The 115,343-nt window shown below is 38.2% G+C and carries 108 protein-coding genes, 1 tRNA gene, 1 other RNA gene and 1 pseudogene (2 of these 111 cut by a window edge); 63 read left to right on the top strand and 48 right to left on the bottom strand.

Going from position 1 to position 115,343, the window contains the following annotated elements; all coding sequences use genetic code 11:
* From P3L37_RS03965 to P3L37_RS03950, 4 genes are all read right to left on the bottom strand, one after another.
* On the bottom strand, positions 1 to 1,617 hold the 5' portion of the coding sequence (locus P3L37_RS03965; RefSeq protein ID WP_110732244.1) for an FUSC family protein. It extends 252 nt beyond the left edge of the window; only the first 1,617 of its 1,869 coding nucleotides appear in the window; its start codon is at positions 1,615 to 1,617; its stop codon lies off the left edge, out of view.
* Positions 1,604 to 2,644 (bottom strand): multidrug transporter subunit MdtN, encoded by a 1,041-nt coding sequence (mdtN, locus tag P3L37_RS03960; protein WP_109911955.1) that lies wholly within the window; start codon positions 2,642 to 2,644, stop codon positions 1,604 to 1,606. The genes P3L37_RS03965 and mdtN overlap by 14 nt, the downstream gene beginning before the upstream one ends.
* A 3-nt stretch (positions 2,645 to 2,647) precedes the next feature.
* Complete coding sequence (locus tag P3L37_RS03955) at positions 2,648 to 2,929, bottom strand: YtcA family lipoprotein (protein ID WP_004905217.1); 282 nt, start codon at positions 2,927 to 2,929, stop codon at positions 2,648 to 2,650.
* Between the two features lie 333 nt (positions 2,930 to 3,262).
* Positions 3,263 to 5,482 (bottom strand): extracellular solute-binding protein, encoded by a 2,220-nt coding sequence (locus P3L37_RS03950; RefSeq protein ID WP_272667446.1) that lies wholly within the window; start codon positions 5,480 to 5,482, stop codon positions 3,263 to 3,265.
* A gap of 346 nt (positions 5,483 to 5,828) precedes the next feature.
* Between P3L37_RS03950 and P3L37_RS03945 the strand changes: the two genes are divergently transcribed.
* Genes P3L37_RS03945 through P3L37_RS03935 form a run of 3 tightly spaced genes read left to right on the top strand, consistent with a single transcriptional unit; the run spans position 5,829 to position 8,664 of the window.
* Complete coding sequence (locus P3L37_RS03945) at positions 5,829 to 6,650, top strand: MBL fold metallo-hydrolase (protein WP_109911954.1); 822 nt, start codon at positions 5,829 to 5,831, stop codon at positions 6,648 to 6,650.
* Positions 6,651 to 6,664: 14 nt separating this feature from the next.
* Positions 6,665 to 7,912 (top strand): MFS transporter, encoded by a 1,248-nt coding sequence (locus P3L37_RS03940; RefSeq protein WP_004914203.1) that lies wholly within the window; start codon positions 6,665 to 6,667, stop codon positions 7,910 to 7,912.
* A gap of 38 nt (positions 7,913 to 7,950) precedes the next feature.
* Complete coding sequence (locus P3L37_RS03935; protein WP_109911952.1) at positions 7,951 to 8,664, top strand: MgtC/SapB family protein; 714 nt, start codon at positions 7,951 to 7,953, stop codon at positions 8,662 to 8,664.
* Positions 8,665 to 8,768: 104 nt separating this feature from the next.
* On the opposite strand, the gene hypT is transcribed toward P3L37_RS03935, so the two are convergent.
* Positions 8,769 to 9,677 carry a hypochlorite stress DNA-binding transcriptional regulator HypT gene (hypT, locus tag P3L37_RS03930; protein WP_004914205.1) on the bottom strand — a complete coding sequence of 303 codons (909 nt, stop codon included), beginning with the start codon at positions 9,675 to 9,677 and terminating at the stop codon, positions 8,769 to 8,771.
* Positions 9,678 to 10,137: 460 nt separating this feature from the next.
* Here hypT and P3L37_RS03925 point away from each other — a divergent pair, with 460 nt between their 5' ends.
* The 6 genes from P3L37_RS03925 to P3L37_RS03900 all read left to right on the top strand — a co-directional run bounded on the left by P3L37_RS03925 (position 10,138) and on the right by P3L37_RS03900 (position 17,695).
* Positions 10,138 to 10,866 carry an aspartate/glutamate racemase family protein gene (locus tag P3L37_RS03925; protein ID WP_109911951.1) on the top strand — a complete coding sequence of 243 codons (729 nt, stop codon included), beginning with the start codon at positions 10,138 to 10,140 and terminating at the stop codon, positions 10,864 to 10,866.
* A 70-nt stretch (positions 10,867 to 10,936) separates the two neighbouring features.
* Positions 10,937 to 12,238 (top strand): anaerobic C4-dicarboxylate transporter, encoded by a 1,302-nt coding sequence (locus tag P3L37_RS03920; RefSeq protein WP_004914207.1) that lies wholly within the window; start codon positions 10,937 to 10,939, stop codon positions 12,236 to 12,238.
* A gap of 747 nt (positions 12,239 to 12,985) precedes the next feature.
* Entirely contained in the window at positions 12,986 to 14,059 is a 1,074-nt protein-coding gene (locus tag P3L37_RS03915) for a zinc-binding dehydrogenase (protein ID WP_004914213.1), read from the top strand.
* A gap of 152 nt (positions 14,060 to 14,211) precedes the next feature.
* Positions 14,212 to 15,072 (top strand): ABC transporter substrate-binding protein, encoded by an 861-nt coding sequence (locus P3L37_RS03910; RefSeq protein ID WP_370661211.1) that lies wholly within the window; start codon positions 14,212 to 14,214, stop codon positions 15,070 to 15,072.
* Between the two features lie 156 nt (positions 15,073 to 15,228).
* Complete coding sequence (locus P3L37_RS03905) at positions 15,229 to 16,713, top strand: sugar ABC transporter ATP-binding protein (protein ID WP_109911950.1); 1,485 nt, start codon at positions 15,229 to 15,231, stop codon at positions 16,711 to 16,713.
* 10 nt (positions 16,714 to 16,723) lie between these two features.
* Complete coding sequence (locus P3L37_RS03900) at positions 16,724 to 17,695, top strand: ABC transporter permease (protein ID WP_004914217.1); 972 nt, start codon at positions 16,724 to 16,726, stop codon at positions 17,693 to 17,695.
* A gap of 160 nt (positions 17,696 to 17,855) precedes the next feature.
* Here P3L37_RS03900 and P3L37_RS03895 read toward each other — a convergent pair whose 3' ends face one another.
* The 3 genes from P3L37_RS03895 to P3L37_RS03885 all read right to left on the bottom strand — a co-directional run bounded on the left by P3L37_RS03895 (position 17,856) and on the right by P3L37_RS03885 (position 20,274).
* Positions 17,856 to 18,863, bottom strand: coding sequence for a LacI family DNA-binding transcriptional regulator (locus P3L37_RS03895; protein ID WP_109911949.1), 1,008 nt, complete (start codon positions 18,861 to 18,863; stop codon positions 17,856 to 17,858).
* A 226-nt stretch (positions 18,864 to 19,089) separates the two neighbouring features.
* A complete protein-coding gene (locus tag P3L37_RS03890) occupies positions 19,090 to 19,884 on the bottom strand; it encodes a sulfite exporter TauE/SafE family protein (protein ID WP_109911948.1) in 795 nt (264 codons plus the stop codon).
* Positions 19,885 to 19,926: 42 nt separating this feature from the next.
* Positions 19,927 to 20,274 (bottom strand): thioredoxin family protein, encoded by a 348-nt coding sequence (locus P3L37_RS03885; protein WP_109911947.1) that lies wholly within the window; start codon positions 20,272 to 20,274, stop codon positions 19,927 to 19,929.
* A gap of 332 nt (positions 20,275 to 20,606) precedes the next feature.
* On the opposite strand from P3L37_RS03885, the gene P3L37_RS03880 reads away from it, so the two are divergent.
* Positions 20,607 to 21,638: a phosphatidylinositol-specific phospholipase C gene (locus P3L37_RS03880; RefSeq protein ID WP_004914233.1), complete on the top strand. Its 1,032-nt coding sequence runs from the start codon at positions 20,607 to 20,609 to the stop codon at positions 21,636 to 21,638.
* Positions 21,639 to 21,852: 214 nt separating this feature from the next.
* On the opposite strand, the gene P3L37_RS03875 is transcribed toward P3L37_RS03880, so the two are convergent.
* The 4 genes from P3L37_RS03875 to P3L37_RS03860 form a co-directional block, all read right to left on the bottom strand.
* Complete coding sequence (locus P3L37_RS03875) at positions 21,853 to 22,155, bottom strand: hemagglutinin repeat-containing protein (protein WP_226538026.1); 303 nt, start codon at positions 22,153 to 22,155, stop codon at positions 21,853 to 21,855.
* A gap of 150 nt (positions 22,156 to 22,305) precedes the next feature.
* Positions 22,306 to 22,971: a heme exporter protein CcmB gene (ccmB, locus tag P3L37_RS03870; RefSeq protein ID WP_004914238.1), complete on the bottom strand. Its 666-nt coding sequence runs from the start codon at positions 22,969 to 22,971 to the stop codon at positions 22,306 to 22,308.
* Positions 22,956 to 23,588 carry a cytochrome c biogenesis heme-transporting ATPase CcmA gene (gene ccmA, locus P3L37_RS03865; RefSeq protein ID WP_004914240.1) on the bottom strand — a complete coding sequence of 211 codons (633 nt, stop codon included), beginning with the start codon at positions 23,586 to 23,588 and terminating at the stop codon, positions 22,956 to 22,958. The genes ccmB and ccmA overlap by 16 nt, the downstream gene beginning before the upstream one ends.
* Before the next feature lie 32 nt (positions 23,589 to 23,620).
* On the bottom strand, positions 23,621 to 24,799 hold the full coding sequence (locus P3L37_RS03860; RefSeq protein WP_004914242.1) for an ion channel: 1,179 nt from the start codon (positions 24,797 to 24,799) through the stop codon (positions 23,621 to 23,623).
* 452 nt (positions 24,800 to 25,251) lie between these two features.
* Here P3L37_RS03860 and cptA point away from each other — a divergent pair, with 452 nt between their 5' ends.
* On the top strand, positions 25,252 to 26,961 hold the full coding sequence (gene cptA, locus P3L37_RS03855) for a phosphoethanolamine transferase CptA (RefSeq protein ID WP_109911944.1): 1,710 nt from the start codon (positions 25,252 to 25,254) through the stop codon (positions 26,959 to 26,961).
* A gap of 49 nt (positions 26,962 to 27,010) precedes the next feature.
* Here the strand turns inward: cptA and P3L37_RS03850 are convergent, their stop codons facing one another.
* Positions 27,011 to 27,697, bottom strand: a complete 687-nt coding sequence (locus P3L37_RS03850) for a DUF421 domain-containing protein (RefSeq protein WP_004914249.1) — start codon at positions 27,695 to 27,697, stop codon at positions 27,011 to 27,013.
* A 304-nt stretch (positions 27,698 to 28,001) separates the two neighbouring features.
* Between P3L37_RS03850 and P3L37_RS03845 the strand changes: the two genes are divergently transcribed.
* The 4 genes from P3L37_RS03845 (at position 28,002) to P3L37_RS03830 (ending at position 31,674) form a co-directional block, all read left to right on the top strand.
* Positions 28,002 to 28,325 (top strand): hypothetical protein, encoded by a 324-nt coding sequence (locus tag P3L37_RS03845; RefSeq protein ID WP_004914251.1) that lies wholly within the window; start codon positions 28,002 to 28,004, stop codon positions 28,323 to 28,325.
* Positions 28,326 to 28,470: 145 nt separating this feature from the next.
* Positions 28,471 to 28,908 carry a GNAT family N-acetyltransferase gene (locus P3L37_RS03840; protein ID WP_004914258.1) on the top strand — a complete coding sequence of 146 codons (438 nt, stop codon included), beginning with the start codon at positions 28,471 to 28,473 and terminating at the stop codon, positions 28,906 to 28,908.
* 74 nt (positions 28,909 to 28,982) lie between these two features.
* Complete coding sequence (locus P3L37_RS03835) at positions 28,983 to 29,249, top strand: DksA/TraR family C4-type zinc finger protein (protein ID WP_109911943.1); 267 nt, start codon at positions 28,983 to 28,985, stop codon at positions 29,247 to 29,249.
* Positions 29,250 to 29,667: 418 nt separating this feature from the next.
* Positions 29,668 to 31,674, top strand: coding sequence for a BCCT family transporter (locus tag P3L37_RS03830; protein ID WP_004914264.1), 2,007 nt, complete (start codon positions 29,668 to 29,670; stop codon positions 31,672 to 31,674).
* Between the two features lie 138 nt (positions 31,675 to 31,812).
* Here P3L37_RS03830 and P3L37_RS03825 read toward each other — a convergent pair whose 3' ends face one another.
* The 4 genes from P3L37_RS03825 to P3L37_RS03810 form a co-directional block, all read right to left on the bottom strand.
* Positions 31,813 to 32,418, bottom strand: coding sequence for a hypothetical protein (locus P3L37_RS03825; protein WP_109911942.1), 606 nt, complete (start codon positions 32,416 to 32,418; stop codon positions 31,813 to 31,815).
* Positions 32,415 to 35,495, bottom strand: coding sequence for a DUF637 domain-containing protein (locus P3L37_RS03820; protein ID WP_272667447.1), 3,081 nt, complete (start codon positions 35,493 to 35,495; stop codon positions 32,415 to 32,417). Before P3L37_RS03820 ends, P3L37_RS03825 begins: the two co-directional genes overlap by 4 nt.
* A gap of 118 nt (positions 35,496 to 35,613) precedes the next feature.
* Positions 35,614 to 35,874, bottom strand: a complete 261-nt coding sequence (locus P3L37_RS03815; RefSeq protein WP_004914275.1) for a bacteriocin immunity protein — start codon at positions 35,872 to 35,874, stop codon at positions 35,614 to 35,616.
* 2 nt (positions 35,875 to 35,876) lie between these two features.
* Entirely contained in the window at positions 35,877 to 37,697 is a 1,821-nt protein-coding gene (locus P3L37_RS03810) for a colicin-like bacteriocin tRNase domain-containing protein (RefSeq protein ID WP_109911940.1), read from the bottom strand.
* A 561-nt stretch (positions 37,698 to 38,258) separates the two neighbouring features.
* Here P3L37_RS03810 and P3L37_RS03805 point away from each other — a divergent pair.
* Positions 38,259 to 38,528 (top strand): annotated as a pseudogene (locus P3L37_RS03805) (choline transporter); the annotation flags it as partial.
* Between the two features lie 207 nt (positions 38,529 to 38,735).
* Here P3L37_RS03805 and P3L37_RS03800 read toward each other — a convergent pair.
* From P3L37_RS03800 to hpaR, 4 genes are all read right to left on the bottom strand, one after another.
* Entirely contained in the window at positions 38,736 to 39,146 is a 411-nt protein-coding gene (locus tag P3L37_RS03800) for a thiamine pyrophosphate-dependent enzyme (RefSeq protein WP_238562783.1), read from the bottom strand.
* Positions 39,097 to 39,906 carry a hypothetical protein gene (locus P3L37_RS03795; protein ID WP_238562782.1) on the bottom strand — a complete coding sequence of 270 codons (810 nt, stop codon included), beginning with the start codon at positions 39,904 to 39,906 and terminating at the stop codon, positions 39,097 to 39,099. The genes P3L37_RS03800 and P3L37_RS03795 overlap by 50 nt, the downstream gene beginning before the upstream one ends.
* A gap of 60 nt (positions 39,907 to 39,966) precedes the next feature.
* Complete coding sequence (locus P3L37_RS03790) at positions 39,967 to 40,368, bottom strand: thiamine pyrophosphate-binding protein (RefSeq protein WP_232801021.1); 402 nt, start codon at positions 40,366 to 40,368, stop codon at positions 39,967 to 39,969.
* A 393-nt stretch (positions 40,369 to 40,761) separates the two neighbouring features.
* On the bottom strand, positions 40,762 to 41,214 hold the full coding sequence (gene hpaR / locus P3L37_RS03785) for a homoprotocatechuate degradation operon regulator HpaR (RefSeq protein WP_004914284.1): 453 nt from the start codon (positions 41,212 to 41,214) through the stop codon (positions 40,762 to 40,764).
* A 430-nt stretch (positions 41,215 to 41,644) separates the two neighbouring features.
* Here hpaR and P3L37_RS03780 point away from each other — a divergent pair, with 430 nt between their 5' ends.
* The 29 genes from P3L37_RS03780 (at position 41,645) to P3L37_RS03640 (ending at position 69,426) form a co-directional block, all read left to right on the top strand.
* Positions 41,645 to 42,274 carry a fumarylacetoacetate hydrolase family protein gene (locus tag P3L37_RS03780; RefSeq protein WP_110732247.1) on the top strand — a complete coding sequence of 210 codons (630 nt, stop codon included), beginning with the start codon at positions 41,645 to 41,647 and terminating at the stop codon, positions 42,272 to 42,274.
* Positions 42,274 to 43,053, top strand: a complete 780-nt coding sequence (locus P3L37_RS03775; RefSeq protein WP_004914288.1) for a fumarylacetoacetate hydrolase family protein — start codon at positions 42,274 to 42,276, stop codon at positions 43,051 to 43,053. Before P3L37_RS03780 ends, P3L37_RS03775 begins: the two co-directional genes overlap by 1 nt.
* Positions 43,053 to 44,519 (top strand): 5-carboxymethyl-2-hydroxymuconate semialdehyde dehydrogenase, encoded by a 1,467-nt coding sequence (gene hpaE / locus P3L37_RS03770; RefSeq protein ID WP_004905295.1) that lies wholly within the window; start codon positions 43,053 to 43,055, stop codon positions 44,517 to 44,519. Before P3L37_RS03775 ends, hpaE begins: the two co-directional genes overlap by 1 nt.
* Before the next feature lie 223 nt (positions 44,520 to 44,742).
* The gene (hpaD, locus tag P3L37_RS03765; protein WP_004914293.1) at positions 44,743 to 45,624 is read left to right on the top strand and encodes a 3,4-dihydroxyphenylacetate 2,3-dioxygenase; all 882 of its coding nucleotides are present in this window, start codon (positions 44,743 to 44,745) and stop codon (positions 45,622 to 45,624) included.
* 9 nt (positions 45,625 to 45,633) lie between these two features.
* A complete protein-coding gene (locus tag P3L37_RS03760; RefSeq protein ID WP_004914298.1) occupies positions 45,634 to 46,017 on the top strand; it encodes a 5-carboxymethyl-2-hydroxymuconate Delta-isomerase in 384 nt (127 codons plus the stop codon).
* 55 nt (positions 46,018 to 46,072) lie between these two features.
* Complete coding sequence (locus P3L37_RS03755) at positions 46,073 to 47,299, top strand: Bcr/CflA family multidrug efflux MFS transporter (RefSeq protein ID WP_109911938.1); 1,227 nt, start codon at positions 46,073 to 46,075, stop codon at positions 47,297 to 47,299.
* Positions 47,296 to 48,759 (top strand): NAD-dependent succinate-semialdehyde dehydrogenase, encoded by a 1,464-nt coding sequence (locus tag P3L37_RS03750; protein WP_110732248.1) that lies wholly within the window; start codon positions 47,296 to 47,298, stop codon positions 48,757 to 48,759. Before P3L37_RS03755 ends, P3L37_RS03750 begins: the two co-directional genes overlap by 4 nt.
* Before the next feature lie 192 nt (positions 48,760 to 48,951).
* Complete coding sequence (gene hpaH, locus P3L37_RS03745; protein WP_004914311.1) at positions 48,952 to 49,755, top strand: 2-oxo-hept-4-ene-1,7-dioate hydratase; 804 nt, start codon at positions 48,952 to 48,954, stop codon at positions 49,753 to 49,755.
* Between the two features lie 9 nt (positions 49,756 to 49,764).
* The gene (gene hpaI, locus P3L37_RS03740; protein ID WP_110732249.1) at positions 49,765 to 50,571 is read left to right on the top strand and encodes a 4-hydroxy-2-oxoheptanedioate aldolase; all 807 of its coding nucleotides are present in this window, start codon (positions 49,765 to 49,767) and stop codon (positions 50,569 to 50,571) included.
* 163 nt (positions 50,572 to 50,734) lie between these two features.
* On the top strand, positions 50,735 to 52,102 hold the full coding sequence (hpaX, locus tag P3L37_RS03735) for a 4-hydroxyphenylacetate permease (RefSeq protein ID WP_004914317.1): 1,368 nt from the start codon (positions 50,735 to 50,737) through the stop codon (positions 52,100 to 52,102).
* A gap of 210 nt (positions 52,103 to 52,312) precedes the next feature.
* Positions 52,313 to 53,203 carry a 4-hydroxyphenylacetate catabolism regulatory protein HpaA gene (gene hpaA, locus P3L37_RS03730; protein WP_004914320.1) on the top strand — a complete coding sequence of 297 codons (891 nt, stop codon included), beginning with the start codon at positions 52,313 to 52,315 and terminating at the stop codon, positions 53,201 to 53,203.
* Between the two features lie 522 nt (positions 53,204 to 53,725).
* A complete protein-coding gene (hpaB, locus tag P3L37_RS03725) occupies positions 53,726 to 55,288 on the top strand; it encodes a 4-hydroxyphenylacetate 3-monooxygenase, oxygenase component (RefSeq protein ID WP_004914324.1) in 1,563 nt (520 codons plus the stop codon).
* 19 nt (positions 55,289 to 55,307) lie between these two features.
* On the top strand, positions 55,308 to 55,826 hold the full coding sequence (gene hpaC / locus P3L37_RS03720; protein ID WP_109911935.1) for a 4-hydroxyphenylacetate 3-monooxygenase, reductase component: 519 nt from the start codon (positions 55,308 to 55,310) through the stop codon (positions 55,824 to 55,826).
* Positions 55,827 to 56,190: 364 nt separating this feature from the next.
* Positions 56,191 to 57,009 (top strand): transcriptional regulator, encoded by an 819-nt coding sequence (locus tag P3L37_RS03715; RefSeq protein WP_109911934.1) that lies wholly within the window; start codon positions 56,191 to 56,193, stop codon positions 57,007 to 57,009.
* Positions 56,999 to 57,481 carry a FidL-like protein gene (locus tag P3L37_RS03710; protein ID WP_109911933.1) on the top strand — a complete coding sequence of 161 codons (483 nt, stop codon included), beginning with the start codon at positions 56,999 to 57,001 and terminating at the stop codon, positions 57,479 to 57,481. The genes P3L37_RS03715 and P3L37_RS03710 overlap by 11 nt, the downstream gene beginning before the upstream one ends.
* A 401-nt stretch (positions 57,482 to 57,882) precedes the next feature.
* Positions 57,883 to 58,434, top strand: coding sequence for a fimbrial protein (locus P3L37_RS03705; protein WP_109911932.1), 552 nt, complete (start codon positions 57,883 to 57,885; stop codon positions 58,432 to 58,434).
* 42 nt (positions 58,435 to 58,476) lie between these two features.
* Entirely contained in the window at positions 58,477 to 59,046 is a 570-nt protein-coding gene (locus P3L37_RS03700) for a fimbrial protein (RefSeq protein WP_109911931.1), read from the top strand.
* Positions 59,047 to 59,080: 34 nt separating this feature from the next.
* On the top strand, positions 59,081 to 61,570 hold the full coding sequence (locus tag P3L37_RS03695; protein WP_110732250.1) for a fimbria/pilus outer membrane usher protein: 2,490 nt from the start codon (positions 59,081 to 59,083) through the stop codon (positions 61,568 to 61,570).
* A gap of 13 nt (positions 61,571 to 61,583) precedes the next feature.
* Complete coding sequence (locus P3L37_RS03690; RefSeq protein WP_109911929.1) at positions 61,584 to 62,312, top strand: fimbria/pilus periplasmic chaperone; 729 nt, start codon at positions 61,584 to 61,586, stop codon at positions 62,310 to 62,312.
* A gap of 28 nt (positions 62,313 to 62,340) precedes the next feature.
* Positions 62,341 to 62,691 (top strand): hypothetical protein, encoded by a 351-nt coding sequence (locus P3L37_RS03685; RefSeq protein ID WP_102139510.1) that lies wholly within the window; start codon positions 62,341 to 62,343, stop codon positions 62,689 to 62,691.
* Complete coding sequence (locus P3L37_RS03680) at positions 62,684 to 63,211, top strand: fimbrial protein (protein ID WP_102139511.1); 528 nt, start codon at positions 62,684 to 62,686, stop codon at positions 63,209 to 63,211. Before P3L37_RS03685 ends, P3L37_RS03680 begins: the two co-directional genes overlap by 8 nt.
* An 11-nt stretch (positions 63,212 to 63,222) precedes the next feature.
* On the top strand, positions 63,223 to 63,732 hold the full coding sequence (locus P3L37_RS03675) for a fimbrial protein (protein ID WP_004905345.1): 510 nt from the start codon (positions 63,223 to 63,225) through the stop codon (positions 63,730 to 63,732).
* Positions 63,733 to 63,747: 15 nt separating this feature from the next.
* Positions 63,748 to 64,800 carry an adhesin gene (locus P3L37_RS03670; protein WP_109911927.1) on the top strand — a complete coding sequence of 351 codons (1,053 nt, stop codon included), beginning with the start codon at positions 63,748 to 63,750 and terminating at the stop codon, positions 64,798 to 64,800.
* A gap of 18 nt (positions 64,801 to 64,818) precedes the next feature.
* Positions 64,819 to 66,264, top strand: a complete 1,446-nt coding sequence (locus P3L37_RS03665) for an O-antigen ligase domain-containing protein (protein ID WP_226538033.1) — start codon at positions 64,819 to 64,821, stop codon at positions 66,262 to 66,264.
* A gap of 59 nt (positions 66,265 to 66,323) precedes the next feature.
* A complete protein-coding gene (locus P3L37_RS03660; protein WP_109911926.1) occupies positions 66,324 to 66,587 on the top strand; it encodes a helix-turn-helix domain-containing protein in 264 nt (87 codons plus the stop codon).
* Positions 66,588 to 66,739: 152 nt separating this feature from the next.
* Positions 66,740 to 67,297: a LemA family protein gene (locus P3L37_RS03655; RefSeq protein ID WP_109911925.1), complete on the top strand. Its 558-nt coding sequence runs from the start codon at positions 66,740 to 66,742 to the stop codon at positions 67,295 to 67,297.
* Between the two features lie 29 nt (positions 67,298 to 67,326).
* The gene (locus P3L37_RS03650; RefSeq protein ID WP_181937081.1) at positions 67,327 to 68,370 is read left to right on the top strand and encodes a hypothetical protein; all 1,044 of its coding nucleotides are present in this window, start codon (positions 67,327 to 67,329) and stop codon (positions 68,368 to 68,370) included.
* Position 68,371: 1 nt separating this feature from the next.
* Positions 68,372 to 68,899 (top strand): LemA family protein, encoded by a 528-nt coding sequence (locus P3L37_RS03645; protein WP_110732251.1) that lies wholly within the window; start codon positions 68,372 to 68,374, stop codon positions 68,897 to 68,899.
* A 134-nt stretch (positions 68,900 to 69,033) separates the two neighbouring features.
* Positions 69,034 to 69,426 (top strand): hypothetical protein, encoded by a 393-nt coding sequence (locus P3L37_RS03640; protein WP_109911923.1) that lies wholly within the window; start codon positions 69,034 to 69,036, stop codon positions 69,424 to 69,426.
* 17 nt (positions 69,427 to 69,443) lie between these two features.
* On the opposite strand, the gene P3L37_RS03635 is transcribed toward P3L37_RS03640, so the two are convergent.
* The 8 genes from P3L37_RS03635 to P3L37_RS03600 form a co-directional block, all read right to left on the bottom strand.
* The gene (locus tag P3L37_RS03635) at positions 69,444 to 70,667 is read right to left on the bottom strand and encodes a RhtX/FptX family siderophore transporter (RefSeq protein WP_109911922.1); all 1,224 of its coding nucleotides are present in this window, start codon (positions 70,665 to 70,667) and stop codon (positions 69,444 to 69,446) included.
* Entirely contained in the window at positions 70,645 to 72,078 is a 1,434-nt protein-coding gene (locus P3L37_RS03630; RefSeq protein ID WP_109911921.1) for a PepSY-associated TM helix domain-containing protein, read from the bottom strand. Before P3L37_RS03630 ends, P3L37_RS03635 begins: the two co-directional genes overlap by 23 nt.
* The gene (locus tag P3L37_RS03625) at positions 72,075 to 72,326 is read right to left on the bottom strand and encodes a hypothetical protein (RefSeq protein ID WP_109911920.1); all 252 of its coding nucleotides are present in this window, start codon (positions 72,324 to 72,326) and stop codon (positions 72,075 to 72,077) included. The genes P3L37_RS03630 and P3L37_RS03625 overlap by 4 nt, the downstream gene beginning before the upstream one ends.
* Positions 72,326 to 74,464 (bottom strand): TonB-dependent siderophore receptor, encoded by a 2,139-nt coding sequence (locus P3L37_RS03620; RefSeq protein ID WP_109911919.1) that lies wholly within the window; start codon positions 74,462 to 74,464, stop codon positions 72,326 to 72,328. The genes P3L37_RS03625 and P3L37_RS03620 overlap by 1 nt, the downstream gene beginning before the upstream one ends.
* Positions 74,465 to 74,571: 107 nt before the next feature.
* Positions 74,572 to 75,441 (bottom strand): helix-turn-helix transcriptional regulator, encoded by an 870-nt coding sequence (locus tag P3L37_RS03615; RefSeq protein WP_109911918.1) that lies wholly within the window; start codon positions 75,439 to 75,441, stop codon positions 74,572 to 74,574.
* 96 nt (positions 75,442 to 75,537) lie between these two features.
* Positions 75,538 to 76,719: a cyanate transporter gene (locus tag P3L37_RS03610; RefSeq protein WP_110732252.1), complete on the bottom strand. Its 1,182-nt coding sequence runs from the start codon at positions 76,717 to 76,719 to the stop codon at positions 75,538 to 75,540.
* Positions 76,716 to 77,183 (bottom strand): nucleoside deaminase, encoded by a 468-nt coding sequence (locus P3L37_RS03605; protein ID WP_004914393.1) that lies wholly within the window; start codon positions 77,181 to 77,183, stop codon positions 76,716 to 76,718. Before P3L37_RS03605 ends, P3L37_RS03610 begins: the two co-directional genes overlap by 4 nt.
* Positions 77,183 to 77,869, bottom strand: coding sequence for an ankyrin repeat domain-containing protein (locus tag P3L37_RS03600; protein ID WP_109911915.1), 687 nt, complete (start codon positions 77,867 to 77,869; stop codon positions 77,183 to 77,185). Before P3L37_RS03600 ends, P3L37_RS03605 begins: the two co-directional genes overlap by 1 nt.
* Positions 77,870 to 77,953: 84 nt before the next feature.
* Here P3L37_RS03600 and P3L37_RS03595 point away from each other — a divergent pair, with 84 nt between their 5' ends.
* Together P3L37_RS03595 and P3L37_RS03590 are read left to right on the top strand one after the other, a co-directional pair.
* Positions 77,954 to 78,811, top strand: a complete 858-nt coding sequence (locus P3L37_RS03595; protein ID WP_164528454.1) for a LysR substrate-binding domain-containing protein — start codon at positions 77,954 to 77,956, stop codon at positions 78,809 to 78,811.
* Entirely contained in the window at positions 78,808 to 79,158 is a 351-nt protein-coding gene (locus P3L37_RS03590; RefSeq protein WP_109911913.1) for a DUF4440 domain-containing protein, read from the top strand. The genes P3L37_RS03595 and P3L37_RS03590 overlap by 4 nt, the downstream gene beginning before the upstream one ends.
* Positions 79,159 to 79,232: 74 nt before the next feature.
* Here P3L37_RS03590 and P3L37_RS03585 read toward each other — a convergent pair whose 3' ends face one another.
* From P3L37_RS03585 to P3L37_RS03575, 3 genes are read right to left on the bottom strand one after another with little or no spacing between them, the layout of a single operon-like run.
* Positions 79,233 to 80,195, bottom strand: a complete 963-nt coding sequence (locus P3L37_RS03585) for an agmatinase (protein WP_109911912.1) — start codon at positions 80,193 to 80,195, stop codon at positions 79,233 to 79,235.
* A 50-nt stretch (positions 80,196 to 80,245) separates the two neighbouring features.
* On the bottom strand, positions 80,246 to 80,578 hold the full coding sequence (locus P3L37_RS03580; protein WP_272667449.1) for a sodium/glutamate symporter: 333 nt from the start codon (positions 80,576 to 80,578) through the stop codon (positions 80,246 to 80,248).
* Positions 80,547 to 81,473 (bottom strand): sodium/glutamate symporter, encoded by a 927-nt coding sequence (locus P3L37_RS03575; protein ID WP_272667450.1) that lies wholly within the window; start codon positions 81,471 to 81,473, stop codon positions 80,547 to 80,549. The genes P3L37_RS03580 and P3L37_RS03575 overlap by 32 nt, the downstream gene beginning before the upstream one ends.
* Before the next feature lie 282 nt (positions 81,474 to 81,755).
* Between P3L37_RS03575 and P3L37_RS03570 the strand changes: the two genes are divergently transcribed.
* Positions 81,756 to 82,637 carry a LysR family transcriptional regulator gene (locus P3L37_RS03570; RefSeq protein WP_117162845.1) on the top strand — a complete coding sequence of 294 codons (882 nt, stop codon included), beginning with the start codon at positions 81,756 to 81,758 and terminating at the stop codon, positions 82,635 to 82,637.
* A 64-nt stretch (positions 82,638 to 82,701) separates the two neighbouring features.
* On the opposite strand, the gene fbaA is transcribed toward P3L37_RS03570, so the two are convergent.
* From fbaA to P3L37_RS03520, 10 genes are all read right to left on the bottom strand, one after another.
* The gene (gene fbaA / locus P3L37_RS03565) at positions 82,702 to 83,778 is read right to left on the bottom strand and encodes a class II fructose-bisphosphate aldolase (protein ID WP_109911909.1); all 1,077 of its coding nucleotides are present in this window, start codon (positions 83,776 to 83,778) and stop codon (positions 82,702 to 82,704) included.
* Between the two features lie 59 nt (positions 83,779 to 83,837).
* Complete coding sequence (pgk, locus tag P3L37_RS03560) at positions 83,838 to 85,001, bottom strand: phosphoglycerate kinase (protein WP_004914415.1); 1,164 nt, start codon at positions 84,999 to 85,001, stop codon at positions 83,838 to 83,840.
* A gap of 92 nt (positions 85,002 to 85,093) precedes the next feature.
* Complete coding sequence (epd, locus tag P3L37_RS03555) at positions 85,094 to 86,113, bottom strand: erythrose-4-phosphate dehydrogenase (RefSeq protein WP_004914418.1); 1,020 nt, start codon at positions 86,111 to 86,113, stop codon at positions 85,094 to 85,096.
* Between the two features lie 312 nt (positions 86,114 to 86,425).
* Positions 86,426 to 88,420 (bottom strand): transketolase, encoded by a 1,995-nt coding sequence (gene tkt, locus P3L37_RS03550; protein ID WP_123382486.1) that lies wholly within the window; start codon positions 88,418 to 88,420, stop codon positions 86,426 to 86,428.
* 580 nt (positions 88,421 to 89,000) lie between these two features.
* Positions 89,001 to 89,723: a fimbrial protein gene (locus P3L37_RS03545; RefSeq protein WP_238562811.1), complete on the bottom strand. Its 723-nt coding sequence runs from the start codon at positions 89,721 to 89,723 to the stop codon at positions 89,001 to 89,003.
* Positions 89,710 to 91,326, bottom strand: coding sequence for a fimbrial protein (locus tag P3L37_RS03540; RefSeq protein ID WP_227024218.1), 1,617 nt, complete (start codon positions 91,324 to 91,326; stop codon positions 89,710 to 89,712). The genes P3L37_RS03545 and P3L37_RS03540 overlap by 14 nt, the downstream gene beginning before the upstream one ends.
* A 7-nt stretch (positions 91,327 to 91,333) precedes the next feature.
* Complete coding sequence (locus P3L37_RS03535; protein WP_109911907.1) at positions 91,334 to 93,832, bottom strand: TcfC E-set like domain-containing protein; 2,499 nt, start codon at positions 93,830 to 93,832, stop codon at positions 91,334 to 91,336.
* A 19-nt stretch (positions 93,833 to 93,851) separates the two neighbouring features.
* Positions 93,852 to 94,535: a hypothetical protein gene (locus P3L37_RS03530; RefSeq protein ID WP_004914433.1), complete on the bottom strand. Its 684-nt coding sequence runs from the start codon at positions 94,533 to 94,535 to the stop codon at positions 93,852 to 93,854.
* A gap of 91 nt (positions 94,536 to 94,626) precedes the next feature.
* Positions 94,627 to 95,232 carry a common pilus major fimbrillin subunit EcpA gene (locus P3L37_RS03525; RefSeq protein WP_004914437.1) on the bottom strand — a complete coding sequence of 202 codons (606 nt, stop codon included), beginning with the start codon at positions 95,230 to 95,232 and terminating at the stop codon, positions 94,627 to 94,629.
* A 135-nt stretch (positions 95,233 to 95,367) separates the two neighbouring features.
* Positions 95,368 to 95,688, bottom strand: a complete 321-nt coding sequence (locus tag P3L37_RS03520; protein WP_109911906.1) for a helix-turn-helix domain-containing protein — start codon at positions 95,686 to 95,688, stop codon at positions 95,368 to 95,370.
* 1,812 nt (positions 95,689 to 97,500) lie between these two features.
* Between P3L37_RS03520 and P3L37_RS03515 the strand changes: the two genes are divergently transcribed.
* The 9 genes from P3L37_RS03515 (at position 97,501) to P3L37_RS03475 (ending at position 106,787) form a co-directional block, all read left to right on the top strand.
* Entirely contained in the window at positions 97,501 to 97,806 is a 306-nt protein-coding gene (locus P3L37_RS03515) for a helix-turn-helix domain-containing protein (RefSeq protein WP_004914446.1), read from the top strand.
* Between the two features lie 97 nt (positions 97,807 to 97,903).
* On the top strand, positions 97,904 to 98,512 hold the full coding sequence (locus P3L37_RS03510; protein WP_004914448.1) for a common pilus major fimbrillin subunit EcpA: 609 nt from the start codon (positions 97,904 to 97,906) through the stop codon (positions 98,510 to 98,512).
* A 94-nt stretch (positions 98,513 to 98,606) separates the two neighbouring features.
* A complete protein-coding gene (locus P3L37_RS03505; protein ID WP_004914450.1) occupies positions 98,607 to 99,290 on the top strand; it encodes a hypothetical protein in 684 nt (227 codons plus the stop codon).
* 19 nt (positions 99,291 to 99,309) lie between these two features.
* Positions 99,310 to 101,805, top strand: coding sequence for a TcfC E-set like domain-containing protein (locus P3L37_RS03500; RefSeq protein WP_272667451.1), 2,496 nt, complete (start codon positions 99,310 to 99,312; stop codon positions 101,803 to 101,805).
* 25 nt (positions 101,806 to 101,830) lie between these two features.
* On the top strand, positions 101,831 to 103,447 hold the full coding sequence (locus tag P3L37_RS03495) for a hypothetical protein (protein WP_004914456.1): 1,617 nt from the start codon (positions 101,831 to 101,833) through the stop codon (positions 103,445 to 103,447).
* Positions 103,448 to 103,580: 133 nt separating this feature from the next.
* The gene (locus P3L37_RS03490; RefSeq protein WP_410479545.1) at positions 103,581 to 104,219 is read left to right on the top strand and encodes a fimbrial protein; all 639 of its coding nucleotides are present in this window, start codon (positions 103,581 to 103,583) and stop codon (positions 104,217 to 104,219) included.
* Between the two features lie 523 nt (positions 104,220 to 104,742).
* Positions 104,743 to 105,468 (top strand): transcriptional regulator, encoded by a 726-nt coding sequence (locus P3L37_RS03485; protein ID WP_162598834.1) that lies wholly within the window; start codon positions 104,743 to 104,745, stop codon positions 105,466 to 105,468.
* The gene (locus tag P3L37_RS03480; protein ID WP_004914465.1) at positions 105,461 to 105,955 is read left to right on the top strand and encodes a FidL-like protein; all 495 of its coding nucleotides are present in this window, start codon (positions 105,461 to 105,463) and stop codon (positions 105,953 to 105,955) included. The genes P3L37_RS03485 and P3L37_RS03480 overlap by 8 nt, the downstream gene beginning before the upstream one ends.
* Positions 105,956 to 106,505: 550 nt before the next feature.
* Positions 106,506 to 106,787 (top strand): helix-turn-helix domain-containing protein, encoded by a 282-nt coding sequence (locus P3L37_RS03475; protein WP_004914468.1) that lies wholly within the window; start codon positions 106,506 to 106,508, stop codon positions 106,785 to 106,787.
* A 297-nt stretch (positions 106,788 to 107,084) separates the two neighbouring features.
* On the opposite strand, the gene P3L37_RS03470 is transcribed toward P3L37_RS03475, so the two are convergent.
* Together P3L37_RS03470 and dnaQ are read right to left on the bottom strand one after the other, a co-directional pair.
* Positions 107,085 to 107,161: transfer RNA gene (locus tag P3L37_RS03470), tRNA-Asp, on the bottom strand.
* A 153-nt stretch (positions 107,162 to 107,314) separates the two neighbouring features.
* On the bottom strand, positions 107,315 to 108,076 hold the full coding sequence (gene dnaQ / locus P3L37_RS03465; protein WP_004914471.1) for a DNA polymerase III subunit epsilon: 762 nt from the start codon (positions 108,074 to 108,076) through the stop codon (positions 107,315 to 107,317).
* Between the two features lie 54 nt (positions 108,077 to 108,130).
* Between dnaQ and rnhA the strand changes: the two genes are divergently transcribed.
* A complete protein-coding gene (gene rnhA / locus P3L37_RS03460; RefSeq protein ID WP_004914473.1) occupies positions 108,131 to 108,601 on the top strand; it encodes a ribonuclease HI in 471 nt (156 codons plus the stop codon).
* On the opposite strand, the gene P3L37_RS03455 is transcribed toward rnhA, so the two are convergent.
* Positions 108,598 to 109,332 carry a class I SAM-dependent methyltransferase gene (locus P3L37_RS03455; protein ID WP_109911903.1) on the bottom strand — a complete coding sequence of 245 codons (735 nt, stop codon included), beginning with the start codon at positions 109,330 to 109,332 and terminating at the stop codon, positions 108,598 to 108,600. The two genes, rnhA and P3L37_RS03455, sit on opposite strands and share 4 nt — an antisense overlap.
* A gap of 40 nt (positions 109,333 to 109,372) precedes the next feature.
* On the opposite strand from P3L37_RS03455, the gene gloB reads away from it, so the two are divergent.
* From gloB to P3L37_RS03435, 4 genes are all read left to right on the top strand, one after another.
* Positions 109,373 to 110,128, top strand: a complete 756-nt coding sequence (gene gloB, locus P3L37_RS03450; RefSeq protein WP_004914477.1) for a hydroxyacylglutathione hydrolase — start codon at positions 109,373 to 109,375, stop codon at positions 110,126 to 110,128.
* Between the two features lie 81 nt (positions 110,129 to 110,209).
* Entirely contained in the window at positions 110,210 to 111,580 is a 1,371-nt protein-coding gene (mltD, locus tag P3L37_RS03445) for a murein transglycosylase D (RefSeq protein WP_109911902.1), read from the top strand.
* A 522-nt stretch (positions 111,581 to 112,102) separates the two neighbouring features.
* On the top strand, positions 112,103 to 112,471 hold the full coding sequence (gene tomB / locus P3L37_RS03440; protein ID WP_004914480.1) for an Hha toxicity modulator TomB: 369 nt from the start codon (positions 112,103 to 112,105) through the stop codon (positions 112,469 to 112,471).
* A gap of 73 nt (positions 112,472 to 112,544) precedes the next feature.
* Positions 112,545 to 112,748: an HHA domain-containing protein gene (locus tag P3L37_RS03435; RefSeq protein ID WP_004905417.1), complete on the top strand. Its 204-nt coding sequence runs from the start codon at positions 112,545 to 112,547 to the stop codon at positions 112,746 to 112,748.
* A gap of 323 nt (positions 112,749 to 113,071) precedes the next feature.
* Here P3L37_RS03435 and ffs read toward each other — a convergent pair.
* Positions 113,072 to 113,168, bottom strand: an RNA gene (ffs, locus tag P3L37_RS03430) — signal recognition particle sRNA small type.
* A gap of 141 nt (positions 113,169 to 113,309) precedes the next feature.
* Entirely contained in the window at positions 113,310 to 113,768 is a 459-nt protein-coding gene (locus P3L37_RS03425) for a YbaY family lipoprotein (RefSeq protein WP_004914482.1), read from the bottom strand.
* A gap of 239 nt (positions 113,769 to 114,007) precedes the next feature.
* Here P3L37_RS03425 and tesB point away from each other — a divergent pair, with 239 nt between their 5' ends.
* The gene (tesB, locus tag P3L37_RS03420; RefSeq protein WP_109911901.1) at positions 114,008 to 114,877 is read left to right on the top strand and encodes an acyl-CoA thioesterase II; all 870 of its coding nucleotides are present in this window, start codon (positions 114,008 to 114,010) and stop codon (positions 114,875 to 114,877) included.
* 138 nt (positions 114,878 to 115,015) lie between these two features.
* Here tesB and amtB read toward each other — a convergent pair whose 3' ends face one another.
* On the bottom strand, positions 115,016 to 115,343 hold the final stretch of the coding sequence (amtB, locus tag P3L37_RS03415; RefSeq protein WP_109911900.1) for an ammonium transporter AmtB. It continues 953 nt past the right edge of the window; 328 of the gene's 1,281 nt are visible here — the last part of the coding sequence; its start codon lies off the right edge, out of view — the gene reads right to left on this strand; the stop codon is at positions 115,016 to 115,018.

Below are 115,343 nucleotides of genomic sequence, written 5' to 3'. Positions count from 1 at the left end.
GAACATCAATAAATTAATATCATCTTTTGTTTTAATAACGCCCTCATTGATTGCAGCAACCAAACTGAGAGCCTCGACATTGTTATCATAAGATTTTAATTTAAGTGCCGCATAACTATCTAGAATATTTCTAATTTGAGAGTTAACTGTAGTCATGATAGAGACCGGCCACACTTTAGTGAACATAATGTACATGACAACATTACCTAATAGGATACCGAGGATCCTATCGGAAGCAACATCCAGATCATAGCTCGGTTTAAAACCATGAAGAACGGTTAATAAAAATGCCAGCCCAACTTGGACTCCTGCATAGGATATACGCTCATTACCCGCAGCCACCCATGCAGCAGGCAAGATACAGAAAAAGATGAGTATCATTAGGCTAAAAATATCGGATAAATGAGGGATAATATACACAATCGAAATAACCCCGATTAATGCACCAATTAAACACCCTATAATACGCAGCGTTAGCTTATGTACTGTTTCACCAACAGAAGTCAATGCAACAACGTAGCAAGTGATCATCGCTGTGTGGATCCCCTGCCATTCAAAATAGTCATAAAAAACATAGCATATTAGTGCAGCACAGGTTGTTTTGATGGCGAAATATTTATGGTTTGGATTTGTAAAAGCGTCTTTAACAAAAAAGGGATTTTTAGCTTTAGGGTCACTCCCCACTTTCTTCTTAAATAGAATATCTTGAAAATCAGCCAGTATTTTCTGGTTTTCAAGGTAACTATTTTTTTCGCTTTTTAGCGTTTCCAATTGTTCAATTTGGTTTTTTTCCAAACACTGCGCAATAAATTGACATTTTTCCGCAAGTAATAGACGAATTTCAGCAGAAGTATCATCGGGTAAATTTAAGGACATGATCAGTATTTCATACGAATTATCAACCATGCTATCTAGCCACTGGATTTCCCTTTTTCCTTTTAGAAAAAAGAGTTTGATGAGCATTAGGTTCCGTTTACATTCAGCCTGCGTACTTAAAGCTTCACTAATTTGAATTGAATACGGCATTTTCCCTAAAAAAAATTGGTTTGCAGCCAAAAAACGCTCAGCTAGCTTATTCATTAATAATTTTTTAGGGCTAATCCCAAAAAAGTAATTAAAGATAACCACCAATAACATGGGGGATACAGCCATTAATAGTGCGTATAAAAGCCCTCTTGTTGCGGCATCGCCAAAAGGAACATCATCAATCAATGTCATTAGAAATGCAATTACAAGGGCAATTAAGTTACCGACATCACCAAGGCTGCTCGCTGAAGACAAATACATAAATAACCCTGAGAAAAGGGCCATAAAGAAAAAGCGCAACATCACATTTTGAATCGTAAAGTTAAACAATATAAAGATTACACAGACCGCTATACTGCATAGCACTATGACACCAATACATAACAGAATATTTTCAATCGCATTGGCTTTAACAAGGTAGATAATTAAATAGCAGCTAATCGCCGATTCTGGAATTTCGTATAACATCGCAATGCCAGCCATTAATGCGCACAGTAAAGCAATCCGCCATGTTGTCGCGAAACGAAAATTAAATGGCAACAAATCTTGTTTTATTTGTTGAAGAACCAGTAAAGCTTTAGCAGTCATCATCTTGGGATACAATATTAACAGTGGCAGTCGCACCAACACGCATCAGATTTTTCGGTGGATTTTCTAAAATTACTCTCACAGGAAAACGTTGTTCAACACGCACCCAATTTAAAGACTTGGGGACATAAGGTAAGTCTCGAGGTATATTCAACAGATCAGTAGACATTACTCCCCAACCTGCACCTTGTACTCGGCCTTTAATAGGTTGTTTGTTATTAATCATTGAATAAACAACTGCACAGCTGCCCATTTGGATGTTATCTAACTCTGTTTCTTTAAAGTATGCGGACACAAACCATGTCTCTGTATCAATTAAGGTAAAAACAGATTGCCCTGAAAGGACAAACTCACCCGCTGATATCGTTAGTCCAACAATATACCCATCACTCGGTGCCTTAATTTCCGTGTTACCCAATTCCCACTCAGCCATGGCGAGTGATATTTTTAATGACTCAACAAGTGCTTCTTCAGATTTGGTGTTATTAATTAATGCTTCTGATGCCACATTTTGTTTTTGAGCTTGTTTTAAGCTGACTTCTGCATCACGTTTTAAGGTTCGGGCGTCATCCACTTGTTGGGCGGTAACAAAACCTTTCGCCAACAATGGCTCTAAACGTTTTAAAGACTGGGTTGCCAGTGCAAGGTTAACTTGTGCACGTTTTATTTGCTCTTCAGCCACTTCAGAATTTGATGTTTCAGCGACAATCACTCTCTTCTTGTTGCTTAACGCCGCTTCTGCAACAAGTAACTCGGCTTTAGCTTGGTTCACTCGTAGAGCATACATAGTCGGGTCAATGGTAAATAATCGATCGCCTTTTTTGACTTCCTGATTTTCTTTAACATAAAACTGGCTTATCCGTCCCGGAACGACAGAAGAAATGTTAATTTTATTGGCCTCAATCACGGCCTCTTCACTTAGTGGATTCAGAATCGATGATTGCAGGCTTTTCCATAGTAATAGTAATAAAGCCGCAAATATGCCGATTGTGAGAATGACGGCTATCTTTTTTTTATTTTTTATATTCATAATTTAATGAGAAAAATAAAGTAAGGATATGGTAATAGAGATTGTCAACAAGACACCAAAGTAAAACATCAGAGGAAAAGGTAACTTATCATCAATTTCTAAATAAACGAGAACAACACGCAATAATATAGCGCCAACCAATCCAATTAAGACACATAGCATCCAATAAGGGAAATAAGCGCCTAACATTGGGAATAATGGGGAATGTCCTTGGTTGCATCCCATTAACAATAAGGATAGCAGGCTAACGCTGATAATATGGCGATATTTTCTAATTAAGCTCAAGATAACTCACCTATCATATTATGATTAATTAACTTATTAATTAATCACTACTATAACTCTTTTTAAATAATAATCGAATAATAAATCGAAAGTTTATTAAACCTATAAAATGAAATGAAATAAAAAAATGAATTAAAGATACATAAACCAGCCACTAAATGCCGAGAACCCTCCCAAGAGGGCAATTGAGGGTTACTTCAAAGCTATTTTTGCTTTATACCTACCGGTAAAAATGACTAAACAAAACGCCCTGTATCGCAACTAGCTTATGCGGATAACACTGAAAGTTAGTAACAGCTTATCATTTGTTTATCCGCTTATTTAAAATACCAATTAACCCGTTATTTGCCTCTCACCTTGCGTATCAACCAATAAGCGCTGGTTAATATACTCAATCGCCTCATCTATAGTCATGATTTTATTCACAACATTAGTAATTCCTTGCCCAATAATGACTTCAGCTTGGCGCAAATTAAACAACTTACCGTTTGGAATTGAAGATTCACGGATACCTCGATTTATTTCTTGATAAGCCAGTGGCATCCATGGATAGCGATAGCAAACCTCTTGATTATGGCTGAAATCTTGATGATTACTGTTTCCACCCAACAAAATGAGGTGATCCATTACTATTGGTGAATAAAGCCAACGATAAAATTGTTCTGCATAATGTGTTTTTTGGCTATAGCGAGATACCCCTAATGCCCCACCCCCCAATTGAGGGACTCCCCCTGGTACAGGGGCAAAACCAATTTTAGGGAAAATATTACTGTGAGCAACATCGTTAAATAGGTTCATATAAGCAATCAGCATAGCAAGTTTCCCTTGCTCAAATTGTTCGACTGATTCGCTCCACCATTTATTATGAATATTTTCTGTAATAGAAACCTGGTGGAGGTATTCATCTAATACCTGACCCGCTAATGGCATTTCTAATCTAGGAATATTACCATTACTTATTAACTTTCCTCCTGCCGCGTAATACCTTAATAAGTACTCAGTGGCAATTAACCCCGCACTGCCTAACGTCGTTGATGCACCGATAGGCCGTAAAAACTCACCTTCTTCATGTAGCTCTGTAAAAAATTGGGTTACCTGATCGTATTCATCAAAAGAAGTCGGTACTGTTAGTTCTTGTCCTGTTTTCTCGTAATACATTCTTTTTAAAATAGGATCTTCAAAGAGATCTTTACGATAAAATAACATTTGTGCACTGGCATCAAATGGCATTGCATAAGCAGTATCATTCACCAAACTAAATTTTTGCTGTGTTGGTAAGGAAAAGTTACTTAATAAATCAGTCACCCCATTCCCGACTTTATCTAACGGTTGCAAGATGCGTTCCGCAAACCAAGGAAAGCAGGCCATATCGATACGTAGTAAATCATAATAAGGATGTAAATGGAGCTGCCCTAAAATTTGGTAAACTTCATCATAAGGATAAACTGCTAAATTAACCTTAATTCCTGTTTGTCGATAAAAATGTGGCAGTAGCTTTTTAAGTGCGTTTGTTGAAGGGCTGGGTAAAATGAGTAAATTTAAGGTTGGATCGGATTTATTGTCAGTAATTATTGCCGATGTTGCCGTATAAAGGTTACCACTTTGATTACGAACGTAGACAGTATTCTTCCCCACCGTTTTCTTTGCGTGATCTTCTCTCATCAGTTCATCGACCACTTCCAACCCTAATTGTGCATAGTTCATTGGGAAACAATGTAACCCTTTTAGTATCGGAGGAATGTTACCACTTAAAGCAAAAATTGCAGGGCAATCACCTTCACTACCAAAAAAACTAGCTTGGGTTAAAAAACTAGCTTTTTCAATGTCTTCAGCAACAAATAAATCGGGTATTTGCTCCTCAGAGAAAAAATCAAAAGCTGCCTTATAAGATTCATCATTAGAAGCACGAATAATAATAAATTTTTTATTCGGGGCCTGCTGTTTAAGGTTATTTTGTAACTCACTGACAAAGGTGGCGTGCTCTAAATCACCATGATCATCGCTAAAAATACCCACTAGCTGGCTTCGATTTGTCGCAATTTGTTGGCAAATGGCATCAGCTGCCTGAGAGTAATCCAATGTGAAAAAATGGTAAGCGTTTACAGGCTGACGATAAATAAAAATAATTTGAGAAGCGGCTAATTTTAAGGTGTCAAAATAGATAGCGGCATCCTGCAAACAACTGACTGCTACGACTTGCTTATAGCCACCAGCGGCAATTTTTTGTAATGCATCGAGTTCTGTCGTCTCCAGATCATCCGTCAAGAATAGATCATAAGTTATCTCTGGATACTGAGCCATAGATTGCCTAAATGAATTAAAAAATATTGCATACTTATCAGACACCAATTGCGGTAAAAGTATTGCTATCTTTTGGCTCTTATTGGTTCTCAATAATTGAGCTTGTGTATTTAACTGGTACCCCATTTGCTTGGCGGCTTTATAGACTGCTTCAATTTTCTCAACACTCACATTCCCCCGCTTATTCAAAACATTAGAAACGGTTCCATGAGAAACACCTGCTAATTTTGCGATATCCTTGATTGTTGCCATTTGTCTTTTTCACCTTGATTATTGCTGCCAATAGCATACCTGAATTATTCATCGCGACTACCGATAATTGATTTGAACGTTCCACTCTCAATTAGTTTATAAAACAAACGAATAAAATAAAGATTACTTTTCTTGCCTTTCTTTTGCAGGGCAATATTAAACAATAACAAAATCAATGACATAAAAAATAATCTTTGAATGAGATCACTGATCTAAATAACATTTATTGGCAATAACAACCCCCAGCATTACTATTGGAACGTTCAAATTGATTTATTTTTTGTTTGAACACCAACACCAGGGATCAAAAATTCCAAAATAAAACTATAAAATACAGGTAATTATTATGAAACTTCACTTTTTAGGCACCGCGGCTTCTGAAGGCATACCAAATCCTTTCTGCCGCTGTGAGCACTGCCAAAAAGCAAGAGAGCTTGGAGGAAAAGATATTAGAACCCATTCTTCCGCCATTGTGGATGATCTTATGTTGATCGATGTTTCCCCGACATTTAGCTATCAGTTAATGCGTGACGGAATGGATGCAACTAAGTTTGAAAGCTTACTATTTACCCATACTCATCCTGACCATTTTAATGTCGGCGATTTATTCAGCCGCATGGAAGGTTATGGTTTTGAAATTCACCATCCATTACATATTTTTGGTAATGACCGAGCAATTAATGGCTGCCTTGACGTTCTACCCGGCTACAGTAAAGAGCGTTTCGATTTCCACTGTTTAATCCCTTTTGTCACCGTCGAAAGGAACGGTTATAAAATTACGCCATTACTTGCAAACCATGCTAAATGGGAACTTTGCTATGTCTATCATATTGAAAAAAATGGAAAAGCTATTTTTTATGGACATGATTCAGGTTGGTTCCCTGAATTAACCTGGAAATGGTTGGAAAATAAACAACTTGATATCGTCGTATTTGAATGCACTTACGGGCTCAATGGGAAAAACCGTACAGATAATCACATGAGCCTAGAAACCGTCTTTGCAGCTAAAGAAAAACTGCAGCAACAAGGCTGCCTGCATTCAGAAACTCAAATTGCTGTTTCACATATTTCCCATAGTGGCAAATTACTTCATGACGAATTAGAAGCGGTTTGTGCACCTTATAATATCCGCGTTGCTTATGACGGATTAACGCTAGAAGCATATTAAGAGGAAAACTAATCATGGATATGAAAATAACCTCTCGCTTACTGATCATGATGTTTGTGCAATATTTCATGCAAGGTGCATGGAATATGACAATGGGACTTGTGTTAAGTACTTATGGGATGGCAAACATCATTGGTAATGCTTACGCTTTATTAGGTGTAGCAACCATTATTTCCCCTTTATTCATTGGTATGGTTGCTGACCGTTTCTTTGCTTCACAAAAAGTAATGGGAACACTGCATTTAATTAATGCGGCCGTTATTCTATGTGTTCCTCAATTTATTGAGGCACAAAATAGCGGCATGACCCTGTTTATGATTTTTATTATTGGTCTACTATTTTATCCAACAACTGCGCTTTCTAATAGCATCAGCTTCTCTCATATTAATGGTGTGAAATATTTCCCTATTATTCGTGTATTTGGCACATTCGGTTTTATGGCTATCGGATTTATATTAGGGGAAATGGGCTTCTCGGGTAGTACCATGACTTGGTATATCGCATCCGCTGTTGCTGTATTACTAGGTTTCTACTGCTTTACTTTGCCAAATACACCACCAAAAGCGAAAGGTAAACCTTTCTCCGCTAGAGATATTCTATGTTTAGATGCACTTTCATTATTTAAAGACCGTTATTTCGCTATCTTAATGTTTAGTATCTTTGTATTAATGATACCGAAAACAGCTTACTCCGCTTATATCCCTGTATTTATTAAAACACTTGGATTCGATAATGCAGCATCTATCATGCAAATTGGTATTGCATGTGAAGTCCTATTTATGTTTGTGCTGTCATTCTTCTTAATGAAATTCGGTTTCAAAATCACCTTACTTCTTGGCGCAGTAAGTTGGATTATTCGTTCAATGTTATTTTCCTATGCTGCAGTAGATTCCGGTTTCTACTTCATTATTTTCGGATTGATGCTTCAAGGATTATGCTGGGACTTCTTCTTTACAGCAGGTGATATCTACGTTGACCGTAAAGCAAAACCTGAGATCAGAGCGCAAGCTCAGGGTTTACGCTTTATTGTTTCAAATGGCTTTGGCTTATTATTTGCTTCAACAATTTGTGGTGAAATCTTTAATTCAACTGTCACAGAGACAGGTAGCGCAGCATTACCACAATGGGGAACATTCTGGCATTACCCAGCTATCGTCGCCGCTGTTGTCACCGTTTTCTTTATCTTCTTCTTTAAAGACGATGTGTCTAAAAAGAAAAATGGGGAAAATGAAAAACCAGCAAATCGCGTTACAGCACAATAATAATTAAGGAAAGGGTAAGGTCACGTCAGGAGCAAGCCATGGATTTATTTATACAGTTTGTTGGCACCATTGGCCCTTTATCACTATCAAGTATTGCTAAACTACTAGCCGCCTTCGTTTTAGGCGGCTTAATTGGCTTAGAACGTGAATCAAAGGGAAAACCTGTTGGTTTTAAAACTTGTGTCATTATCGCCGTTGCCAGCTGTTTATTAACCATCGTTTCTATTCAGTCAGCGGAATATTACGCCAATATCTCTGACAATATACGTAGCGACCCAATGAGATTAGCTGCACAAATAATTAGCGGAGTGGGCTTTCTAGGCGCTGGGGTTATATTGCATCGTCGTGATGATGCCATTTCAGGTCTAACAACTGCAGCCATTGTTTGGGCTTCAGCCGGTGTTGGAATTGCCTGTGGTTCAGGGTTCTACTGGCATGCTATCATCGTTACAATCCTTTTTTTCTTAGCAATACAACTCAGTCCTCAAGTTGCTTTATTTCAGATGAGAAACCAAAAACTAGGAAAAATTAAAGTTCGAATGCTATTTACTCATGAAAAAGGTGTTCCTTTGCTTATTGAGTACCTAAAAAGCCACAAAGACTTAATTGAGAATCTCACCATCAGAGATATCAAGAAAGAGCGTGTCGAGGTAAATTTAAAGCTATTAGTACGCCAAAAAATCACTTTACCTGAATTTTACTGCTCCTTAAAACAGTTGGAGTATGTCCACTCTGTTTCTTTAGATCACTAATTCTTTCTTTTTCAAAGTGATATATTTTCGCTAAATAAAATGTGAATTATTTTAATAACCTGTTTATTTTAGCAGGTTATTTATCTATAAATTCCCCATCGACACTATAAGTGCCGTAAATCCTCTGGAATATTCTTTTTTAAAATGCGCCAAAAGTCCTCTGCAGTTTTATTTAGCCTTGTATCCATACGGTAGATATAAGCTTGGATAGGTATCGTTAATTCAGGCGTATCTAGACAAACGAGTTTCTTTTCTTTCAATTCATTCACTACAGAATAAATAGGCAACCATGCTATGCCATGACCATCCAAAGCCATATTTTTTAATAACTCACTCATTGATGACATAAAAAGTGTTTTCGAATTGATCGTACCAAATTCACTTAACCGACGATTAACTAACCTTCCCATATATGAAGCACTTGTGTAATTCAACAACGGCACTTGAGGTTGATAGATGTCAAATAGCGGCTTACCATGCTCATCTGCGGCACAAATTGGGTATAATTCAGATTCAAATACATTCAATGAGGAAAATGGAGATTGCATGAGATCTTCATCATAAAATGAGATAATAAAGTCACTCTTCCCTTCTCTCAATGCGTTGACAACTTGTACGACATCAATGGCTTCAACATGGTAAACAAACTCCTCACCGTAACCGGACAGCCCATGGACTAATTTAGGTAGTAATGTTAATGACAACGAATGAGCGGCAGCAATTTTAATATTTGGTAGACTCAATACATTATGGCCGGATAATTCATTTAAGTTACATTCCAGTTGTTGTAGTAAACTACGTGCTTGGGAATGGAAAATTTTGCCCTCTTCAGATAACTGTAAAGGGGAAGTCGTTCTATCAAATAATTCAACACCAATAGCTTCCTCTAACGCTTTAATACGACGGCTAAACGCGGGCTGAGAAATATTTCGTTGTTCTGCGGCATGAGAAAAATGTCGGCACGACTCTAGTGTTAAAAAATCATATAGCCATTTTGTTTCTATATTCTTCATCTTATTAAGCCTTAAATTGACTTGCTGTTAAAATATAAGAAATTAAAAGTATTTTTATTGATATTTTAAGTTAATGATTAGTTAAGCAACCAAACAAAATTTGTAGATACATTATTTGTATTATGCATAGACCTACTATTTAAAACATTAACAAAAATCAAAAATTAATTTTATTTAATTTATTTACATCATAAAACCTAGTCTATTCAGGCTCTCAGAGCAATTTATTAAAATAACTTTATTTTGAATAAAAAACTTAATGCATATCTTGCATCAACCCATACTTACTTGCATTTCTCATCCAAGATAAACATTGATAAATATTAGCCATAGGTTATGGCAGTAATATTTAGGTTAATAATTATTTTAATGCCAACCTATATGTTAAATAAATGAAGGAATATAAGCATTTATTGATTTTTATTTTATAAAAAAGCTAATGAAATGCAGGGGTATTAAAATGAAAGGTTTAATTGGTGTATTAGGTGGTATGGGACCTGCCGCTACTGTCGATTTATTTAATAAATTCGTTAATTATACCGTAGCAAATAGAGACCAAGAGCATATCCCTTTAATTATATCATCTATTCCTGATATACCAGATCGAACAGAGGCGCTATTAAACCGTGGTGAATCTCCTCTACCTTTAATGACTGACTATCTAAAAAAACTAGAAAATGCAGGTGCTGAATGTATTGTTATTCCTTGTAACACCGCACATTATTGGTTTAGTGAACTGAAAGATATTTGCCACGTCGATATGCTAAGTATTGTTGAGACAACAATGAAAGAAGTGCTAGCAACCAAGAAAAAAAATATCGGATTACTTGCAACAAATGCCACTATGTATATGGGGTTGTATCAAAAAAATATAGAAAATAAATATTTAAACTGCATCACGCCTGATAAAGAAAGCCAAGACAAAGTTATGGAAAGCATTTATTTATTAAAATCAGGAAATAAAAAAATGGCTGAGGCCATTATGAAAAAACAAGCTGAGGCATTATTCTCCCGAGGTGCAGAAATTATTGTTCTTGGCTGCACTGAAGTTCCCGTCATTCTTGAAAATGAAATAAATAATTATCCAGATAAATATATCGACTCAACCAGTACCTTAGTCAGAGCAAGTATTCACTGGTATGAAAGTAGAGTCGGGAAACAAAATTTAATGATAAATAAAAATATTTAATTTTATATCAAATATCAAAAATTAATTTTTAATATTACTAATGACAATATATTGTCTATTGGAGACGATTATGGTTTGGCTAGAAATCATTGTTGTATTAGGTGCAATATTCTTCGGTATACGGATGGGGGGAATTGGTATAGGACTCTGCGGTGGATTAGGATTAGCAGTTCTAACCATTGGGTTTGGTTTACCTATTGGCTCCCCACCTGTTGATGTTATTTTAATTATTATGACCGTCGTGGTAGCAGCATCTGCATTACAAGCTGCAGGTGGAATGGATTATCTCGTACGCCTCGCCAGTAAGTTTATGCGTAAAAACCCTAAGTACCTGAATATTATAGCGCCAATCATCACTTGGGTGATGACTATCATGGCTGGTACAGGCTTCATTGTTTTCTCTATGCTACCAGTGATAGCCGAAATCGCAAAAGATTCAGGCATTCGCCCATCCCGAACATTAGCAGGCTCAGTGGTTGCATCACAAATTGCTATTTCAGGTTCGCCAATCAGCGCCGCAATGGCAGCAATGTTGACAATAATGGAAGGTAATGGCGTTACTTTCATCGTTGTCATGTCAGTCTGCTTACCTGCCTCTTTTGTTGCAGCCATGGTTGCGGCATTTATCGCATCACGCCAAGGCTGTGAACTAGAAGACGATGAAGTTTATCTTGAGCGCTTACAAAAGGGCTTAGTCCATAAATACGAAGAAAAAACAGGTGAAAGCACCACCAGAGAAAAGTTTTCAGTTGTCTTGTTTATCATTGCCACTGTCGCGATTGTCATCCTTGCTGCCTTTCCGCAATTGCGTCCCGGCTTTGATATCGGTAAACCTATGGGCACTCGCGATATTATTATCATCTGCATGTTAAGTGCTGCATGTTTGATGGTGATATTCTGTAAAACATCACCAAACTCAATCGTTCTAGCACCCACTTTCCGTTCAGGAATGAGTTCACTTGCAGTGATATTGGGTATTGTTACCTTAGGGACGACATTTGTTGATGCACACATGGACCAAATTAAAGCGATAGCTGGAGATGTGTTATCTGCATATCCTATTTTATTAGCTTTAGTTCTGTTTTTTACCTGTGCATTGTTATATTCACAAGGTGCCACAACACCATTAATTATTCCGTTAGCTATTGCCTTAGATGTTCCCACATGGGCAATTTTGGCCTCTTTTGTCGCCGTCACCGGAGTATTTGTCTTACCCACTTACCCAACATCATTAGCAGCAATTGAATTCGACTCAACAGGGTCTACTCGGGTTGGAAAATATATTTTAAATCATCCCTTTATGTTACCAGGCCTAGGTGGAATTATTGCAGGTGTCGCCTTCGGTTTTATCATTGCACCAATGATTGTCTAACATAAAGACGTGAGGCTTCCACATATTTATAACAAGATAACAAAATGATTTTATTGACAAAATGAAGTTAAACTTTGGCTCTATTTGGCTTTATACTTTGCAAGATTGGCAAAATACAATAACAAAGTATAAAGCTGTTTTTTTATGCCTTCTTCAATGTTCATTAGGTACATCTGCAAAGAAAATATAATTAACAGCACGTAAAAATACCCCATTACTCTATTCAATTTTTTAAATTAAATTTTATAAATTAAAAATAACGTTCTATTAACCATTTTGTGTCTCTTTATTTAATGTAAAATTAATTTGTTTTCATATAAAAATGTGAGCTGAAATGTTTTTGCATAAATTATCCACTTCTGAAAATAGTTAAAATAATTATACTCGGCTTCATATTCATTTCTTGAAAAACTAAAAAAAGGAATGGAATAAGATTTTTATTATAATTTTCATTGTGTTACAAAATCATTTTTGACAGTCTCATTTTCCAATGAAAGTACTCAATTAGGAGACTAAAATTAGGGGTTAAATCACAAATTTTAGTTTTTTACATTCATACTTTCAAAAATGACGACGTCGTCATATTAAAAAGAATTTATTTTATCTATAACATTAAACAACCATTTTTCTTACATACATATCATTATTGATAGTTAAGCGTTAAAAAACTAAAGCAAATGCGTTATAAAAAAACGCTTAATGTTGACGTCAACATTAGGGTTAACAACTAGAAAGAGGTTTTAGAACATGAGTAACCTACCTGAAAAAATGAAAGCTGTTGTTTGTCATGGACCGCATGATTATCGCTTTGAAAACATTAAAAGACCGACGCCAGGATTTAGAGAAGTTGTCATCAAAGTTGATGGATGTGGGATCTGCGCTGGCGACTGTAAAGCCAATGATGGCGCTCAAATGTTCTGGGGTGATGACCCATGGATTAAAGCACCTGTAGTTCCTGGCCATGAATTTTATGGGCGCGTTGCTGAACTCGGTGAAGGTTCCGCTGAAAAATTCAAATTAAAGGTAGGCGACCGCATCTTAGCTGAGCAAATTGTCCCGTGTTGGGAATGCCGTTTCTGTAAATCAGGCAAATATTGGATGTGTGAAACCCATGATATTTACGGTTTCCAAAAAGAAGTTGCCGATGGTGGTATGGCTGAATATATGCGTTTTTCAGAGCGTGCCATTATCCACAAAATCCCTGATGAACTATCTGATAAAGATGCCGCATTAATTGAACCGATGGCTTGTGCTATCCACACCGTACGCCGTGGTGATATCGATTTAAATGACGTCGTCGTCATTGCTGGTGCAGGCCCACTTGGGCTATGCATGATCCAAGTCGCCAAATTAAAAACACCGAAAAAATTGGTTGTTATTGATGCGATTGATGAACGTCTTGAATTAGCGAAAAAATTTGGTGCAGATGTTGTTATCAATCCACTGAAAGAAGATGCCATCAAATTAGTCAAAGATATGACGGAAGGCTATGGTTGCGATGTTTATATTGAAGCAACTGGCGCCCCAATTGGCGTTACTCAAGGGCTAGAAATGATCCGTAAGCTTGGTCGTTTCGTTGAGTTTAGCGTGTTTGGTAAAGAAACAACCGTTGACTGGTCAATCATTGGTGACCGCAAAGAACTTGATATCCGCGGAGCTCACTTAGGCCCATATAGTTATGAAGTCGCTATTGACCTATTTAGCCGTGGCTTAGTTAGTGCTGATGATATCGTTACCCACTTCTATTCCATCGATGATTGGGAAGAAGCTTTTGTCATGGCGAAATCGGCAGACTCAATTAAAGTCGTCATCAAGCCATAAACATGTTTTTAACTGGTAGTAATAATTGATAATTCAAATAAACACTAAATAAGTAAAAACCCTACATATAATTAAACGCTCTTTTAGGAGAACATCTTATGCTGAGTAAATTTAAAAAGTTGGCTGTAGCTGCAAGTGTACTGACTTTAGGTATGGCTTTTAACGCTACCGCTAAGCCAGTTTCAGTGGGTATGTCATTTCAAGAATTAAACAATGAATATTTTGTCACCATGAAGGAAGCCTTAGAGAGCGCAACAGGTGATATGGGTGCCCAACTATACATCTCTGATGCGGCTCATGATGTATCAAAGCAAACCAGTGATATCGAAGATATGTTACAGAAAAAAATCGATATTCTGTTAATTAACCCGGCCGATAGCGTTGGTGCAGAAACAGCTGTACTGGCTGCGAAAAAAGCGGGCGTTGTGGTTATCGCTATTGATGCACAAGCAAATGGCCCAATTGACTCTTTCGTCGGTTCTAAAAACTATGATGCTGGCTTAATGGCGGGTAAACGTTTAGGTGAAGCATTAGGCGGCAAAGGTGAAGTGGCTATTTTAGATGGTATTCCTGTCGTACCAATTCTTGAGCGTGTTCGCGGCTTTGAAGCAGCGATGAAAGAATACCCAAATATTAAAATCGTAACTAAATTGAACGGTAAACAAGAACGTGATACTGCGATGAACGTTACCGAAAATATGCTGCAAGCGAATCCAACTCTCAATGGGATCTTCAGTGTTAACGATGTCGGTTCTTTAGGTGCACTAGCAGCGATTGAATCTTCTGGCCGTGATGTCAAATTAGTGAGTGTTGACGGTTCTCCTGAAGCTGTTGCTGAAATTGCCAAAGGCAACTCTCCATTTATTGCAACTTCAGCGCAATTCCCTCGTGATCAAGTGCGTATTGGTTTAGCAATGGGCTTAGCAAAATACTGGGGTGCCAATGTTCCTAAAGAAGTCCCAATTGATGTTAAATTGATCGACAAAACCAATGCAAAAGATTTCCACTGGTAATCGCTAGTTATCAATAACCGATGTATTGCACCTGTATTTCTGATGTTCGGTGCAATACATTTTCATAAATATTAATTATTAAATGCATATTGGAATAAAAATTCCAAATGGCTTTGTTACCCATTTTTAAGCAGTTGAGAAATATAGGGAAGCAATATGATGCAATTATTAGCATTAAAAGATGTCAGCAAAACTTTCCCTGGGGTTAAGGCGTTAGATAATATTAATCTTTCCCTCGAAAAAGGAGAGGTTCACGCATTATTAGGTGAAAACGGCGCAGGTAAATCAACGCTAATGAAAGTGTTATGTGGAATACATAAACCTGACAGCGGACAAATCCTGATTGAGGGCAAAGAGCACACCTTTCATAACTACAGAGATGCAATCAAAGCTGGCGTAGGTATTATTTTCCAAGAATTTTCTCTTATTCCTTATTTAAATGCTTTTGAAAATATATTTTTAAATCGAGAGTTAAAAAATAAGTTTGGTTTATTAGATAGAAAATTAATGCGAAAAAAATCACAGGAAATCTTAGCTGAGCTGGGTGTCAACATTAATATTGATGAACCTATTAGCCATTTAAGTATAGCGGAACAGCAGTTTGTTGAAATCGCAAAGGCATTATCTTTAGACGCTAAAATTTTAGTATTAGATGAACCAACTGCAACATTAACCCCCAATGAAGCAAATCATTTATTCGATGTAATGCGTGATTTAAAAGCTAAAGGGGTTGGAATGTTTTTTATTTCACATCATTTAGAAGAAATTTATGAAATCTGTGACACCATCAGTGTACTGCGTGATGGACAATATATTGGGTCACGTAAGGTTGATGAAACAGATTTAGACGTTATCATCGAAATGATGGTTGGCCGTGAAGTTGAAAATATTTATCCTCATAAACGCCAATTCAACGAGCAAGAAGTCATCTTAGATGCTGAAATTCAGCGCTTCTCATATAGCCCAACTAACCACCTTCAATTAAAAAAAGGTGAAATTCTGGGGCTTGCGGGGTTGGTCGGTTCCGGTCGTACAGAGACTATTCTTGCCATGATTGGTGCTGACAAAGCATACAAGAAAAAAGTTATTTTAGAAGGTAAAGAAGTTAAAGTTAAATCGGCTGCAGCTGCGCTGCAATTAGGTATCGGTTTATTACCCGAAAGCCGAAAAACCCAAGGTCTTGTATTACCCTTCTCCGTTAAAGAAAATATATGGTTAAACAATCACGCTCAAAAATTATTTTTAATTCAAAATAAAAAAGAACTCACTTTATCTATTGATCTAATTTCCCAAGTAAAAGTTAAAACACCAGAGCCCCACACTGCGGTTTCTACTTTAAGTGGTGGAAATCAACAAAAGGTTGTTATTGCTCGCTGGCTAAATAAACAAGCCAAAATTCTTATTTTCGACGAACCCACTCGAGGAATTGATGTCGGGGCAAAATCAGAAATTTATCAGTTAATGCGCTCTCTAACTGAAAAAGGAATTTCCATTATTATGATTTCATCGGAGCTACCAGAAGTTATTGGTGTCAGTGATAGAGTTTTGGTTTTTCGAGATGGCGAAATTGCCGCTGAGTTAACTGGAGATGAAATAAACTCTACTCAGATCATGGTACATGCGGCCGGCAATATTATATAGGATAACGACTATGTCTAATCAAAGTGCAATTCCATTAACTAAAAATAAGTTTAGTTTTTCTAAGTTAACTAAAATACCTGCATTTTTACCACTTGTTGGTTTAGTTCTTTTATTTGTCTGCATGTCCATTTTTAATGAACATTTTTTAACTGTAAATAACCTTTCTACTATTGCTCGTCAGGTTTCTATTAATGCCATTATCGCTATCGGTATGACATTTGCTATCTTAACTGGTGGAATTGACTTATCCGTTGGTGCTGTTATGGCACTTTCTGGAACCTTGATGGCTGGCTTAATGAAATATTATGGAATGGATCCTTATGCAGCCATTGCTCTGGGGTTATTATCCGGTGTTGCTTTTGGCTTTATTAATGGGATTTTAGCGGCTTATGGTAAAATGCCGCCCATCATTGTCACCTTGGGTGCCATGATCATTGCTAAAGGCCTCGCCTTAATTTATACCGGTGGCTACCCAGTTTCAGGATTACCTCAAGAGTTTGCTTTTTGGGGACGAGAAGAATTAATGGGGATCCAAGTTCCTATTTTATTAATGCTTGGCCTTTATCTTATTTTCTATGTTGTACTAAATCATGTCTCTTTTGGCCGCTATATTTACGCGATAGGCGGTAATGAAGAAGCCGCTCGTCTCAGTGGTATCCGCGTTGAACGTTATAAAATGTTAGTTTACGTCATTAGCGGTTTTACTGCGGCTTTCGCTGGGTTAATATTTACCTCTCGAGTCATGAGCGGGCAACCCAATGCAGGCGTAGGCTTTGAGTTAGATGCAATTGCTGCAGTCGTACTCGGCGGTGCTTCAATCGCAGGGGGCCGTGGTATGATCATTGGCACACTCATTGGCGCAATGATCTTAGGTGTACTCAATAATGGTTTAAATTTATTAGGTATTTCACCTTATGTTCAATATATTGTAAAAGGCCTAATTATTTGGGGGGCGACCTTAATTAGTTCAATGAAACGCTAAATGAATAGTTTCTCATAACCATTAAAATAGGCAGGTATCGTTACCTGCCTATTTATATTTTTCATACATTAAATTACATGTATGTTAACTGTGCTCATATGCAACTCAAATTCTTTAGAGTACATATAAAAATCATAACGTACTTTATTTCTGATTCTTATTAATAAACAACAAGTTTCCCATCAACAAATATTTGTTTTGTTTTATGATCTTTATGTGAATCTCGTTCTATCTCAGAAAACAATAACTCAGTTGTTAATTCACCAAGATATACCGAATCATGGTGTACACCAGAAATAGATAAATGGTAAGTATCTGCATAGGGAGGTAAATCAACAGAAAAATAGCGGCAAGAAAGGCCTAATTCTAAAATGATTTTATACATTCCAGCTGTAATAATTCCATTCAACCCAACTATATACATATTAGGTGTGTACAGCTCTTGGACTTTTTTCCTTAAATAATCTTCATCATTCTTATTAAACATATAGCTACTGTATAAGACATTGATGCTTTTTCTATTTGGAAAATTTTCATATATCCCCGCTAAACGGGATAAACTAATTTCGGAGCCTTCTGGCCCTGAAACAATAAGTGTATTCTCACTATTTTGTTGGTTAAGAAATTTTCCTGTTAAAGCACCTATTTCAAAGTTTTTCAAGAATAAACCCGAATACTTATTTTGATAACCATAAATTGAACGGTCAACAAAAACCAAAGGCACATTGTGTTGGTCAATTAATGATAAGTAACTTGGTTGATAGTCTTTATCGTCACGAACTGGCGATAGTAGAATACCGCTCGCCTTGTAACTGACTAACGTTTCAATTGCTGTTTTTTCTGCTTTTTCATCGCTATCTGAATCAAAAATCATGACTTGATAGCCTTTTTCTTTCGCTAAGCGTGAAACTGTTTGAATAAGCACCACATAAAATGGGTTAAATGTACTGTCAGTGACCACACCTATTATACGGCTATTTTTATTTTTCAGATTACGCGCAAAAAGGTTTGGGACATAATTGAGTTCTTGCGCAATAGCTAATATTTTATCTCGAGTTTCTTTCTTTACCATCTCAGGATGATTAAATGCTCTAGAAACTGTAATATCAGTTACATTAGCACGTTTTGCTATATCAATTATCGTTGTTGAGCTATCTTGTTTTGTCATAATTATACTAGTCAACCTTTAATGATTACCCGGAAGAATATATTAGCAATCCATTTTACTATTATCTGGGTAGAAAAAATGCGATTATTCATTATACCTCTTTGAGCTTGAAGATAAATCAATTTCACTTTCATTAAGGAGAATAAATGACTGATAATTCAAAATAGTGACACATGCCGCATGAATTATAAAAAACCACTTAATTGCTTGATATTTAAAATCTATTTTAAATAACATTTAATTCAATCAGTACTGATAAAATCAACCATAGAGCAACAAAGATAACAACACTTGAAAATAATATTTGGATAGCCTTATTGGAAATATAATGCGTTATTAATCGACCAATTAATAAACCAATAACACAAGAAACAATGAAAACAAGACTAATTTCTTTAGGGTACTGGAACCCATTCCAGACATTAATGAAAATACTAATACTACCAATACAAAAAATGACCATTAATGATGTTGCAATAATACTCTTCATATTTAAATTAGTGAATTTTCGCAATGCAGGAACAATAATAAAACCACCTCCCACACCTAACAGCCCAGTAAGTAACCCAGTAACAACACCAATGCACCCCAAGATTAAAGCAGTTTTAGTATTCCAAATAAATTTTCCAGTGTCTTTATTAATTATACAATGAGCATCATTCTGCACATCTGCTCGATTGAAAAATATACGGCATCCGACATAAATCATAACGAAACTAAAAGCAAGCGTTAACCAAACTGGTGGGGTAATATGGGCAAGATAAACACCATATTTAGCGGAAGGAATGCTCAATAATGCTATCCAAATAGCCGCTTTATAGCGAATGTTATTTTTTATAAGACCCTGAACAACACCAATAAATGCAGCAATTGTAACCGCTAAAAGACCAACGGGTGCCGCTAATGCCACACTCCAATTTTGGCTTGCCATTAACGCTGGAACAGCAAGAATACCACCACCGGCTCCCGTTAAACCAAGTAGGCAACCTATCAATAACCCTTCTAATATCAGTATTAGCATTGTGAATGACTTATCATTATTTTCAAATATATTCGCTAAGCATTAACGCTTCCCAAGTACTTTATTCAATACCATTAATGCACAATTAAATGACACTTCTCCAGCAATAATATCGATTAAACGAGTATCTTGGAAAATCGCAATTGTCGGCACTGATTTTATACCATATTTAGGAGCCAAAGTGGGTGACTGAGCAATATCCACAAGACCAAAAACAATATTATTTTGTTGAAAATGCTTAGAAAGTTTAATGAAAATAGGGTGCATGCTTTTACAAGGCAAACACCAAGATGCCGAAAAATAAACAACTACCGTTTGATGCTCTTCCTGACCTAGAGGGTAAAGTGTGCTTGAGAAATTATCACTATCTAACTGTAAGATATGAGGCATTATACGCTACCTTTTTATACATTTTTTCTTAAACTAACATACTGAAGTGATACTTCAGATAATATATCACCTCTTATCCATTAGTTGTTCAATATTATTGATAAATTAAATATTACCTAAAAATCAATTGGTTGAGTTAAATTTAATCATAAAAAAATACACGCGTGAAAAATAATAAGTAGTTAAAATAAAATCTGTATTCATTTAACAAAAAATAACCATACAATATATATACGCTACTTTTATTTTTTATTATGCATTAATTTTTTATTTGTGAATATTCTTGTCGTTATAGTAACGACGTCGTTTAATATAACTTAAAGGTGTTCATAATGAAAAATAGACTATATCTTTTACTCTTATTAATATTTAGCCCTTCAATTTTTGCTCATTTAGATTCTGCTTATTACAGAAGCGCTTCTGATGGATTTACGGCGAAGCCTAAATGGATGGATACTCTTAGAGATGATATAATGCTTTCCGAAATAGCATTACCTGGGACTCATGATAGTGCTGCATATAAAAATTTTGTAGATAGTGTGTCAACACAAGCATTAAATTTTGACCAACAATTAGAATATGGTATTAGAGTATTTGATATCAGGGTGAGGCATACGAGTAATGCATTTGCCCTACATCATGGTAGTATATTTCTTGATGTTATGTTTGGTGATTTTATGAATTCCATTAATATTTTTTTATCAAAAAACCCTTCTGAAACCATTATTTTTAGGTTAAAACAAGAAATAGCCCCTGACAATAATAACACTCGCCCCATGAATAAAACATTAGAGTATTACATTGAATTATATAAAGATAAATATTTTAATTTACAGTCTATGGATACAAAATTAGGTGATGTTAGGGGAAAATATATGATACTTAGCAATAATGCTGCTTTTCATAATTATGGTTTAGCTTACGAACTTACAAGTATACAAGATAATTTCCATTTAAAAACCAATTGGCATTTATATTCAAAATGGGAGGCAGTAAAAACACAATTAGACCGTGCAAGTAATGGAAATAATAATAGAATCTATATCAATTACTTGAGTGGCTCTGGCGGTTCGTTTCCTTATTTTGTTGCAAGCGGGCATTCATCTCCAGGTACCTCAGCACCCCGTCTTTCTACCGGCTTAACCACTCCAGGATGGAAAGATAGTTATCCGGATTTCCCTAGAACATCTTGTGCTGGTATTTGTACAATTTCCTTTGAAGGTACAAATATTCTAACTCGAGATAAATTAAAATATTATAATAGCCTAAATATGAAACGCTCTGTCGGGATAATTATGGCTGATTTTCCTGGTGAGTCTTTAATAAGCCATGTAATAGATAATAATAAGAACCTACGAAAATAATTATTTTAAAATAAAGCATATAAAAGAATAAATTTTTTCCTTTATTTTTAATAATATCCAAACAGATTTTATTTTAACTAGAAATTTATTACAAAATCACTTAACACCCAAATTTCTAATTTGCTATTTGGCTGGTGAGAGATAAGTTTATTAATGCAAGTCCCAGTATTTTCTAAGACTTGCATCCGTCCCGCAATATCCGTGATTTGTTTGCCTAACTGCTAATGACCGCACCATCGAGCTGGGCGTGAATGCCAGCGGTCACTTCTGTGTCGGTATAAAACTGGCTGTCACTCTTTTCAAATCCGCTGCCTTTATTCACACTCGCATTGACATTCCAACCGCCTGTACTGATACCCGCACCGATTGAGCCACCTTTACTTTCATTTTTGCCATCCACCGTTTGCGTATTCGTCGCACTGGTCAGGTTGATATCATTTTTGGCAGTTATCCGGGTATTTTGTCCACTGATCTCACCTGAAAGTTGATTAATAACGGTCGTTGTGTTTAAAGCCAGTTCGCCAAGGCTAGAAAATAAACAAGGAAAAACAATTTATTGATTTTCGGCTGATAACACAAAGCGGGAAAAAATACGCTTTATCCCGCTTTGTCAACAACCTCAAGGGCAGTTTTACTTTGCCCTTATATTCTGTGAAAGGAAAAATATCTAACTATTACTTATATTCAGTTTCAATGCAGCGGCGATAGCGAGAGGAGAAAAGGTAATGCTCGCTGCAAATAACGCGGCAAGAATGGCAAAATAGCCATCGAGAGGCATTTTAAAGCTATGTGCCTCCATCGTACCCGTTGCATAAATAAGCACTGGAATATAAAGCGGCAAAACGAGCAGACTAACTAAAACCCCGCCTTTTTTTAAGGAAACCGTTAATGCCGCACCAATCGCGCCAATAAAACTTAATACCGGCGTCCCTAGTAATAAAGTACCCGCCAACACCAATAGCGTGTCTGCACTAAAAGACAACATTAATGCCGCAACCGGAGATAACAAGATCAATGGCAACCCAGTTACTAGCCAGTGGGCGATCACCTTAGCAAATACGGTTATAAATAAAGGATGTGGCGCAAGTAACAATTGCTCAAGGGAGCCATCAAGATAGTCATCCTTAAATAAACGCTCTAGTGATAATAGTGAAGACAAAATAGCCGCGACCCAAAATACCCCAACGGCAATACGCGCTAATAATTGAGGCTCAGGACCGATACTAAGCGGAAATAATGTGATAACAATTAAGAAAAACCACAACGGGTTAACGAGCTCAGAAAAACCTCGGAAAGCAATTTTAAGCTCCCGTTTAATTAATAACCAAAACATGATTCAACCCCACCCGTCAGTTTTAGTGAACCAAATTGCCCTGACATCGCTTGGTGAGAGGTAAACAAAATAATCCCCCCCTGCTCTGCATGCTGATGAAAACGTTCTGTTAAACGAGCGACTCCCGCCACATCAATTGCGGTGAAAGGCTCATCAAGTATCCACAGAGGGGCTTCGCTTAGCCATAGCCTGGCTAAATTAACGCGCCGTTGTTGCCCTGCAGAAAGTTGGCTAACAGGAATATCTTCATAACCGATTAATGAAACTTCCTCTAAAGCAGACCAAATCCGCTCACCTTCATGCCCTTTATGGTGCATTTGATAATAAAACTTGAGGTTTTCATAAGGTGTCAGTAACGATTTAACCGCAGGTTTGTGGCCTAAATAAAGTAAATGGCGAGTGAATTCTTCTTTTAGCTTATCAATCGATTGATTATTCCAACAGACCGCACCTTCATCAGGTTTTAATAACCCAGCCATCATACGTAGCAGGGTTGTTTTTCCCGCTCCATTAGGCCCTTCAACTTGTAAGATTTCACTGGGCTGCACAATAAAATCAAGTTGATGGAATAACACCCTATTTTGCCGATGGCAACTCACTTGTTGAGCACTTAGCATGAAGCACAATTCCTGTTGTTTTTATTTTGAGGTTAGCTTTTTGCAACTTTGTTCAACAGCATATCACTAATAGAGTCACTCGATATTGCTTCACCGCAAAGCACTTGCATCAAAACCTCTGAACCTAAGGTCGATAATGAAAACAACATATCAGGTTTAAGTAAGCGAACTTTATCCATATTACTTTCTTGATTAATTAATACCACGGTTTTCACCGTGCCCTCAACACCCGCTTGTTCTTTCACGCCCAATAGGGCAAAAGTGCTGAGCGAATCGCTATCCGTCATCACCAGTACGCACTTAGCATGTTTTACGTTTGCTGCTGCTAGCAATTCCGAACTGGTGGGGTCGCCCGTTACAATGTTATCTTTTTCTGGATAATGGCTACGATGGTTTTCTTGGCAAATCACGGCTACAGGTAGCTCTCGTTTTTTCAGCCCTTGATAAACATTGACGGCCATCGGTGTGCTACCAATCACCACATAATGATTTTTCATATAAGAAAACCTCTTACGCACAATTTCTTTCGTGCCTTTTGCTAACACCCCAACAATATAAACCACTGAAGTGGTAAAAATTGTGATCCCTAAAATAATCACTGTCACCGTGAACACACGCGCATCCACGGTGACCGGTACAATGTCACCAAACCCGACCGTCGTCATGCATACTAAAGCAAAATAAAAGGCCGTAGTGCCATCTTTAACCACTGGCGAAAATTCATTACCAATGTATAAAGTGCCAAAAATGGAGTAAAGCAACAATGCGATAATACACGTGATCGCCACAAACCCTGCACTAGTTAAGCTATGATGATGATATAGCTTCCAAAACACACACAATGCAATTAATAAAAAGAGCGAGAAATAACCTTGGTGAATGTTTTCTTGCGCTAACCTCAAATCAACAAATGAAATAATTCCAAGTAAAAATAATGAGAACACCCAGGCGATACGGGCTCCATTAACCATAAATAGTGATAGGAAGATAAGCGAAATCCCCAATAGAAAACGAGGAATATCCAGCAGTTTCATAAAACCGAGTGATTTCAACCACTGTGTCAGCCCAGACTCACGCCAATCAATATAGTCGGTATAAGCACTTAACACAGGCTTTAGAATCATTGTGCCATCAATAATAATTAATAATGAGAGCAGCACCCTGATTGATAAGGATGATTTCAAAAAAGCCACAAATGAGTTGTCTAACATAAGTTGCTCTCACCCTTTATTGATAATGTTGGTCAAATTTTTATACACCATAAATAGGTTAAAAGATAATATCAACTGAATGAAATATTATTAAACAATAATTCAAGATTTTACTGTTTTAGTATCAACGTATAAAACATTGTCTATAATGCAATATCATAGAAACAGTTTCGAGCTGTAACTTGGCTCAGAAGTGCAGTTAACCCCCTGCATCTTGAAAGATGCCGATTCATACTCTAAATATTTCGAGAGGCAGGTAGGCGACAAATGACGATAGGCAAGGAGCATAGGTAAACTATGTGACTTGGCGAGCGGAGTGCAGTTAACACCCCTGCATCTTGAAAGATGACGAGTATGGGGAACTTAAATTACATCTTCATATCTAAAAATCGATTTCTCAATTATTTTTCAATTCGACTTAACAATAATAGAAAACAAGAGTTTAAAAACCTATGAGTAACACTACACACTCGGAAAAGTTTAGCTGGACCTCTCTGTTCTGGTTACTAATCTACTTTTGGTATTTTTCATCGTTATTACAGCTGTATGTGCTCGTAACAGGGCAAAGTAACTCCATTGGCCTTAGAGACTCACTACTTTATAGCTCCCTTTGGCTAATTCCTGCTTTATTGTTCCCAAAAAGAATCAAATTAGTTGCTGGGGTGATAGGTATTGTTCTTTGGCTATCCTCTGTTGTCGCACTCGCCTATTTTGTGGTTTATGGCCACCAAATATCGCAAAGTGTCATGTTCGTCATGTTTGAAACTAATACCAATGAAGCTGGTGAATTTCTTAAGCAATATTTTAGCTTCAAAGTCCTAGGCGTCATACTCGCCTATACTGTCGTGGCAATTTTCCTTTGGACGCGTCTAAAACCTGTCACATTACCCAAATCAGGGCGAATTGGTATTTCATTACTGATTTTAGTTATTTTATTCGGAATTCCTTATTATAACAAAGGGATAAAACAAGACCGACCAATGGCTAATGTTGCGTCTTATTTGAATAGTAAACTCGCCTATGCTGCACCATGGCAATTTGTTAGCGGTTACTTTTTATATAAAAACCAGTTGGCAAACATGGAAGAGCTAATCCGTGACAACAGTAAAATTCCGCCACTAGAAAACTTCGTCGATGCAAACGGTGATACTCCACGTACATTTGTATTAGTGATTGGTGAATCCACCAGCCGCGATAGAATGAGCCTGTATGGTTATTCACGCCCAACCACGCCTGAGTTAGAAGAACTTGCAAGGGATTATCCTAACAACTTATCAGTATTCAATGATGTTGTGACATCACGACCTTATACCATTGAAGCGCTACAGCAAATTCTGACGTTTGCGACACAAACTGAACCTGAATTGTTCAATTCACGCCCTTCTATCATGAATATGATGAAGCAAGCGGGCTTTAAAACGTTTTGGATCACCAACCAGCAGACAATGACTGAACGTAATACCTTATTAACCGCATTTTCTCGCCAAACAGATAAGCAATATTATTTGAATAATGATATGGCTCAAAGCTCACGTATCTATGATGACGTGGTTTTTTCTCCATTCAAAGAAGCACTTGCAGACCCTGCTGAAAAGAAATTTATCGTTGTTCATCTGTTAGGGACTCATATGCGCTATGAATTCCGCTATCCTGAAGATAAAGCTATTTTCAAAGACAAAGATAGCGTAGTTCCCGCTAATTTAAATGAGGATGAAGTAAAAGATTATAATGCGTATGATAACGCACAACATTATAATGACTATGTTGTTTCAACATTAATCAAAGACTTTGATTCTTCAAAAGAAAATGGTTTTTTGGTATTTTTCTCGGACCACGGTGAAGATGTTTATGATACCCCACCTCATGAAATGTTAGGGCGTAGTGAAGGTAAGCCGAGTAAGGTCATTTATAATGTGCCTTTCCTAGTTTGGCAATCACCCGAGTGGTTATCAACTCATCAATTTGATTTGAATGATAAAACAACTCGACCGTTCAGTAATATGGACTTTATCTATGCATGGTCTGATTTAGCAGGTTTAAATTATACTGGATTTGAACCTGAAAAAAGCCTGTTTAATGAGTCATTTAAACCTCAGCCTCGTTATATTGGTGACCCAGATAATAAATCTTCATTAATGCTCTATGATGATTTGAAAAAGTAATTAAGCCCCTGTCGGTGAAATATTTTTTGTATTTCACCGACCTATTCATTTAAGCAATGACTTTTAGATGCTGTGCATTTTTGCGGTTTATTTTACCATCTCGCAAAATAAACGTGACTTCACCGCGCCAAAATTCAGCCAAGAAAATATCATTTATTGATTCAATGCCTTGTAATTCAATTTGCTGCATTAACCAGCTTTCATCTCTTTCGATGGACTCCAAACCATAGCTTCTAATAACCCCTTCTTTTATCAGGATCACTGATGGCATATTTTTTTCATCGCAAATAATAGTTAACTGCCCATCGGGCTCTATTTGTGCATAATAAATTTCTTGAAAAGAGTGGATTCCTTGCGCATGAATTCGAGATGAAATATTGATAAGGTCTATCTTATTGGATTTCTCTAAAATGTTTTCCATTATAAATTGGCCTTTTTTAATAATGGGTATGGGATTACCAATCGCCACATTACGAAAAAAATTAAATCTTTTTGTTAAAAAGTTTAAAAAGCTAATAAACAAAACACCAATAATTAAAATAGTCACATACTGGTACAATGGGATAGTATCACTGTAAATCACCCCGCCAATAATGCCCCCTAAGACGAAATTACCAATGAAATCAATAGGAGTCATTTGAGAAAGCTGCGTTTTTCCCGATAGGTTCATATGAGTGATAACAATGGCAAAACCGATAATAAACTTTAAAATAATCAACGAATAATAGTACGCCATATTGCTATTCCTTTGTTATCTAAAACATACATTTGTTTTCATTATTTATTTAACTATTAAGTTTCGAACAGTTTAGCTTGATTATCTACTTTTTATAACGCTATAGCATGGAACAAACGATTATTTTCCCAAAAAATAGGTTTCAACCCAAATCCAAATTCGAAAATACCTTTATATTTCATCATATTATATATTTGTTTTATAATACTCTTAATTTCAACTATAGTTAAATATACACATTGGCAATCATGCCAATATCGGGCTTTAATAATGTTTTTACCTACATCGTGCTAAGGATATGTTTATGAATATAAAACTCATCACTTCACTTCTTTTCGCGGGTCTTGTTACTGTTATCGCTGGTTGTGATGACTCATCCAAACCAAGTGATACCGTTAAACAAGCAGAAGAAAAAGCCCAGCAATTAAAAGAAGATGGTGAACAAAAAGCCAATGAGCTAACTAAAGATGCGCAAAATAAAGCTGAAGAGTTGAAACAAAACGCGTCAGAGCTAAGCCAAGAAGTTAAAACAGATGCGATTAATAAAGCCGATGAAGTGGCAACCGATATGAAAGAAAAAACGGAATCGCTCAAAGCAGAAAATGACGCTGAAACTGATAAAAAATAATTTCCTCCTCAGTTCTCTTCAAGAATGTGGGCTTTAAATGCCTGCATTCTTATTTGGTGCCAAAAAAAACAACAAAACCCGCCTAACTAGTTCGCCATTCCACGATATAATTACACTTCTTATTCATTAGCAACTAGGAAAACTAATGCAAATTAAACACAGTATTGGGTACGCAAACCCAGAACTCCTTACCGATGCTTTCAGTCTGCGCCAACAAGTTTTTACTCAAGAGCAGGGGTTCCCCGCTGATATCGATGTCGATGAATATGATGAATCCGCATTACATGTAGTTTTGTATTTAAATGATCAGCCAGCAGCTGTATTACGCTGCGTACTACTTGAAGACACTCTCATCAAAGTTGGTCGTGTCGCAGTACAAAAGCCACACCGCGGCAAAGGGCTTGGACGTGAACTAATGAAATTTGTAGAACAATATGGTCGCTCCCACCATTACCCTAGAATTGCTCTTTCAGCACAACATACGGCCATTGATTTTTACCATACCCTTGGGTATCAAACTGAAGGCGAAATGTATGATGAGGACGGAATGGACCACATTTACATGACATTATCTTTAGAGTAATAATTGCCCTTGAATTAAATTCTCTCGTCCCTATATTGATAGAAGGTCAAGATTTAATCAAATAGAGGTGAATAATGGCAAATGGTTGGGCAAATGAAGATGCCGTTCAAGAACAAATTGATGCCACTCTTGATGATGCGGTAGCGAAAGCGCGACGGCAATTACACTCCGGTGAAAGCGCCGAGTTTTGTGAGGAGTGTGGTGAAGCCATTCCTGAAGCCCGCCGCTTAGCATTGCCCGGCGTTAAATTCTGTATTAACTGCCAAAATGAATTAGATAAAAAACAATCTGCATTTAGTGGTTATAATCGACGTGGCAGTAAGGATAGCCAATTACGTTAGTTACATTTTCATCCCAATTTATCTGTGCTTTTTACTTATCTAGCACTTACTTTCACTCATTTGCGTTAACTTATAGGTAAAACATGTAAATAGTGCATCATTAACTATTAATTTAATGATAATTAACATGATATTTTCATCCCTTATTTAATCTTATTTCCCACTTTTGTTGATCATTCATCTATATCATGGCAGTATAACCGCCTATTTTTTAACTTATGAAGGTGGCAAAGACTCGGATTTCATTACTACTTTAGGCAGTTAAGCCTGTCATCAACACCATATTATTGTTCTTTCTATCTTGTTTCCTTAGGGAACCTTTTCGCAATTATTCATTGTTTCATTAAGAAGGACAGCGCGTTGCATACTTTGTCAATTTCGGTATGCCAAAAATAAAATAAAACAAAAGAAGGTTGTTATGAGTCAAATTGCTACTGATTCTAAAAAAGTTCGTTCTAAAATTAGTCCCCCTGTGTTTTATAGCTCTGCCATTATTATTTTGGTTATCGTTGGCTTTGCCGCTTTGATGCCAGAAGTCGCAGAATCTCATCTAAGTCATCTTCAACAAAATTTATTTAATAACGCAAGCTGGTTCTACATTCTTGCTGTCGCTATTATTCTTTTGAGTGTGACTTATCTGGGACTCTCCCGTTACGGGCAAATAAAATTGGGACCAGACCATGCCCTGCCAAATTTTAGCTATGTGTCATGGTTTGCGATGTTGTTCTCCGCAGGTATGGGGATCGGCTTAATGTTCTTTGGGGTTGCAGAACCCGTAATGCACTACCTCAACCCGCCGGTCGGTGAAGCACAGACGGTTGAAGCCGCTAAAGAAGCTATGCGCTTAACATTCTTCCACTGGGGGTTACATGCTTGGGCGATTTACGCCATTGTCGCGTTAATTTTAGCGTTTTTTAGCTATCGTCATGGCCTCCCTCTGACATTACGTTCAGCCCTTTACCCCATTATTGGTGAGCGAATTTATGGCCCTATTGGTCATGCGGTTGATGTCTTTGCTGTGGTAGGTACGGTATTTGGTGTTGCCACTTCTCTCGGGTTCGGTGTGCTACAAGTAAACGCAGGTTTAAATCATTTGTTTGGTTGGCCTGTGAATGAAACTGTGCAGGTGATCTTAATTATCACCTTTACGGGTTTAGCGACACTTTCTGTGGTTTCGGGCCTTGATAAAGGTATCCGTATTTTATCTGAACTCAACCTTGGCCTTGCTTTCTTATTACTGGTACTTATTGTTGCTTTAGGGCCAACAGTACTTCTGCTGAAATCTTTCGTTGAAAATACGGGGGGTTATCTATCAGAGATCGTCACTAAAACCTTTAATTTATATGCGTATGAACCTAAGTCCAGTGGCTGGTTAGGGGGTTGGACCTTACTGTATTGGGGTTGGTGGTTATCATGGTCACCATTTGTCGGGATGTTTATTGCACGTATCTCCCGCGGCCGCACCATCCGTGAATTTGTCATGGGCGTATTATTCGTCCCTGCAGGGTTCACATTGATGTGGATGACGTTCTTTGGTAACACGGCGATAGATTTAATCAAAAATAAAGGCGCAACACTATTAGCAGATACGGTACAAGCTGATGTGTCTCTCGCTTTATTTGAGTTTCTTAATTACTTCCCATTTTCTTCTGTGCTCTCCTTTTTTGCTATGTTGATGGTAATTGTATTCTTTGTTACTTCAGCAGATTCAGGCGCTATGGTCGTTGATACCCTAGCCTCTGGTGGTGACTCAAATACCCCAATTTGGCAGCGTATTTTTTGGGCTGGGTTAATGGGTGTCGTTGCCATTACCATGCTGTTAGCCGGTGGTTTGCAAGCCTTGCAAACACTGACAATAGCCAGTGCGCTACCGTTTGCGATGGTGTTATTGGCCTCTATTTATGGGTTATTTAAAGCACTTCGAGTTGATGCGTATAAACGCGATAGCCAGCAATTAGCGACCATCGCCCCAACCGCCAGTCGTAACCCTATTCCATGGCAAAGGCGTTTACGTAACATCGTATATTTCCCTAAACGCGCGCATGTTAAACGCTTTATGGAAGAATCTGTGAAGCCATCAATGGAAATGGTATCGGAAGAACTGGCCAAACAAGGTACTGTATGCCATATCCATACTGACAAAGATGACCGAATAGGTTTTGAGGTCGATTTAGGCGACGATATGAACTTTTTATACGAAGTTCGCCTCCGTTACTATATTCAGCCCTCTTTTGCCTTAGCGGGTATGGGCACAGAAAGTGATGATGAAAAGAGTGAAGAACAACGCTACTACCGCGCTGAAATTCACTTAAAAGAAGGTGGGCAAGACTACGATGTGATGGGCTGGGCAAAAGAGCAGATCATTCACGATATTCTTGATCAGTACGAAAAACATATTCACTTTTTACACTTGTTGGGGAAGTAGCCCAAAAAGAGTGAGATTGAATATTAAAGACTGAAGTTTACACAGTAGTAACCGCCATCGTTACGTAAAGATGGCGGTTATTTATGATTATTTCCTAGCTTTGCCTTGTTTTATTTTTTCGCTTAATGGCCCATAACCTTAGTCATGGTACATACGCGGAAAATACTCACTAATTTTATCGTTATCCAGTAGCCTATCTTTTGTAAAATCAATGGTATCAGATATCGCAATTCCATGGCGCAATTCTTCAGGAAAGTCTTCAATTGAAGCATAAATAGTCGGCATCAAATAACGAAAATAATCCCCCATCTTAGTTTCACCTTCATAGCCGACAGGGTAATCATCTCCAGGGTTATTACCTTCTATAGCTTGATAAATAAAAAAACCTTTATTTAATGGTAAATTATAATCCGAACAAACTTTTAATCTATCAAATTTATCTTTTAAGTATTGCTCAACTTCAGACTTTGTGTTTAGGAAGCGAAAAAAATAATGAGAATACAAGTCTAAAATAACCGAGCCTTTTTTATCTTCGGGGTAATCTACAAATATGGCAGACTCTTCCCATTTATATTCATTCAATTGATCAAGCAATTCTTCAAAATTTTCCAAAGAGAGAAGTGCATTAGGTAACCATCCCCAATTATTGTTAACCACAACCGCGATTTTTCCATTTTTATCCATAGCAAACCAAGTATAGATGGTTCCAAAACTTGGTTTCCAGTCATTTACTAATGTACTCATTTATGTGCTCCTGTTGGCCATGTTGCTTGACAATTTTTGCATGTATCCACTAAAGCTGCCTCATTAATTTTCGAATCCTCCCAAACAATCCTTGGCCTAACTGGTTGAGTAAATTTAATATTTTCCGGTTTTACTCCTTCCCTTATTAATTTATCAGCAGCTGATACTTCAGCACAAGCACCAACAGAATTGTTACAAAGTTTAGTGTACTCACCTATTTCAACGCCAAGTTGCTTTTTAAGATAAAGAACTGTTCTATCATCTAAAGCTTCCGCGCTGACTTTACCATTACTAAACCCAAATGCTGTTTTCCCTGTAGAAGGATCATAAGCACCAATCCCAACTGCAAACTTCTCGGCTTGTGATTTAGAATTTAATTTATTAATTTCCGCAACCAATTTGTTAGTCGCAGAGGCATGTAATTGCTCTTTTTCTATGATGGGGATTAATTTAGAGGTATTAAGTTTGCCAGATGTTAATAACTCCTTTGAGGTAGTTGGTATTGCATTTTTTAATGATTTAAGTGCCTCCTCAGAGTTCGCTACAACCTTAAAGCCAGCCCCCCCGATTGCAGCTGTCGATATAGCAGCTTCAGGTGCGGCTATCTCTGCGACTGCCAAGCCTAGCTTATTAGCACAGAAACTGACGCTTGCTTTACAACCAGCAAAGCCTAATTTTAGCCCTTCTGCAATTTGTGGAGTTGCGGCAATAACTACTTCACCTCCGAGTATGATAACTACCCCTCCGACAGCAACTAAGCCCACCACTCCAGCAGCCTGTTCTCTTGCGGCTACTCTTTGTGCGGCGGCTTTATCTCCCTTAGCTGCCGCCATCATATCGAGATTGTTCTCTATAATTATTTGCTGGAGTTGATGCTCTGTATAATTATATGTATAAACCAATTCAGCAGAATTAGCGGCAGAAAAAGCGCCTTCCGGCTTATGGGTAATTAATGCCCCTGCAAGTCCACCTAAGACTTTAGTGAATTGAGTTTTGGCTTCATTACCTTTGATAGCATCTTGTACCAATGCAAGTTGTCTTTCTTGCTCATTGAGATATTTAGGCTCAAACAATTTACTGTTCAATGTTATTGCAGCTAACTCTGCCGCTAACGCACCAACAACTGCGCCTTTGACATTAGCCCCAGATATTTCGGCACTCAATCCTGCCAATGCCATATGGCTAAGTGTCTTTCCAGCATGACCGATGATTTTTCCCTGTTTATCTACATATAAATACTGGAATTTATCACCTATCAGGTTAGCCCCTTCGGCTTGAATTTGCCCTGCCACACTATTGAGTAGGGCTGTTTTAAAGTTGTCCGTGAAGCTCCCACCTTGAATCGCTGTTCCGATGGTTGAGCTGATAGCACTTTGCCCTACCACACGCTGCGCGACTTGAGTCCAATTCCCGTCACTGAGCTTTGGTAAGGTCACTTTGGCGGGATCAGTGACTTTGCCATATAACGCAATATCAAACCCTTCAAGTGAACCCGCAATAATCATACTGGTCACTATTGATTTTGCAGTATCACTTTTCCCTAGGCTAGATAAGGTTTTTGACAGGTTTCCTTTATTCTCAACTAATGCGACAGACGCTTGAGAAACAAGTGAGGCAAACCCCGCCTGTGCCGCAGCAGAAGCCATTGACGCTGTCGTCGCTGAAGCCCCCATGCTTGTGGCAGTCGAGCTCGCAAGTCCACCAACACTGGCGGCTGTAGAGGTTCCATAAGTAGCAGCCGCTACAGCAATGGCAATCACAGCACCTACGACTGGATTAAGGCTTTCAGTTTTTATATCCCACTGGCTATAAGCATCTTTTACAACAGCCCAATTGATGTTTTTGTTATTTTTAACGTCCCCGAGCCACTCATACCCCGGAGTGCGACTTAATATGGCTAGCGCCTGCTCGAATGACTGTCCTTCTTTGGTTTTGACATCCGCAGTGATCCCTTTATTCGCATCAACCGTCAACTTGCCACCAATATGAAGGCTGGGTAGAATCCATTTATCTGAGGTATACCCTTTATTGCGCTGTGTAATATAAAACCCGTTAGAATTTGTAATCACCTGTTCAAATTGCGAGTTTTTGACAGCCTTAAAATTCACCTTACCGGTTTGACTGGTGATTTTGGCATTCTTGCCCGTATTAATTTTGGTGGCTTCTAAGGTGACATCATCCTTGGCATATAGGTTAATATCACCACCTGCGGTAAATTCAGTGACTTTATTGGTTTTATCACTGCGTGTTTTTCTCACTTCCTTTTTCGTGATACAAAGCGTCCATCTATTGCATTTCTTTTTATACTCTTCGAAGTAACTGCTTTCCTCCATGGCTTGGGCATAGAGATACCCACCTTTTGCCGCAATATCCATCGCGCCTTTGGCAATGAGACGAGACGCTTGGAAAAGAATGCTCCCCTCAGACAAAATGGTCAGCGTTTTACCACTGTTAATTTCAGTGCCAATTTGGCGATATAACTCTTCATATGTTTTCCCTGACTGTTTTCGATAATTCGTTTTAACCGACTCTAACCGTACATTTCCCCCGCTTGAGAGTGTGATGTCATTTAGGGATTTGATTGTGCTACCTTGTGCGGTAAGTGCGCCATTGGAGGCCAGCGTGACGCCTTTATCACCGGAAAGTGTCGAAGTGACATAACGTACATCTTGGTTATCTTCGTTGGGGTTGGGAATGGCAGAGTAAGCGGTAGCCGTTAATTTAGTATCACGGCCAGAAAGTACAATAATTTTATCTGTGGATTGAAGGTTAGCCGACTGCAAGTCAATATCACGGGCCGCATTTAACGTAATATTACCATTCGCAATGAGTTGAGAGCGCAGCTCTGGGTAGCGATTGGTCTTGAATACATTGTCGACATCTTTAATCGCTTTTAAGCCTAACAAAATATCTTGGCCTGCATTGAACGTCAGTGATTTTCCACTGTTGAAGGCAATGCCATGCGCTTCAATACTTTTGCCTGCGGTGAGGTTTATTTCCCCTGAACTTGCCCAATTTCCTGTTTTCGTAAGTAACGCATTGATATTGGTGACAGGTTCTGAAGCCGCGAGTTTCATTAAGTTGAGTTCATCGCGACGAATAACAATTGGTGGATAAGCATCAATGATTCATCCTTAAGTCATTGATGCTTTATGTTCAGCTATTCCATTAATAGTAGTTCTTAAGTAGTAGTTCTTAGCCTTTTTTGAAACTAGGCTTACCATTTTTAGCACGCCATTCTTTGATTGTTTTTAAAATACCAACTGGAGAATCATCAGCGCCATCCTCTGGGTAGTAAATAAGATCACTTCCACTTGGATGCTCTGTTACTTTTTCAAAGTGAGTCACAAGCTTAATTTGTTCTTCCTCATTTGCTGTATCTGCATTACAAATAATTGTTAAAAACTTTAAAAATTCAGATTCTGTATAATCAGTAATTTTATTTTTTAGTTCCATTCTTATTTACCTCTATGGATATCAATATGTTTTTTCGGGGTTGTAACTCTTAAATTGTCCATGTCATAGACTTCTCCCCCTTCACTAATTGGGTTGTCATGGTGCAACTCATGTACCTTTCTACCACCAACTTGATCTTTTTTCCTAGCAAAAGGCGAGTATCCTTTAGAGACAAGAGTTTTATTATTCTTACTAAGATTTTTAATCAATTCTGGAAATTTTGATATCTCATTCCAGATGGCCTTCCTGAACTCATCAAAACTGTTGAATTTCTTACCTCGTAATTTATTAGCTACTTGCTCAGGAATAGGAGCACCATTTTCTTTACTGGCATCATTAAGCCATTTATCGCCAACTTTTTTGCCTTTTCCTGTAGCAGTGCCAGGCTTTTTACGCTTCTCTTCTTTTTCTTTTTTATCCTTCGCTTTCTTTTCTTTAGCTTCGGCTTTTTTCTTTTTCTCTAAAGCTATGCCCAGCTTTCTCTCTGCTTCTTTAATTGCTTTTTCAGCGTCTAAAAGTCGCTCTTTTGCTAATGTGAAACGCTCTACAATAGACTCATAAATTTCCGGATCATCAATTAGAACTTCAGGTTCGCTACCATCATCAGTCTCATATCCATATACGCTAGCAATACTCAAAATGTTAATAACATAATCTTCAGGATTACGATTGAGTAAATATGACAATGCTTTTTGATTATCAATTTTTTCAATATATTCAATACCAAATACGCTAGAAATTACCTGACTTGACTGTTTAATTTGTAAAGGATTTTTACTCACATCAGTTAAAGCACCGCCTTCCGGAGAGCTTTTAGTTTTATCGAGTTCTCTTTTTGCTGTCTGAGCATCTACATCTGCTTGTGATAACTCGCTACTTGCTTGCTTCCAATCTAATTCCGCAGCTTCAGCTGGATATAAAGCACGCCAATCTCGGTTAGCTTCCTCAATTAGTTGTTTTTCTTGTGCAGTCGTTGGATTCTTCGATATTGAAATATAAATTGGCGCATGGTCGCCACCAAAATCAACAATCCCCTGATATGTCTCAGACGTTACACTCGGAATAACCGATTCTGGCTTAACATTGTCATAAGACGGTGTTTTAAACGATGCACTCGGCTTTTTATCCGTCATTTCAATCTGTAATGCCGGTTTACCTGGTGCAATTTCAACAGAATATACACCTGGTCGCCCAGTTTTTTTAGCTTGAACAACATTGACCTGTTGCGGGTTTTTAGTCATTGCGGGCGTAACTTTATTCTTTTCTGGCGAAACAACCTGTTCAACCACAACCTTAGCCGGCACTGTTTTTTGACGAGAAATATCTTTAACGGGCATATCTGTCACGATGCTGACAGGAAGAGCCGTTAATGAATATGTTTGACTCTGTAATTTCTGATTAGCGACTAAATTGGCTAATTGTTGCTGATGTTCCCGAAAAGCAGGGTCCATTGTATCTAAAGCAATAGGGGTAGGTGTAAGTAAAGCACCAACGGCAGTTAAACGACCAGCCATCGGTAAGCTACTCTCCAATAACCCAGCCAAACGGGCAAAAGGCGAAGTGAGTGCAGTCGTATTAATTGTAATACCCCACGTTCCCTCAACTATCGCTATTTGGGACGGAATCGTCATTAACATGGCTGAGGCAATAGCTTGTTTTTCCGGCGTTTTGCTGAAATTCACCGATGAACCATTCCCTCCACCGCCTGAGTTACCGCCATCCCCATTACCTTCCGGACCAGTGCCTTTTCCGCTGTTATCATTTCCACCGTACGGATCATTCTCAGAACTCCATCCTGAACCATCTGAAGCATGTACACCCATAAAAATTTCCTTTTTTTATTAAGAATCCGTTTCATGGCACTGTATAAATACACAGTTAAGTTAAATTAAATATAAACCTAATTCATGAATAAGAAAAAATACTAATGAATATTATTTTTGTTTGCATTACTTTTTACCTTCGCTTTCCTGCTCCCTCATCCACTCTTCATGAAATAAATCATCCTGCAGAAGGTAGCAATTGATTTTCTGTGCAGCCATAAGGCGAAATCATGAATAACGGTAAATATAATAAACGCCATATAATTTGATTATTTGTCATGTTGTTTAAGTTTTTGTCATTAACAGTCAGTTAATAGTAATGTAACTTATTCTCATTAACTGTTTTTAGATAAAAAATATCCACCATGAATAAAATTTAATATTTTCATGTTTAATGCGGTTTTTTTTATGTTGTTTTCATTCCATTATTTCGATTAATTCTTCATTGAAGATAAAAATAAATGTTATATGCCGGCAATCAATCGATTGATTTTATTGATGAATATGTCATGGAAGTATTATTCGCCTCTGCCGGGTTCACATTGATGTGGATGGCCGAATAGGTTTCAAGTGGACTTAGGCGACGATATGCACTTTTTCTATGAAGTTCGCCTCCATTACTCTATTCAACCGTCATTTGCCTTAGCGAGTATGGGTACAGAAAGTGATGATGAAAAGAGTGAAGAACAACGCTACTACCGCGCTGAAATTCACTTAAAAAAAGGTGGGCAAGACTACGATGTGATGGGCTGGGCAAAAGAGCAGATCATTCACGATATTCTTGATCAGTACGAAAAACATATTCACTTTTTACATTTGCTTAGTAAATAATTTTTAAATAAGATACTGAGGGATAAATTGAAGCCAATCCCTCTTGAGCAATTGATTTTAAAAAGTAATAACCAAAGCGTTAGTTATTCATCCATTGCATCTATTCAAATGGGTATTTATTTCTTGACGAAATTATCCACCAGTAAGTCAACAAATTCTCCTCGCTGGTCAGTCAGCATCGCTTTAGCCCATACAGCGCCATTCCCATCACATTATCGATAGTGATATGAGCTGGCCATAATAGCTCGTAACGCATGGTATATAAGCGTCTAGAACCGCTGGCCTATCATGCTCTAAAAAAGCTTCAACAATAGACTCTAAATCATGGGAATTTTTTGCCGTAAATCCTTTGATCCCAGCGACTTCAAACAGCTTAGCAAAATCAGGATTCTTCAATTCTGTATAGCTTCTTATTAGCCCTTCTGATTTTTGTTCTAACTCAACAAAATCCAATGTTCCATTGTTAAATATGACCATTTTTAGTGGTATATTTTCTTGAATTAGCGTCAAAATATCCGCCATTAACATAGAGATACCGCCATCCCCACACAGTGCAATCACTTGTCTATCAGGAAATCCAACTTTCAGCCCCAGTGCCTGTAGTATGGCATTTCCCACCGTTCCATGTTTTTAAGCTTGATAAAAATTCCCGTCGTCCATTCGACTTAATTCCATGTAACGCCCAAGCAAAAGGTGAGCCGCTATCCCCTGTAAAAATAGCATCATCCTGCGCATGTTTACTGAGTAAGGAAACTAAATATTGAGGGTGGATTAAATCAGCATCTTTTGAAATTGCTTTTTTATTGAATTCTGAAACCGATTTATCATGTAATGTGGTCATTTCATTAAGAAACTTAGAATCCTCTTTTTCGGTCACCAATTTTAAAAGCTCAGCGACAGTGTATTTAACGTCACCAATTACACCTTTCTTAATCGAATGACGTAGACCTAGTTTACTCGAGTTAATATCGATTTGAATGATATTGGCATGCTCCGGATAAAAACTTGACCATGCGAAGTCAGCACCTAAAATCAGCATAATTTCACAACTTTTTATTGCTTTATATCCAGAATAAAGTCCCAGAGTTCCCGTCATACCAACGTTATAGGGATTATCCCACTCGATATACATTTTGGCTCGAGAAGTATGTGCGATTGGGGCTTTCAATTTTTTCGCAAGACTGATCACTTCATTCCTTGCGTCTTTAGCACCATATCCTGCATAAATAGTAATTTTTTTACTTTCATTTAGCAGTCGTGCTATCTCATTCAAATCTTCAATCTGAGGTGTCACTACTGGTGGTTTAGAATAGGTAGGATTTAAGTGTGATATATCTGTTATTTCCGCTGCGCTGATATCCGCCGGCAACACAATCACCGCCGCTCCTCGCTTAGTTAACGCTGCATGAATCGCTTTAACAAGAATACGCTTTGCATCTTATGGCCGATTGATTTGCTCACAAAATACAGAACAGCCTTTATACACTTCTGTAAAATCAACTTGTTGGGGAAAAACCGAATACAGTCTATTTGTCGTTAGTTGGCTCGCAAGAACAATTATTGGCGCACCATTTCGATGGCTTTCATGAACACCATTAATTAAATGGAGACTTTCAGGACCACAAGAGCCAGCACAGACCGTTAAATTCCCAGTAAATAAGGCTTCAGCACCCGCAGCAAACGCAGCAACTTCTTCATGGCGCGTGTGTACCCATCTAATAGTACTCTTATGGATTTCATTCGTTATTAGGTTTAGCGTATCCCCTGAAATACCATAACAATTTTTGACCCCATAGCTTTCTAATGTTTCAACAATAACCTTTGCAATCTTCTTTTTCATAACACTCTCCTTGATTACTTTTATAAAAAAGATGTTTTCTAAGCGTTACTTTGCGTGTTTTATTATTAAAAATTCGCAGCATGACGATATTAAATAAATTTTATATTAAATATAGAAAAATAATATCGCAAATAATGTGATGGATAATATCGTGGGATTAACGTTAATGATTGAGTAATACATGCCTACAGCTCTGATGAACTCAAACTGAATAGATTAAAGGCGGAATACAAAGTATAGGAAATACAAGTGACTGTTTAGTGACAATGACGATATTGCCCATTGAAAATAGGTAGAAGTTACAACGAGGATGAACACAGAATAGCTCGGGAAATAGATAGCACTATAACCCGAACAAGAGGTAATCACGCATAACTCAATTCAGAGGTTCACTTATGCGCTTTTTTTACGATCTGCCATTTTACTATAATCTGGACTCTCTAAAGCGATTAGCTCATCCAACAACGCAGTTAATTGCTGCATTTTCTCTGGTGAAAATGCCAGCTCTATTTTTTGATAGCCTTCTTCCACTTCCTGCCGTGCTTTGTCATAGAGCTCTTGCCCTGCAGGTGTCAAAGAGACATATAATTTACGTTGGTCATTCAACGGTTTTAAGCGGAAAATTAAACCTTCGCGCTCCATACGGGTTAGGATCCCCGTTAAACTTGGGCGCAGAATACAGGTTTGAACTGATAATTCATGAAAATCAATTGAACGCTTATCAGCTAAAACTCGAATGATACGCCATTGCTGTTCAGTCAAATTATACGACTTTAATATCGGCCGGAAAAAACCCATTGCGGTTTCTCTTGCCTGCAATAATGCAATTGTCAATGATTCATGCATAAGATTAAAACTCACCACTTAATTAACGTTACTTAACCCAATTTTGGCATTTTATGGCAGTTGCCATTTCGCTTTGTTGGCCCTGTACTTTGATGAAATCACATACCATAGCTATGAGCTTTCACATCACCAGTTTGCCTTATTTAAGAGTAGCACGGTCAAATAACAATCTCAAAGAAAAACCCTAAAATATTAATGAGTAAATAATTTAAAAACTCACTTTTAAGTTAATTTTTTGTAAATAAAAAAAAAATTAAAAAATAATAATTTCTTTTATAACATTAACTTACAAAAAGATAACTTAATTATGTTAATGAGATCACAATTAAAATTAACATTTCCATAAACCTATTGCTAATTTCAAAATTATACTTTATTAATATATTAATAATTACTCGAAAGTTGAATTCTTTTCATTAAGGAGTTGTCAATGAAAGGCACTGTATTTGCCGTTGCCCTCAATCATCAAAGCCAGCTTAGCCACTGGCTTGAGGCATTCCAGCAAGCCCCTTATAAAACCCCACCAAAAACCCCAGTGTGGTTTATTAAGCCGCGTAATACGCGTATCAATTCAGGCGAGAAAATTTTGCATCCCGCTGGTGAAGAAATGCAAAGTGGCGCTACGCTTGCTTTGGTGATCGGTAAAAATGCACGTAAAGTCAGTAAGACAGATGCACATCAGTTTATTGCTGGGTTTGCGCTGGCAAATGAAGTGAGCTTGCCAGAAGACACCTTCTATCGCCCTGCCATTAAAGCAAAATGCCGCGACACGTTTTGTCCAATTGGTGAAATGGTTGCAACTTCGCTAAATAATCCTGTCGATATCATCACCCTAGTAAATGGTAAAGAAGTGGATCGCTGGTCAACAAAAGATCTGATCCGTGATGCGAGTGAGTTAGTTGCTGCATTAAGTGACTTCGCCACCTTAAAGCAAGGGGATGTGATCCTGCTCGGCACACCACAACAACGTGTCACCATCAAACCCGGTGACGAAGTGGTTATTCAAGCGGAAGGCTTTCCTAGCCTGAAAAATACCGTTGTGGCAGCAGGAGGAAAATAATGTCTACGATTACAAAACACGCAAAAATCCTTTTTAAAGGCACTGAATATTCCGTCACCGTCGGTGATAACGAAGCCATTACGTTACCTAACGGGGACGTGATTGCGGGTGATTCTCCTGATGTTGAATGGTTACCTCCTGCGCAAGGAACCTTGTTTGCCCTAGGCCTGAACTATGCCGACCACGCTGCCGAATTAGAATTTAAGCCACCTGAAGAGCCTTTAATTTTCTTAAAAGCAGAAAGCAGCTTAACGGGTCATCGCCAAGTTTCTGTTCGTCCTGATAATGTGGAATATATGCATTATGAGTCTGAATTAGTGGTGGTGATTGGCAAAACAGCTCACAAGGTTTCAAGAGAAGATGCCATGGACTATGTCGCAGGTTACACCGTGTGTAATGACTATGCGATCCGTGACTATTTAGAGAACTATTATCGCCCAAATTTACGTGTTAAGAGTCGTGATACTTTAACGCCGATTGGCCCTTGGATTGTCGATAAAGATGCCATTAAAGATCCGCATAATTTGGCTTTGTACACCTATGTTAATGGTGAATTACGCCAAAAAGGCACCACTGCCGATCTAATTTTCGATATTCCTTTTTTAATTGCTTACCTCAGTGACTTTATGACATTGCAACCGGGAGACATGATTGCTACGGGGACACCAAAAGGGTTGTCTGACGTGGTACCGGGCGACGAAGTCATTGTTGAAGTTGAAGGCGTTGGCCGACTGGTCAACACCATTATCAGCGAAAAAGACTATGAGGAACGAGTGTAATGACTAAGATTAATCATTGGATCAACGGTAAAAACGTTGCCAGCAAAGACTATTTCGAAACCACCAACCCTGCAACGGGTGAAGTATTAGCAGAAGTCGCCGCGGGTGGACAAGATGAAATCAACCAAGCCGTTGCCGCAGCGAAAGACGCTTTTCCAAAGTGGGCCAATACCCCAATGAAAGAGCGCGCTCGCTTAATGCGTCGCCTTGGTGAATTGATCGACGAAAACGTCCCGCAAATCGCGGAAATGGAAACCAAAGATACCGGTTTACCTATTCACCAAACTAAAAACGTGTTGATCCCACGTGCTTCACATAACTTTGAATTTTTTGCTGAAATTTGCCAGCAAATGAACGGCCGTACATACCCTGTTGATGACAAGATGATGAACTACACCTTGGTTCAACCTGTGGGTGTCTGTGCGCTAATTTCCCCATGGAACGTGCCATTTATGACCGCCACATGGAAAACCGCCCCTTGTTTAGCACTGGGTAATACTGCGGTTCTGAAAATGTCTGAATTATCACCATTATCGGCAAATCGCCTCGGTGAACTGGCACTAGAAGCCGGTATTCCAGCAGGTGTTCTGAACGTAGTTCAAGGTTACGGTAGCACTGCGGGTGATGCGTTAGTTAAGCATCATGATGTCCGTGCGGTTTCCTTTACCGGCGGTACGGCTACTGGCCGCACCATTATGCAAAATGCAGGCTTGAAAAAGTATTCTATGGAGTTAGGTGGTAAATCACCTGTGTTGGTGTTTGAAGATGCCGATATTGAGCGTGCACTAGACGCAGCTCTGTTTACTATTTTCTCCATTAATGGTGAACGCTGTACAGCTGGCTCACGTATTTTCATTCAAGAAAGCATCTACCCTGAGTTTGTTAAACGCTTTGCTGAGCGGGCAAATCGCCTGATCGTCGGTGACCCGAACGATCCCAAAACCCAAGTGGGTGCATTGATCAGCCAGCAGCACTGGAACAAAGTTTCGGGTTATATTCGCTTAGGTATGGAAGAAGGCGCAACCTTGTTAGCGGGTGGTCCAGACAAACCGACTGATCTACCTGATCACCTCAAAGGTGGTAATTTCTTGCGTCCTACCGTATTGGCTGATGTCGATAACCGCATGCGTGTCGCCCAAGAAGAGATCTTTGGGCCTGTTGCTTGTTTAATTCCGTTTAAGTCTGAAGAAGACGGTTTACGCATGGCAAATGATATTGAGTACGGTCTTGCTTCGTATATTTGGACACAAGATGTCAGCAAGATTTTACGTTTATCACGCAGCATTGAGGCAGGCATGGTGTTTGTTAACACCCAAAACGTGCGTGACCTGCGCCAGCCTTTTGGTGGTGTAAAAGCTTCGGGTGTAGGCCGTGAAGGTGGCGAGTATAGCTTCGAAGTCTTCGCGGAAATGAAGAACGTCTGTATCTCCTACGGAGACCACAACATCCCTCGCTGGGGTGTGTAATAAAAAGCAAAATTATTCCGTAGCAAGCTACACCATTCTTTATTCTAAGTAATTTTGAATCAATGATAATTAATTTGGCTACTTATCCTAAATAATTCGTGTTGTAGCTAGGCGGCAAGTGAAGTTATCCCTAGGAGCATACTGAAGTATGTGACTAGGGTAACTTTATGAAGCCAACAACGCTACGGCGCGAAGTATGACGGATAAGTGAAGGAGGAAGGAAATGGGTAAGTTGGCACTCGCAGCAAAAATAACACACGTCCCATCCATGTACCTATCAGAACTACCAGGTAAAAACTTTGGATGTCGCCAAGCCGCTATCGATGGGCACAAAGAAATCAGTCGCCGCTGCCGTGAGTTGGGCGTTGATACTATTATTGTTTTTGATACACACTGGTTAGTTAACAGCGCCTATCATATTAACTGTGCTGACCACTTCAAAGGTATTTATACCAGTAATGAGCTTCCACATTTTATTCGTGATATGGAATATGAATATGATGGGAACTCCGTATTGGGCCAAATGATCGGTGAGGAAGCACGTAAATTAGGCGTTCGTGCTCAAGCACATGAAATTCCAAGCTTAACCCTCGAATACGCCACATTAGTCCCTATGCGCTATATGAATAGCGATCGTCACTTTAAAGTCATCTCGATTTCAGCCTTCTGTACTTCTCATAGTTTTGAAGACAGCCGTAAGTTAGGCGAAGCCGTACTGACTGCGATTGAAAAATACGATGGAACTGTGGCGGTACTAGCAAGTGGTTCGTTATCTCACCGCTTTATTGATGACCAACGTGCTGAAGATGGCATGAACAGCTACACACGTGAATTTGATGAGCAAATGGATAAACGCGTCGTCAAACTTTGGCGTGAAGGACGTTTTGAAGAATTCTGCAAAATGTTACCTGAATATGCCGACTACTGCTATGGCGAAGGCCATATGCACGACACCGTGATGCTATTAGGTATGCTGGGTTGGGATAAATACGCCGAAAAAGTGGAAATTTTAACTGACTTGTTCGCAAGCTCTGGAACAGGGCAATTAAACGCGGTATTCCCTCTGCCTAGTTATATTACTGACAAACAAGCCACCACTGCGTAAGGAGTTGTTATGCCTCATTTTTATGCAGAATGTACAGAAAACATTCGTGATGACGCTCAGCTACCTGAGCTCTTCGCCAAAGTGAATGAAGCCCTTGCGGGAACAGGTATCTTCCCATTAGGTGGCATTCGTAGTCGTGCTATTTGGCTAGATACTTGGCAAATGGCCGATGGCAAGCACGATTATGCTTTTGTCCATATGACGTTGAAGATAGGTGCTGGGCGTTCTCTTGAAGATAGGCAAAAAACGGGGGAAATGATTTTTGAGCTGATCAAAAAACATTTTGCCGATTTGATGGCAAAACGCTACCTCGCATTATCTTTTACCATGGAAGAGCTTGATCCAGTTTTAAATTATAAGCAAAACAATGTTCATGCCTTATTTAAGGGTTAACAGTTTAAAGGTTAATGGTTTAAATCTTTATTTATCGTTTTATTGAGAGGGCAAGATGGTTAAAAATTTCGATAAACACATACCGCACTATTTGATCCCATTACTAGGGTCATTAGTGGCATTCGGTCCATTGTCTATCGATATGTACCTTCCTGCCCTCCCTCAAATGGGTATTGCGTTACACGCCACTCAAGGGCAAATGCAGTACACTCTTGGCGCCTTTTTTGCCGGATTCTGCATTGGAATGCTGTTTTATGGCCCACTAAGTGACCTTCTAGGTCGTCGGAAAATGTTGTTAAGTGGCCTTGCCATTTTTACTGTCGCCAGTTTGTTGTGCGCCCAAGCCACCAATGCAACTACTTTGATTGTATTCCGAGCGCTGCAAGCTTTTGGCAGTGGAGCGGCCATTGTGATGGCAAGAGCTATCGCTAGGGATGTTTACCCTGCTCATGAGTTACCTAAAGTACTGTCATTAATGACACTTGTGACCATGATAGCGCCATTACTGGCACCGCTATTGGGTGGTTTTTTACTCGTTCATTTTCAGTGGCAAGTGATTTTCTATTTGCTGGCAGTGATTGGCTTGGCTTCGGTGTGTGCAATTTTTTTCTTACTCCCTGAAACGTTAACCCACCAGCGCGGTTCTGAAAATATACTTTGTGTCGCTTTCAAGAATTATGCACAGGTGCTCACAGACCGAGAAGCACTGAGTATTATTGGCACCATGGCTTTCTCCTTTGCCGGTATGTTTGCCTTTATCAGTGGTTCACCGTTTGTGTACATCAATTATTTCGGTGTTTCTGAACAACATTATGGTTTGCTGTTCGGCTGTAACATCTTGGGGATGATTGTCATGCTGTTGTTGAACGTTAAACTACTAAAAACCTATAGTTTAACGCGCATACTGACTATGCAAAGTGGGTTTCAATTAGCGTTTGGTCTGCTGTTACTCATATTTTACCAACAAAGTTTGCCCATAATTGTTATTCTAGTCGTACTGTTCTTATCGATGGTCAATGCTATCGGCACGAACAGTTTGTCACTATTACTGCAACATCGCGGGAAAATTGCAGGAAGTGCCAGTGCACTTGCCATTTCTATTCAGTTTGCCTTAGCGGCTGTCGCCAGCGTTGCAGTTTCTGTATTACAAGATGAATCCCCATTCGCTATGGCACTTGTTATGGCGCTTTGTGCCGGGTTAAGTTTTGCTAGCCAACAGCTATCAGCTAAAAATATCCGCCCACAAGTCCAATCAGTGTCTTCGGAGAACAACGAAAAATGAGCATAAATACCAATTCTACATTATTTCGCCAACAAGCTTATATCAACGGCCAATGGGTTGATGCCCAAAATAAAAGTGTATTTGAGGTCACTAACCCAGCAAATAATGAGGTTATCGCTAACGTCAGCAATGTCGGTGCTTTAGAAACTCAACAAGCTATCGAAGCCGCAGAAAAAGCCCTGCCGGCATGGCGTGCTAAAACCGCCAAAGAGCGCAGCCAAATTTTAAACAAATGGTTCCGTTTAATGATGGATAACCAAAAGGAATTGGCCGAATTACTCAGTGCTGAGCAAGGTAAGTCGATCACTGAATCGATGGGAGAAATTGCCTACGGTGCCAGCTTTATTGAGTGGTTTGCTGAAGAAGGTAAACGAGTGTATGGGGAAACCATTCCATCACCTCTGCCAGGACGTCGTCTGGTGACGATAAAACAGCCCGTGGGTGTGGTTGCGGCTATCACGCCATGGAACTTCCCAAATGCCATGATCACTCGCAAAGTCGGCCCTGCGCTTGCAGCTGGTTGTACGATGGTATTAAAACCTGCGGCAGAAACGCCATTATCAGCATTAGCATTGGCAGCGTTAGGGGAAGAAGCTGGCATTCCTGCTGGCGTGTTTAACATTGTTCCAGGTACTGATGCTAAAGCTATTGGTGGCGTTATGACTTCCAGCCCAATTGTTCGCAAACTCACATTCACGGGTTCAACGCGAGTCGGTAAGTTGCTGATGGAACAGTGTGCCAATACGGTGAAAAAGATGTCTCTGGAACTCGGAGGTAACGCGCCATTTATCGTGTTTGATGATGCTGATTTAGATGCAGCAGTACAAGGTGCATTAGCGGCTAAATTCCGTAATAGCGGGCAAACTTGTGTGTGTGCTAACCGTATTTTAGTCCAAGAAGGGGTTTACGATGAATTCGCAGCTCGTTTGGCAAAAGCGGTGAATGAACTGAAAATCGGCCCTGCCACACAAGCAGACTCCCAACAAGGTCCTCTGATTAACCAAGCCGCGGTCGATAAAGTCACTGAACATATTGCAGATGCCGTTTCACACGGTGCAAAAGTGATTGCAGGGGGTAAACCAGCCCAATTAGGTGGCTTGTTCTTTGAACCGACGGTTATCACAGGTGTGACTGAGTCCATGAAGGTCGCAAAAGAAGAAACGTTCGGCCCACTGGCACCATTATTTAAATTCCGCGATGAACAAGAAGCGATAGCTCTTGCCAATGATACTGAATTTGGCTTGGCATCTTATTTCTATTCAAAAGATATCGGGCGTATCTACCGTGTTGCAGAGGCATTAGAAAGCGGCATGGTGGGTATTAATGAAGGCATTATTTCAAATGAAGTAGCCCCATTTGGTGGTATTAAGCAATCGGGTCTGGGGCGTGAAGGTTCACGCTACGGAATTGAAGATTATTTGGAAGTGAAATACCTCTGCTTTGGTGGTCTTTCCAATTAGAAAGACACATTAGCTGGCGGTCTTCGCTTTTAAAATCTTAGCTCTAAATAATTCGAGTTAGAACAAGGCAGTAAATGAGACTAATCCCTTAGGAGCATACCCATGTGACTAGGGGATAGGCGCAAGCCTATCGTGAAGCTAACGCAGTTATAGCTCGAAGTATGACGAGCTGAGGTGCAAAAGGAAAATAAGATGTTACAAAAAGATGTCATATCGCAAATCGCACAGCGCCTAAATCAGGCTGAAAAATCACGTGAGCAAATTCGTCAGATCTCACTCGATCACCCAGAAATGACGATCGACGATGCTTATGCTATTCAAAAAGAGTGGGTTGGCGTGAAAATTGCTGAAGGACGCGTGTTAAAAGGCCATAAAATTGGGCTGACGTCTAAAGCAATGCAAGCCAGTTCACAGATTGATGAACCTGATTACGGCGCGCTTCTTGACGATATGTTTTTTGATGACGGCTGTGATATTCCAACAGACCGCTTTATCGTGCCACGCATTGAAGTTGAATTAGCTTTCGTACTCGCGAAGCCATTACGCGGGCCAAACTGCACCATCTTTGATGTGTATAACGCGACTGATTATGTGATCCCAGCACTTGAGCTAATTGATGCACGTTGCCACAACGTTGACCCTGAAACCAATCGCCCACGCAAAGTGTTCGATACCATTTCAGATAACGCAGCAAATGGCGCAGTAATTTTAGGTGGCAGACCAATCAAGCCACGCGATTTGGATATGCGCTGGATCAGCGCCCTGCTCTATCGCAATGGTGTCATTGAAGAATCTGGCGTAGCAGCGGCTGTACTCAACCACCCAGCGAATGGTGTGGCATGGCTAGCGAACAAATTAGCACCGCATAATGTACAACTTGAGCCGGGCCAAATTATTTTAGGTGGTTCATTTACACGCCCTGTCCCTGCTCGTAAAGGCGATGTATTCCATGTTGACTACGGCAATATGGGTTCTATTAGCTGCCGATTTGTATAAGGAATCCCCATGGATCTGTTAGAAAATAAATTCAAGAAAGCCTTAAAAAGTGGCCAACCGCAAATTGGTTTATGGCTTGGCTTGTGCAGCCCATATAGTGCTGAATTACTTGCCGGTGCAGGCTTCGACTGGTTATTAATTGATGGTGAACATGCACCAAATAATGTGCAAACGACCTTATCTCAGTTACAAGCTATTGCCCCTTATCCGTCACAACCCGTCGTTCGTCCGCCATGGAATGATCCAGTTATCATTAAGCAATTGCTAGATATTGGCGCACAAACGTTGTTGCTGCCAATGGTGCAAAATGCAGAGCAAGCCAAGCAAGCGGTACGCGCAACGCGTTATCCACCCGCAGGGATCCGTGGTGTCGGCAGTGCTTTAGCTCGCGCTTCTCGCTGGAACCGAGTACCTAATTATTTAACTCGTGCCAATGATGAAATGTGCGTGATAGTACAGGTTGAAACCCGTGAAGCCATGAATAATCTTCCTGAGATCTTAAAAGTTGAAGGTGTCGATGGCGTGTTTATTGGCCCTGCGGATCTTAGTGCAGATATGGGCTTTTCAGGCAACCCTAACCACCCAGAAGTCAAAGCTGCGATAGAAAAAGCGATTGTCCAAATTCGTGAAGCTGGCTTGGCACCAGGTATTTTAATGGCAGCCCCAGATGTTGCCGAACATTATCTTAAACTCGGCGCACTATTTGTTGCCGTCGGGGTCGATACCACGCTACTGGCACGTACCGCAGAAGCACTAGCAGCAAAGTTTGGTAAAACAGTTTCAGAGGTGACCTCGAGTGCACCCAGTGTTTATTAATAAAGCTATCTCTAAATAAGTTAATTTTAACCCTACAGACAAATAACTTAATTAGATAAATAAAAAATCAATATCGCAATATAGGGCAGACAGCACCATGACTGCCTACTAGTCCCTTGTACCTATAATAATCTGCAAAAGAAAGAATTGAGGGCCCTACAATATGAGTAATCAACAACTTGCAAGCACTAACCCTGCTGAACAACATAAAAATTTAACCGAACCGCAGCAGCGGGTGATTAATAAACTATTTAAACGTCTCATTGTATTTTTATTTGTGCTGTTTGTTTTTTCTTTCTTAGACCGTATTAATATCGGCTTTGCAGGTCTAACTATGGGGAAAGATATCGGCCTAACTTCCACCATGTTTGGCTTAGCAGCCACCTTGTTCTATGCCACTTATGTGATTTTTGGTATTCCAAGTAACATCATGTTAGGGATTGTTGGGGCTCGCCGCTGGATAGCCACCATCATGGTACTTTGGGGTATCGCTTCTACAGCCACCATGTTTGCCACAGGGCCAACCAGTTTATACGTCCTACGGATGTTAGTGGGTATCGCTGAAGCTGGCTTCTTACCGGGGATTTTAGTTTATTTAACTTACTGGTTCCCTGCCTATTTCCGTGCTCGTGCTAATGCCTTATTTATGATTGCGATGCCAGTCACCATGGCATTCGGTTCACTAGCTTCTGGTTATATTTTAGGCATGGATGGCATTTTAAACCTAAAAGGCTGGCAGTGGCTGTTCCTGCTAGAAGGTTTCCCATCCGTGATCCTCGGTGTGTTGGTTTGGTTCTATTTGGATGATTCACCAAAGAAAGCCAAATGGCTGACCCAAGAAGATAAAGACACATTGCAAGAAATGATGGACCAGGACCAACTAGAGCTTGTGCAACCTCATGGTTCAAAAAGCCATACAGCAATGCAAAATAAAAGTTTATGGAAAGAAATCTTCACTCCAGTCATTCTGATGTATACCGTGGCCTACTTCTGTTTAACCAATACATTAAGTGCCATCAATATTTGGACGCCACAGATTATGCAAAGCTTCAATCAAGGCAGTAGTAATGCCATGATTGGGCTGTTAACTGCCATCCCACAGTTTTGTACTATCCTTGGGATGATCTATTGGAGCCGCCGCTCTGACCGGTTACAAGAACGGAAAATGCACACCGCCTTACCGTACTTATTTGCGGCAGCGGGATGGGTGCTCGCGGCGATGACTAGCCATCCAGTAATCCAATTAATTGGTATCATCATGGCATCAACAGGTTCATTTACTGCGATGGCTGTGTTCTGGACAACGCCAGACCAATCAATCAGTCTACGTGCTCGTGCTATCGGTATTGCTGTTATCAACGCAACAGGTAATATAGGTTCTGCCGTCAGTCCACTGTTAATTGGTTGGCTAAAAGACCAAACCGGTAGCTTTAACTCAGGCCTGTATTTTGTGGCTGGTCTGCTGGTGGTCGGCGCGCTGTTAGTCATTGCTATCCCAATGAAAAACTCAAGACCAAGAGCAACACCTTAATGTTTTGATGTTTTGATGTTTTGATGTTTTGATGTTTTGATGTTTTGATGTTTTAAATGTTTTAATAACTTACGCTGCAAATAATTATTAAAGGGTGTTACCCAAAATAACTTGCTTGCAGCTAGGCGGCAAGCAAGTTAATCCCTAGGAGCATACTGAAGTATGTGACTAGGGTTGGCTTGTGAGGCCAACAACGCTGCGAGCCGAAGAATGAAGGGTAACTCAACTTTAATTACCAATATAGACATCAGTACAGACTACGACGAAACCCAAGGCACCGACGATGTCCACTACCAAACCTTTGGCAACATGGCCGCCTTCTTTGGTCGCGACATGCAAGCTCATCGCCATGATGGTTTCTTTCAGTTGCACTATTTGGTTACCGGCCATATTACTTTGCAGCTCGATGAGTCACGCTATTCTGTTCAAGCCCCGTTATTTATTCTTACGCCCCCTTCGGTTGCACATGCATTTTTCACTCAAGAAGACACTGACGGCCACGTACTCACCGTACGGCAAGACCTGATCACCCCGCTTCTTGGCTCACTGTACCCTGCCAATCCAGATTTGGTCGATATTCCTGCTATTTGTTTATCTGTTGCCGATAAGCCTGATGATATCGATACCTTTAACCATTACTGGGCATTAATGGCTCGTGAATCGGCTAATAACCATACAGGCAAAGACCAAGTTCTTGCCTCTTTAGCCCAAGCGCTATTTACCTTTCTACTGCGCTCTATTCCACTTGATGAGCACCCAACAACAGGGGTTAGAGGCGAACACCGCCTATTCCAGCGGTTTAATCAGCTTATTGACTTACACTATCATGAACACCTCGCAGTGCCTGAATATGCCAAAAAACTTGATGTCACAGAGTCACGCCTTAAAGATATGTGCCGGCGGTTCGCTAACCGGCCACCGAAAAGGTTAATTTTTGACAGAATATTGCGAGAAGCCAAGCGGATGTTACTGTTTTCCGATAGCCCTGTTTCAGAGATTGCCTACCAGCTCGGTTTCAAAGACCCCGCCTATTTTGCTCGTTTTTTTAACCGATTAGTCGGATGCTCTCCTAGCCTATGGCGGGAACAAAACCTTCATTAAAAAGGAGCCTTAGTGATTTTATTCTTATTTCTGAGAAAAAATCATCAATAGCTCCTTAGCTGTATCTCAAATCCTCTTCAAGTTTATCTCGATAAACTGTTACGCCCTCAAATCACGTTACATTTTAAAAACATTTTTGATATTTTATAAATTTCGTTTTAACTTTGTAAAAATACCAATAATGCTTAACCAAAAGTGAATGCAGAGATCAAAAAAAGAACAATTACAAAAAATAATATAATTAACATTAATATAGAAATAATTTTATTATTGAATAATAATCAATATGTTACAAATAAAATTAAGCATTACATTAATATCAAAACATCGAAGTGATCACATTTCTTTCACAAAGAACAATTTTCAACGAAAAGTACCAGCGAACCTTTAGAAAATCTCTTTAAAACCCCCTCGAAAAACGATTCAATTAAGAAACACAAAATAAACATAAAATTAACATATTCGCTTGCAACCTTTATACCCTATCAATGCAAGCCCTCATTGTGAGATAACGAGGTAGACATGAAACCAGAAGATTTTCGTTCAGATGCTAAACGCCCTTTTAATAGCCAAGAATACTTAAAAAGCCTACAAGATGGCCGTGAAATCTATATTTATGGCGAGCGTGTGAAAGATGTCACTACTCATCCAGCTTTTCGTAACTCTGCAGCTTCAATAGGACAGTTATATGATGCGCTTCATGATAAAACGACTCATGACCAACTTTGTTGGAACACCGACACAGGTAACGGTGGATACACTCACAAATTCTTCCGTTTCGCAACCAGCCCAGAAGAATTACGCCAACAGCGTGATGCCATCGCAGATTGGTCACGCCAGAGCTACGGATGGATGGGACGCACTCCAGACTATAAGGCGGCATTCGCCAGCTGTTTAGGTGCGAACCCTGAATATTATGGCCAATTTGCAGATAACGCGCGCAATTGGTACAAACGCATTCAAGAAAGCGGTCTGTACTTTAACCATGCGATCGTTAACCCTCCGATTGATCGTCATAAGCCCGCTGATGAAGTGAAAGATGTTTATATCAAACTCGAAAAAGAAACAGATGCAGGGATTATTGTCAGTGGTGCTAAAGTCGTTGCGACCAACTCCGCATTAACACACTATAACTTTATCGGTTTTGGCTCTGCACAAGTAATGGGAAATAACCCTGATTTTGCCCTGATGTTTGTTGCCCCAATGGACGCAGACGGTGTGAAATTAATCTCACGTGCATCTTATGAATTAGTGGCTGGCGCAACAGGCGCACCATTTGATTACCCACTTTCCAGCCGTTTCGATGAAAATGATGCCATCTTGGTGATGGATCACGTGTTAATTCCATGGGAAAACGTCCTGATCTACCGTGACTTTGACCGTGCACGTAATTGGGCTGTCCAAGGTGGATTCGCACGTTTATTCCCATTACAAGCTTGTGTCCGCTTAGCGGTTAAATTAGACTTCATTACCGGATTGTTACAAAAAAGTTTAGAATGTACAGGTGTTATTGATTTCCGTGGTGTACAAGCAGATTTAGGTGAAGTGGTTGCGTGGCGTAACCTGTTCTGGTCCTTGACTGACGCAATGACTTCTGAAGCCAAAGCCTGGGAAGGCGGTGCATTCTTACCGGATACCCAAGCTATCCAAACTTATCGAGTTATGGCACCAATGGCTTACACCAAAATCAAGAATATCATTGAAAGTAACGTAACAAGTGGTTTGATTTATCTGCCATCAAGCGTTCGTGATATGAATAATCCAGAAATTGATAAGTATTTAGCTAAATATGTTCGCGGTTCGAACGGAATGGATCACGTTGAACGCATCAAGATCCTTAAGTTAATGTGGGATGCTATTGGTAGTGAATTTGGTGGGCGCCATGAATTGTATGAAATTAACTACGCAGGAAGCCAAGACGAAATTCGTCTGCAATGTCTGCGTCATGCACAAGGTTCTGGCAATATGAAAGCCATGACAGATATGGTTGATCGTTGCTTATCAGATTACGATCAACATGGATGGAAACGTCCACACCTGCATAACAACAATGATATTAATCAGTTAGATTCGCTGCTGAAATAGTCGGCAGCAGGAGGTCAAAATGTCTTTAGAAAATGAACATCGCCTGCGTTTCAGAGATGCGATGGCAAGTCTTGGTGCAGCAGTCAATATCGTCACCACGGATGGGACTGAGGGTCGCTGTGGAATTACAGCTACCGCAGTCTGTTCAGTTACAGATACGCCACCCACTTTGATGGTCTGTGTCAACCGCAACAGTGCAATGAATGCGGTTTTTCAAAAGAATGGCCGCCTGTGCGTGAACGTGCTGAGCCATGACCAAGAAGAGTTAGCGTGCCATTTTGCTGGGATGAAAGGTTCCACAATGGAAGAGCGTTTTAGCTGGAATGTGTGGGAAAAAGGCCTCTTACAACAACCTCAATTAAAAGGTTCTCTTGCTAATTTAGAAGGTGAAATTACACAAGTGCAAGATATTGGTACGCACTCTGTCTACATGGTTGAAATGAAACAAATCATTGTTAACGATACAGGGCATGGTCTCGTTTACTTTAAACGTAAATTCCACCCTGTAATGCACCAAATCCTTGAACCAACCGCATAATTGGTAAAGTATTTATATTAAATAGCCTCTTATACTTGAGGCTATTTTTTTATATCTCATCGTTTAGTCAAAATAATAGCTAGCAACAGACTTACTCCCCATAAAATGTTTCAGTCTGAAATTTTTTATACATATAAATTATTAGTTATTTTGTATAATTTTTAAAGGATAGTGTTTTTCTGGAAAAACAAATACTCCTTTAGCCTCCCACCTTTAAACATAACATGCGTAAACAAAAACCCAACCACCTGATTTTTAAGGATTTTTAAAATTACACTAAATATGATTAATTGACATAACATAAATAACAGGTATAAACTCAAATAATATAAATATTTTTCCTATAAATACAATCAATCTAAAAATGAACTATTTGATTAATAATCATATTAATTATGACAGTCATCAGGGGCTGTTATATACCGACAATGTTGATAATGCATTAAAATTAACAACTACTTTAAATCGCTTGTTATTAGTCTTAGTGCAAAACAACCATGATATCGTTGACCGAGAAACCATATTACGCAGGGTTTGGGAGGAACATAACCAAGTCGTCTCTGATAATAACCTGAATAGTAGTGTGTCTGTACTACGACGCCATTTATCTTCCTTTTCTGATGAAGAAATTATCACAACAGTACCTAAAGTTGGGATTAAGTTTTCTGCTGACCTGAAAATTGAGAATGAGCGTGAGGAAATAAAGGATAATAATGACAAAGAATTGCTCACTACTGAGGTTGAACTAGGTTCTTCATCAAAAGCACCCGAAGGGATTCCCCCCCAAGCAAGCGAAAATAAAAAAAACTACATGCTGAATAACCGGTATGTTGAAATCTCACTTATTGGACTCATTATTTTTTGCTTATTATACCTATTTAAAAGTTATTTCTTTGCAAGCCGAACAGAATATCCTGAAGTTGGTCGTATCGATCAATGCAGTATCCGCTACATTAATAGTTACCATAAACCCGATACAACAACCATCAGCTTTGCGACAATTCAAAATGAACTAACAAAATTAAACCTTGATTGTAAAAAGCCAGCAACTGTTTTTTATTATAACGTTGGTATCGTTGCGAATGATAAAAATTTATATGACAATTTCCTATTTTTGTCGTATTGCCCAACAATACCGAAAGAGAGCACAACTGTGAGCTGTGAGAATTTTTATGTCAAATAAAGTATCAGCAAGAATGCTTTTTTTGTTTATTACATCTATAACTCTAGTTTTTATTAGCTTATATGTTCATCACATAATTAATACTCCTGTTATTCCAAATTGTCAGACAACCTTAAAAATAAATATCTCTGATCACCGTTCTACCTTAAAAGGATTTTACCTACTAAGTGTTATTCCTAATGAAAACAAACCTGACCAACACACGTTCATCATGAATGGAAATATTAATGAAAATGGTAAAAACTATACTATTTCACGAAAATTTCTGATGAAACATGAATACTTAGGCGACCATTTTTTTTTACGTGTTGACAATATATTTATAGACCCAGGTGATCAGGCTCAAGGAAAAATCAATATTCGGGGAGTCCCTGAAATGAATCAACTTTATTTTTTAAAAATAAAAAAATTAACCGATACAAGTTATATTTTTGAAGAAAATTTCTCTCCACTTTTTATTTGCACTCTGTAAATTCAAAAAAAACCACAAAAAATGCATCAAATATTAATATTTTGATGCATTTTTTTTATTTCTAAACATCTCCAACCTTAAAACACCTTAAAAGCACAAACATTAAACATTTCACAGCAAATCAAATCAACATAAAAACATTAATAGACATTAAAAAAAACTAAATATCAAACTATAACTTTGAATTTAATTAAAATTAAAGAATTTTATTCCATTTTACACCTGAGAAGGATAAGATTTCCTCCGTCGAAATGACCCACGCTAAAAACAATTATGTTAAGCGTTCTGTGATTAGGACATTTGAAAATCCATTGATGGATACTGAACTTTATTCCTATGCCAGTACTTATATAAAGGCTTACTAGGGATCAAATATTTACTTATTTTTAAGGATGTAAGATATGAAATTAAATAAACTTTCCATTGCTGTTTTATTCGCTACTTCTGCTATTTCAACTTCTATCTTTGCTAGTGGTAATAGCGGTGAATTACATTTCAGCGGCCAAGTTGTTAATGCTCCATGTAATATTGAATCAGAAAGTACAAAACAAGAAGTTCCATTCGGTCAACTTTCTCGTGCATCTTTAGAAGCGGGTAATGCAGCAGAGAAAGATATCGCAATTAAATTAAAAGAATGTAATTTTGATGAGTTTAGCAAAGACACTGAAGGTAAGTGGGTTGCTGTTAAAGATATTAAAATTACCTTTGGTGGTAAAAACTATGTCGGTACTGATAAAGAATTCTTAGGTACTACTGGTACAGCTTCAAATATCGGTATTCAAATCAAAGATTTCAAATTTGATGAAGCCAAATCTGTTATGAATCAAATTCGTAATAAACAAGGTGAAAACGTTTTAGAATTTACTGCATTAGCTAAACGTGTTGATGGTACAACACCCGTTACCGAAGGTGAATTTAGTTCTATTGCTGATTTTAAAATCACATACGAGTAATTTTTTTAGGGGAGAGAATTCTCTCCCCATAAAAGGCTCATTATGAAAAAAAATACTTATCTATGGATTGCCTTATTATTTAACTCGATTAACTCTAATGCGACTAGCTCTAACCTTGGACATATTCAAGATGGTCTTCGAGGTGAAACAGTAATGCAAGGTTATATCGTTGCGGCACCTTGTTCAATTGAAACTGATAGTCAATATCAATATATAAATTACGATTATATTTCTAACTATAGTATAAATAATATAGAAGATGAAAAATTAATGCGAAAACCTTTCTATATAAAATTAAATAACTGTATTAGTGAATATGACAGCAGTAATCATAAAGGTATTAAAATTCGTTTTTTTGCACCGCAAGATACGTATTCTAATGCAATAAAACTATCAGGCCCAAAGCCTGGGGTTGTCCTATATATATACGATATTAATAATAATTTATTAATGCCAAATAAACTCTATCCTATTTCTAATAATTACGTTTATTTTGATAAAAAGAGTAAAGAGAGCTTTTTAAAATATGAAACAGAATTGGGTGCAAGTAATAACGAAATTACACCTGGCGATTACTTTACCACAATTAAATTCAACGTTACTTACGATTAGTAAATAAACTCATAATTAATTTGATGAAAAAATCATGGTTAAATTTAATATTTACTCTTACATCATTGTGACTTCTTTTGTATCTTCAATCTCTTCGTTAGCCTATGCTGTCGAATTTAATACCGATATGTTAGATACGGAAGACACTCAAAATATTGACTTTAGCCAATTTTCTCAGGCTGGATTTATTATGCCTGGTATTTATCATTTAACCCTCAAAGTCAATAATGAGAGTATGGGTAGTGCACAAGATATCACTGTGATAGCGCCACAATCCCAAAACAATAATTTATTCGATACCGTTTGTGTTCCCGTTAATATTCTTGATCGTTTAGGGCTTACTCAAGACGCAATTAAATTAATTAAATATCGTGATGAGGGTAAATGCCTTGATTTATCTCCGCTTGAAGGTGCTTCATTAAATGTAGATTTATCAACATTAACGCTATCCATTTTAATTCCACAAAGCTATTTAGAATATACCGATCCCAGTTGGGTTCCTCCTTCACGTTGGGAGGAGGGGGTAAATGGATTTTTATTAGATTACAACCTAACAGGTTCTTTAACGCGTCGAGATTCAGGTTCACGAGAATCGTACCTTTCTGCTAACGGAACAACAGGGCTTAATTTTGGTGCATGGCGTTTACGCGGTGATTACCAAGCAAACTATCGAAAATCGACAGGAAGCTTCAAGAACCAATATAGCGATGCCACATTTAGCCGATTATTTGCATATCGCTCAATAAAATCTATTGCATCTATTTTAACGTTAGGTGAGAACTACTTTTACTCTGCTATTTTTGATTCTTGGCAGTACACCGGGGTATCTCTTGAAACCGATGAAAATATGATGCCCCCTAAATTAACGGGTTATGCACCAGAAATTATTGGTATTGCTCAAACTAATGCCACTGTTATTGTCAAAAGCCATAACCGTATAGTTTTAGAAACAACCGTACCTGCTGGCCCTTTTCGTATCCAGACACTAGATAGCTCCATTCGTGGAACATTAGATGTGACTGTGCGAGAAGAAAATGGTGAAGAGCAACAATTTAGCATTACCACTGCAGCATTACCCTATTTAACGAGACCAGGGCAAATCCGCTATAAATTTGCAGCGGGTAAACCACGTTTTAATGGCCGCCAGCTCGAAGGTGATTTAACTGCGTCGGGAGAACTCTCTTACGGGTTAAATAACCTTTGGTCTATCTATGGGGGATCCGTTTTATCAAAAAATTATCAGGCATTTTCAGCTGGCTTTGGCCGTGACCTGTTTTCATTCGGTAGCCTTTCGTTCGATGCGACTCAGTCACATGCTCAATTGCTTGATAAAACATTAACTGGCCGAAGTTATCGACTTAGTTATTCAAAATCATTTGATGAAGCCAGAACTGACATTACATTCGCAGGGTATCGTTTCTCTGATGAAACCTATCGCTCTTTGCAACAAACGTTGGATGAACGACGTACTGGTAATGAAAGCCAAGCTCAAAAAGAAAGCTATCAAGTTAATATTAATAAATATTTTGATGATTTCTCATTGGGTGGAAACTATCAATATAATACTTATTGGAATAGTGAAACAGAAGAACAATACAGCTTATACCTAAGTACTCTTTTAAATTGGGCGGCTATTGGGCTAAAAAATATTAACCTGACAGCGTCTGCAACTCGTTCAAAAAGAGCAGGATATCAAGATGATGCGATCAGCTTATATTTCACTATTCCTTTAAGTCAAGGAAGTAGCGTCAGCTTTTCTGAAGGTTATACCCGCAACCAAAATGGCCAACACAGCTCAACACATAATATCGGCTATAGCGGATATAGTGAGCAGCGCAATTATAACTTAAATGTCGGTTATCAAACAGGAAGCCATCAGGATGACCAAACCAGCTTTAGTGGTTATTTAAACCAAAATCTTCCTTATGCCTCCATTTCAGGAAACGCAAGTTATGTCCCGAACGAATATCACAGTGTTGGGGGATCAATTAATGGTGGAATTACCTTAATTAAAGAAGGCATTGCCATGCACCAAGCCGCTTATGGCGGTACTCGACTCGTTGTAGAAACACCTGGAGCAGCTAACGTTCCTCTGAGTGGTGGCGTTTATCAAACTAATCACTTTGGACTCGCTGTATTGCCAAATGTGAGTAGTTATCGGAAAACCAGTGCATCTATTAATACCAGTAAATTACCAAAGGATGTTGAAGCATTAGAGACTGTCACCGATGCAACTTTGACTCGTGGAGCAATCGGATATCGTCGCCTCAACGTTATTCAAGGTGAAAAAACGTTCGCTCGCTTAAAGCTGGCTGATGACACTTATCCACCTTTTGGCACTAGCGTGCGTAATAGCAACAATATTGAACTCGGAATTGTTGGTGAACAAGGTATTACGTGGATTGTTGGTATCCAACCTAAAGACTTACTCAATCTCTATTGGGGAAATAAACACCAGTGTAGCGCCCATGTGCCTGATGTGATTAATCCTCAGGAGATTTACCCAACTATTATTTGCCGTTAATAAGAGAACTAAGATGAAATTGAATTCCCCTTTTTTATTACTTACTAGCGTATTCACGCTGACTATGAGTGTAATTTCAGTTACGAATGCTGCGGTTACACTTGATCGCACTCGTATAATTTTCGATGGAAATCAATCGTCTATTAATATTACGATCCGTAATGATAACCCGGAGCTACCTTATTTAGCCCAGTCGTGGTTGGAAAATGCATTAGAACAAAAATTGGAAACCGGCCCTATTATTGCCACTCCGCCGATTCAGCGCATGGAGCCCAAATCAACTAGCCTAGTTCGCCTAAGCACCGCACCTGACATTGCAAAGTTACCGCAAGACAGGGAATCCCTGTTTTATTACAACCTGCGTGAAATCCCGCCTAAATCATCAGAAGCGGGTGTGTTGCAAATTGCATTACAAAGCCGTGTAAAACTATTTTATCGCCCTGAAAACATTGTTGCACAAAGCAAAACAGATTGGACGAAACATATAACATTAACAACAACATCATCGGGCTATACATTAAATAATCCAACACCATTTTATTTAACTGTAATTGGTTTAGGGAACAGCCAAAAACAATCTGAAGAAAGTGATTTTGACGCGGTTATGGTACCGCCAAAATCTAATCAAATGATTAAATCCTCCAAATTTTCAACACCTTATCTGACATATATCAATGATTATGGTGGAAAGCCTTCACTTGCTTTCAAATGCCAAGCTTCAAAGTGCAGTGTGACGGAATAATGAGTAAAAAATAGATAGGAGCAGAACAATGAAATTGAATTACCTAGCACTATGGGCTTTTGCTATACCTATTTTTGCTGAATCTGCTGTGCCTGTGACAACAGGTACAATATATATCAATGCGCGTATTGTTACTGCTCCTTGTCTACCTGATATCTCATTAAAATTAAATGAAAGTACTTTAATTGCAGCAACCTATAGCGTGGAAATGCATTTTTCTCATTGTAGCAAACCAATACAAAAGCAAGCTTGGGCGCCGTTTACACTGAAATTAGGCAATAACCAATACGTGCTAACACAACCACGACGCAATAACACCATTTTATTCTCTATTCCTGCTAGTAATAAGATGCAACGTGTGGAAATAAATTATGACTAGATACTCAACATTATTATTTAGCCTTTTATTCCTAACATGGAATACCAGCTTTGCCAATAGCCTAACCGTTTACTTTGAGGGTGTGCTAGTGCCTCTTGGTTGTCGGCTGAGTGATGATGATACACAAAAAAAAATATATCTTTCTGGGCTACGTTTTTCTTCAATCGAAACATTAGGACGTTCAGATATGCAGCCATTTAAGTTGGATATCATGGACTGTTCTGCAATGGCTTTGAATAAAACGATCAAAATAACGTTAAATACCCAAAATATTGAAACACATAATGGTATTAATTATTTAAAAACCACAGGTGAATCTAATGTTTTATTAGCTCTGACTGATAGTCGTGGTAAAGAACTGGAGCTTAATACAACAATTGATGTCAGCACAGTTACTGAATCAGGTAAAGGATCTGTTAATACACTTTTATTTGGTGTTTATGCTCAAAAACCCTTTAGTACTCGTTTAAAAACAGGGGGGTTTTCCTCAACTGTTACTTTTAACCTTGATTATCAATAAGGAGAATTGAAATGAAATTCATTTGTTTTTCATTCCCTTTAATTAGCTTATTAGTTTCCTTAGGTACTCAAGCGGATGTGCTAATTTCTCTTTCTGCTAAATTGGTTAGACCGCCATGTGTACTTACAGCAGAAAATGGCGAAAAAGAATTAGTCATTAATTTTCGAGAGGTGGCGCTAGACAGACTAACTGAAGAAAAACAGTCCTTTGGTATTCTCATTAAACAATGTGAACTTCGAAAAAATTTACAAGTTTACCTATCTCCTAGAGAAGGAAGTACTTTAACAATAAACAATGAAACCGTGCTTGCGACCTCTATTAATGGATTGGGTATTCGTTTTTCAGAAGAAAATAAAAGTAATGCACTCAACCTTAATAAATGGGAAAGGATTGCTCCATCCGTAAGTGGTGATACAGGGAAAGTTGTTATTCAATCACAATTAGTCACTAATCAAGCTATTGAAAATCTCACTGCAGGGCCATTTAGTGCCGCTTTATCAGTGATGGTTGATTATCTGTAATATTGGGAAGTCTTTATGAAAAATATAAAAATATATTCACCATTACTTTTGTTACTACTCTTAATTAGCTTAAATTCCTATAGTGCGACCCGCTATTCAGGAAGTGGTGGTGGTTATAAAATGAGCTTAGTATCTAACAACTCCGTTGTTTCTAACACCCCAGCAATTGGAAGTGATAACAATAAATATTTTTTAATCGCTCCAGCAAATAGCTCCGGTATTGTTATTAATGAAAGTACATCTCAGCCTTATGGCTCTGTATATTGTACTGTGAACTTCTTACAAGGTAATTATTCCGCTGGTCTTCCTTGGAGCTACGCCTACCACCGTGTCTTTGCCTATATGCCAGAGGCAGGCTTTACTATTGGTGGGCTGACCGCATATAAAATAAACAACAATACATTTTTTACTCTTTATTCTGAGAATGGAATAACCAGTGGCTGGCGAAATATTTCAGGGAGAGGATGTTCTAATGAAGAAATGGGGCCATTAGCAACATCATTTTTTACTGTTCATTTTCCTTTTACCGTTAGAGTTTATGTCAAAGATATTCCTGTTGATGGAAAAATTGTTATTCCAAACGCAATGATCGCAGGTTATACACGATTATTCCAAGACTATGGAACACCAGATATTTATGTACCTATTGATAAAGCCACCGTTAAATTAGACCTTGCTACATCAGTTATCAATTATCCGTCAAATTGCCGTTCCAATATTGATAATTTAAATATTGATCATAAAACACTGGATGCTTATGAATTTAATAGTAAAGAAACTCGTACTGTTACCTATACATGCGATAGAGTGCAGCCAGTTAAAGTAAAATTAACTTTAGACTATGCCACAGATAGCGATCCACAAAAAAGACTCCCTTTAAAATCAGGAAATAACACTATTTATTCTGAGCTTACAATTTATGATGAACAAAATAATCAAAGTGGAAAAACATTTGAAACAACAATTGATAAAGTAAAAAACATTATGATTGAAAGTAAAGTTTCTGGTTATGACGCTGAACCAGGAGACTACAAAGGTAATGCTTGGTTAATCGCCACATTTATTTAATTTAGCGGTAAGTGTACTATGATAATAATATCCCGCGCACTATTTATTGGTATCTTTATTGTTTGGCACCTTGCTAGTCTTATTTATATCGATAGCCTAGGAAGCCTAAGACAATCATTACCACAAAACATTATTAGTTGGTTATCTATTTCCTTGACAATATCTATTATTGCATTTACTGTTTTCTATCGGAAAATTAAAATAATCATTACATTACCTGCTATTTGCTACTGTTTCTCTTTAGCCATTCTAATGATGGGATTAATATCTTATCAGGGAGAAAATAATAGTATTGATTTTTGGTATTGTTCTGGTATTACTGTTGGCGTATTACTCTATATTGCAGGGTTACAAGTGAGAAAAAAATGGTTAATACAATCATTTTGTATTTACTGTTATATCACTATTAGTGTAGCTCAAGCCTTTATCACTGCATATCAATATATATTTGAAGCCGATATTTTTTATCTTGCATCTGGTATGAGGTCAAATGGATTATCACAACAAGTCAATATATTATCAGTTAACATGGCGGCTGCATGCTTATTATCTCTAATGACTCTTGTGTTATCACAATTTTCGTTGTTATCTGAGCGTTATGAAAAAATTAGGGTTGTATTACTTGGAACTTGTATTTTATTTTTCACATTAACTTTAGTTGTTCTGCAGTCTGTTATTGCTTGGCTAAGCTTTACTGTTTGTGCATTTATTTTTATTTGCCTTTTTTACAAGAAAAACCCTCTACGTGTTAGCGCTAGTTATTTTATTATTGCTGTAGCAATTTTTATTGGAATTTATCTAATAAGGCTATGCCCTCAGTATATTGCAACTGAAATTATGAACCAATTCCATTTAAAACAAATGTTGCGTTTTTCTATTACTTTATTCTTAGAGAAACCTTATGATGCATGGGAGCAGTCTTTTTTATTTGAAAACAGTTATGAAAGAACAGCAATTCCTTTTTTCAGCCCTAAAATGTATATTGTTCCTCATCCACATAATGAAATATTACTCTGGCTGATGACTGGAGGGTTCACTAATTTGATTTTTTTATCTTTATTATTAACCGGAGGTATCTATGTCGTATTTCAATCTTTTATAAAATATAAAATTAACGGAAATGGTTACCCATTGGCAATCATTCTATCAATAACCCCTATTATTATACATAATCATGTTGAATACCCTTTTTTACTTTCTGTATTACACTGGGGGATCGTCATATTATTTCTATCATTCTCAGATGCCGCTTTCGCATTAGAAGAACAATCCCTATTTTATATTAACAAGCAACTATCTTATTTATTCAGCTTTATTATATTTATTATTGGATTGGGTGTCTTTATTATTGGGCTATTTCTATTTAATGGAGAGAAATCTTTTTATGCACAGGGTAGTTATCATAACGAAAGCATAGCAATTCGAGTATCGAGTTCAATTAGCTTAGAAAAAAATAACGTATAAAAAAACATAAATAAACCTAATTTTCACTCAAGTAGTGTTATATTAATCAGGACAGTATTATGAGAATATATCAAACTGAAATTTCAAACACCTATATAGGACTACAACTTCGTAAGCGCCGCTTGCAAATGGGCTGGACAGCACACACTTTAGGGAAAAAGTCGGGATTAAGCCAACAACAAATTTCCCGTTATGAACGCGGTACGCAGAATTTTACGATTCATCGACTATGTATATTTGCTAATGTACTGCAGTGTGACCTAGATTATTTTCTTGAACAGAATATCTATGAGAACCATTCCCTTGTCGATATAAATCTTTAAGCACTGTTTAAACAGTAAAATCTGATTTTGTCATAAAGCAAGATCAGATTTTCTTTATTCTAACCTCACTTTCATTCTTTTCTGATTGCATAAGCGATAAGGCTCTTATATTTTTAACTCAAATCACTGATCATGGGTTAAAAGGTACCAATATGACCATCACACTTATCGTTGTATTTGTTTTACTCTTATTGGCCATAGGTTGGGGGATCTCTATCTATAACCGCCTGGTCAATACCCGTAATCAAGTCAGCAATCAATTTGCCAATATTGATGTTATTTTAAAGCAAAGAGCAGATCAGATTCCTCAGCTAGTCACTATTACGGAAAAAGCGATTGAACATGAACAAACGTTATTTACCTCATTAAGTGATGCACGCCAACGCTATTTCAATGCCCAAAATATGAATGAAAAAATCGCAGCATCGAATGAAATGAACCGTGCACTGGGTAACCTTGTAGCCATTGCGGAAAATTACCCCACCCTCATTTCTGGTGAGCAATTCACCCAATTACAAATCGCTTTAAGTGATGTTGAAAATAAAATAGCCCAACGACGTGAAGGCTTTAACGACGCAACAACAGAGTATAATACTGCAATACAAATGTTCCCTGATAGCTTAATTGCCAATGCCTTTCGTTTTTCAGCACTGCCATTACTTGATATTTCTGAAGATGAAAAAAAATATCAAGGCGTCCAGTTTAAATAATGTAAGCCTAAAGGTATTAATGCGTGAATATGTATTTTTTACTCGGAGCCGCCATTGGTGCCTTAATTTTATTTATTGATAATAAATTCTCGGTAAATAAAAAAGTAAACTGGGGGATCATTCCTTTCGTCGGTGTTGCTTGTGGTATGTGGTACTCACTCTCACCTTCTACCCGTGATTATGTCAGTATCATTTATTATGTCGTTGTACTGGTCATCACCTTTTTTATTACTCGTAGTGTCGTCAATTCTAGCAAAGTAGCCTACCAACGTTATCAGCGCTTACAAAATGAAGGCTCATCAAAGTTTAGTGCGTTTCTTAGAGTCCTTGTGGGAATGCTGATCGCCACTTGCCTATTTGCTGGGTTCTTTATCGACATACGCGTATTTTTTATCGCATTTGTCTTAGCCTTCGTATTTAAAGCAATTGAAAATACACCAACCAAGCGCTTCTTAAAATTTCAGAAAAACCTAGCCACCTCTAAAATACGCTCAATGGCGATGGGACTTGTGGAAGTTGAAGGGAAAATCACGGCGGGCACGTCCATTAAAAGCCAGCTAGGTAATAAAACCTGCTATGGCTCCTTTTATTTTGAATATTCCATATCAAAAGATAAAGACGGTAAAAAAAGCTATACCTTACAAAGTAGTAAGTGCAACATGCACAGCTTTACCCTAACGGATGATACGGGCTCTGTTAAGGTAGAATGTGACCCTGATTATTTCGTTTACCCGGGCTTAGAGCCGCATATGGATGTTGAAAGCGGTAATCGCCGTTACACAGAGTATTTACTTGAAGCAAACCGCAGTTATTTATTAATTGGTACAGCAGACGCTAACGAAAAAGGCGAATCGGTTATTATACGTAAAGCACCTCATATGCTATTAGGCGTCTCCCCCTCGGACTATGTCGTTCGTTGGAACAAAACAGGTCCATTACGTCGAAATTTAGCTATTACCGCCATGATTGCACTTTTTCTGATTGGTGTGATTTTAGTTACGCCAATGGATTATCAAAACGGGCAGCTAAATATGCATTTCGACCAGATCGCATTATTTGATGGTAATGACTAACATGGAAAAGCTTATTTTTTTCATCATCATTGCGGTTATTAGCTATATTTTTATACGCTATCTTATTAATATTTATAATAATATTGTATTTTTAAAAAACAATTGCCATAAAGCGTTTGCTAATATTGATGTATTGCTAAAGAAGCAAATTGAATTAGTGCCGGTATTAACTCACGTTGCAGATAAAGCGATGGCACATGAAAAGCAGCTGTTTAGTGAATTGATTGCCAGCCGCCAGCGCTATTTATCCAGCAGCGCGATCGAAACCAAAGTCGATATTGCGAATCAACTGACAGCGAAAATAAAGCCACTGCTCGCGGTTGCAGAAAACTACCCAACACTAATTAGTAAAGCAGTCCTAAGGGAATTACAAACCCAAGTAAAACATATTGAAGACCAAATTGCAGACCGACGTGAATTTTTCAACCAAACCGTCACACTCTACAATACAGATATTCATGTTTTCCCCAATCTGATTTTTGCCAGATTATTTCGTTTTAAAGATATCCCCCTACTCTACTCTAAATAATTCGAGTTGCAGGTAGGCGACAAAGGAAGATAGGCCGATGAGCATACACAAGTATGTGATTCGGCTAGCTGAGTGTAGTCAACACCCTTGCAACTTGAAGTATGACGAGTATATGGCAAACAGGAGCGTTTATAATGATAAGTATCCCTTTCTCTTGGTTTGGTTTCACCGATTGGCTCATTGAGCAAGAGGCAGGGCTTATCATTATGTTTGCGACATTCGGTACACTACTTTTAACGGTTGCCGTCCTTATCATCCTCAATATATTCGGGTTAAAAAAGTACTCGCTCTACATTGCAGGTGCTTTATTTTGTTCCGTTTTCATTAGCATGATGGTCATGATCCCACTGTTACTGCTTTTTAGTATTGAAAATTCAATTAAGTTGCAACTTGTCTGGTTGGTGATCGTTGCCAGTTGCTTAATTTCATTTTTAAGCAACCGACACTATTTAGATATCTACTTCAATTCCATTGCAAAGAAAGCGAATAAAGAAGTCAAAAAACAAAATAAGAAACGTAAAAAATAGCACCGGATCTATTTATCTTAAACTCGCTCTGTTTCTAATCGCTGCATATAGCGGTAGTGCGAAAATGTCACTAACAGCGCAATAAAGGCAATTAACGCCCCTAATATAAACCCACTGGAATAGCCTACCGCTGCGGTTAAACCTACAAGCATCATTGAACTGGCTAATTCACCAATATCACGGGTACTTTGTACTGCTGTCATATCAGTACCCGCTTGCTGATAGCGCGATGCAAATTGCATCCCGGCCGTCATTATCGCGACTGATGTAATCCCCGCAGATAACGAACCAAATGTAATACACAGTGCAACTAAAGAAATAGAAACACCATTAGCCGATTGCAACAGCCATAACAATGAAGATAACAAAGCAAATAACAGACCAAATGAGAAAGCGCGCCACACACCGATTTTACCGATTAACCACGCCCCACCACCACAGCCTAGTACTAATGTGACCATCCCCCCTGCCATGCCCATTTTACCAATTTGCGCTAATGACCAACCCGCATCATTTAGGAATAGTTTGGCTAAACCAAAACCGGAAACAGCCGTCACCGCAGAAAGCAAAGTTAATAACAATAAACGCGGAGCACCACGACGTTTTACCGTTTTTAATAGGCTCGCTTTTTCGTTCATTTCCTGTGTTATTGATGGCGTTTTTAATGGACAGACACTAATAAACAATAAACTGAGTAACGGCACGCAGGCTAAAACCCCCAAAGCAAGGTGTTGGCCTAAACTTTCACTCATGATCATCAACCCTGCGCCACCAATAAAAAAGCCCGCCATCACCCCTGCTATCTGTACCGCATTGATCTTTGATAACATTGTGCCACTGACCTGCTCCGCAGCCATACCATCTGTTGCAATATCTTGGGTAGCACTGGCAAGGGAAGCGGCAAACAACAATACAATGCAGGGTAAAGCATTCTCAACCGATAACCCGATGGTGCTTAGTGCGAACATCGTTATCGTGACAATAATTTGCATTGGAATAATCCAACTTTTACGGCGACCTAAACGATTCCCCCAATGGTTATCAACAAACGAAGCCCATAAAAATTTCACCACCCATGGCAAACCGACTAATGGCAAAAAAGCTAATGCTTTCAGTTCGCCTCCGTCATGGCGTAAAAAAGTAGGTAATGCATCCATTGCTATCCCCATCGGTATCCCTTGCGCAAGATAAAGTAACCCCAACGTCACCACTAACTGTTTATTTTGTAATAGATCTTTCATACTCACTCCGCGCACGTTTTGCTGTGCCTGACAATTTTCGACAACCGAATAAAATACATAAAAGCCCTATTCCGCCACATAACAAAACGAGATTGATACGAGAAAAAGGCAACGAACTAAACAGATAGGAGGCTATAAATGCGAATAGCAACAAAACAGCGGAGAATAAAAGGCATGCCTGCAAGCTCAACTGTGCATTTTTGCAGAGTAAACTCGCTATACAGGCTATCCCCCAGCCCATAAAAAAGTGCATTGGTAGCAAAGCAGTGAACCATGGTATTAGCGCTAATAGTGCGCATGCGGACAACAGCAATCCACCACAACTGCCCACAATGAACCTTGCCGCTAGGCTATAATTTCTTTTCCAACACCATATGGCGAGGCCGACAGAAACCAATATCAGCCCACTCACCCCTGCGATAAAATGCAGATAACTCAATGTATTACTTATTTTAGGTAACCATTGATATTGCCCATAATGCAAAGGTTGGATGGCGATAAAAGCACGTGTCCAAATACCTTGCTGTGCAGAATCCCGCACTGCAACTAACTGGCGCTTTTTACTATCAAATTGATATTGTTCAAAGTTAGAGGTAGATAACTGTCCATTACGCACACCGCCAATCACCCACGTATCACCTTGCTTGAACAAGATTTGAGGGATAAAGCTAGGGACTGTTTGCTGTAATGCGCTGATTGCCGCAGTAATCGAGCTTTCAGCCACGGGAACCGGTGTTTTCAGTGGTTTAAACTCGCCCATCAAGGTTTTCATGATAATTTGTGGATTATCCGGAGCAGCCCTTTCACCAAGGGAAACCGTTCCTAGCGCCCCTAGGCCTGATAATGCTCCGGTAAACGCAAATAAAACCAGCCACGGATAACACCATAGGCCAAGCCAGCTATGTAAATCATGGAGAAACACTCTCAAGTGTGTAACACGCGGCAAGCGCACCATTGTGGATATTCTGCGGCGTTGTATCACTAGCCCTGTGATTAACAAAACGGCGAATGCAAAACCAAATAAACTGATAAAAACTCGCCCAGGAAAATCCATAAATAAGTTTTTATGTAATGTTACTAGCCACATTGTCGGGCTGTTTAAGACAACCAATTCACCGTTAATCGCGCTATAGCTTAATTCACATCTTCCCATACCTTGGCAAAAAGTGATCTCAGGATTATGCTGCTCAGGCAGCTGGATCATGGTTGCACTTGGTTGCAACGCAAGAAGCTGTTCGAGTGGTAATAACTCACCTGAAAGTGGCACATTGTTCCACCATAACCGCAATGCATCACTACCTAAGCTCCAACACCCTGTGAATAGGATCACAAACAGAAAAACGCCAAATAGCGCCCCCGCACTGCGATGTAATTGGTCTAAACGACGAGTGAGAGGCTGTTTATGCTTCATACCCACCCCGCCATCATTAAAAAAAGCGGCAATAGCCACCAGCTATAGCTACGTACTAATAATTTTCGCCAATTTAGTGCACTGAAGTTATAAACTAATAATCCCATCGTGATGATAACGCTTAGAAATATTGCACCATATACGCGTTCGAGCGGATCTGCTGATGGATAAAAACGTGCTATCAACATCGATAGCACGATCCCACCGAACAACGTGCCAATAACTGCTAGGCAACTGACTAATTTCATTAAAAATCAGCCTTCAATGTAAACATTACATTACGTGGATCACCATAGCGGTTATTCCATTGTGGAGAGAAGAGTCCTGAGTAATAACGACGGTCGAACAAGTTATTAACATTAACCGCTGCCGTCCATGTCTCATCGATTTGGTAACCTAAGCGGGCATTAAAAATGGCATACCCACCTTGACGCAAGGTTACATTACCATTGCTAGTGCTGTAGGCGCTTTGCGCTTGCATACCACCGCCCAAGCTCCATTTGCGCTCATTCCAAGGTAGGTCATAGTTAGACCACACGCGTAGCATATGACGAGGGGTTAAAGTGTTATAAGACTCCCCTTGATGCTGACTGTCATCACGGTATTTGGTATCCGTATAGGTATAACCCACCGATACATCCCAAAATGGGGTCAGATAACCAATACCTTCAAGCTCAAAACCTTGGCTACGAACTTTACCACCACTAATGAAATAGTTATTAAAGCCCCCTGTTGGGTGTGCAGGATCAATTTGTGGGTTATTTTTAATATCAATTTGGTAAATAGCACCTGATAGGTTTAATCCGCCGTTGAATAGCGCGCCTTTGACACCCGTTTCAAGCGTTTGCCCTTCAACAGGCTTGAGCATTTTTCCGCTCCACGTTTTCCCTGTTTGTGGCTGATAAACTGTTGAATAGCTGCTATACCATGACCATTGCGGCGTAAAATCCCAAATCACACCACCGTAGGGAGTAAGGCGGCCATTTTCGGTGAAGTTTGCTGTTGGTGTTTTGACATCCCACCAGCTATCACGCACCCCCGCAATAACAGTAACAGGTTCGATCACTTTGATACGTCCCATCCCGTATAGACCCTTTTGCGTCGTTTTGGTTGGCCCTGCGGAGCTATAAGCGCCAACATTAGGTTTTGGTACACTGTGAGGGTCCCAACGATACACGTTCACTGGTACATTTAAGGCGGGGTCTAAATCTGCGCTATATTGCTTTTCACTGGCATGTGAGTAACTTGCACCGACAACTACATCATGGGTTAACCCCCATGCGTCTACCTTACCGTTTAAACTGGTATCTAAGCTGGTTTGTTCGTTACGGAATTTATACGCTCCCCCCATTAACATTGCACCATCACCGGTTACAGGGTCGATATTTCCCCATGCTCCTGCATACAATAATCGGGCATTTACATGTTGATACTCTGCGTTAAGCTTATATTGCCAATCATCATTGATTTTATGTTCAATACCCGCAAATGAACGGGAGGTATCCCACTTGAAGCGGTCCCAATCCACATCTAAATAGGTTTTACGTGGTAAATGTAAATCACTGCCATCTTTACCGAAAGGAACACCTGCCATATTGGTAACAGAATCAATTGTTTGGAATTGTGCCCCCATACGCAGTAAAGTATCTGGGGTAACATCGATGTCAACAGTACCGTACATCAACCGTGTTTGTTGGTCAGAGATATCATAAAAATAGTCTTTATCTTCCCATGCCATGACAAACCGCCCACGCACTGAACCTGATTGATTCAGTAGGCCCCCAACGTCCACTTCTCCACGATAACGATCCCAACTTCCCGCACTTAAGCTCAACTTGGCCATATTTTCTTTTGGCGCATGTTTTCTTACCATATTGACGGTTGCGGCGGGGTTTCCCATACCATGTAAAAGGCCGTTCGACCCGCGAAGAATTTCAACCCGCTCATATACCGCCATATCTTGAGGAGAACTGGCCATGTTACCTAATAGAGCTGGCACACCATCAATTTCAAATGAATCAATCTGGAAGCCGCGCACATAATAAGCCGTTGTTAACTTCACATAGGGCGCACTGGTTACCCCTGTTGCACGTTGCATTACATCATCAAGCGTTTGTAGGTTTTGTTTTTCAATTTGCTCTCTATCAATCACGCTAACAGATTGCGCCACTTCCCGTGGTTTGAGTGCAATTTTTCCGAGTGTTGTCACCCCCGGTGCAACATAGTCATCATCAATCTCTGAAGATGCGGTCACTTGTATAACATCCTGTTTCGGTTGCATAGGTGCTGCATTCACCATCGCAGAGCAACTCACTGTTGCACACAAAAGGGCACAAGGTGTTAAGCGGAATTTTCCGCGTGACTTAATGTTATAAACGGACAGCATTTCCCACCCTAAAAAAGTTAAATGATAATTGTTATCAATTTAACAATTAATGTAATGGGATACTTTCGACCGCCGGAATTTGTCTATCGTTATCCGGCTACACACTGTTATTTTTTGAGTTGATTAGGTGAAATGCCAAAACGTTTGCGAAATGCAACGGAGAAATGAGCGGGGGTATAGCCGACTTGGTAAGCCACTGTTGAGATATTTGCATCATTCATACTCAATAGCTGGAAAGCTGTTTCCAAACGGGTCTCCTGCAACCAGCCATAAATACTATTGCCAAATAATTGGCGAAAGCCTTGCGTGAGTTTACGGGTATTGACCCCTAACCGTTTAGCCAATTCATCTAAACTGGGTGGGGATTCCATTTCCTGAATCAATATAGTTTTTGCCATATGCAAGATATCAATATCTCTCTGGCGTAGTACGCTCATAACAGGCGTATTTGTATGAGATAGCGAATGATGTAAGCACAGTGCCGTAATTTCAGACACTTTAGCGCTTAAATAGAGTTGGCGTAATGACGAATGAGTTGGGCAAGCAAATAACTGATGAGTGATCGCCAGTACACTCGGTGGAATAACCAACTGTAATAGCTTTGGGGAACGAGGATGATAACAAGTATCTGGTAAACTTAATTGTTGCATTTCCAACCATTCAGGAGAAATATCTATCATGGTGTATTTCATGGTTTGCTGGCCATAAAATTGATTATTCAATAGATAATTTTGCGAGCTGCTCGATAAAATCAAAGAAGGTGAATTGACTTCAACATTTTGTCCCGCACTACTACGGCAACCCATTGCCCCTTGATGGATAGCCACAATTTTGAGCCCAGCGGCTTGTTCTTCTTCAATACCTAAATCACGGTTAATCAGAAACTCACCGCGGCGGATCCGGATAAATTCACCAACAGTTTGTTCTTCACGGGCTGAATGTGCTTGTGTGAATTTATCTTCAATACGCTGCTGCATAGAGCTCTTACCTAGACGAATAAATAAACAGTTATAGTGGCAAAAAAACACCAAGATAACAATAATTATCATTCGCAATAAAAAAGAGGAGATTAATTATCTTAAATTGAAGATTTGACTATAGCTTTTAGGGTTCAAACGCAAATAAAGAATCAATGTTACTAATACAAAGACCACATGCATTGCCCATACCCATGTAAAACTCTGGCTGACTTGATGTAACCAAGCCGCCACTAATGGCCCAAATGCAGCAATAATAAAGCCACCAGCCTGCATCAACGACGTTAATGCGCCTGCGCTAACGGGATGAGGAAGGTGATCTAAAGCCGTAATAATACTGAGTGCAAAGCAGCCGCCTAACCCCATGCCTAATAACGCCACCCACAAAAGTGGCACATCGCTGGCAAACAGCATCAACCCGGAAAAACCAAGTGCTTGGCAACTGAGCGTGACTATCAACCAAAAGCGACGATCAATATTATGCGAAGCAAATACAGGGATCATTAGCGCAGATAACGCCTGAAATACCGTTAATATGGCAACAAACGTGCCACTTTGTGCAGCACTCATTCCCTGCTCTTGGAAAAAAGGTGCCAACCAAGTCACTACGGTACCATAACCCGCATTAATCAGCCCAAAACCTGCCATCAATAACCATGCTCTCGGCTTTCGTAAGAACACCAATACTGAAACTGATTCTACTTTTGAACTCCGCTCTGTATGTACATTCGCCCAAATAGCCAACAACGCCAGCAAAGCTGGGAAGGCAAGCCACGCTAAGGCACTCTGCCAATGGCCTGTCATTTCATCAACTAAAGGGGTGAGCTGTGCGCCAATTGCTCCCCCCGCCATTAACGTGGCGGAATACAACCCTGTCATCATCGCCATTTTTTGGGGGAAATTCGCTTTAATGAGCCCAGGAAATACCGACTGAATATAAGCCGCCCCCACACCACATAAAAAAGCCGTTAATAATAAAGCCGCACCATCAACAACAAAGTAACGAGCGAATGAACCGACTAGCAGTAATAGCATTGCAGTACTGATCCCCGCACGTTCGCCTATACGTTGGTTTAACATCGGTACAACCAATGCCCCAACTCCCATCAACAACATGGGTAACAAGGTTAAAAGCGAAATGCTTTGATAACTCATCCCTGTCGTTTGAATGATATTGTCGATAACGGGCCCTGGGCCCGTCATAAAGGGCCGTAAATTCAACCCGACTAAGACAATGGTCAGTATCAACGCCAACGAAGATGGTGCTGTTTTACTCATTTAGATTGCCGTTCCCACCACTGTTGGTATAGGGTGCTGCGCATTTCACCGTTGGGCTTTAATTGCTCAAACCGTAAACCTGATTGTTGTTCAGGCGCGACTCTCAGCGCTTTTGCAATGGCATCCGTAGAAAGCCCAAAAGGTGCGGCATCATCGTTTGAATAGGCGTAAACAACCCGAGAGATACCCGCCATTCGCATGGCAGCAAGGCACATAGGACAAGGCTGCCCACTCGCATAAACCACACAGTCATCTAATTTCACGCGGCTTAATTTTTGCCCTGCCTGACGCAGCGCCATCAGCTCTGCATGGGCAGTTGGGTCATTGAGCTCAAGCATCTGGTTGACGCCACTTGCAACGACTTGCCCATCACAGACAACAATTGCGCCAAAAGGTCGTCCGCCAGCTTGCACGTTTTCCATTGCTAAGTTGATAGCTTGTTGCAAAAATTGCGTATCCGACATTATTTCGCTCCCGAATTCTCAAGAATTTCAATCAAATTACGGTAACCTTTGCTTTTTGCCAACGTCAACGGTGATATCCCCGAGCCATCCGCTAAATTGACATCTGCGCCGCCTTTAATTAATTCAGTGACAATTTGTGCGTACTTATCGCTACCATCACCCAAAATAATCGCCTCAATCAGTGCAGTCCAACCCAACCGATTAACGTGATTCACATCAACCCCTGCATCAATCAAGGTTTTGACCGTCGTTACGTGTCCGCGTTCTGCCGCAGGGATCAACGCAGTTCCCCCGTAGCGGTTAGTACTTTTTAAATCAGCCCCATTTTTCAGGGTTAATAATAAAATATCTTGCAGCCCACGCGCCCCTGAATAAAGGTACGGTGAATCTTGCATGTTATCCTTCGCATTCACATCTGCACCGCGCTCAATTAAATAGCGCGCCACATCCACACGGTTTTCATGGGTTGCCGCCATCAACGCAGTACGTTGGCGTAAATCGCGTTGTTCAATATTCGCGCCTTGCTCAACCAAGGATTTAACAGCTTGTAGATTACCTTGTTCAGCCAATGACACCAAAGAATCAAGTTGTGAATTCGCCATACCTTTCACCATAAATACCAATGAAACTATAAGAATGCTAGCTAAGTGAACCAACCATTTCCCACGTAAAAAGAATGTTTTCATGATTAATCTCCCCGATGACTCTTTAATCTACTGAAAAAGTATGCTATTTAAAAATTAAATAACTAAATGATAGGTATTTATAAAATGAATCCATTACTCAATCTTGTTTTGTTGAAAACCTTTGTCACTGTTGCTGAAACAGGGAATTTCACCGTGGCTTCACAGCATTTAAATTCAACGCAATCAACATTGAGCCAGCAGATTCAACGGCTAGAAACTTTAGTCGGCCAGCCTTTATTCATCCGGGGACACCGTATACTTACCTTAACCGAAACTGGTGAGGTTTTGTTGAGTTATGCTAAAAATATCTTAGTACTTAATGATACCTTCTTTATGAAAATCACTGGCAATGCGGTAATTCAAACTATTCGGCTCGGTTTTCCAGAAGATCTCGCTTCTGGCCAAGTTACCCCAACACTTGCTGCATTTATGCAAGCTAATCCCAATATACGGCTAGAAGTCACGAGTGGCCTAAGCCGCCAGCTTCATCAGCGCTACCAACATGGTGAGTTAGATTTAATTATTGTGAAACAGAAAAAAGGCGAATTTAAAAGCGATTACCATTGGCCTGAACCATTATGTTGGCTAATTAGCAACCAATATAAACACTTCAATAATGATTCCGTACCCTTGGTAGTTTTTCCTGAAAATGGTCTATATCGTAATGATATGTTTAAGTTATTAGACAATGAACAGCGCCCTTGGCACATAACTTATACTTGTTCTAGCCTCGCGGGCATTCAAAGTGCTATCGCTGACGGGTTAGGGGTCAGCTTATTACCTTTGCGAGCAAAACTACCTCAACATCGAATTTTAACAGAAGAAGAAGGTTTCCCAGCCGCTCAAGAAATGGAAATTGCCATGCATTTCCACGCAAATACTTCGGATATTGTTACTCAGCTAGCCGAGAAACTGGCACAAAAATTGGAGGAACGCGAGTGATACATAAACTGATTGAATTAGAAAAAAAATTACATAACAGTACTAACCGACAGAATAGCCATTTTCTTCGTGAGATTTTGCATGCAGATTTTTTTGAATTTGCTCGTTCTGGAGGAACCAGTGATAAGCGAGATACGCTTTTGTCATTAGCAAATGAAATGGAAACATCTATTTATTCAGAAAATTATCACTGCTCATTCTTGAGCGATAATACCGTGTTAATGACCTATACCAGTTTTGAATTACACTATGGTAAAAAAATCAAACCCACCCATCGTTCATCTATTTGGCTAAAAAATTCAGAAAACCAATGGCAGCTGCGGTTTCATCAAGGAACCCCAATATAACTCTCTACTAAAAAATTTGAAGCCTACTGAAAAACAACAGCCTCCATTTGAAGACTGCTGTTTTTTATTGACGATTACTTATCAAAATAACCCGCTCGGATAGATGCCCCAATAAGATTCACCACGAAGCGCCCAGCAGTCACCCCCGTTAGCTTAGATGGAATATCTTTGGCTGGGGTAATTTCCACAATATCCATACCAACAACGCGACCCTTCTTCACTAAACCGTGAATTAGGCTCCGAGCTTGCAAATAGGTCACCCCACCAGGAGCTGGGCCATCAACTCCAGGCATGATACTTGGGTCAATCCCATCTGCATCAATACTAATATAGTAGTTCGAATTATCAGGGATCCGGTCTAAAATGGCTTGCATCCCAACCTCATGCAGTTCGTAGGCTGGAATAACATGCGCCCCATGGTCTTTAGCCGCTTGGTAATCCGCTGGGCGCCCACTACCTTGCGCACGTAAACCAATTTGGAAAATTTCACCGATATGTTTCATTTCTGAAGCGCGGCGGATCGGGCTTGAAAGGCCAGTATCGACACCATTAACCTCTTCACGCCAATCTAAATGCGCGTCAATATGCACAAGTGTAATCGGTCCTATTTCATCAAATCCCTGCAAAATAGGTGTTGTGATGCCATGATCGCCCCCTAAAACAATAGGAAGTGCTTTAGCTCTTAGTAATTGCCGAACCGCCTCAGCCGCACGTTGATGATGTTCCCCCAAAGGCTTTGATAAATCAGGAATAACATCACCACAGTCAACAAATTTAATATCTTTTCGGCCTTGTAATAGTGGCCCATCAATATCAAAATCATAATGATCTGGATGCCTAACAATTCGGTCACTCATATCACGTAAATATTGTGGAGCTCGAGATTGGTCATTGGTAAATGCGTGAGCACTATAAGCAGAACTAAATGGCATCCCTAGTATGGCAATATCCGCTTCAATGTCGGTCAATTCAGTCACTAATTCTGAATATAAAAATGTTTTATGCCCAACATTTGGGGGTGTCGTTAATTTTTTCATACAAACTATTCCTTCTTAGATTTAGTTTTATTTCTTTTATTTTTTATTTCTTAGCCACCAAATGTGTTAGCTAGGAATACAAATAGAGGAACACCAACAATATCCGTTAATACCGTTCCGGCGATTGGAATAATAATGAATGCCTTTCGTGAGAATAAACCATATTTATTACAAATAGCGTCCATAACCACTAAGCCATTTGGTGTTGCACCTAAACCATGTCCAATAAAACCAGCGGACATAACAGCAGCATCATAGTTTTTACCTAATGCGCGATAAACAACAAATATAGAAACTAATATTGTTGTAATAACCTGAGATATTAATATAATCGTTAGTGGTAATGCTAACTCATATAATTCCCAAAGTTTTAATTTCATCATTGCCATCACTAAAAACATTTCTAGTGATAGATGATAGAGTAGAAATTAACACCACTGTATTACGAGATATTTTAATTATCGGTTTTCTTTCATTAATTGAATGAAATACAACACCAACAAATAAACTAAAAATATGGCCGGGAATGGTAAAGCCTGTTGCTGTGCTTATCCATTTCGCTGTCGGCATTCCGATAGCGAGTATGCTTAAAATAATCGCTCCTGTAATAATACATTGTTGGGCTGTAATTTTATCTTCTTTGCTGTTACTTTCTGCTAAATTTTCTAAATCAACATGGTCAGTTTCAATTTTTAATTTATTTCTTTGGATCAACCAGTTCCCAACTGGCCCCCCTAGAATTGACCCTGCAATCAAACCAAACGTTGAAGCCGCTAACCCAACATTCAGTGCTTGGTCATGACCAAAGGATTCAATCAGTGGTGCTAAAGATGCCGCCATACCATGACCACCCTGCATCGAGGCTTGGCCTGCCATCATGGCAACTAATGGCTCAATATCTAAAACATATGATAAACCAATGCTGACGCCATTTTGCATAAATGCCAATCCCCAGCAAATTACCATATAAATCAGTAATATTTTTCCACCACTCACTAATAGTTTAACACCTGTCATTAAACCAATTGTGACGAAGAATACATACATCGATAAGTCATATAATGTGTTATCAAAATTAAGTTCTACAATATTAAATTGATAAGCTAACCACATTACAATAGAAAACATAAACCCGCCGATAACAGGGCTAGGAATTGAATACTTCATAAAAAATGGGAATTTTTTTATAATTACATTGCTAGCGATTAATAATAAAGCCCCTAATGCTGTAAATGTAATCATATCTAATTTTATTGTTAACAATTCATCTGTGACCATAAATTAGAATCCTTTTGTATTTATATATATTTGGATTAATTATTATTTTGTGGCGCCACTTTGGTAATAATCTATTAACAACTACAACTTTAAGATATACGTATCTGATAGGAATAAAAGTGATATTTTTGATCCTATGGTTTCATAAAATGAAACCTTTTATAGAAAACAAAAATAATTTTAATAATTAAAATAAAACAACATTATTTGTGTCGTTTGTATCCCAACAAAAATTAAGCTAGATTAGCATTTAGTGATTCATTTCACGTAATAGGTATAAATATGCATAATAAAAAATTAACGGAAAAAGACTTAAAATCATTACGTGTTTTTACTTCTGTTGCAGAAGTCGGTGGCTTTACCATTGCAGAAAAAAAATTAAATATGTCAAAAGCGTCAATAAGCCGCCATATTCGTGAAATTGAAGAAAAACTCGGTGTCCAATTATGTGAAAGAGGGCCTTCAGGCTTTAAGCTAACTGAATCAGGTTTATTTGTTATCGAAAAAGCCAAAACCGCTTTGAAAGCATTAGATAATATCAAAACTGAAGTTGATGAACGCCATGGGGTTTTATCTGGCACATTAGTTATTGGTGTTATTGAACATATTTTAACGGATCCACTATGCCATCTATCAGCAACAATCACTCAATTTACCCAAGAAGCACCTAATGTCAAATTAGAGCTAAGCATACTCAACCATAATCAATTAAATAAAGCACTTAGCGACAGAACAATTCAAATTGGTATTCGGGGGCAGTATCACGAAAATAACCGTTATAATTATCAATTCTTATTTATAGAAAACCATAAGCTTTATGTTTCTGCCAATACCGCCAGCAACAAGCATAATCTAGCATTGGTTTACCGGCCACACCCATTCACTGAAAGTATTTTAGCATCGGGGGAATTTAGTCGAGGCCCTGAAGCCGCTGGCCTTGAGGCCGTTGCTACCTTTATCGCTTCAGGTCACTATGTCGGAATTCTGCCCGAGAACTATGCCTCTCATATTAATTTTCGCCACTCACTGGTAGAAATGAACGATTCCCCTGTTTTTCATAACCGCATATGTGCGATCACTGAGGCCAGTAAACCGCTAACACAAAGTGAAGCATTATTTTTGAAACTACTTTCACAATTAAGTGAAACTTCGCTATCTACATGATCAAAAATCCCCCAGTAAGTCACCTTACTGAGGGATTCATCACAAGAAACTTAATGCGTGTTAATTAGAGAACATCAACACAGTTCAGTTCTTTAAATGCTTGCTCTAAACGAACAACCATTGACTCTTGTGCTTTACGCAGCCATACACGTGGGTCATAGTATTTTTTGTTAGGTTTATCCGCACCTTCTGGGTTACCTAACTGACCTTGCAGATAGCCTTCGTTCTTTTTGTAGTACTGTAAAATACCATCCCAAGTTGCCCACTGAGTATCAGTGTCGATGTTCATTTTGATAACACCGTAGCTAACTGCTTCTTTGATTTCAGCAGCACTTGAGCCAGAACCACCGTGGAATACGAAGTCTAAGCTGTTGTGTGGCAGATTATATTTTTCTGAAACGTAGTCTTGTGAATTACGCAGAATTTTTGGCGTTAACTGAACGTTACCTGGTTTATAAACACCGTGAACGTTACCGAAAGATGCAGCGATAGTGAAACGTGGGCTCACTGCACTCAGTTTTTCATACGCATATGCAACGTCTTCTGGCTGAGTGTACAGCTCAGAACTGTCCATTCCGGTGTTATCAACACCATCTTCTTCACCACCTGTACAGCCTAATTCGATTTCCAATGTCATATCGATTTTAGCCATACGTGCTAAGTATTTAGCACAGATTTCGATGTTTTCTTCCAGTGATTCTTCTGACAAGTCAATCATGTGAGAAGAGAACAGTGGTTTACCGGTTTTCGCGTAGTGTTTTTCACCTGCATCTAACAGGCCATCGATCCATGGCAGTAATTTTTTCGCACAGTGGTCAGTATGCAGAATAACAGGAACACCGTAGTGCTCTGCCATTTGATGCACATGATAAGCACCTGAAATTGCACCTAAAATTGCAGCTTGTTGGCCTTCTGCTTTCAAACCTTTACCTGCGATAAATGCGGCACCGCCGTTTGAAAACTGAACAATAACTGGCGCACGCACTTTCGCGGCCGTTTCAAGTACGGCGTTAATTGAATCCGTACCAACACAGTTCACCGCTGGCAATGCAAAGTTATTTTCTTTGGCAACTGCGAAAACTTTCTGTACATCATCACCCGTGATAACACCCGGTTTAACAAAATCAAAAATTTTAGACATGTGAAAAGGTCCTGTGGTAAACAGGCAGCCTACGCTGCCTGTTGTGTATGAACAATTAATTACGCTTTAGCACGTTCTTCTAGCATCACAACGGCAGGGAGCTTTTTGCCTTCAACGAACTCAAGGAAAGCACCGCCACCAGTAGAGATATATGAAATTTTGTCAGCAATATCGAATAAATCGATAGCTGCTAGGGTGTCACCACCACCAGCGATAGAGAATGCGTCGCTATCAGCAATCGCTTTTGCAACGATCTCGGTACCTTTACGGAAATTAGGGAACTCAAACACGCCTACTGGGCCATTCCAAAGAATGGTTTTGGCATTTTTCAGGATCTCAGCCAAGCGCTGTGCAGATTCATCACCTAAATCCAGAATTTGTTCGTCATCTTTAATTTCAGTACTCGCTTTCAGAGTTGCTGGTGCAGTTTCAGAGAACTCGGTTGCAACGCGAACATCCGTTGGTACTGGAATTTGGCAGTTTGCCAGTAATTTTTTCGCTTCAGGGATTAAGTCCGCTTCATATAATGAGCGACCAACATTATTGCCTTCCGCTGCGATAAAGGTATTTGCAATACCGCCACCAACAATCAGCTGGTCTGCGATTTTAGATAGGGAATCTAATACAGTCAGTTTCGTTGACACTTTAGAACCACCAACAATCGCAACCATTGGACGAGCTGGGTTATCTAATGCTTTACCTAACGCTTCTAACTCACCACTCAGTAGTGGGCCAGCACAAGCAACTGGAGAGAATTTAGCAACACCATGTGTTGACGCTTGTGCGCGGTGAGCCGTACCAAATGCGTCCATAACATAAACATCACACAATGCAGCGTATTGTTTAGACAGGGTTTCATCGTCTTTTTTCTCGCCTTTATTAAAGCGAACGTTTTCCAGCACAACTAACTCGCCAGCTTCGATTTCAACACCGTTAAGGTAGTCTTTAACTAAGCGGACTGGGTAATCCATTTTGTCAGCCAGATAGTCAACAACAGGTTGCAGTGAAAACTCTTCGTTGTACTCGCCTTCGGTCGGGCGACCAAGGTGAGAAGTGACCATGACTTTAGCGCCTTGTTTCAGAGCAGCTTCAATTGTTGGTAATGAAGCACGAATACGTGCATCAGAAGTAACTTTGCCATCTTTTACAGGAACGTTTAAGTCAGAACGGATGAATACGCGTTTACCCGCTAAGTCTAAATCGGTCATCTTAATTACAGACATGGTGAATCCTCTCGTTGATTCTCTATAAAGTTTCCATCAGCGACTGTGCAAAACAATAAAGTTATCATGCCCTGCTGTCTGTCAGTCGCCAATTAGTTTAAACCTGTCGCTGCCATCGCTAATGTTGTATCTAGCATCCGGTTAGCAAACCCCCATTCGTTATCACACCAAACTAGGGTTTTAATTAAATGCTTACCACTAACTCGCGTTTGTGTACCGTCTATAATAGCACTGTGTGGATCATGATTGAAATCCATCGAAACTAGCGGTAATTCAGTGTAGTCCACTATACCACGAAAATGGCCTTGTGCCGCGCTTCGCAGTAGTTGGTTGACTTTATCAACACAAACATCGTTATGTACGGTAACACTCAAATCAATCGCTGTCACATTCGTCGTCGGTACACGGACAGAAATGGCTTCAAAATGGTCTTTAAATTTCGGAAAAATTCGCGTAATTCCTGCCGCTAACTTGGTATCAACAGGAATAATAGACTGACTCGCTGCACGAGTTCTGCGTAAATCTTTATGATAGGCATCGATAACAGGCTGGTCATTCATTGACGCATGAATCGTCGTCACGGTTCCCGATTCAATCGAAAATGCCTCATCAAGCAATTTAATAATAGGAATAATACAGTTGGTGGTGCAAGAAGCATTGGAAACAATCTTGTCTTGAGCGGTTAAACTTTCATGGTTAACACCATAAACGATAGTTGCATCAAGGTCATCAGTACCCGGGTGAGAAAATAATACTTTTTTCGCCCCTGCCGCTAAATGCAATAAGCCGTCATCCCGTGAACCATAAACCCCACTACAATCTAAAACAACATCAATCCCCAGTTCTTTCCAAGGCAACTCATGCAGCTCAGATTGGTGAAATAAACGAATATTATCATCACCAACTTGTAAAAGTGTTCCGTTAAGTCGTACATCCCAAGCAAAACGCCCATGGCTGGAATCATACTTCAGCAAATGCGCAATCCCTTCAGGTTCAGCAAGTTCATTAACCGCCACCACGACAATCTCTGCCCGACGGCCAGACTCATACAACGCTCTTAGAACACTTCGACCAATGCGGCCAAAGCCATTTATTGCTACCCTGATTGCCATTCTACACCTTGTATCTGAGCAAAATCACACGGTTGCTAAGGATAACTGACTCACACCAACTCTACTGCTCATTTTAGCTGTCAAACATCAAAAGTGTGCTTCAACCGACATTTTTAAAAAATATTTTCATTCTGCAACATACAACTGAAACGGTTCAGCTTATCTAGGATTAGATTAAGGGATATATTTATAGAACGCAATAGAAAATCCTATATTGGTGCACAAAAAAACAACGCCTAGTTTATCGCTAGGCGTTGTTCAGCAAGATAATTAGAAATGAGAACCGAAATTCGGAACTCATTCCTTCTTATTTTATTTCAGTAAAGATTTCGCAGCTTCAACTGCTTTCTCTACTGTGATACCGAATTCTTTAAACAGAACTTCGGCAGGAGCAGATTCACCAAAGGTATGCATACCGATGATGGCGCCGTTTAAACCAGTGTACTTGAACCAGTAATCTGCAATACCCGCTTCGATAGCAACACGCGCTGTCACATTAGCAGGTAAAACCGCTTCACGGTATGCCGCGTCTTGTTTATCAAATGCATCCGTTGATGGCATAGAAACAACACGAACTTTACGGCCTTCTGATGTTAATTGATCAGCCGCTTTAACTGCCAATTCCACTTCAGAACCTGTAGCAATAAAGATTAACTCAGGCGTACCTGCGCAATCTTTCAGAATGTAAGCCCCTTTCTCGATATTGGCTAATTGTTCAGCGCTACGAGGTTGTTGCTCTAAGTTCTGGCGAGAGAAGATTAATGCGCTTGGGCCATCTTTACGCTCGATAGCATATTTCCACGCCACCGCAGATTCAACTTGGTCACAAGGACGCCACGTGCTGACATTTGGTGTCACACGCAGGCTTGCCAGTTGCTCAACCGGTTGGTGAGTCGGGCCATCTTCACCCAGACCAATAGAATCGTGAGTATAAACGAAGATGCTACGCACTTTCATCAGTGCTGCCATACGAACCGCATTACGCGCGTATTCAACAAACATCAGGAATGTCGCGCCGTAAGGAATGAAACCACCATGTAACGCGATACCGTTCATGATAGCTGACATACCAAATTCACGAACACCGTAGTGAATATAGTTACCCGCTGGGTCAACATTCAGCGCTTTCGAACCTGACCACATGGTTAAGTTACTTGGTGCTAAGTCTGCAGAACCACCCATAAATTCTGGTAACACTTTACCAAACGCTTCTAATGCATTTTGTGATGCTTTACGGCTGGCAATATTTGCTGGGTTTTGTTGCAGATTTTCAACAAATTGTTTTGCATCCGCGTCAAAATTAGCTGGTAATTCACCATTCATACGACGAGTAAATTCCGCAGCTAATTCAGGGAATTGGGCTGAATATGCGGCGAATTTTTTATCCCAAGCGCTTTGTTTTTCTTTACCTGCGGTACGAGCATCCCAAGCTTCGTAGATATCTTTAGGAATTTCGAATGGACCGTAGCTCCACCCCAGAGCTTCGCGAGTTGCTGCAATTTCAGCATCACCTAAAGGTGCACCGTGGACAGACTCAGAACCAGCTTTGTTTGGTGAACCAAAACCAATGATAGTTTTACACATAATCAGTGTTGGTTTATCAGTTTGGTTCTTCGCTTCGTTCACTGCCGCATTGATCTGTGATGCGTCATGTCCGTCGATATCACGGATAACATGCCAGCCATAAGATTCGAAACGTGCTGCGGTATCGTCAGTAAACCAACCTTCAACTTCACCATCAATTGAGATGCCGTTGTCATCATAGAATGCGATCAGTTTATTTAATTTCAGTGTACCCGCTAAAGAACATGCTTCGTGCGAGATACCTTCCATCATACAGCCATCACCCATGAAAACATAAGTGTGGTGATCAACAACGTCATGGCCAGGGCGGTTAAATTGCGCGGCTAATGTGCGTTCTGCGATCGCAAAACCCACTGCGTTTGCAATGCCTTGCCCCAAAGGACCAGTTGTTGTTTCAACACCTGGAGTATAGCCATATTCTGGGTGGCCCGGTGTTTTAGAGTGTAATTGGCGGAAGTTTTTTAACTCTTCGATAGGTAAGTCATAACCAGTGAGGTGCAGTAAGCTATAAATCAACATTGAGCCATGGCCGTTTGACAGTACAAAACGGTCACGATCTGCCCAGTGAGGGTCTGCTGGGTTATGATTCATATGGTCACGCCACAGTACTTCAGCGATATCAGCCATGCCCATTGGCGCGCCAGGATGCCCTGATTTTGCTTTTTGAACCGCATCCATACTTAGAAAGCGGATAGCATTAGCAAGGGTTTTACGAGTCGTCATCAGTATACTCCAGGTAGGATAAAAACGTACTTAAACCAATTTTTACAACGCAATACGGATAGTGCTACTTTAATTTCGCTGCAACATGAAAGTATCAATTTACCGAGGTATCGCCATCGGTCTCCTTATCTAAGGAACCACAACACATCGACAACAAACTGAGCATTTCACGAATAGAGCGATTGAAAGTAACCCAATTCTACCCATACCGCAATATTTGCTATGTTCATGGCAGCAGATCGCTAATAAATTGAACTGCCGCAAAGCTGAATCCATTCCATTGCGCAAAATATCCCTTAAGACTTACATTTTTGCGCAAGTGACTAACCTTATTAAACCTGAGTTCAGTGTCTGGGATCAAGGTGATTTATGCTTCTAGCACATTTAGCTGCCACATTAGTGATAATTGGCAAAGTTTTAGACAAAAAAAAGCGCAATATGCCCGGATATTTTTGTTTGAGTTGAGTAAAAGACCTAGCCTTTCTAATGACTATTAATAGATAGAAGTAACATGAATTGAAAAAAAACCAGTAACAACAAGTATTACTGGCTAATCATATAATATAAAATTTTAAATCAGCTAATCGCAGTTGCCTATAGAATAGTATTTATCAAATATAACAATGTATTTACGGCTTTTTTTCTTTACAGCTTCATGGTGAAATTCTTGTTGTGGTAAAAGATAAAGAACTAAGGGCTGCTCATCATCCTTTACTTCACAGCTTTCATGAATTAGCACCCTAAAATAAGTATTGCCCGTATTTTTTAATATGCCCGCATCCGCATCCATCGCATATTTAAACTCAATATCTTTCGGCCTAACCACAAAATAGGTTTCTAAACTAACTGTGGGGTAAAATAACGGTTGCTGATTCTGAAAAGAGTCAGTTTCCACATCAAGTGCCGTTTCACTGATCACAATCTTATAATAGCGTTCTTTATCATCCGCTTTACCGCGATAAAAAATCTTAAAATACTCTTGCTCACCGGGTAATACGATTTTTTTTAAAGGGGTAAAAATAATTTCCCCTTCTTCTATTGGATTCCCTTGCTCTTTATTATCAGGCTTATCTATTTGGTATGCACTAAATGTATATAAATTCACCTTTTTCGTATCATTGATATAGGACTTTGAAAAAAAGCTTTTATTGGGCTCTAAAGATGAAATATCTGAGCTCAAATAAAGTGAATAGGCTTTACCAAAACATGAAAAAAGCAATAATAACAGCGAGCTAATCAATAGTTGAGTCGCTATACGCTTCAGCTTATCAGTATAAATCGCGCCAACCTTATAAATGGACATCTGGCCCCGTCCAAATCGCTTTCACGACAACCGTTCCACTCGCAGACACCGTTCCTAACCAATCGATGCCATCTAACGTAAATAATGAGTTTGAATCATTCATTGGGAAACGTAAATCCAAATTAGTGCGATAAAAAGAACCTAAATCTTGGTTAGGGATATCCCATGGTGTTTCCGTCCACAAGGCATTATCCATCGATATTTCCGTACCATCACAACTTGAGCGATAAGACTCTTCGATACCTGAAGCATTTTTAAATGACAAGTAAGCTGAAAACGGAACACGAAATTTGTCATCATCGGAGCTGAACAAACAAAAGTTTTGTCCGTTAACATTCACTGTCGGCCCCTCGACTCTTGCAGTGATCGCGTCCGCTTGTCGAGGGCCGCTTGTCGTCACAATATAATTAAACTCAATTGGTGGTTCCGCTGGGCCAATTTTCCCAGTTTTTGACGGGTTAGGAATATAATCCGCAGGCACAATACTAATGCTGTAGTCCCTAGGCTTTATCACTAACTGGTTCGATGGCGTGAATTCATAATAGCCTGACTGTGGGGCAGCGGCAGGGTTCGTAAACGAAAACGTAAAAAAGTCTTGGCTATTGGTGAAATCAATATTATTTGTCACTAATTGTTTGAAAAACGTATTAGAAAAAAAGATAGAAACATAGTTATTTGAACTTTTAAAATATGAGTTCGCTGCATAAGATGAGTTGTAATTTTGCCAAACATTAGAACCGTCGTCAGGGCCTATTTTTATTGACGCAGCAGCAGGGGTAAATGGAATTAATGTTGAATTTACTTTTAATGTTAGCAACACATTCGCAAAAATATCCCCCGATGTTTCATGTTTTACCACTTGGCAAATTAAACCGTTCACGTTGGCAACAATACCAATACGACAAAATTGCTCCCCGGGACCTAGGCTTGGGTTACCATTACTATCAATGTAAACTTCTTGCATTGCGCCTGTTGAACTCAGTTTAATATGCCCTGATTTCGTCATTGTAAACTCATGAGATGCGATAATTCGTCCACCAACACTTTGGCAACTTTCCCCTTTTGCAGGGTCATAATCCAAGTCAGTCATACATGCACGATAGCTATAAGTTTCTACTGTACCAATAGGCAGTTTTTGAAAATATTGGTATGTTGACTCACTAAAAATACCTCGCGCATATGCCCCTTCCCCCAAGGTATTATCCTGTACAATTTTATACGCGCCATTTCGACCAACATATTGTGCAGGCCAATAACCCGTATCGCGATTACAGTAATTACGCATACAGCGGTTACCAATAAATGGGCTATCAATCGGTGAATTTTCAAACCAAATATCTACATTCTGGTTGGCCCGAATCGAGGTATTGGTGTAACCCATATAACCTAAGCTTTCTTGGTTTCTTGCTGAATAACGGGAAAATTTATTTGCGCCAGTGAATCGAGGATCTAAAGACCTTGGTGTTACAAAAAACTCATTATCAACACCATTTTCAATAAATACATAAGAGTTACTCAGAGCCACAGCTAAGCCAGAAGAACTAAAGACGCCATTCAATAAACAACTCGTCAAAAATAGTAAGAAATATTTTTTATTCATCATGAAACTCTCATTGCCTTAATGCGACTGTTCTTTGCGGGTCACAGGTAACATCCCCTAGCCATAACGCACCTCTGGCTCCCTCTAGATTCAAATCAGCTTCGCAAATAGTTTGCTCATCTTCTTGTAGAAGTGAAATAACAGGGTAGCGAACATCGACATCCATCGAAAACTCACCATTGTGATCTGTTTTTGTGCGACCAATATGGTTACGGATAGACGCATATTTAATAAATTCGCCAGTTGGCGATTTCAAACGACCAAATACCGTCACGAGCTGCCTAACTTCAGGTTTATAAATAGCAATATTCCCAGGGTATAATGTGACAGACTTATTTCGCCCCGATACAATGTCAAAACTGTCTTTAGATTTCGCATCATTCATTAATTGAATGTCATAATCCGAATAAGGGGATAATGGAATAAAGGTATTTGCTCCACTAATAGGGTAATTTTGCCCATTAACACGTGCTGTCATACTCCCAGCCCCATAAATATCCGAATTAATAATGACGCCTGATTTCCCTTGCTGCCCACTTGGCATAATAGTTCCATTGCTATAAGCGACTGAGCCTCTTGAGGTCAAATTACCATTAAGCCTATTACTATCGGGCCGGTTAAGTGTCACCATACCTGAGTTATATTTAGTCTCGTAAGAGGCATAGCCCATTGTTGAAATATTAGACTCACCGTTATTTTTATCTTTAACTAGCTTTGACACCGAACCTCCGACACTTGTAATAACCGAATCATCAAAGCTCTTATTCGCATAAATATTGGCTTTCACATTACCATTGCTCGATGAAAGACCTGTACTCAACCATGTTGATAACGGTAATGAAAAATCGAGGCTAATAAATTTTTCATTCATACTTTTTTGGTCATCATAGTGATAACGCTGAACGCCTGTTCTTAACCCAATCGTGCCGTAACGACCTGAAAACAATGTATTTGAATACTCATAGTTAATTGAATCACTACCAATACGTTTATCTTTTGTACTACTAATAGTGAATGTTCCCGCTCGCTCAAATACCTTGTCAAAATTTAAAGTCGCGCCATAAGAATAACTATCAGAGTCATAAATGGGTAATTCACCTTTTACTACGGCCTTTTCTTTCGAAGCCCAAACAGATCCATAGCCATCAGGTATATTTGTCGATAGCGTAGCAATATTTCTATGGCTTCCATGGTTTTCAATCATTCCCTGCCAAGACAGTGATACATACTGATTTAAAGAAAAGTTAATACTGCTTTCATTAATTAAAAAATTGTCATAGCCATAATTAGACATCTGAATATTTAATCCAGATAAAACAGGAAAACCTTTTGCCACGGACGCACCGACTAAATAACTTTGCTTCAGTGGCTCACGTTTAGAATATTTTCCTCTTACATAACGTTTCTTATCGAAATCAACATATCCCCCATAGACTTCCCAATTTAATTTTTCAAAATTAGCGCCGCTAGTTCCAAAGGACTTATTAATTGTTTGATGTTGAGTCGTCACAATTTTACCATCTACAACGGTCTCAATCGTGACATCATAGATACCAAATGGAAGAATACTCGTGTCGACTTCAAAGCTACCCATCGGAAAATTTTGAATATTTAATAACTTTCCATCACGGTAAATACGAATTTCACCTGGGCTATTTAAAAATACATAGATTGGTGTTAACGAATATTTTGAGTTCACCACGACACTAGATGCATTATTTCCTAGTGTAACTGCATAAATTTTACTGCTATTTAGTGTCGTTAGGCTCGCAATAGACTGTAAATTCCACGTACTCATTAACCCAATCGCATAACGTATTCCATTAAAATCGCGTTCATACATAGCACGATATAATTCAATATCAGAGTTTGATTTACCAATGCTGTAAGCTGATGCATTAATGTTAATGTGGTGTTCGGCTATAGCCAACAAAGTATCTAAATTAAAATAGCTACTCGACGAATTTTTCCCTTTTTTTACCTGACTTCCAAAAACACCTAAATCATAATTAGCTACTGCAGAAAAATCATTTACCGATGAGTCACCTAGAGAAAATTGCCTAACTTTTTCTTTAGGCACAAAAGCATCTTGGTCAACATCGAGTGACAGATTAAATGAAGAAATATCTAACTGAAGTAATGCATCTTTATCAATCTTAATGTTATTTGATTCATTGAAAAAGTTATCCTTACTGTTTTCTAATTCATCTATCAATAATGAGCTTAACTTTGGTCCTTGGCTATTATCAATAAAATTAATATTCGCAAGTTTAATTTTTCCTTGTTCAACAATAATGATGGCATCAGCAATTTTATCTTCACTTTGATTTTTTTCTCTAGAGGTATTTAATCGTAAAAAAACAGGTACTGACATTCCCTCTTCCAGTGCCATAACAAAAGCTGGCGGAATAATATACCCACCAATTTTAATACGCTTGTTATCTTTAGCATAAACAACATTTGAAAAAATAAAGCTCATTATTGATAATGCAATAATACTTTTATGCATAGTTAAGATCCAATATTAGCTATTTGACCACAATAAAATTACCTTTGTGCCAAATACCAACACTTGTTTTTTTATTATTTATATCGACCAACTGAAGTTTTACAGCTAAATTTGGCATCAAGTAATAACGTTCTTTACAGATCCCATCGGAACCAAGATTTATTTTATCAGGTAAACAAGGTCCTGAAGCAACAACACGAAAAGAACTGTTCCCTAAATTAGCAACTTTCTGATTTTCATATTTGTATTGAAAGTTTTCTATTCTAGGTGCAACAACAAGTATTGTACTAATCGTTGCAGATGTTGTTGCTGATGCTGATTTTGAACTTTTCGTAATCCCACTTTCACTAATTGGGTCATCTTTCCAATTTAGTCGATAATAACGTTCCTTATCGTCTTTCGGGCCATTGTAGATAACTTTAAATACATCACGTGCATTTCCCGGAAGAATAATATTCGCTGGTGTTGACAATATTTCGTTAGGATCGTTAGTTGAAATTACCTTTCCATGTTCTAATGGTGTATCTATTTTTTCTATCGTTAAGTTTACTAATCTAGCCGCATCAACTGTGTTTTCAATTTCCTTAGAAAGTGAATTTTCATCAGATGAAATAATTTCTGTGATATTACCAACATTAACAGCCAAGGTATTTTTTAGTGGGAGAATTGATAATAGAATAACTGCTATTGTTGTTTTTTTCATAATAGAACTCAAAATAAAAAACGATAAAGACTCTATATCCTTATATTATCTTTATCGTAACAAAGGATTTTTTATTTAATTAATAAAAAACTTATGGAGTAACAAAAGTTCCTTCCCAGTTTGCAGTAAACTGGACTTTCACATCACCATCCCAAACACCATCATCTAAGTCTTTAAACTCAGCGACTGCGCCTGCTGCTTTAGCTTTAGCAATAACAAAGGTGAACTCACCGCGATCTGTTGCACGGTCTGAGCTATTATAAACACCATCAGCCGCTAAATTATCTAAACCTGAAGTAATACCGTCAGCAACGCTGATTAACGTAGTATCCGTAGCAGTGTTTAAATCAGTACCATTCCATTTAACGCCAACTTCTAATGTAGAATCGTCGGTAGTTCTTGCTAATGTATTAGCAATAATTTTAGATGTTAATTTAAAGTCAGTTGCGCCGGATTGTCCTTGAATAGCGACATCAAATGCACCATTTTGCTGATTAAAGCTTTTTTGGCCTTCGGCGTAATTAAAAGTTAAGCTTTTTAGTGGAGTCACAACTAACATGCTTGTCGTGTCTTTAATTGCAGTCGCTTGCCATGTTGCTGTTGCTTGAGCGGTACGTGTATCTGCATTTGCAACGGTAGCAAAAGAAGCAGCAATAACCCCAGATAATAATACAGATGATATTTTCTTATTAAACATTTTATTCTCTCTAATTTAAATTCAATATACAACAAATGAAAAATTACTTAGTATAAAAAACACTTTTAACTGTGTTTTTTATAAAACATAATCTTGAGCACTATGAGAATAGAGCTAGAACAATTTAAAATAATATTACTGCTTTTTATTTATGAAACTATCAATCAAGTAATTGCTTAATAAATAACTTTTTTTACTTTTTTCTTTCTCCAATTTTATATCGATATCACATTCGCTTTGAACAAATAAAATAAGCTCAACCCAATTCTTATCTAATAGGCGTAAAAGATGACTTAATTGGTCTATTGTTAATGATGTTTTCCCTGTTTCATAACGAGATATTTGTTGCTGGCTAACATGCATTAGCTTTGCCAATTGCTTTCCCGTTAAATTTTTTTCCTTTCGAGATTTTCTTAAAAATATTCCCGCATAATAACTCAACCTATTTACTTCCATAAGCATTTCCAAAATTTTCCCGATGTATAAACCAAATTTAATTTTTATTAAATGATAATCATTAATATATTTATTTAATAGGCTAAATTATTCTAGTGATAATTCATTAACTACTAATTTATGCTTAATAATATAAATTGATTAAAAAACGTGTAAAAATGTTTAAACCTATCAATAGAATTAAAATCAATAGGCCTGAGCTTTTTAATGTTTTTTTGTACCCATATTTTGAGATATACAACCGAATAAAACACGCAATTGGAGTAGAAAAATGATAAGTAACTATGTGATTAATAGATTAATTTTAAATGTGATGATATTGTTGCTGTTATTGCTATAATATGTTGCAAGTATTATTACTTATAAAACAATATAGATTACAGTGACACGCCAATTAATGCTAAGTTTCATTTTGTTACAATTTGGAATGCAATGTATTACTTGTAATTTAAAATAACACTTAATATGAGTATTAAGGATTTTGCTCTATAAAATACTCATTGATTAGCGTTAAGATCGAGTATGCTATTTTTATTGATTCATATCAAAATATACTCATTCATTTTTATTTTTTTAAAGAATTAAAAAAATAAAAACAATGACTATAATAACTATCCCTACTGAAACAGTTCATCAATGATATAAAAAAAACATCATTTCAACCCTTCAAATAAAGCACAAAAAACCATCTATTTTGCTCTATTTATACCAAAGAAAAATAGTAACGTTTATAAATTATAATTCACACTTACCAAGAAGAAAAAGAAAATCGTTCAAAAAACAATCTGGCTAGCTATCCCAGGATAGCTTATCGATATTACTCATCATGTATAGATAGCTTATGGACTTCTAACAACCAACGTTTTTACTAACAGACATTCCTATGCTCTGTTACTATACCCAAAAGTATAATCTCTAGTGGAAAGCTAAGTGCAAAAGAAAGGATTAAAATCTAGATTAGCTGCTATGTAGATAGTTATATCTAATTTATAAGTAATATTTAGAGTAGCTTTAGGTGATGAATTGGGTTTGGAACAAACGCGCATAGTATTAGGTACTGCAAAATCGGTAAAATGAAAGGCAATGGAGGACATAACCCCCCACCCCTGATTCAACTATCACTGGTAAAGTACTTTATGAAATTATAGAAGATAAACAGGTCTGTAGGACGAAGTATTAGCTCCTACTCCCTATGTACCACAATAGGTTCATGATATAGAAAGTTGATACTATAGTGGATAAAGCAAATCAACTATTTGTTTTATCTTACATTTATTCACCTAATAGACATTGATATTATATCATATATCTAATTATCAAAGTGGGACTTTAACATCATACACATTAAATTAGTTAACTGAGTTATTAATAGATAAGAGAGTTAAATACACATTTAAAATTACAATTCTACCAATATAACTGGTTTCCTACCTTTATTCTCAATTCTTCCCTCTCTTTAATTGTAATAAATTGTAACTTTCAATGTGGATTCTTTATGCTTCTTAATTAAATATACATTTGTTAAAAATTATAATAATTTTACACTTATTTGGTGTATTTTTTTATTGAATACCCTGTTTTCAACATTATGAAGTGTATTTTTAACCAATTAAACTGGTGAAGAGATATTTTTTAATTGAATAATGCTAAAAAAAACAGATTTAATAGAAAAAACCTATTGAAAGTAAATCTTTAATAGAAACCCTGCCATTTACTCTTTTTTTAATGTATTTATTATAACACTCAATTAAGCAAGCGAGTGAGCTAACGAATATCACATAAATAGATCTATTAATATTAGAGGCTGAAAAAATGAAAGCTAATATAATTAGTAGTCATGTAGGAAATTATTTACGAAAATCACGCAAAGAAAAAAACATGACAGGAAAACAGTTGGCAGAATTAATTAATATTAGCCAACAACAGGTATCTCGCTATGAAACTGGTACCAGTTCATTATCGCTAGATCAATTAAATGAAATCTTAACTGTTTTAGACAAAAGATGGATTGAAATGATTTACTATATTGATTGTTTCTCTGAAGAAAATAAAAGAAACAATATAAATTTAAGTAAAAAAACAATCGCAATATTACTAAATAGCATGAAAGATATTTAAACCTTTCATTTTAAATTCAATAAAACCATATCAATATGTAAAAATTAAATAACTATTTTTACTATTGTTTTCTATCAATATAAAAAGAGAGATTAGTATGTTAAATAAAAAAATGGCTTCTGTATTGTTATCAACAATTATTGCAGCTTCTTTTGCTACCGTTGCAAATGCAGATACACGTACCGCTCAAGCAACAGCTACATGGCAAGCAACTGCAATTAAAGACACGACAAGTATGTTAGTTGTGACTCCATTAAGAAGTTTAACCTTTAATTATGCCGAAGGCCAAAAAAGCTTTAACCAACAAAATGGCGCATTTGATATCGCTATTCAAGGCCAAGCTGGTGCAACTGACTTTAAATTAGCGTCAAAAATTATTGCTAATACATTAGCAAGAACTACCGACGATTCTAAATTAACTGTTGGTGTTAAATGGAATGGTGAAGATCTGACTAAAAATAATGATTTAGTATTAATTGATACATCAACCGGTTTAACTTCTGGTTTAGATAATTTAGCGGCTGATGGTATCTATAATGGCTCAGAGCGTGCAGCAGATCGCGGTGAATTTACCTTTGTTATTGCTGGCGCTGAAGCTGATGGCGCAGCGACTGACTTTAAAGCACTGACTGACGGTACATGGGATGGTGATGTGAAAGTTCAGTTTACTGCAACTTGGGACGGTGAGTTTACTCCAGCTCCTTAATTCAATATCCCCTTATTAGATAACTAAATATTACGATAAAGATACTATAGGGAAATAATATCTTTATCGTCATTCATTTTATAAATTTATGATTATGAAAAAGATAACATTAGCATTAATTTTATTATCATGGTTACCATTAAAAAGCAGTTTTGCTGTCAATGTGGGAAATATCACTGAAATAATATCATCGGATGAAGACACCTTATCTAAAGAAATTGAAAATACAGTAGATACGGCAAGATTGGTAAATTTAACGATAGAAAAAATAGATTCACCACTTGATACTGGAAAAGTAATTCCAGTTACTGATCCCAATGAAATATTATCAACCCCCGCTAACTTAATTCTTCCGGGGCATGCAAAAGATATATTTAAGATAATTTATCAAGGCCCAAAAGATAATAAAGAACGTTACTATCGATTAAATTGGAAAGATGATCCTATTGGCGAGAGTGGTGTTACACAAAGTGCGAAATCGGCATCAGCAACAACATCGGCAACAATTAGCACAATTCTCGTTGTCGCACCAAGAATTGAAAACTTTAATTATAAATATTCTAATTCCCAAGTTTCAAATACTGGAAACAGCACCTTCCGTGTAGTGGCTTCAGGCCCTTGTTTAGCAGAAAAACAAAAATACGGAGCGGATGGTATTTGTCGCGAGCGTTATTACCTCATGCCAAATTTAGCTGTCAAATTACAATTTGTCGATGTCACAAATAAAAAATCAAGCGTAGGTATTTGGCACAAAGGAGAGTTCATTGTTGTCAAATAATTAAGAATGGACTTAAATTATGCGTAAAAGTGCTATTGCTTTATCAATATTAAGTATTATTTTTTCGAATACGATTAATGCCAATGAAATGAAAAGCGTTAAGATCGGTGGATATATTATTCCTCCTGCATTTGTTAGTGCATTGGAAGAAGGAATGTCTGTACCTGTTTTTTTACGACTAAATGATGATACGGTAACCAATCAGAGCGAAAGCAAAATTGCAGATGCAGTTATTGTAATCGACCATGATAATATTAAATTATCAAGTATTCATCTCATTGAAAATGAGCACGGTGCGAAACTAAATAATTTACTAGTCGATAAACTTGAAGAAAAAAAGGATGCCATTTTTAATGAAAGTAATGGCATTGTTATTGATAATAATGCAACCCTTCAATTAAACATCTCTTCATTTAATTTATCATTAGATGTTGATAAAGCTGCTTTTTCGCCAAAAGAACATGCGCGGCAATCTGTACTAGGAAATTCTTCAGTCAATTCATTTTCAGCAGTAGCTAACTATGATTTAGGGGTATTTCAGAGCCGTGTTAAAGATTCAAAAGATACATCCAGTAGCTATTTCAATTTAGATACATTATTCGCAGCTGCGGAACATCACTTTAATGTAAATGCATCAGCATATAGCATTGGAAAATCTAATTCTAATGTTGAACTGTATCGTGCAATGTATGAGCGTGATTTCAACGGATTCCGTTTTGCACTTGGGCTAATGAGTACATGGAATTTGCAATCTATTGCCAGCTTAACTGCCCTTAGCAGCAGTAAAATTTATGCGGCATCAATAGGAAACAATTCCTCAAGTATGGTGACAAATAAGCAGCAATCACTCACGCCGATTTATGCTTTTTTAAATAGCCCAGGTGAAGTACGTATTTATCGACAAGGTAAATTATTAAATATTCAAAATTTTCCCATGGGTAATTTTGAAATTGATACAAGTATACTGCCTTATGGCATTTACGACGTCACTATTGAGACGGTAATCGATGGCAAAATTGTCACAACACAGCACCAAACAATTAATAAATCCTTCGGAGCGATAACAGGCGGTTTTGATAAACTCAATTGGGAAATTTATGGTGGTTATATTGACTTTGATAAGCGCCATTATGTAAGAAATGAAGGCTCAACGAGCCAAACTCCTGGTAAAAGCTATTTAATCGGAGCCTCTTTCGCTTATAACTTCCCTGTGTTGTCTGGCGTGCGTTTTCAAATGTCAAATTATGGGTTTGATAAATTTGTTGTACAAGAAACGAGTATCAATGCAGCTTTAAATAACTATATCTCAGTTAACTGGCAAGGCATGCTAGAAAACCATGGTAGTTATCGTAATATTGCGACTCTTTCTGTCAATATACCGGAAGGTTACGGTTCTTTATGGGCATCTAAAGAAAAAACTGTAGTGACTGGTGATTTACCACTTTATGATGCTGACAGTTATTCTTATGGCGGAACCATTAATTTTGACAAAATAATTGATAGAACTGGGTCACTGACTATTAGTAATACTAAAGATCGTCGTATTGGCAGTGATTCAATTAACTATGAATATGCGAATACATTATTCTCTGGCCGTTATGGAACCGTGGGGCTAAGAGCAGGTGTACAGCGTTATCATTATGATAATCAAAATAGTACCAACGAAAAATATATTAACCTCGATTTTTCCTTACCCTTATCAACATGGTTGAGTACAGGTGTTTCCTCAACAAATGGTAATGTGAAAGCGAATATTTATGCGAATAAAAATTTTGAAAATTCGGTGATTACCAATGCAGGGGTTTCTGTCTCCAAATTAGTCCGAGATAAAGATAATGGTGAATCCAATTTTTCAACATTAGGCTATGCTTCTTATGATACTAAATATAATTCAGGTACAGTGACGATTAATCGCCCCGATAATAACAGGCTTAATGGCAACTTAACATCTCGTGGCTCAGTGGCATATAGCGACGGCATGATCATGCCAAGTGGGCAGCAAGGCAAATCAGGCGTTATTATTAATTCCGATATAAAAGGTAGCGGTAGTATGGTCGCAAAAGTAAATGGGCAAAATTACCCAATTAGCGGAAAAAATACCTTTATTCCATTATCCCCTTATTCGGATTATGACATTCAGTTAATGAATGACGGAAAATCAAAAGACAGCTTTGATATTGTCTCAGGGCGAAATAAATCCGTCACATTATACCCAGGAAACATTGCTCTTTATCAACCAGAGGTAAGGCAATTAGTCACGGTATTTGGCCGTCTGAAATCACCAAATGGTGAATACATAAAATATGCCTCAATTCGAAATCATATTGGTCGCACAAAAACAGATCAAAATGGTGAATTTTCCATGGATGTTGACGTCCGATATCCAGTGATATCGCTATTACAAGATGATCAGCAAACAATTTGTGAAGCAGATTTAAACCTTCAAGGTGCACGTGGTGCATTGTGGGTCGGTGAGGTGACATGTGAACCTCAAGAAGCATTTGCTAAACGTTAATTATCACTTTAAAGGCTAATTTAATATGCGATTATTATCGATAACAGCACTTTTTATTTCATTTTCGGCTCTAATACCGAATTCGTTTTCTGCAACAGCACCATTACAAGAGTATGTCATTGTCGAAAACCAAGTTGATAACGAATTCTTTATTGTTGCTAATAGAGTTGACCCACGCTTCTCGGGCTCAAATGTATTCACAAAATACCAGCGCAATAGGCAATACAGCTTAGGTTATATGGGATATACAGGAACACCTTTTAGCTCAACTTATAATACAGGTGATATTTGGTTAGAAAATTCTCCCGTAAGCCAACCTTTTATCGGGAATCGTTGTATGACAAATAACCGAAATTGCCCGGCGACGTCTTATTGGTCAGCTCAGCAGTTACGAGATAATGGTGCGTATAAAATCCAACAAACAGGAACACCGGGTGAGTCTGGATATTCAAGACCGATATTTTCTGAATCTTTTTATCGCTGGTTAGCCGAAATACCACCAGGAACAGAATATACTTTTGATTTAAGAACCTGTACAAGCCGCGATGATTATGATTTAAGTAACGCAACCTGTATGACGAGTGGCGGAAGAACAACAACACAACAACATTACATTCCAACCAATAAAAAAGGCAATATTATTCTAAAAGGAACGGGAGCCTTACAAGAAGTTTTTGTGGATAGCAATGGCAATCCAACTATTGGACTTGGTTCTAACTTTTGCTCAACAGGAATTGTTGGAAATACATCTGGAATTATTTGTAAGTTAGTTGAATTAGAAACCCAAGGGCAATCTATCGGCGGTACATTTACAGTTCGTATGTATATTGATAGCGCAAAATTAGGCTTAGCTAGGGACCCCCGGGCTGCACTTATTCAGTATAAAGGGAGTAACAGCACACGCTGGACGAATTGGTCCTCAACAACCAACATGTCAGAGATCTTTAATAATGGCTCACAAAATATTGAGGTTTTCCTCTCAAATGAGTATTTAAAGTCAATTGTTGATGCTTCACCTAATTCAACCGTCACACTCGCTGATAGCGTGTATACTTTTGGTTTTCAATCACCACTTCCTCAATCGGGATTTTATGAATTTACGCCTTCAAATTTCTTAATAATTAAACCGAGGGATTATGGAATCAGCATTATTCCTGCAGATTTTAACCCAAACCAATCGAAAACGGGCAAAGTCGGCAATGATGAACCACCAATAGAATTTAATTATATCGTCACAACTAGCGGGCCAAGACAAGCGGATTCTATTACGGCAAAAGTTGAAGGACCAAACACAACATTAAAAGGACAATCATACTGTTTATTTACCTCGAGTGATAATAAACTTAATGTCCCTTTTTCCGCTTATCTTTCATTTAAAAATGAAAATGGCGCTAGAGAATCACACCGAGCAAGTTGTGATAGCAATGAAGTTTCATTAAAAAATGCATTATGGTCTGAAACACCATGGGATAGGCCTAATGAGGATTTAGGATCTTTTTATCGGACTAACTTAGATTTATCATTCCCAATGAATGACTCTGAATCATTTTTTACATTAGATGGCATTGATTGGTTAGGAACCGTTTCTGCAAGTGGCACAATAACTGTCAAAGCAATTTGGACTGGACCCGATATTCAATAATATCTAATGACGACTTATAGGGCTACTTGTAAAAGCTCAAATGGCCCTTTTATTGAACCTCATATATACTTAAACTTTGGCTTGGATTTTTAATATGAAACCATTTTATTTACTTAAAATCCTATTCTTGATTATGCTATCAATGCTTTGCAATAGTGCTGTTGCTTTATATATCAATGCAGATATTTCTTCGATGGAGTCAGGACAAGAGTTTTTTTCTAAGCCATACATCAATGACACAAATAAAACTAATTTATATAATTTTAGTGCTTACAAAATTGATAAACCAGGTAACCAAGAACATGGAACATCTCTCCATAATGGCGAGATTATTTTTACTCCATTGAAGAAAATTTTATTACCTGGAGAACAAGAGTTTTTTAAGATTTTTTATCGAGGAGAAACCGATGAGACTGAGCGCTATTATAAAATCATCATTAGCGAAACGCCTCTTGATATGCGTAATGATGATGAACAAAAAAAGCGACCTTTATTTTACCCAACGGTTAGCCTAGAAACCTATTTCGTTGTAAGACCCAAAAAACCAGATTTCAAATATGAGCTTAATCCCAGTACTCGTATTCTAAAAAATACGGGAAATACCTATTTTAGAGTGCTCTTACATGAAAACTGTGATGCTAATGATGATTCCGAGCCTTATGTATTTTACTTATTACCTGGCCAAGAATCTAAAGATGAGCGTCTTAAAAAGAAGAGCCGTAAATATATTGTAATCTTTGATAAATATTACCCAATTGGCAACTGTGAATAAAAAACCAATAATATCAATTTGTTATAAAATAAAATAACAAATTTGACTATGCTATTGTTTAAAAAAATTTAATTATCTAATCATAATTCGATAGATACTCTGTATCTATAATTACCTAAAAGCATTACAAATTCATAAAACTCAGTTATATAAAATTGCTTCAGACAATTTAAAAATAAATTAATTTAAGCATCTATGACTTGAAATAGTGATTAATACTGTTTTTTGCCCAAATATAAAACATCAAAACAAAAAATGTCAGTTTCATTAATACGATACACTGAAATTTTTCATCATTACATATATAACCAATCATTATAAACAAAAATTTATTTTCATATTTTCTTCTCAAAAAAAGAGTAGTATATTACACTGATATAATTACTTTAAAATCAATGACTATCATGTTAGCTAAAAGTAACCAAACTAAGCACATATTTTAATAACTAAATAAGAGTCATGTATGATATATATACTGAATAACATAATAAAATATAACTCTGACTTAGGTGAAATATTTAGGGTGGATACAGAACTCAGTGTAATGAAATTAACCCCCGTATTGAATTATATTTTTATAATACTAATTCAAAATAACAAAACGACTATCACTCGTGAAGAGATACTAAAAAAAATACTAAATAAATATGACTTAAAAGTTTCGATAAACACGCTTAACCAATACATTAGTACATTAAGAAAAGTATTACATCAACAGCTTTTAGTTGAAAATGCAATTCTAAGCATATCAAAAAAAGGCCTTGTTATCTCTTCTGAAATTCAAATTGAAGAATCGATTGCCAAGTTCAATAACAAAATAGAGAAAAGCCTAGCTAACCCTCCCATTTCAAGCAAAAAATCTGCCAAATCACTATTACTTAGTAATAAAAATCATATTATTAAAAAAATATTATTGATAATTAGTGTTTTTTTACTTTTGGTGATTATTTACCTTGTAAATCAAATTTACGCAGTAAAATACCCATATACATCAATACAATCATACAAAATTAGCACAATTGGTGATTGCCCTGTTTATGGATTCAAAGATAACTATGAAAAAAACATAAGTGATACAATAGGCAAACAAGCAATTGATTTTAACTTAACCTGTGAAGATTCTGATATCTTTTATTATTACAACAACATACAAAACTTAGGAAAAAACAAACATAGCTTATTAGTAAAATGCAAAAAAAACAAAGATTGCATTTCAACAAGAATAAACTGGCAGGAAAAAAATGACTAATAAAACACTATACTCATTGATACTAACATTTTCATTAATCATCGTTTTCTTGTTGTTTAACTTGAATTTAGAAAAAAATAAAGCGCAATATTGCGAAGCAACTGTTTCCTCTAATTTCATATTGGCTAATAATAAATCATCATATGCACTAGATATGAAATTAGTAAAAAACAATGATAACAGTGGGTATATTAAATTATTAGGAACAATTACAACTGATAAAACATATACTGTCAATCGAGTTGTTCATTTCAATCAATCATCAAGACAGTATATAAAAGATTTAAAATTAACCATAAGTTATGACAGAAAATCTACAAATGATAATGTCCCTGATGATATATTCGAAAAATATTTCAAAGCATTCAACCTAAATTCAATTGCATATGTAGAAATTGATGAGATAACTCCTGATTGGTACCTTTTTTCAAGTTCGTTTGGCCCTTATTTTGTCTGTAGCAGACAAGCCAAATTAAATACAATTTAATATATAGCGTTCCACTTATAAAGTTTAGATAATAGCAAGTATTGCATCTTTGCTTCTTATTATCATTTCTATTTATCTCCAACTAATTAGGTTTGATTATACTTTTATCTAGAATTAAATTTGTATGCTACCTATCGATAAGTACTAACTCAACCCTTAATAAGTCACCATTTCAACTTAATCTATAAATACTTTCTGTAATTTTATGTAAAAATATAAATAATTACTTTTATATGACTATAAATGCATTTTTTTCATTTATTATTTATTATATTTCTACTTTTAAGCCCCCCTTCAAGTTAACATAACGCATTGTTTTTATTGAATTATAAAAACCTATACTTTAGTTTAATAGCTTATAGTCATTATTAATATCTATATTGATAGTCAGGGCCTATTAAATAAACTATTTTTGATTCATTAAAACAATTTCACATTAGTAACTAAAAAATATAATCTACCCTTCATTGAGAAAGCCAAAAAATTTAAAATAGTGCTATCATTAATAGCTAACTTTTAGATAATAAATTTATAATAGAGAGAATATAAAATGAAACATATCAATACTAAAGAATTGAATATAAATAACGACCTAGATATTGTTATGGCCACCGCAAAATACTTAAAATCTGCACGTATTGAAAGATCATTAACGGGTACAGAGGTAGGAAATCTATTAAATTTGAGCCAACAACAAATATCAAGATATGAGAATGGCCAATCTGCTATTTCTATTGATAGCCTTCATACATATCTTAAAGTATTAGGAAAAGATTGGTTAGATTACTTTAGATCTGTTATCTTAGTTAGAGTTCATGCGAATTACTATTAATACAAGCAATACAAAATTTAAATTAATTATTTTAAATAAGAAATTAATTTTAAGATAAGTGCTCAAAATCACATATCAATAACAACATGAAAAATTTTAAAGTAGTTAATATGATTGAAAAAAATGCGAATTATTCTCGCAAGTTTACTATTTACAAATCTCATTATATCAAAACTTAACTCGAAGAAGTTATTAGAAGCAGCAAATGATATCTATAGAAAGGAACTCTCAGTGCAGTTGAATACAGTCATTCAAAAAGAAAACGCCACGCTAATAAATTAGCGTGGCGTTATAATTTGGCGGAACGGACGGGACTCGAACCCGCGACCCCCTGCGTGACAGGCAGGTATTCTAACCAACTGAACTACCGCTCCTGATGTTCCCTGCTGGGAACGCCATGCATATTACGAATACTTGAGGACCCCGTCAACACTTTTTCTTGTTAAATCGCACAGTTGAACAGTTTTTAGCCTTGAGAGGCTTTTCTATCCATTTTCCTAAGCAAGTATAAATAATGAAATCAATTATTAGTGTAAATTTTCAGCTTCATCAGAAGGTTGGCGCCAAAGACAAGGTTTGCCGCCTTTCTTATCAACAATATCCAACCGAGCTTCATGAGCAATTATTTCTTCATCAGAAGCAAAAATCACTCTAAGACCGCTCTGAGGACGTTCAATCCTTTGAATTTCATACTCTTGCTCATTATTAGCTGATTCTGAATCCATCGAAAATGATAATGAAGTTTGCCCGCCCGTCATTGCCAAATAGACATCTGACAGAATCTCAGCATCGAGTAAAGCCCCGTGCAGTGTACGCTTAGAGTTATCAATTAAATAACGGTCACATAACGCATCCAAGTTATTCCGTTTACCAGGAAAAAGTTTGCGAGCCAATACTAAGCTATCAGTGATAGTACAAAATTCTTGCGTAGGCGGAATACCTTTATTGAGTTTACGGAATTCATAGTCCATAAAACCGATATCAAAGGGGGCATTATGAATAACAAGTTCTGCACCACGAATAAATTCAAGGAACTCATCCGCAATGTCAGCAAAAACAGGTTTATCTTGTAAAAATTCATCACTTATCCCATGCACTTCAAATGCCTCAGGATCCACTAAACGGTCAGGTTTAATGTACACATGAAAATTACGCCCTGTGAGTCGGCGGTTAATCACTTCAACCGCACCAATCTCAATTATGTTGTGCCCTTCATAATGAACACCGAGTTTATTCATACCGGTTGTTTCAGTATCAAGGACAATTTGTCTGGTTATCACCGTGCTCATAATGTTTTTTTGTGTCAAACTAGAAAGGAACGAATAATATAGAGTGTAACAGAAATGACAAAGCAGGTAGAAATTTTCACGGATGGTTCCTGTTTGGGCAATCCTGGCCCGGGTGGATATGGCGTTGTTCTACGCTACCAACAACATGAAAAAACATTGAGTGATGGATATTTTTTAACCACGAATAACCGCATGGAACTACTTGCAGCCATCGTTGCATTGGAATCACTAACAAGGCCTTGTGATATTATTTTAACCACTGATAGCCAATACGTACGACAAGGAATCACACAATGGATCCATGGCTGGAAACGAAAACAATGGCGAAAAGCGGATAAATCCCCTGTCGTCAATGTTGATTTATGGAAGCGCCTTGATGACGCCATCCAACGACATACAATTGATTGGCGTTGGGTTAAAGGCCACGCAGGCCACCCTGAAAATGAGAAATGTGATGAACTGGCTCGAGCTGCCGCGTCAGCGCCGACTAAAGAAGATACAGGTTACCAGCCTGCACAAAACTAAGAAGGGTCGTCTATCTTCATTGATTTACTGATCTCCTTCGCCGCACCGAGTGCTGTTCCAATCTTAACCTTCGGTTGCTTGAATTTTAGTGGTGTCGGAGTCAGTGGATAAGTCCGTTTCCGCGCCACAATCACGCTTAAAGCCCCTATTCCCCCACAGTTTTTATTCATTCGTCTTTGTGCACTCAACCAAGGAAATATTTGGCAATTACGATGATACAAAACTTCATAGTTTAATAAGCTTAACCAATCAAATACCCTAACAGAGGGGAAAAAACGGCTACAATAAGGCTGCCGTTTACGTAAAACAGGTACGAGTTTCGCCATTCCGACAAGACTGAAAGGGTTAAAACCTGAAATAATTAGCCAGCCATCGTCGATTAACACCCGGTCAACCTCACGTAAAAGCCAATGAGGATCATGGCTATATGCCAAACAATGAGTCATTAGACAGGCATCTATCGATTTTTGGGTTAATGGTAATGCCTCGGGCTTTGCAATAAGATTAAAACGAGGATCACCAGTACCAACATTAAATTGGTGGGAGATTAAGCAGCCTTCGGTATGGATTTCAGTACTTAAATGGCCTAACTTAAGCAAATGAAAGCCAAATATCTTCGGCCACCAAGGGCTAAGTTGATTTTCTATGGCTTGACGATATTGTTCTCCAAAAGGAATGTCAGACCAACTAACTGGCATTTGAATTTTTTTATCAATACGCGCAGGCTTCATGAAATTCCCCTATTAACTATTAACAAGTATCGAGGTCATTATGGAGTTAATTCGAGTACCAGCTTTAAACGATAACTACATTTGGGTTTTAGTCGATGGCCACCAACAGTGTATCATCGTTGACCCCGCAGAGGCAGAGCCTGTGCTTGAAATAATTACAGCTAAACAGTTGACGCCTGTCGCCATCCTATTAACTCACCACCATAATGACCATACAGGTGGTGTAAAAGGGATTTTAAGCAAATTTACAACTCTTCCAGTTTTTGGCCCAAAAGAAACCCAATCTAAAGGGGCGACAGAAATAGTCGAAAACGGTGATAAGGTCATAATTAACGAGTTCAACCTACAAGTTATTGCATTATCAGGCCATACTTCTGAGCACATCGGCTTTTACCAAGCACCTTATTTATTCTGTGGCGACACGCTGTTCTCTGCCGGTTGCGGGCGGATATTTGAAGGAACACCGGAACAAATGTTCGAATCTATCCAAAAAATTGCTGAGCTTCCTGATGAAACCTTAATTTGCTGTGCCCATGAATATACTATATCTAATCTAAAATTTGCACACCATGTATGGCCTGAAAATGAAGCGATTACACAATATTTACAAAAAATAACGCAAATACGTGACAAAAATCAACCAACAGTACCTACTACATTGAAAACAGAGAAAAAAATAAATATTTTTCTGCAATGCGATAACCACCAATTACAGAAAAAACTCGATATTAATGTACAAAATCCACCTTTAAGAGCAGTTTTTACCCTGTTGCGTCAATTAAAAGACCAATATTAAAGTTTAATGATTGTCATATCGGGGTGGGATAAGTATTATTGTTCGACTTTTAAACATCAAAATGAAGAACAATAGAAAAGAATGAAGATAATCGCGACGCTTATCGCCATTGTTCTGTTGGCCGGATGCCAAACTGCCCCGAAAAAAATTAAGCAGAACAAAACTCCAACTAATCATACTATTGAAACTGTTGCATCACACAACCAAGCAGCCAGCCGACAATTACCTAAAGTCGACTATGACCTATGGGGCTATATTAGTGATGAACTAAAAATGGATATCCCTGATAAACCTCAAATTAGGGAACTCGCAAATAGTTATTTAAATAAACAACGTTTTGTCTACGATGTGGCATTAAGAGCTGAGCCATACATGTACCTCATCGTAGACGAAATTAATGAGCGCAATTTACCTATGGAATTAGCTTTAATTCCTATTATTGAAAGCTCATTTAATCCTAAAGCAACTTCTCCTGCACAAGCTGCGGGTCTATGGCAAATCGTTCCTATCACTGCACGCTCATATGGACTAAAACAAACACAATGGGTTGATGAGCGCAGGGATGTGGTTTCTTCAACTAAAGCAGCTTTTGATCTTCTCGAAAACTTAAATGTTATGTTTGGCCACGATTGGGAGCTCACCCTTGCTGCCTATAACTGTGGAGAAGGCTGTGTTCAAAATGCTATCAAGAAAAACGAAGCTGCCGGGCTACCTACTGATTTTTGGTCACTCTCATTACCAAAAGAAACTAAACAATACGTACCAAAAATCTTAGCACTTAGCCAAGTATTGAAAAATCCTGAAAAGTACCAAGTTAATTTGCCAACAAGTAATAAAAATCGAGCACTCACTCAAATCGATGTTGGTCAACAAATCACGTTATCTCAAGCCGCTGAGTTGGCTGGGTTAACTGTTGAATCGGTAAAAACGTATAATTCTGGTTATACACGCGGCATAACATCGCCAAGTGGCCCTCATTATATTATGTTACCTACAGCAAAAGCTGAACAATTCAAAACATCACTCTCAGACGAAGATGTTTTAAACACTATTCGTTTAGCCGCACAACAAAACCAACAGATAAAAACAGCACAACCCACTGCAATTTCTAGCGCGCGTCAAAATCGAGCTAAAATAGCTACATATAAAGTACGCAAAGGCGAATCTGTCGCGAGTATTGCAAAAAAATTCAATACTACCGCCAAAAATATTCAAAAGCTAAATGGGTTAAAAACTGCGAGTGTTATCAAACCAGGACAAGTATTAAAAGTTACGAGCTCAGCGCCTACTGCAAGTAACCGTAAGGCAAAAACCTATAAAGTAAGAAAAGGCGACTCCTATTATAGCATTGCGAAACATCATGGCATAAAGCTCAATGATTTAATGACTTGGAATTCAGGTGTTAAAATGGCAGACCTGAAACCAGGGGTAACCTTAAACCTCTATCTTTAAGTTATTCTCATCAACAAAGCTTTTGTCTATTTCAGGCAAAAGCTTTTTTATTTTTAATTCTCTTATTAGTAAAAATAAATTATTTGAATGAATTAAATAGGAAAATAATTTTTATAACATCTTTTGTATAAACACTTCATATTCACTGTACTAGAATAACTGATGGTTAAACTATAATTTAAATACTTCATAAAATTGAGTTTAAGCAGAACATACGCGACCCAGCCCCCAACAACTTGCTAATAAACTAGAAAAAGTAGTTTATTGCTGGTGACATATGTGATAATAATGCTATTATTATATCGCGGCTAGTTTAGTCCGAGCTGCCAGTCCGTATTCGAATATCGCTTATGTATTATATTAATAATCTTCGAAAGTTTAACGAACTAGCAATAATCTTATATTTTTCAATATATTAACATACAACCTTTTATATTGAACATAGGTGCTTTAATTAGTTAACATGACATTATTGATAAAAAATACACACAGCAAAAGTCAGATTCGCCTGCGGAGGTGATTATGGATGAATACTCACCCAAAAGACACGATATAGCAGAACTAAAATACTTATGTAATAGCCTCAATAGAGACGCTATTTTAAGCTTACAAAAAACAAATACACACTGGATTAATGATTTAAGCTCCCCGCAAAGCGCAGCCTTGAATGAACTTATTGAACATATCGCTGCATTTGTATGGCGGTTTAAAATCAAATATCCAAAAGAAAATCTTGTTATATCACTTATCGAAGAGTATCTCGATGAGACCTACGATTTATTCGGCAGCCCAGTCATCACGCTCAGTGAAATTATAGACTGGGAAGCAATGAATCAGAGTCTTGTCACTGTGTTGGATGATGACCTAAAGTGTCTAACCAGCAAAACCTAAAGATATTATTTATCTTTAGCTCAACTACAAAACCGTATATAAATAAGTAATTTTGCACAAAAGAAAGGGTATTATGACCAAATCTGATTATCTGATGCGTTTAAGAAAATGCACAACAATTGAAACTCTTGAGCGTGTCATTGAAAAAAATAAGTATGAATTATCTGATGATGAGCTAGAGCTATTCTATTCAGCTGCAGATCACCGCTTAGCTGAGCTCACAATGAATAAGCTTTATGATAAAATTCCAGCTTCTGTTTGGAAATTTGTTAGGTAATATCTTATTAACACGCACAGATAGTGAATGGTTGTAGCCGGTAAATCCCCTTATCGGCTGGACGCAATGCAATTATCGTTTTATTATTGGCATTATAATTATGCTAATGGAAATTTATTGCTTTTAATTTTAGCATATCAACTTTTCTTATTACAATAATCAACAATGAATGTTGTATTCTTAACCTTTCTTTTTTAACTTCAGAATTTATTTGAGATTTAGAGTTTAATTAACAATTATAAAATATAATTAAATAACATATTTATAATAAATTAGAATATATAGATGAGAGGAAAGGCAAAAGATGCTGAGTTGGGTGGGAGCCCTGCCAGCGACATCCCGGCACACACGACCCCTGCTATGGCTGCTTCCTTCCGGACCTGACCAAGTTAACAAGTTAGCGTTGCGGGAGAACCAAGAGAGCCCCCATTGATTGCTTCTTTCAAAGCAGGGGCATTATGCTTGATAGTCATTGAAATAGCAAGAAACCCCTGACCAAGTGACGTTTTATTACACAAACTCATATAAAAATAGCGACTCAACTAAAAAGTCGCTTATTGGCTAGTTCGCAGGTACCATCAACAATTCAACATTTTTTGTGACGCCATTATTGATAACCTCTACAACGCTATCACTAATGTATAAAAGTTTTCCATTCGCGTTCACGGTTGCATTAACAACTAGCGAGCCTTCCTGCCTAACTTCATTTTTTTGGTAAGTTAGTTCAAAAGGAATGGTTGGACGATTATTCACTGAATTGTAATATTTTTGAGATAATATCAGTGCAGGTAAGTCCGCAACCGTTGTATCTGCCAACGTAATTGTAACAACTGCGTCTTCAGGTAAAACAGTATCCTGTAAAATCACCACACGGCCCTCGATTTTTCCTGAATCGACTGTCTGGTTATTATTACTATTTTGAGCATTAAGTGCTTTTTCGCTGGGCTTGGTGCTATTCCCTTCACAGCTAACCAACGTTAAAATCACTAATAAGCTAACAATATAGCGAAAAAACTTCATAGTTATTACCTATAACACAATGTTTACTAAAACATTTTAAAATAATCGGAATAGACAAGTCATTTTCTGATGAGGGAATAATAAAAAGTATAACTAATATTGGTAGAATAATACATTTATATTTCCAAATGTAACAATACGTAACCCCAATTTATTCGCTAGTAATTAATCTACCTATTCAGGGTAAATAATGGGAAAATACCAATATCTCATTTACGTATAACTGAACTAAGATGACTATGAGCCCAGAATTACAGAATTTAATTAGCCTAATTGAACTCGAAAAAATTGAAGAAGGTATTTTTCGTGGACAAAGCGAAGACCTTGGTTTACCTCAAGTTTTTGGTGGACAAGTTGTTGGACAAGCCATGTATGCAGCGAAGCAAACCATACCTGAAGAAAGAGCGATTAATTCTTTTCATAGTTATTTTTTACGCCCAGGCGATAGCTCACGTCCCATTGTTTATGACGTGGAAATTTTACGCGATGGCGGAAGCTTTAGCGCACGCCGAGTAAGTGCCATTCAAAATGGTAAACCTATCTTCTTTATGACCGCATCATTTCAATCTCAAGAAGAAGGTTATAGCCATCAGAACTTAATGCCAGATGTACCACCACCTACAAAATTAATTTCTCAAGATGATATTGTTCAAAGTTTGGCTGATAAATTACCAGAAGCAGTTAAAAAGTATGCTCTTCGGCCAACTCCTTTTGAATTTCGTCCCGTTGAATTTTACAGCCCATTCGATGCCGCACCTCAAGAACCATTTCGTTATATTTGGTTCAAAGCGAAAGGGCAACTGCCTGATATACCTTCACTACACCACTATTTATTGGGTTATGCCTCTGATTACAATTTCCTTCCTGCCGCATTACAGCCGCATGGTAGAGGATTTATGGAACGCGACTTACAGGTTGCAACTATTGACCATTCAATGTGGTTCCATCGCCCATTTAAAATTGATGACTGGTTACTGTACGCTGTAGAAAGCCCTTCGGCATCAGGTGGGAGGGGTTTTGTGAAAGGACAAATCTATAATTTACAAGGTGATCTTGTTGCAACTGCAGTCCAAGAAGGCGTAATTCGTCAACGGCAACCTCGTAAATAACCGCTATTTAAAGTAAGTGATTACTTACTTAGAAAAATATATTAGTCAGTTTAAAAAGGTAATGGCAGCCAGCAATAAGCTGCCATTATCAATTTACATAAAACACAGTATTATCCTGTAATTATCTTTACATGAAGGTTAATTGTAGGCACTTTCACCATGAGAAGTAATATCTAAGCCTTCCCTTTCTTTTTCAACATTAATTCGTAAGCCTGACGTTTTCTCTGCAATTTTAAATGCGATATAAGCAACAATTGCAGTCCAAACAACACAAACTAGGATGCTAACGGCTTGAATTCCTACTTGTTTCATCATCGTAATACCTTCCGCATAGCCACTTCCGCCTAATACCGTTGAGGTAAATACCCCCGTGAGTAAACACCCTAAAATGCCACAGACTCCGTGAACGCCAAAAACATCGCAAACATCATCAACTTTTAACCGACGTTTTAAAATCACTACCCCC

Source organism: Providencia sp. PROV114 (genome assembly GCF_032704305.1).
In the GTDB taxonomy this organism is placed as follows: Bacteria; Pseudomonadota; Gammaproteobacteria; order Enterobacterales; family Enterobacteriaceae; genus Providencia; species Providencia rettgeri.
The sequence above is the reverse complement of the archived record's forward strand: the minus strand, read 5'-3'. Positions and strand labels throughout refer to the sequence as shown.

What these genes read in the sequence shown, in the direction of transcription:
- P3L37_RS03900 (WP_004914217.1), top strand. Translation starts at nt 16,724, where the DNA reads ATGTCTAATCAAAGTGCAATTCCATTAACTAAAAATAAGTTTAGTTTT.
- ccmB (WP_004914238.1), bottom strand. Translation starts at nt 22,971, where the DNA reads ATGTTTTGGTTATTAATTAAACGGGAGCTTAAAATTGCTTTCCGAGGT.
- hpaA (WP_004914320.1), top strand. Translation starts at nt 52,313, where the DNA reads ATGAAGGGTAACTCAACTTTAATTACCAATATAGACATCAGTACAGAC.
- P3L37_RS03490 (WP_410479545.1), top strand. Translation starts at nt 103,581, where the DNA reads ATGCTATCAATGCTTTGCAATAGTGCTGTTGCTTTATATATCAATGCA.
- P3L37_RS03780 (WP_110732247.1), top strand. Translation starts at nt 41,645, where the DNA reads ATGAAAGGCACTGTATTTGCCGTTGCCCTCAATCATCAAAGCCAGCTT.
- mdtN (WP_109911955.1), bottom strand. Translation starts at nt 2,644, where the DNA reads ATGAATATAAAAAATAAAAAAAAGATAGCCGTCATTCTCACAATCGGC.
- P3L37_RS03535 (WP_109911907.1), bottom strand. Translation starts at nt 93,832, where the DNA reads ATGCATAAAAGTATTATTGCATTATCAATAATGAGCTTTATTTTTTCA.
- P3L37_RS03510 (WP_004914448.1), top strand. Translation starts at nt 97,904, where the DNA reads ATGTTAAATAAAAAAATGGCTTCTGTATTGTTATCAACAATTATTGCA.
- P3L37_RS03425 (WP_004914482.1), bottom strand. Translation starts at nt 113,768, where the DNA reads ATGAAGTTTTTTCGCTATATTGTTAGCTTATTAGTGATTTTAACGTTG.
- P3L37_RS03885 (WP_109911947.1), bottom strand. Translation starts at nt 20,274, where the DNA reads ATGCCTCATATCTTACAGTTAGATAGTGATAATTTCTCAAGCACACTT.
- P3L37_RS03810 (WP_109911940.1), bottom strand. Translation starts at nt 37,697, where the DNA reads ATGGGTGTACATGCTTCAGATGGTTCAGGATGGAGTTCTGAGAATGAT.
- P3L37_RS03680 (WP_102139511.1), top strand. Translation starts at nt 62,684, where the DNA reads ATGACTAGATACTCAACATTATTATTTAGCCTTTTATTCCTAACATGG.
- epd (WP_004914418.1), bottom strand. Translation starts at nt 86,113, where the DNA reads ATGGCAATCAGGGTAGCAATAAATGGCTTTGGCCGCATTGGTCGAAGT.
- P3L37_RS03715 (WP_109911934.1), top strand. Translation starts at nt 56,191, where the DNA reads ATGAACTATTTGATTAATAATCATATTAATTATGACAGTCATCAGGGG.
- P3L37_RS03575 (WP_272667450.1), bottom strand. Translation starts at nt 81,473, where the DNA reads ATGGTCACAGATGAATTGTTAACAATAAAATTAGATATGATTACATTT.
- P3L37_RS03915 (WP_004914213.1), top strand. Translation starts at nt 12,986, where the DNA reads ATGAGTAACCTACCTGAAAAAATGAAAGCTGTTGTTTGTCATGGACCG.
- P3L37_RS03665 (WP_226538033.1), top strand. Translation starts at nt 64,819, where the DNA reads ATGATAATAATATCCCGCGCACTATTTATTGGTATCTTTATTGTTTGG.
- P3L37_RS03840 (WP_004914258.1), top strand. Translation starts at nt 28,471, where the DNA reads ATGCAAATTAAACACAGTATTGGGTACGCAAACCCAGAACTCCTTACC.
- P3L37_RS03455 (WP_109911903.1), bottom strand. Translation starts at nt 109,332, where the DNA reads ATGAAGCCTGCGCGTATTGATAAAAAAATTCAAATGCCAGTTAGTTGG.
- P3L37_RS03905 (WP_109911950.1), top strand. Translation starts at nt 15,229, where the DNA reads ATGATGCAATTATTAGCATTAAAAGATGTCAGCAAAACTTTCCCTGGG.
- P3L37_RS03775 (WP_004914288.1), top strand. Translation starts at nt 42,274, where the DNA reads ATGTCTACGATTACAAAACACGCAAAAATCCTTTTTAAAGGCACTGAA.
- P3L37_RS03880 (WP_004914233.1), top strand. Translation starts at nt 20,607, where the DNA reads ATGAAAAATAGACTATATCTTTTACTCTTATTAATATTTAGCCCTTCA.
- hpaB (WP_004914324.1), top strand. Translation starts at nt 53,726, where the DNA reads ATGAAACCAGAAGATTTTCGTTCAGATGCTAAACGCCCTTTTAATAGC.
- P3L37_RS03750 (WP_110732248.1), top strand. Translation starts at nt 47,296, where the DNA reads ATGAGCATAAATACCAATTCTACATTATTTCGCCAACAAGCTTATATC.
- P3L37_RS03495 (WP_004914456.1), top strand. Translation starts at nt 101,831, where the DNA reads ATGCGATTATTATCGATAACAGCACTTTTTATTTCATTTTCGGCTCTA.
- P3L37_RS03635 (WP_109911922.1), bottom strand. Translation starts at nt 70,667, where the DNA reads ATGAAAGATCTATTACAAAATAAACAGTTAGTGGTGACGTTGGGGTTA.
- P3L37_RS03530 (WP_004914433.1), bottom strand. Translation starts at nt 94,535, where the DNA reads ATGAAAAAAACAACAATAGCAGTTATTCTATTATCAATTCTCCCACTA.
- P3L37_RS03540 (WP_227024218.1), bottom strand. Translation starts at nt 91,326, where the DNA reads ATGATGAATAAAAAATATTTCTTACTATTTTTGACGAGTTGTTTATTG.
- hpaX (WP_004914317.1), top strand. Translation starts at nt 50,735, where the DNA reads ATGAGTAATCAACAACTTGCAAGCACTAACCCTGCTGAACAACATAAA.
- P3L37_RS03500 (WP_272667451.1), top strand. Translation starts at nt 99,310, where the DNA reads ATGCGTAAAAGTGCTATTGCTTTATCAATATTAAGTATTATTTTTTCG.
- P3L37_RS03945 (WP_109911954.1), top strand. Translation starts at nt 5,829, where the DNA reads ATGAAACTTCACTTTTTAGGCACCGCGGCTTCTGAAGGCATACCAAAT.
- ccmA (WP_004914240.1), bottom strand. Translation starts at nt 23,588, where the DNA reads ATGCTAAGTGCTCAACAAGTGAGTTGCCATCGGCAAAATAGGGTGTTA.
- P3L37_RS03950 (WP_272667446.1), bottom strand. Translation starts at nt 5,482, where the DNA reads ATGGCAACAATCAAGGATATCGCAAAATTAGCAGGTGTTTCTCATGGA.
- rnhA (WP_004914473.1), top strand. Translation starts at nt 108,131, where the DNA reads ATGACAAAGCAGGTAGAAATTTTCACGGATGGTTCCTGTTTGGGCAAT.
- P3L37_RS03895 (WP_109911949.1), bottom strand. Translation starts at nt 18,863, where the DNA reads ATGACAAAACAAGATAGCTCAACAACGATAATTGATATAGCAAAACGT.
- P3L37_RS03625 (WP_109911920.1), bottom strand. Translation starts at nt 72,326, where the DNA reads ATGAAATTAGTCAGTTGCCTAGCAGTTATTGGCACGTTGTTCGGTGGG.
- P3L37_RS03920 (WP_004914207.1), top strand. Translation starts at nt 10,937, where the DNA reads ATGGTTTGGCTAGAAATCATTGTTGTATTAGGTGCAATATTCTTCGGT.
- P3L37_RS03850 (WP_004914249.1), bottom strand. Translation starts at nt 27,697, where the DNA reads ATGGCGTACTATTATTCGTTGATTATTTTAAAGTTTATTATCGGTTTT.
- P3L37_RS03655 (WP_109911925.1), top strand. Translation starts at nt 66,740, where the DNA reads ATGACCATCACACTTATCGTTGTATTTGTTTTACTCTTATTGGCCATA.
- hpaR (WP_004914284.1), bottom strand. Translation starts at nt 41,214, where the DNA reads ATGCATGAATCATTGACAATTGCATTATTGCAGGCAAGAGAAACCGCA.
- P3L37_RS03675 (WP_004905345.1), top strand. Translation starts at nt 63,223, where the DNA reads ATGAAATTCATTTGTTTTTCATTCCCTTTAATTAGCTTATTAGTTTCC.
- P3L37_RS03890 (WP_109911948.1), bottom strand. Translation starts at nt 19,884, where the DNA reads ATGCTAATACTGATATTAGAAGGGTTATTGATAGGTTGCCTACTTGGT.
- P3L37_RS03940 (WP_004914203.1), top strand. Translation starts at nt 6,665, where the DNA reads ATGGATATGAAAATAACCTCTCGCTTACTGATCATGATGTTTGTGCAA.
- tesB (WP_109911901.1), top strand. Translation starts at nt 114,008, where the DNA reads ATGAGCCCAGAATTACAGAATTTAATTAGCCTAATTGAACTCGAAAAA.
- P3L37_RS03670 (WP_109911927.1), top strand. Translation starts at nt 63,748, where the DNA reads ATGAAAAATATAAAAATATATTCACCATTACTTTTGTTACTACTCTTA.
- hpaI (WP_110732249.1), top strand. Translation starts at nt 49,765, where the DNA reads ATGGATCTGTTAGAAAATAAATTCAAGAAAGCCTTAAAAAGTGGCCAA.
- pgk (WP_004914415.1), bottom strand. Translation starts at nt 85,001, where the DNA reads ATGTCTGTAATTAAGATGACCGATTTAGACTTAGCGGGTAAACGCGTA.
- P3L37_RS03480 (WP_004914465.1), top strand. Translation starts at nt 105,461, where the DNA reads ATGACTAATAAAACACTATACTCATTGATACTAACATTTTCATTAATC.
- P3L37_RS03610 (WP_110732252.1), bottom strand. Translation starts at nt 76,719, where the DNA reads ATGAGTAAAACAGCACCATCTTCGTTGGCGTTGATACTGACCATTGTC.
- P3L37_RS03835 (WP_109911943.1), top strand. Translation starts at nt 28,983, where the DNA reads ATGGCAAATGGTTGGGCAAATGAAGATGCCGTTCAAGAACAAATTGAT.
- P3L37_RS03705 (WP_109911932.1), top strand. Translation starts at nt 57,883, where the DNA reads ATGAAATTAAATAAACTTTCCATTGCTGTTTTATTCGCTACTTCTGCT.
- P3L37_RS03820 (WP_272667447.1), bottom strand. Translation starts at nt 35,495, where the DNA reads ATGAAACTCGCGGCTTCAGAACCTGTCACCAATATCAATGCGTTACTT.
- P3L37_RS03935 (WP_109911952.1), top strand. Translation starts at nt 7,951, where the DNA reads ATGGATTTATTTATACAGTTTGTTGGCACCATTGGCCCTTTATCACTA.
- P3L37_RS03515 (WP_004914446.1), top strand. Translation starts at nt 97,501, where the DNA reads ATGAAAGCTAATATAATTAGTAGTCATGTAGGAAATTATTTACGAAAA.
- P3L37_RS03620 (WP_109911919.1), bottom strand. Translation starts at nt 74,464, where the DNA reads ATGCTGTCCGTTTATAACATTAAGTCACGCGGAAAATTCCGCTTAACA.
- hpaC (WP_109911935.1), top strand. Translation starts at nt 55,308, where the DNA reads ATGTCTTTAGAAAATGAACATCGCCTGCGTTTCAGAGATGCGATGGCA.
- P3L37_RS03600 (WP_109911915.1), bottom strand. Translation starts at nt 77,869, where the DNA reads ATGAAAACATTCTTTTTACGTGGGAAATGGTTGGTTCACTTAGCTAGC.
- P3L37_RS03545 (WP_238562811.1), bottom strand. Translation starts at nt 89,723, where the DNA reads ATGTCCATTTATAAGGTTGGCGCGATTTATACTGATAAGCTGAAGCGT.
- hpaE (WP_004905295.1), top strand. Translation starts at nt 43,053, where the DNA reads ATGACTAAGATTAATCATTGGATCAACGGTAAAAACGTTGCCAGCAAA.
- P3L37_RS03860 (WP_004914242.1), bottom strand. Translation starts at nt 24,799, where the DNA reads ATGTTAGACAACTCATTTGTGGCTTTTTTGAAATCATCCTTATCAATC.
- P3L37_RS03475 (WP_004914468.1), top strand. Translation starts at nt 106,506, where the DNA reads ATGAAACATATCAATACTAAAGAATTGAATATAAATAACGACCTAGAT.
- P3L37_RS03615 (WP_109911918.1), bottom strand. Translation starts at nt 75,441, where the DNA reads ATGCAGCAGCGTATTGAAGATAAATTCACACAAGCACATTCAGCCCGT.
- P3L37_RS03630 (WP_109911921.1), bottom strand. Translation starts at nt 72,078, where the DNA reads ATGAAGCATAAACAGCCTCTCACTCGTCGTTTAGACCAATTACATCGC.
- mltD (WP_109911902.1), top strand. Translation starts at nt 110,210, where the DNA reads ATGAAGATAATCGCGACGCTTATCGCCATTGTTCTGTTGGCCGGATGC.
- P3L37_RS03520 (WP_109911906.1), bottom strand. Translation starts at nt 95,688, where the DNA reads ATGGAAGTAAATAGGTTGAGTTATTATGCGGGAATATTTTTAAGAAAA.
- P3L37_RS03825 (WP_109911942.1), bottom strand. Translation starts at nt 32,418, where the DNA reads ATGAGTACATTAGTAAATGACTGGAAACCAAGTTTTGGAACCATCTAT.
- P3L37_RS03505 (WP_004914450.1), top strand. Translation starts at nt 98,607, where the DNA reads ATGAAAAAGATAACATTAGCATTAATTTTATTATCATGGTTACCATTA.
- P3L37_RS03695 (WP_110732250.1), top strand. Translation starts at nt 59,081, where the DNA reads ATGGTTAAATTTAATATTTACTCTTACATCATTGTGACTTCTTTTGTA.
- P3L37_RS03580 (WP_272667449.1), bottom strand. Translation starts at nt 80,578, where the DNA reads ATGATGAAATTAAAACTTTGGGAATTATATGAGTTAGCATTACCACTA.
- P3L37_RS03710 (WP_109911933.1), top strand. Translation starts at nt 56,999, where the DNA reads ATGTCAAATAAAGTATCAGCAAGAATGCTTTTTTTGTTTATTACATCT.
- P3L37_RS03790 (WP_232801021.1), bottom strand. Translation starts at nt 40,368, where the DNA reads ATGAAAAAGAAGATTGCAAAGGTTATTGTTGAAACATTAGAAAGCTAT.
- P3L37_RS03700 (WP_109911931.1), top strand. Translation starts at nt 58,477, where the DNA reads ATGAAAAAAAATACTTATCTATGGATTGCCTTATTATTTAACTCGATT.
- P3L37_RS03650 (WP_181937081.1), top strand. Translation starts at nt 67,327, where the DNA reads ATGTATTTTTTACTCGGAGCCGCCATTGGTGCCTTAATTTTATTTATT.
- P3L37_RS03815 (WP_004914275.1), bottom strand. Translation starts at nt 35,874, where the DNA reads ATGGAACTAAAAAATAAAATTACTGATTATACAGAATCTGAATTTTTA.
- fbaA (WP_109911909.1), bottom strand. Translation starts at nt 83,778, where the DNA reads ATGTCTAAAATTTTTGATTTTGTTAAACCGGGTGTTATCACGGGTGAT.
- tkt (WP_123382486.1), bottom strand. Translation starts at nt 88,420, where the DNA reads ATGACGACTCGTAAAACCCTTGCTAATGCTATCCGCTTTCTAAGTATG.
- hypT (WP_004914205.1), bottom strand. Translation starts at nt 9,677, where the DNA reads ATGAAGAATATAGAAACAAAATGGCTATATGATTTTTTAACACTAGAG.
- P3L37_RS03435 (WP_004905417.1), top strand. Translation starts at nt 112,545, where the DNA reads ATGACCAAATCTGATTATCTGATGCGTTTAAGAAAATGCACAACAATT.
- hpaD (WP_004914293.1), top strand. Translation starts at nt 44,743, where the DNA reads ATGGGTAAGTTGGCACTCGCAGCAAAAATAACACACGTCCCATCCATG.
- cptA (WP_109911944.1), top strand. Translation starts at nt 25,252, where the DNA reads ATGAGTAACACTACACACTCGGAAAAGTTTAGCTGGACCTCTCTGTTC.
- gloB (WP_004914477.1), top strand. Translation starts at nt 109,373, where the DNA reads ATGGAGTTAATTCGAGTACCAGCTTTAAACGATAACTACATTTGGGTT.
- P3L37_RS03755 (WP_109911938.1), top strand. Translation starts at nt 46,073, where the DNA reads ATGGTTAAAAATTTCGATAAACACATACCGCACTATTTGATCCCATTA.
- P3L37_RS03645 (WP_110732251.1), top strand. Translation starts at nt 68,372, where the DNA reads ATGGAAAAGCTTATTTTTTTCATCATCATTGCGGTTATTAGCTATATT.
- P3L37_RS03830 (WP_004914264.1), top strand. Translation starts at nt 29,668, where the DNA reads ATGAGTCAAATTGCTACTGATTCTAAAAAAGTTCGTTCTAAAATTAGT.
- P3L37_RS03910 (WP_370661211.1), top strand. Translation starts at nt 14,212, where the DNA reads ATGGCTTTTAACGCTACCGCTAAGCCAGTTTCAGTGGGTATGTCATTT.
- P3L37_RS03690 (WP_109911929.1), top strand. Translation starts at nt 61,584, where the DNA reads ATGAAATTGAATTCCCCTTTTTTATTACTTACTAGCGTATTCACGCTG.
- P3L37_RS03595 (WP_164528454.1), top strand. Translation starts at nt 77,954, where the DNA reads ATGAATCCATTACTCAATCTTGTTTTGTTGAAAACCTTTGTCACTGTT.
- dnaQ (WP_004914471.1), bottom strand. Translation starts at nt 108,076, where the DNA reads ATGAGCACGGTGATAACCAGACAAATTGTCCTTGATACTGAAACAACC.
- P3L37_RS03640 (WP_109911923.1), top strand. Translation starts at nt 69,034, where the DNA reads ATGATAAGTATCCCTTTCTCTTGGTTTGGTTTCACCGATTGGCTCATT.
- P3L37_RS03845 (WP_004914251.1), top strand. Translation starts at nt 28,002, where the DNA reads ATGAATATAAAACTCATCACTTCACTTCTTTTCGCGGGTCTTGTTACT.
- P3L37_RS03585 (WP_109911912.1), bottom strand. Translation starts at nt 80,195, where the DNA reads ATGAAAAAATTAACGACACCCCCAAATGTTGGGCATAAAACATTTTTA.
- hpaH (WP_004914311.1), top strand. Translation starts at nt 48,952, where the DNA reads ATGTTACAAAAAGATGTCATATCGCAAATCGCACAGCGCCTAAATCAG.
- P3L37_RS03925 (WP_109911951.1), top strand. Translation starts at nt 10,138, where the DNA reads ATGAAAGGTTTAATTGGTGTATTAGGTGGTATGGGACCTGCCGCTACT.
- P3L37_RS03525 (WP_004914437.1), bottom strand. Translation starts at nt 95,232, where the DNA reads ATGTTTAATAAGAAAATATCATCTGTATTATTATCTGGGGTTATTGCT.
- P3L37_RS03570 (WP_117162845.1), top strand. Translation starts at nt 81,756, where the DNA reads ATGCATAATAAAAAATTAACGGAAAAAGACTTAAAATCATTACGTGTT.
- P3L37_RS03685 (WP_102139510.1), top strand. Translation starts at nt 62,341, where the DNA reads ATGAAATTGAATTACCTAGCACTATGGGCTTTTGCTATACCTATTTTT.
- tomB (WP_004914480.1), top strand. Translation starts at nt 112,103, where the DNA reads ATGGATGAATACTCACCCAAAAGACACGATATAGCAGAACTAAAATAC.
- P3L37_RS03760 (WP_004914298.1), top strand. Translation starts at nt 45,634, where the DNA reads ATGCCTCATTTTTATGCAGAATGTACAGAAAACATTCGTGATGACGCT.
- P3L37_RS03660 (WP_109911926.1), top strand. Translation starts at nt 66,324, where the DNA reads ATGAGAATATATCAAACTGAAATTTCAAACACCTATATAGGACTACAA.
- P3L37_RS03605 (WP_004914393.1), bottom strand. Translation starts at nt 77,183, where the DNA reads ATGTCGGATACGCAATTTTTGCAACAAGCTATCAACTTAGCAATGGAA.